Origin of the sequence: Kosakonia sacchari SP1 (assembly GCF_000300455.3) — a bacterium.
GTDB classification, from domain to species: domain Bacteria; phylum Pseudomonadota; class Gammaproteobacteria; order Enterobacterales; family Enterobacteriaceae; genus Kosakonia; species Kosakonia sacchari.
This window is the reverse complement of record NZ_CP007215.2, coordinates 2,588,165-2,703,507: the sequence shown is the minus strand read 5'-3', so window position 1 is coordinate 2,703,507 and position 115,343 is coordinate 2,588,165. Positions and strand designations below refer to the sequence as shown.

The window sequence follows — 115,343 nt, the reverse complement described above, 5'->3', positions numbered from 1 at the left end:
TCCCGGCAATACGTCCAAGGCTTTTGCTGATCACACCGCCAACGGTGGGAAAGCTGACAGCGGCTGCGGATGTCATGGCCCAGTAAGGTTCATCGAGATCGAGATAATAAGCCACCGTAAGCGCCAGACACATCGCGATACCGTTACGCAGCGCATAACGCCACTGCCCGGTAGTGGCTTTCACCCAGGGCAGATTTTGCCAGAGCCAGACCGGCGATTTCATTACTGACCGCCAATCGCCACAGTGCAGGTGGTGCCGGAAACCAGCGTCAGCCCGGCGGGCAGGTTATCAAACTTAATACGTACCGGCACACGTTGCGCCAGCCGTACCCACGGCACGTTTGGTTTGATATCGGCAACCAGGCCGCTGTCAGTCTCGACACTTTGATCATAAATCGCGCGACCGATGCTGGAAACGTGACCCTGTAACGTTACATCGCCACTATAAAGCACGATTTTCGCTGGTGCCCCTTCTTGTATATGGTGCAATTTGGTCTCTTCGAAGTAACCCATCACATAAAACGAATGGCTATCGACCAGCGCGAAAACAGGTTGCCCGGCGGTGGCGTAATTCCCGGTGCGGGCGGAAAGGTTAGTGACCCAGCCGTCCACCGGTGCCTTCACTTTAGTTTGCGCCAACTGCCATTGTGCCTGTGCCAGCTGCGCCTGCGCCGCCACAACGCTTGCCTGAGCGGCTTTAACACTAATATTGGCAGTATCGAGATCTTCAGCAGAGATGTAGTTTTATGAGAGGTGGCGACGGCGATTGGCTTCATTATTCGCTTTCGCCAGATCGGTCTGCGTGCGCGCCAACTGGGCCTCGGCGCTCAGTACGGCAATGTGGTAAGGCGTATCGTCGATACGAAATAGCAAGTCGCCTGCTTTAACCAACTGGTTATCTTTCACTTTCAGTTCGGTGATGCTGTCTGAGACCTGCGCGTAATACTGACCTGCTCAGCGCGGATTTTTCCGTCACGCGTCCAGGGGGACTGCATATAAACGTTCCACATCCACCAGGCCGCGACAATCGCCACGGCCAGCACCAGGAGCGTGGAGAAATATTTCAGGGATTTCAGGCGTATAATTACCACACAACTAGCAAGCCGAGGGCGAGGCTCAGCGCAATAACAAATAAGGAGAGATCCATCAGGATGGGGGGCCAGATATCACCCGCATAAATCCACCCGCGCAACAGCCGGTGAGCAATAAGCCAGAACAGGAAGCCCAGCATAGCCACTTTAAATACGGGAGGGAAATAGACCGATGCGCCAAAAATCAGGTCTTGCAGGGGTAAGTTCGGGAAACTTGGGTTCAACTTCACACTTTGTGTCCTGTGCAACCTAACGGATCGCCAGATTGATGATTATCATTAGATAAGTACCAACCACTGCGTGTTGCTAAGGCAGGTGGAATCTCAGCGTAAGCCCCGGCGAGAACCGCAATACATTTGTTTTACCAATATAAATACTGCAAACTATTCTAAAATGAGTATAATAACTTAGCAAGCTAATTATAAGGAGATGAAATTGGAATCGCCATTAGGTTCTGATCTGGCACGCTTAGTGCGCGTCTGGCGCGCTTTGATTGACCATCGCCTGAAACCTCTGGAATTAACGCAGACTCACTGGGTAACGCTGCATAATATTCATCAGCTGCCGCCCGATCAGTCGCAAATTCAACTGGCAAAAGCGATTGGCATTGAGCAGCCTTCGCTGGTGCGTACGCTGGATCAACTGGAAGAGAAAGGCCTTATTTCTCGCCAGACCTGCGCCAACGATCGCCGGGCAAAGCGCATCAAATTGACAGAAAAAGCGGACCCAATCATTGAAGAGATGGAGACGGTTATTCGTAAAACCCGGGGGGAAATTCTTTCCGGTATCTCTGCGGAAGAACTCGATCTGTTGATTAAAATGATTGCCCGGCTGGAACAAAACATAAGTGAGCTTCAGTCGCGAGACTGACCAGCAAAGCCTTGCATCCGCAAGGCTTTTTTATATCAACATTCAGTATTGGCGATATGAAAGGGCGGCCACTGGCGTGACCACCCGATGCGGGAATTAACGCGGGGAAACGGTAATCTGACGACCATTGCTTGCCATCACGACGCGCTGGCCTGCGGAGAAACGGGTGTTACCCTGTTTCTGTACGACCATAATGGTGTTGCCATCATCTTTACGAATTTCCAGCTCAACACCCTGCGTTTTATTCAGTGAACCCTGGACGGATTGCCCTGCAACGCCACCGGCTACCGCGCCTGCTGCGGTGGCCAGAGAACGACCTGTGCCGCCACCAACGGTGTTACCAAGGAAACCACCCAGCACTGCACCGCCAAGCGCGCCGATGACATTGTTTTCATCGCCACCCTGAATCTGTACCGGACGGACGTTAACAATGGTGCCGTAAGTGACATTCTGCACCTGTTTAGCTTCGGATGCAGAGTAGACATCACCGGAAAGCGTGTCGTTATTCACGCAGCCAGCCAAAGTAAAACCAATCAGCGAAACTGCCAGTGCACGTAACATCATTTATGAATCTCCTGTTCACCATGAAACGCCCTTGCGGGCATCCGACATGGTTAAATTATATGGCATTTTAGCAATACCAGGTCATATCTTCTGCCAAATCCCGGCAAAAATAATAATCAACGCGAGTTTAACCAGATTTAAACGAAGCGATTATAAGCGCAGCCAGGCGCAATTTCACTTAACGAAAATTCAGCCGATTGTTAAAAAGTGTTTGCAGCCGATGGCGTTAACCCCCGCTTTATGGTGGAGTGGTGCCCTTCGGTCATGCATTAAAGGAAGGCGTATGAAATCGGGTCGCTACATTGGGGTGATGTCTGGAACAAGTCTGGATGGAGTTGATGTGGTGCTGGCGGCAATCGATGAAACCATGGTCGCGCAGCAAGCGAGCCTGACGTTTCCGATTCCGCTGCCGTTAAAAGAGGCGATTCTTGGCATTTGTCAGGGGCAGCAACTCACACTCTCGCAACTGGGGCGGCTTGATACCCAACTGGGCCAATTGTTCGCCGACGCGGTGCTGGCGCTAATGGACCGAGAGCAACTCCACCCGGAAGATATCGTTGCGATTGGCTGTCACGGGCAGACCGTCTGGCATGAGCCGACAGGTATTGCGCCGCATACGCTGCAAATTGGTGACAATAACCAAATCGCGGCGCGTACGGGTGTGACAGTGGTCGGTGACTTTCGCCGCCGTGATATCGCGCTTGGCGGGCAGGGCGCGCCGCTGGTGCCTGCCTTTCACCATGCACTACTGGCGCACCCGGTAGAACGGCGCATGGTGCTCAACATTGGTGGCATCGCCAATCTATCGCTGTTGATCCCCGGTCAGCCGGTCCGAGGTTATGACACAGGCCCAGGCAACATGCTCATGGACGCATGGATTTGGCGGCAAAAAGGCAAACCGTACGACAAAGATGCGCAGTGGGCGAGTGAAGGCAAAGTGGTGCTGCCGCTACTGCAAAACATGCTAAGCGATGCCTACTTTGCCACGCCCGCGCCGAAAAGCACCGGTCGTGAATATTTTAATTACAGCTGGCTGGAACGCCACCTCGCGCACTTCCCGGGTTTAAGCGCCAGCGATGTGCAGGCGACATTGGCTGAGTTGACGGCGGTGACAATTTCCGAGCAGGTGCTGCTTAGTGGCGGTTGTGAACGCCTGCTGGTCTGCGGCGGTGGGAGTCGAAATCCGTTGCTCATGGCTCGTCTGGCGGGGCTGCTGCCCGGTACAGAAGTCACTACCACCGATGAAGCCGGTATCAGCGGCGATGACATGGAAGCGCTGGCGTTTGCCTGGCTTGCGTGGCGAACCCTGGCCGGACTGCCTGGCAATCTGCCATCCGTCACTGGCGCGTCCGCTGCCTCGGTGCTCGGCGCGATTTACCCCGCTAACCCGCGGCAGAATCAGAGTTAACCGCATTTCACTTTAGTTGCACCGGGCTAGACTGACCAGGCTTAGGGAGGGCGTTTCGCCTCCGTGACCAGGACCGTCCCGGGAATACACTATGAAAAAAATACTCATCGCCTGTCTGCCTGCACTGCTTGCCGGATGCAGCTATTACAATCAGTTTGTAGAACGCATGCATACCGATACGCTGGTTTACCAGTGCGACGAAAAACCGCTCACCGTGAAAATTAATAACACCCGTCAGCAGGCGAGTTTTGTCTGGGATGATAAATTGCTGACCTTACAGCAAGGGCTTTCAGCCTCTGGCGCACGCTATACGGATGGCGTCTACGTTTTCTGGTCGAAGGGTGAGAGTGCTACCGTCTACAAGCGCGATCGCATCGTACTGAATAATTGCCAGCTTATTCCACAGCGTTGAGATTTTCACAGGGGGCGCATAATAGCCCCACCTGATGATTACTTTCGCTAACGCCATGTCTGATAACGATCAATTGCAGCAAATCGCGCATCTGCGCCGTGAATACACCAAAGGTGGCCTGCGACGCGGCGACCTTCCCGCCGAACCGTTGACATTATTTGAACGCTGGCTGGGGCAGGCCTGTGAAGCCCAGTTGGCCGATCCTACCGCGATGGTTGTCGCGACAGTGGATGAAAACGGCCAACCGTACCAGCGCATCGTGTTGCTTAAACATTACGATGAAAAAGGGCTGGTGTTCTATACCAACCTTGGCAGCCGCAAGGCGCATCACATCGAAAACAACCCTGCTGTCAGTCTGCTGTTCCCATGGCATATGCTGGAACGTCAAGTGATGGTCACTGGCAAAGCGGAACGGCTTTCAACGCTGGAGGTGGTGAAGTATTTCCACAGCCGTCCGCGTGATAGCCAAATCGGTGCCTGGGTATCGAAGCAGTCAAGCCGCATCTCAGCCCGCGGTATACTGGAAAGCAAGTTCCTTGAACTGAAGCAAAAGTTCCAGCAGGGCGAAATCCCGTTACCCAGTTTCTGGGGCGGCTACCGCGTCAGTATTGACCAGATGGAGTTCTGGCAAGGCGGTGCCAATCGCCTGCATGACCGTTTTTTATACCAGCGTGAGAATGATGCGTGGAAAATTGACCGCCTCGCGCCGTAATCCCTGAAAAATGTTGCTATAAGCGCTGGCACTCCGTGTTCCGGCGCTTTATTCTATCTGCCCCCCATGAAGTATCCTTTCGCATCTGGCGAAAAGTCGTGTACCGGCAAAGGTGCAGTCCGTTTTATACATGGAGATTTTGATGGCAAGCAGTAACTTGATTAAACAATTGCAAGAGCGGGGCCTCGTGGCTCAGGTGACGGATGAGGAAGCGTTAGCAGAGCGACTGGCGCAGGGCCCGATCGCGCTCTATTGCGGCTTCGATCCCACCGCTGACAGCTTGCATTTGGGGCATCTGGTTCCATTGTTATGCCTGAAACGCTTCCAGCAGGCTGGCCACAAGCCAGTAGCGCTGGTGGGTGGTGCGACCGGTCTGATTGGCGACCCGAGCTTTAAAGCTACCGAGCGTAAACTGAACACCGAAGATACCGTGCAGGAGTGGGTAGATAAAATCCGCAAACAGGTCGCACCGTTCCTCGATTTCGACTGTGGCGACAACTCCGCTATCGCTGCGAACAACTACGACTGGTTTGGCAGCATGAACGTGCTGACTTTTCTGCGCGATATCGGCAAACACTTCTCCGTTAACCAGATGATTAACAAAGAAGCGGTCAAGCAGCGCCTGAACCGCGATGATGTCGGCATCTCGTTCACCGAGTTTTCCTACAACCTGCTGCAAGGTTACGACTTTGCCTGCCTGAACGAACTGCATGATGTCGTGCTGCAAATTGGTGGTTCCGACCAGTGGGGCAACATCACATCGGGTATTGATCTGACGCGCCGTTTGCACCAGAACCAGGTCTTTGGTTTGACCGTTCCGCTGATCACCAAAGCGGATGGCACCAAATTTGGTAAAACCGAAGGTGGCGCGGTGTGGCTGGATCCGAAGAAAACCAGCCCGTATAAGTTCTACCAGTTCTGGATCAACACCGCCGATGCGGACGTTTATCGCTTCCTGAAGTTCTTCACCTTCATGGATATCGCGGAAATTAACGCGCTGGAAGAGGAAGATAAAAACAGCGGTAAAGCGCCGCGTGCGCAATATGTGCTGGCTGAGCAGGTGACGCGTCTGGTACACGGCGAAGAGGGTTTAACCGCCGCTAAACGCATCACTGAAAGCCTGTTCAATGGTACGCTGAGTGATCTGAGCGAAGCCGATTTTGAACAGCTGGCGCAGGATGGTGTACCGATGGTTGAGATGGAAAAAGGTGCCGATCTGATGCAGGCGCTGGTTGATTCTGAGCTGCAGCCTTCCCGCGGCCAGGCGCGTAAAACCATCGCGTCCAACGCCGTTACCATCAACGGCGAAAAACAATCCGATCCGGAGTATTTCTTCACTGACGGCGATCGCCTGTTTGGTCGCTACACGTTGCTGCGCCGCGGTAAGAAAAACTACTGCTTGATCTGCTGGAAATAAAAACAGACCTGCCGAAGGGAGTGAGAAATCACTCCCTTCTTTTTATTGCTCCATTCTTGCAAGGCTACCAACAATGAAGAATATCCTCGCCATTCAATCGCATGTGGTCTTTGGTCATGCGGGGAACAGTGCCGCCGAGTTTCCGATGCGCCGCCTGGGCGCTAACGTCTGGCCGCTGAACACGGTGCAGTTCTCTAACCATACCCAGTATGGCAAATGGACCGGCAGCGTGATGCCGCCAGCCCATCTGACCGAAATTGTGCAGGGTATCGCGGCGATTGACCAACTGAAACGCTGTGACGCGGTGCTGAGCGGCTATCTGGGTTCGGCAGAGCAGGGAGAGCATATTCTGAGTATCGTCCGTCAGGTGAAAGCAACCAACCCACGGGCGAAATATTTCTGCGATCCGGTTATGGGACATCCGGAGAAAGGCTGCATCGTTGCGCCAGGGGTTGCCGAGTTTCATATCCGCCACGCTTTGCCTGCCAGCGATATCATTGCGCCAAATCTGATTGAGCTGGAGATCCTTTGCGAGCATGCGGTTAACACGGTTGAAGACGCAGTGGCTGCGGCACGCGAGCTAATTGCGCAGGGGCCGCAAATCGTGCTGGTGAAACACCTGGCGCGCGCGGGACTGAGCACCGATCGCTTTGAAATGTTGCTGGTGACGCCCAGTGAAGCCTGGCACATTAGCCGTCCGCTGGTGGATTTTGGCGCACGCCAGCCTGTCGGTGTGGGCGATGTAACCAGCGGGTTGTTACTGGTGAAATTGCTACAGGGTGCGAACGTGCGTGAAGCGCTGGAGCACGTAACGGCGGCGGTGTATGAAATTATGCTGGCGACTAAAAATTTGCAGGAGTATGAACTGCAGGTGGTCGCGGCACAGGACAGAATTGCGCAACCAGAGCATCTTTTTAGCGCCACATTGCTGTAAAAAAGGCGGGGATCCCCGCCTTTATTCATGCCCGCTAAATAGAGCCTTCGCGGGCAATCACATTTTACTGAATACCTTCTGCTGCCATTGCAGTCGCCACCGCAGGGCGAGCGGCAACACGCGCCATATACGCGTCAATATTCGACAGACCTTCCATATTCAATTTCACCGCGCGCGCCCAGCGCAGAACCGTGAACAGATAACCGTCGGCAATGGTAAAGTTCGCACCGCTAATCCACGCGTTATTGCTCAGGGATTCATTTACGTAGTGCAATTTTTTCTCAAGCAAAGCGCGTACAGTGGGTTTGTACTCTTCCGGTGTATCCGGGCGAAACAGCGGGGTGAAGCCTTTATGCAGCTCGGTTGCGATAAAGTTCAGCCACTCCAGCGTCTTGTAACGCGGCAGGGTGCCAACAGGTGCCAGCAACTGGCTCTCAGGCGCGCTGTCAGCAACGTATTGCATAATCGCCACACCTTCGGTAATCAGAGTGTTGTCATTCAGCAGCAGCGCCGGGATTTGTCCTTTCGGGTTGATGGCAAAAAAGTCATCGCCGTTTTCCAGGCGTTTTTTCATCAAATCAACACTTACCAGATCCACATTTTTTCCGGTCTCACGCAGAGCAATATGTGAGGCGAGAGAGCAGGCGCCCGGCTTGTAAAACAGTTTCATTATCTTTTCCTTATGGCTGATTTCCGGCATAGGTTATTACGCGGCGGAATAAAAAAAAAGCCGCTAACTGGCGTTAGCGGCTGAATAATTCGAGTTCCCCGCGGCGATTATGCCGTTGCGGTTTCCGACGTTTCGCGAGTGGTATCTTCGCTCTGCGTCATGCGGTTCAGCTTCGGTGCGGTGACGATCATCAGCAAAGCGATAACGGCAGTCGCGATACCAATTTGCAGGAACACGGAGCCGTAGATGTTCAGTGACATCAGCGGATCGGTCACGTTTTCCGGGATAGCCATCTGATTAGCCACATAGCCGGCGATAATGTTCGCGCCAGCCGTGGTCAGGAACCAGCTTCCCATAATGAAGCCCATCAGACGCTGCGGCACCAGTTGCGCAACCATCGCCAGACCGAGACCGGAGATCATCAGTTCACCGATACTTTGCAGGCCATAACTTGCGATCAGCCAGCTTACGGAAACGATACCCGCGTCAGAGGCGAATTTCGTGCCCAGTGGCAGCACCAGGAACGCGCCGGAGCACAGCACCATACCGATGGCGAATTTATGCGGCATCGGCAGCGTATCGCCCATTTTGTTATAGATAGCGGCCAGAATCGGGCTACCAATGATGATCCAGAACGGGTTCAGCGCCTGATACTGTTCAGGTTCGAAAGCGATACCAAACAGCGTGTGCTCAACGTTACGGATAGCAAAGAAGTTCAGCGATGTCGGCATCTGACTATAGAGCACGAAGAAGACAATCGCTTGTACCATCAGAATGAAGGCGACGATCATTTTACGACGGGCGGCACCTTTCAGCGCGAACGTCTCTTTGGCGAAGATGCAGATAATACCCAGCGCCACAACACCCAGCACCATACGCGCAATGCCCTGGTTGTGCAGCAGCCAGGTAGCGACAGCGATCAGCGCCACGATGCCAACAATGGTTGCCAGCAGATAGCCAACGCGCAGCGGTTCGAAATCCGGTTTAGAACCGTGATTTTTCACCCAACGTTTGCAGAAGGAGAAGTTAACGATGGTGATCAGCAGACCCACCACGCTCAGACCAAACGCGGTGCTCCAGCCGAATTTCGCGGCCAGCCACGGTGTTGCCAGCATGGAGAAGAATGAACCGACGTTAACGGACATATAGTACATGGTAAATGCACCGTCCAGACGCGGGTCGTCTTTCGCATAGCAAGTGGAGAGCAGGGAAGACGGGTTGGCTTTAAACAGACCATTACCCACGGCGATGGCCGCCATGCCCATATATACAATGCTCGCATCATGACCGGACCACGCCACCAGCGCATAACCGACGGCCAGCACGATCGCGCCCAGCATAATCACGCGTTTGGTGCCCAGCACTTTGTCACCCAGCCAGCCACCGATGGCAACCAGGCCATAAACCAGTGCGCTGAAGGAGGAGAACAGTGTAATAGAGTCCGCTTCTGACATACCCAGTTGTTTCACCAGGTAAACAGCCATAATCCCTTGCAGGCCGTAGTAACCAAAACGTTCCCATAACTCGATAGAGAAGATCAGATAAAACGCTTTCGGTTGTTTAAAAGCGTTCAGACTGACGCTTTCCGTTGGTTTGTTTGCAGTTGACACATATACCTCTTTTTTTACATCCCATATTAACGGGGGTGTTCAGCGCGCAATGACCAGAGTTCATCACGCTTATAGTTATATTGGGAGGGGAAAACGGCGGTTAATGTTCACTATCCGGCGCGTTCAGGCAAGCCTTTTGACATATTCTGTTACATAGATCCAGGGCATTACAATGCTCGGTGTTTCTATTTGTTATTCAGAGTTAAATTTCATCATGTAAACAAAAGTGGATTTTTCCACTACAGTCCGGGGGTTAGATTGCGCATTAAGGCATATGTTCTGCTATTTTGGCTTAATAGTAGTGTATTGGGCTGGTTTGTGTAATCAATCTGGTCATATCTCTTGCTAAACGTGATTAAAGTTTGCACTGCAACCATTCCGTGAACATTGTTAATCTCTTTTTTAACATTGTGTTAGCAATAGTCACCGAAATAGCCTTTAGTTGGATTTTTTTCTTCTAAAAAAAGGAAAAACCTTATTAAATACGCATAAGCGGACGATTATTTGCTCAATATCACGATTTGCGCGCAATCATTCGACATTTTGAGTAATTTACAGAGACGTGAGCGTTATCACATAAAGTTATGACATAAAATCAGCGAGTTCTCTTACCCGCGATTCGTTGGGTAACCAATCCGGGATCAATAACGAGACCTTTTCTGCCATTTGCCGCGCATTGTTCATGACAGGGGACAGATACGCTGTCAGACTTGCCGCAGTCTTTATTACACAGGAGTCGAAATATGAACTTTCATCCATGGCTCAATGCGTTACATATCGCGGCGGCCATCATCTGGATAGGCGGAATGCTGGTTATGGCTGTCGTTGCCGGCTGGTGCGCAACACAAGCGGATAACACCTCGCGTGTCGCGCTGGCGGGCGATGTACGCCGCTGGAGCCGTAAAATCACCACGCCTGCCATGTTACTGCTGTGGGTCGCGGGTGCGGTAATGGTGATTGCGCACGGTCAAATGCCGCATCTGTGGCTGATAATCAAGGTGGTGGTGGTGCTGCTACTTTCCGGCCTGCATGGTTTTCTCTCTGCCACACTGCGCCGCATAGCGACAGGTGAAGCGGTGAAAGGCATGGGGGCTATTCGCAATGCCACCGGCATAACCATTGTCGCCGTTGCGGTGATTATTCTGCTGGCAGTGATGCGCCCGTTCTGACGGGCGTTAATTATCGACTTTACTGTCGTACTCGCACAGATCTTCGATAATGCAGGAACCGCAGCGCGGCTTACGGGCGATGCAGGTGTATCGCCCGTGCAGGATCAACCAGTGGTGGCAATCGACTTTAAATTCAGCAGGCACAACTTTCAGCAGCTTCTCTTCCACTTCCTCAACGTTTTTACCCGGCGCGAAACGCGTGCGGTTAGAAACGCGAAAAATATGCGTGTCCACAGCGATGGTCGGCCAGCCAAACGCGGTGTTGAGTACCACATTGGCGGTCTTACGCCCGACGCCCGGCAGGGCTTCCAGCGCGGCTCTGTCTTCCGGCACTTCGCCATTGTGCTTTTCCAGCAAAATACGGCAGGTCTTAATGACATTTTCTGCTTTGCTGTTAAACAAGCCGATGGTTTTGATGTACTGTTTCACCCCTTCAACGCCAAGCTCCAGCATTGCTTTGGGCGTGTTTGCCACCGGGTAGAGTAGCGCGGTGGCTTTATTGACGCTGACATCGGTGGCCTGCGCAGAGAGCAGTACGGCGATCAACAGCTCAAATGGTGAGGTGAAATTCAGCTCGGTGGTCGGGTGCGGGTTGTTTTCCCGTAAACGGGTTAAAATTTCCAGTCGTTTTGCTTTATTCATTATGCCTTCCCGGGCGCGGCCTGAGTGCTGTCGTTTGCCGCAGTCGCCGCCGCTTCACGGCGTTTTTTCATCTTCTGATCGATAAGGTATTTCACCGCCAGCATCATGCCGAGGCCAATAAATGCGCCCGGCGGCAACATCGCCAGCAGGAATGGGGAATCGGTGTGGAATACTTCTATGCGTAGCGCTTTCGCCCAGCCGCCTAACAGCCCATCTGCGCCGTCAAACAGCGTACCGTTACCGAGGATCTCACGCAGGGAACCCAGTACGAACATGGCGCAGGTTGCGCCCATGCCAATAGAGAAGCCATCGAGTGCTGAAAGTGCCGGACCTTTTTTCGCTGCAAACGCTTCAGCACGACCGACCACGATACAGTTGGTAACGATCAGCGGAATAAAAATGCCCAGTGACTGGTAAAGACCGAACGCATAGGCGTTGATCAGCATTTGTACCGCGCTGACCACCGAGGCAATAATCATCACGTAAATCGGGATGCGGATCTCATCTGGTGTCCAGCGACGCAGGGTGGAAATAAACAGATTGGTCAGGGTTAACACCAGCGTTGTTGCCAGCCCCAGACCCAGTGCGTTGGTGGCGGTGGACGTCACCGCCAGCAGCGGACACATACCCAGCAGTTGTACCAGCGCAGAGTTGTTTTTCCACAGCCCCTGAACAATAACCTCTTTGACTTCGCTCATCGCTTACTCTCCACAACCCGGTAAACGGGAAAGCTGTTCCGGTAGTGTCATCGCGTACAGGCCGGTTCGTTTTACCGCGTTAACGACCGCGCGCGGCGTGATGGTCGCCCCGGTAAACTGATCAAAATCACCGCCATCTTTTTTCACCGCGAAATAGCCATCGGTCGCGCCGTCAATCCGCTTTCCGGCGAAGTGGGTGATCCAGTCGGAAATACGCAGCTCAATCTTATCGCCGAGACCCGGCGTTTCATGGTGCTCCGTCACGCGCACGCCCAGCACTGTGCCGCTAAAATCTGCGCCAACAAGCAGCTGGATGGCGCCTGAGTAACCGTCCGGTGCGGTCGCTTCAAGAACTGCGGCAACCGGCTTGTCATCTTTTTTGGCGATCCACACATGGTGTTGCCCTTTGCCAAGCGCCGGATCGCTGACCAGAAAACAGCTCTGTTGCAGCGAGTTATTATAGCTGTCGCCAGGGATCACCTGATCAAACAGCGCTTTTTGTTGCAGCGCAGCCTGGTCGGCAATGGTTGTTTTGGTCATTTGGTCTATTGCGGCGGTCAGGCCGGTAGAACCTGCGGCGAACAGCGCCAGCGTCACGCCATGTTTACGCATTGTCTTTAGCATGGCGGCTCCTTAACGATGCCCGTACACGCGCGGACGCGTGTAGTAATCAATCAACGGCACGGTAATATTTGCCAGTAATACGGCAAAGGCCACGCCATCCGGGTAGCCGCCATAACTGCGGATAAGCCACACCAGCACGCCCGCCAGCGCGCCAAAAATCAGACGGCCTTTGTTGGTGGTCGAGGCGGTAACCGGATCGGTCAGAATGAAAAACGCGCCCAGCATGGTTGCGCCAGAGAACAGATGCAATTGCGGCGCAGCCAGCGATTGCGGAGCGAAAATCCAGCCGAGTGCGGCACAAATCGCCAGCGTCAGCAGGAAGCTTACCGGGATATGCCAGCGAATGGTTTTTTGCCACAGCAGGAACAGACCACCGGCCAGATAACCGAGGTTGACCCACTGCCAGCCCGCACCGGCCAGCATGCCGCTATAGATGGGGGATTGCAGGATCTGCTCAACGCTGTGTCCGGCATGCAATGAAGTTTTAAAGGTGTCGAGCGGCGTCGCCTGGCTGACGCCATCAATACCAATGCGCAGCGTTTCCATATTTGCGCCAGCGGCAGTGTGACCGGTGAAAATCACCTGTAACGCATCCATAAAGCCTGGGACGGTACGTGCGATTTCATACGGCGGCAGCCAGCTGGTCATCTGCACCGGGAAGGAGATTAACAGCACCACATAGCCAATCATCGCCGGGTTAAACGGGTTGTGGCCTAAACCGCCGTAAAGCTGCTTGGCGATAACTACTGCGAACACAGTGCCAAGCACCACCATCCACCACGGGGCGAAAGAGGGAATACTGATAGCCAGCAGCAGACCGGTTACCAGGGCAGAGTTATCCGCCAGGATCGCGCTAACGTTCTGCTTGCGTAATTTCAGTATCAGCGCTTCGGCAGCCAGTGCGCTGATAATCGCGAGAATAATCTGTATCAGCGTCCCCCAACCGAAAAACCACAGTTGCGCAGCAATGCCCGGCACGGTCGCGAGCGTCACCAGCAGCATAATACGTGAGGTCTGGCGCTGGTTATGGGTGTAAGGGGAACTTGCGATTCTGAAAACCATTTAATCCTCGTTAACGGCTTGCTGTGCGGCCTTCTTCGCCTGAACACGGGCGATGGCTGCGGCGACTGCGGCTTTGCGCGGGTCGTCATTGGCTGCCTGCGCAAAAGACGAGACATCATCAGTTTGCGTGGCGGCTTGTACTTGTTCTAATTTGCGCGCTTTGGCACGGGCAATTGCCGCTTCAACGGCGGCTTTGCGCGGATCGACCGATGCAGATTCAGCTTGTTGTTGGGCTTCCACCTGCGGCTGCTCAGTGTTGGCTGCGGATCCTTCGGGCTGGCTTTGGGCGAGCTTACGCGCTTTAGCGCGGGCAATTGCCGCTCCAACCGCAGCTTTGCGCGGATCAACCGGTGCTGATTCAGCTTGTTGTTCGGCTTTCACCTGCGGTTGTTCAGCGTTGGCTGCGGATCCTTCGGGCTGGCTTTGGGCGAGCTTACGCGCTTTGGCGCGGGCAATTGCTGCTTCAACCGCAGCTTTGCGCGGATCGACCGGTGCAGGTTCAGCTTGTTGTTCGGCTTTCACCTGCGGCTGCTCAGCGTTTGCTGCGGGTTCAGCGGGCTGGCTCTGCGCGAGTTTGCGCGCTTTAGCGCGGGCAATTGCCGCTTCAACCGCAGCTTTGCGCGGATCGACCGGTGCAGATTCAGCTTGTTGTCCGGCTTCCACCTGCGGCTGCTCAGCGTTGGCTGCTGATCCTTCGGGCTGGCTTTGGGTGAGCTTACGCGCTTTGGCGCGGGCAATCGCCGCTTCAACGGCGGATTTGCGCGGATCAGCTGTTTCGTCCGTGGCGGCACTGTTTTCCGTCTGCAGCGCTTTTTCTGCCTGGCGGGCGCGTGCCTGCGCTTTGCGTGCTTCGCGCGCCGCAATCGCTTCGCTGTTATCGGGCTGGGCACCAGCCTGAATCACGATTGGCTGTGCGGCGGTCGTCTGTTTTTCGCGTACGCGCGCCAGCGCGGCATCAATCGCCTGCTGATCTTTTTTAGCGGCAGGTTGAACCGCAGCCTGTTTATGACGCTGCTGGCGGGCAATTTTTTCACGCTCAAGGCGAGCCTGGCGCGCTTCAAAGCGTGCTTTGGCTTCGGCGTTGCGTTTTTCTTCCTCGGCGATAGCGTAAATCTCTGCCTTCTCCTGTCGGAAATATTGCACCAGCGGAATATTACTTGGGCACACCCAGGCGCAGGCACCGCATTCGATGCAATCGGAAAGGTTATGCGCCGTTGCTTTGTCGTGCTGCTGGCCTTTGCTGAACCAGTAGAGTTGCTGAGGTAGCAAATCGGCCGGGCAGGCGTCAGCGCAGGCGCTGCAGCGAATGCAGCCTTTCTCTTCCTGCGGCTCGCCCATCTCGCTGGCGGAAGGCGCTAACAGGCAGTTGGTGATTTTGACTACTGGCACATCCAGCCACGGCAGCGTGAAGCCCATCAGTGGGCCGCCCATAATGACCAGTTGCTCAGCAGAAGGGCAGAAACCGGCGAAATCCAGCAGATGGCGCACCGGTGTTCCCAGACGCGCCCAGACATTGCCCGGTCGGGTAACCGCTTCACCGGTCACCGTGACAACGCGCTCCGTTAAAGGCTCGCCGTCGATAACCGCGCGTTTAACCGCATACGCGGTACCCACGTTTTGCATCAGAATACCGATATCCGACGAACGCCCGCCGTGCGGCACCTGCTTGCCGGTGAGGATCTGAGTAAGCTGTTTGGCACCGCCGGAAGGATATTTCGTCGGGATGACTTTCAACTGAATATCATGGCTGCCCGCCAGCACCGCACGCATCATCGAGATCGCCTGCGGTTTGTTATCTTCAATCCCGATAAGTACCTGACGTGGTTGAAGAATGTGCGCCAGAATGCGCACACCTTCCATAATTTGCGCCGCGCAGTCCTGCATTAAACGGTCATCGGCGGTGATATAGGGCTCGCATTCCGCAGCGTTAATAATCAGTGTGTCGATTTTATCGCCACCGCCTTGCAATTTTGCTGCGGTAGGGAAGCCCGCACCGCCAAGCCCCGCAACGCCGAACTGATGGATACGTTCAATTAACGCATCATAACTATGGGAACGGTAATCTGGCCAGCCGTCACGCTCGATCCAGCGATCTTCGCCATCCGCTTCAATAATCACGCTCATCTCAGGCAATGCAGAGGGGTGCGCGGTGGAGTGGGGCGCAATCGCGACCACGGTGCCGGACGTCGGCGCATGAACAGGTAACATACGGCCACGCCCGCGCGTCAGCGGCTGGCCGCGCAGCACCTTGTCACCCACGCGCACGCACAGTTCGCCTTCAGCGCCAAGGTGCTGCTTGAGAGGGATCACAAAGCGGTTCGCCAGCGGCAACTGGCGCAGCGGCGTACCGTTTGATTGGGTTTTCATTTCAGGCGGATGAATGCCGCCGTGAAAATCCCACAGTTTCTCTTTTCGGAAAGCGGAAAATAACTTAAGCATGGTGTTCCACAGGAATATTACGCACCGGAATGGACTGCAAATCCCATTTCCAGCTATGGGTGGTCGTTTCCACAGGACGCAGTTCGATGCACTGCGTCGGGCACGGATCCACACAAAGGTTACAGCCGGTGCACAGATCGCTCATCACCGTATGCATGGCGCGCGTTGCGCCGAGAATGGCGTCTACCGGGCAAGCCTGAATGCATTTTGTGCAACCAATACAATTGTTCTCATCGATTACCGCCAGCATACGCACAGGCTCAAGCGCTGCGGCATCGCCATCAATCGGTTGCGGATCGACATTCAGCAGCGCGGCGATTTTCAGCATCACCGCTTCGCCACCGGGGGCGCAGCGGTTAATTTTTTCACCCTGCAATCCGACCGCCTCAGCGTAGGGGCGACAGCCAGGGTAGCCGCACTGCCCACACTGGCTTTGCGGCAATAATTCATCCACGCGCTCAACGACCGGGTCATCCTCCACCGCAAAACGGCGGGAGGCATAACCCAGAATCACGCCAAACAGCAGCCCCAGCACGCTCAGTGCGGCAACGGCTATGGAAATCGCACTCATATTACAGTTTCACCAGACCACTAAAGCCCATAAAGGCCAGAGACATTAAGCCCGCAGTGATTAACGCAATCGCATTGCCGCGAAAAGGCGCGGGCACATCGGCAACGGCAAGGCGTTCGCGAATCGCGGCGAACAACACCATCACCAGGGAGAACCCTACGGCGGCGGCGAAGCCATACAACGCCGACTGCATGAAATTGTGCCCAAGGTTGATATTGAGCAGTGCCACGCCGAGCACCGCGCAGTTAGTGGTGATAAGCGGCAAGAAGATACCCAGCAGGCGATAGAGCGCCGGGCTGGTTTTGCGCACCACCATTTCGGTGAACTGCACCACCACGGCGATAATCAGGATAAACGCCAGCGTGCGCAGGTAGACTAAATCCAGCGGGATCAGCACCCATGTATCGATGAGCCAGGCGCAGATGGACGCCAGCGTCATCACGAAGGTGGTCGCCAGTCCCATGCCCATTGCGCTTTCCAGTTTTTTGGAAACGCCCATAAACGGACACAAGCCAAGAAACTTCACCAGCACGAAGTTGTTGACCAGTACCGTTCCGATAAATAGCAGCAGATAGTCTGTCATTATGTGGCCTGAAATAAAAAAAGCCGCCTATTATCGGTCAAACAGCACCGGGCGACAACAGGATAACTGTAAGGTTATTACGGATTAACAAAGGTCCTTTTCACGCGGCTTGAGCGCTTGAAATAGGGCACCATCAACGCAGCGGCAAGCAGCGGAAAGAGTAACTGACGCAGCGCCAGTTCATCGGTGACAGGAGCGAACGCAAAGGCTTTAACCGAGAGCAATACGCAAACCAAAAGCCAGATAATATAGTGCTTCGGCACGCTGCGGCGGCGTTTAAAAAAGGCGATAACCAGCCAGAAGGTATAATACCAGATGGCGATAGCGAAGGCGAAAGAGACGAACCACAGGATGGTTTGTTTCAGCGGTTGTGCGCCCAGCGCCGTTACCGACTGAGGTGTCATTAAGGCGGTAGCGTACAGCAATAATGCCAGCGAGGTGCTTAATAACGCGACCAGCAACCAGGCCAGAGGGCCGAGTAACCAGCCTCCGATTCTTTCTGCAGGAGTCGTTGTCATGCGTATTCCTCTGTTAAGGCATTAATGCTCTGAATGATTTCGCCGGGCGAGGAGTATAAAGCATTACACGACGAATGCCAGCGGCGTTACTGCACGTAGCGCCATACCGAGCGCGGAACGCACCCAATGTCAAACAGACGACCGCCAGAAACCAGTTCCGCCCGGCGATGATCGGCTGCGCGGTACATGTTGATAATTTCACCGCTGTCGGTCAGCGTGTAGTTGAGGTGATCAAACAATTTTTCCAGACTTTCAAGCGAACTGATTTTGCGGAATTTTAATAAATAGTCCTGAACGGTCATGTCGAGGGGTGTCCATATAATATGAAAGAGGCAGAAAATATACGCAGGCTAATTTTGTACGAATAATAAACATTATTACCCGAGCGTAAATAGCACAGGAATGGTCTGCCACAAAATTAAGAGTTTTCTTTTCAGGTGAAACCAGGCACCAGAACAGCACCCGGCTGTGAAGATTAACGCCCTTCGCCATGACTGGCAATAAACATATGACGCTGAGTTGCACTTTGCGCGTTTTACAGCGGCGATTATTTCTTTTGCGCCGCGACGTTCTGTTCAGGGGGCTGATAATTATCGATATGGCTGGCAAAAACCAAAAGAATGGTCGATACGCCGAGTACCACCCAGCCCATTAATTCAATAATCCGATTGAAAATACCGGCCATACTTTTACTACTCCCTGATGTTTACTTTTGTCTGCGGCTGTCGATAAAAATCGGTGCCTGGTTGCAGATTTAAGCAGATTTTTTAGGCAGAAACCAGGGCTGAGCACGCTAAATTCATTCGTTTCGCTAATGGGTTACTGAAGCGGTTGTCGCCACCTGGCAGATGGTGTGAAATAGACGTTCCAATAAGGAGAGACCACTCTATGAGCGATAATGTCCGTGTCGGATTAATAGGTTATGGCTACGCCAGCAAAACATTTCATGCGCCGTTGATTGCCGGAACGGCGGGAATGGAGCTGGCCGCGATTTCCAGCAGTGACGAATCGAAAGTAAAAGCGGATTGGCCAGCCGTGCCGGTTGTCTCTGAGCCGAAGCATCTGTTTAACGATCCGTCGATTGACCTGATTGTTATCCCCACGCCGAACGATACCCATTTTCCGCTGGCCAAAGCGGCGCAGGAAGCAGGCAAACATGTGGTGGTGGACAAACCCTTTACGGTGACACTGTCACAATCTCGTGAGCTGGACGCGCTGGCGCGTAGCCTCGGACGTGTGTTGTCGGTGTTCCATAACCGCCGTTGGGACAGTGATTTTCTGACGCTCAAAGCCTTGCTGGCTGACGGCGCGCTGGGCGAAGTGGCTTATTTCGAATCGCATTTTGACCGTTTCCGTCCGCAGGTGCGTAACCGCTGGCGCGAGCAAGGCGGGCCCGGCAGCGGCATCTGGTATGATTTGGCACCGCATCTGCTCGATCAGGCGGTTAACCTCTTCGGATTACCGGTATCACTGACGGTAGATCTGGCGCAGTTACGCCCTGGTGCGCAATCCACAGACTATTTTCACGCGGTGCTTGCCTACCCGCAGCGGCGCGTTGTGCTGCATGGCACCATGCTGGCCGCCGCAGAATCGGCCCGTTATATCGTACATGGCTCGCGCGGCAGTTATGTGAAATATGGGCTGGACCCGCAGGAAGAGTGCCTGAAAAGCGGCGCGCGGCTGCCGCAAGCCGACTGGGGTTATGACATGCGCGACGGCGTATTAACCCGCGTTGACGGTGAAGATCGTACGGAAGAGAACTGGCTGACGCTACCAGGCAACTATCCGGCCTATTACGCGGCCATTCGCGATGCGCTGAACGGCGTGGGGGAAAACCCGGTTCCGGCCAGCCAGGCGATCCAGATAATGGAGTTGATTGAGCTGGGCATTGAATCTGCAAAACATCGTTCTACGCTGAGTCTGACCTGAAAAATTACCGCTCACGCAGTGTCGTGAGCGGTTTTCTTCTTCCTTCTTATGCCTTCGCAACACTGTCGCGCAGCGCTTGTTTTTCCTCTGCGCTGAGGAACGCCATTTCCAGGCCGTTAATCTGTGCCTGACGGATCTGCTCGCGGCTCAGCCCGGCAGCCGGGGCGGCAACCTGATATTCATGACCAATCTCGACACCTTGTACCGCCGGATCGTCGGTATTGATGCTCGCCAGGATGCCATGTTCAAGGAAGGTCTTCAGCGGATGGCGGGCAAGTGACGGTACGGTGCTGGTCTGAATATTCGAGGTCAGACAGGATTCAATACCAATCCGCTGTTCAGCAAGGAAATCCATCAGCGCGGCATCTTCAATCGCTTTCACGCCGTGTCCGATTCGTACGGCGCCGAGTTCACGAATCGCCTGCCAGATGCTTTCCGGACCGGCGGCTTCGCCCGCATGAACCGTAATCTGCCAGCCCGCATCACGTGCGCGGTTAAAATGTGAAAGGAAAAGGCTGCCGGGGAAACCCAGTTCATCACCGGCCAGATCCAGCGCGGTAATGCCGTCACGGTGCGCCAGCAGCGCATCGAGTTCCTGTAAACATGCGGCCTCGCCGAAGGTACGGCTCATAATGCCGATTAAGCGCGCCTGTACGTTGAAATCACGGCTCCCGTCGCGTACACCGGCAATCACCGCTTCCACAACGCCCGCTACCGGCAGGTTATGGGTCATCGCCATGTAACCAGGCGAAAAGCGCAGTTCAACGTAGTGCAACCCGTTCAGCGCCGCGTCTTGCATGTTTTCGTAAGCGACGCGGCGACAGGCATCCAGCGACGCCAGCACTTTGACACCCCAGTCGAGTTTTGCGAGGAAGCTGACCAAATCCGGTTCATTAGAGGTGACCTGAACATGCGGACGCAGGGCTTCAAGGGTTTGTGCAGGCAGGGGCAGATTGTACTGGCGGCCAAGATCCAGAATCGTTTGTGCACGGATGTTTCCGTCGAGATGGCGATGAATATCAGTTAACGGCAGGTTGGGATCAATCATGGTCGCACTCTTATTTTAAGAAAGTGCTCGCCATTATAGAGACAAAAGGCGGTAAAAAGCTATCTTGCGCAACCCGGATGGCGAGTTGCGCAAATATTGGCTTAATGAAGCGACGCTAAGGCCGCGATTAATCTCTTCACGCCTTGCTCGAGTTTTACCCGTGGGCAACCGACATTCAGGCGCACAAACCCCCGGCCTTCCGCGCCGTAAGTATCGCCGCGCATAATGGCCACGTTTTGCTCCTCGATCAGCGCTTTTTGCAGCGCGGAATCATCAATCCCTAACGGGCGCAAATCTATCCAGGCCAGATAGGTGGATTCCGGCACTTGCCAGTTCAGCGCCGGAAAGGCGTTATTCAGGCGCTCTGCCAGATAAACCAGATTGGCGCGCAGGTAAGCACGAAGCGCATCCAGCCAGGGCGCGCCGTCGCGGTAAGCGGCGATATGGGCAACGATCGATAGCACTGCCGGCGAGGAGAGACCGTTGCTGTTTTTCAGCGCCTCCAGCCAGCCATTGCGCGACGGTGCATCATCAATAAGCCCCCATGCGCCGGTCAGTGCGGGAATGTTGAAGCTTTTCGATGCCGAACTAAACAGCGCCCACGGCCCGCGTGCAACCGCGCTCCAGGGAATGTGCGGTCGGCTGCTCCAGACCATATCCATATGAATTTCATCGCTTATCACTCTCACGTTATGGCGTTCACACAGTGCTGCCATGGTTTCCAGTTCATGGCGAGTCCACACTTTGCCGGTCGGGTTTTGCGGGCTGCACAGCAGCAGGATTTTACTCTCCGGTCTTGCCAGCACGGCGTCGAGCTGCGCCATATCGCAAAACCAACCTGCATTGTTGTGTTGTAGCGGCACGGCCAGCAACTGCCGCTGATTCCCCTGAATGGCTTTATAAAACGCGTCGTACGCCGGGGTATGAACCACGATGCCATCGCCCGGCTGCGACCACTGGCGGATCATTTCGGCAATCATCCAGATAACCGACGGGCCATAAACAATGCTTTCAGCGTCAATCTGCGTAGTAAAGCGGCTGGTCATCCAGTGCGAGATGGCACCCAGAAATTCCTCGTTTTTCCAGCGGCTGTAACCCAGCACACCATGGGTAAGCCGCTGTTGTAGCGCGTCAATTACGCACGGTGCGGTGGCAAAATCCATGTCGGAAATCGTGAAAGGGAGTAAGTCCGCGCGGCCAAAGCGATCGGCAACATAATCCCACTGCGTACACCAAGTGCCGTGGCGGTCAATGGGGGTGGAGAAATCGAACGTATCCCTGGTCATTTTTATTCCGCCTCCACCGGGGTGCCAAATTGTTGCGCCTTGATGAGCTGCGCCATTTCATCTTTTACCGACTGAACCTGTGGCCCAATTACCACTTGCAGGTCATGTTCATTCACTTTGATAACGCCAATCGCACGGTTGGCCTTGAGGGCGTCAACATTGACGTTATCCATCGCATTCACCGACAGGCGTAAGCGGGTAATGCAGTTATCCAGCGTTGCGACGTTATCCGCTCCGCCGAGTGCGTCGAGCAGGGCAGGAACGTCATAACCGGATTTGCCCGTCACACCTTGCGTTGCGGCGTCTGCGCTTTCCGCCACTGTGTTGTCGCGCCCCGGTGTTTTCAGGTCGAAATGGGTGATAGCGAAACGGAATAAGGCGTAGTAAACGGCGAACCAGATGGCGGCAACCAGCGGTACCAGATACCACTTTGTTGCCAAACCGTGCAGCACGCCGAAGACAATGAAATCAATCACATTGCCGTCCGTGTTGCCGATCGTCACGCCGAGCACGGCCATCACGGTAAAGCCCAGGCCGGTGAGCACGGCATGAATTAAATAGAGCACCGGGGCGACAAACAGGAACAGGAATTCGATCGGTTCGGTCGTACCGCCCACCACGCAGGCAATCACGCCGGAAATCATCAAGCCTTTTATTTTATGGCGATTTTCAGGCCGTGCGCAGTGGTACATCGCCAGCGCCGCGCCGGGTAAGCCGCCGAGGAAAGCGGGCATCTTGCCTTGTGAGAGAAAACGCGTCGCGCTTTCAGCGAAACCGTGTGTTTGCGGGCAGTTAAGCTGCGCCTGGAAAATGGTCAATGCGCCGCTGACGCTGTGTCCGCAAACCTCCATCGTTCCGCCAGCTTCAGTAAAACGGATCAACGCCACCAGAATATGTTGCAGACCAAAGGGCAGCAGCAGGCGTTCGCCAGTGCCGAAAATCATCGGCCCGAAATCTCCGGCGCGATCGATAATGTGCCCCAGGCCGCTAATCGCCATGGCAAACCACGGCCAGACCAGCGGGATCGCAAGCCCCACTACGCCCATCACGACACTGGTGACAATCGGCACCGAGCGCGTACCGCCGAAAAAGGCCAGCGCGTCCGGCAGGCGCAGGGTGTGAAAGCGTTCATGTAAACGCCAGATAATAATCCCGGCAATCACCGCGCCGAGGATCCCGGTATCAATGGACTGGATGCCGAGCACATTCTGCACGTTATGCGCTTTGAGCAGTGACGCATCGTTAGTGGGCAATATGCCCTGCGCGGTGAGCCAGAAATTCACCGCCAGGTTCATCACCGCATAGCCGACAAAACCAGAAAAAGCCGCCACGCCCTTATCTTCACGCGCCAGTCCCAGTGGAATCGCGATACAGAACATCACCGGCAGGAAACTGAACGCGAACGAGCCAATTTTGTTCATCCAGATAAAAATGGCCTGCAGCAGCGGATGGCTTAACACCGGCAGCAGTGTTATCACATCGCGGCTGCTCAGCGAGCTGCCAATGCCGAGCATAATGCCGCAAAACGACAGCAGCGCGACGGGCAGCATAAAGGTTTTACCGAGCTGCTGGAAAAATGCCCACAGGTTCGCTTTTTGCGCGGTTTTCCCCGCCATAACCTCTCCTTACGTAAAAAGAATGCTCTGGCGGATGCGCAGAGCGCAGACGGTTTTATCAGTTTTTGTCGCGCAAAAAACGCGAGCCGGTAACGGGGTTGTCGTTTTCGGATTCCGGCAAGATGACCGACCAGAAAATAAAAAGCCCTCGAAAGGGGCTGAAAATTACTGCTGCGGTACTGCCGGAACAGGTGGTGTCGCGTCGTCCGGTTGGGCAGGCTGTAGCCCTGGCATACCAAACATCCCGACAAATTGCTCGAGCGGCATTTTTTCGCCATTCAGCGTCACCTGGCCGTTCGCATATTGCAGGCTGGTGAGGATGCTGTTGTTTTCCACGGTAGTGATGCGGAACATCTGGCCCATCGCCGCCAGGCCTTTCACCTGCTGGCTTGCCAGTTTCGCCGCGTCCTCTTGTTGATAGCCTTCAAGTTTTGCCACCTGAGTCATCATTTCGGTGGCCATATCCAGCGGGATCGTCAGCTTGCTGTCGAGGGATTTCACCGTGCGGTCAACTTGCTCGGCCAGCGTTTGCGGCGTGCCGGTTGCGGTTGACGGATCTTTCAGGAACAGGGACAGATTAAAGGTCGCTTCGCCTTTGGCGTTTTTCCAGCTTAACGGCGCAACGGTCAACACGGGTTCACCTTTCAGCAACAGCGGAACAATGCTGAGGAACGCTTCGGTGGCTTTCTGCTGGTAGAGTTCCGGGTTCTGCGCGATATCCGGCTGTGCCATTAAGGCACGGATTTGCGCGTCGTACTGCTCGCTGGCCTGGTGCCAGGCTTTGCCGTCAATCTGGCCCACTTTCAGCGTCAGTTTTCCGCTGCCGAGATCCTGGCCCTGCACCTTCAGGCTGTTCAGGGCGTAATCCAACTGGCTGTTGAGGCTCTTTTTGTCATCCGCAACCTCAGATTTTGCGGTTAAGTTCATGCCTTCGAGCAGCGCCATCTCTTTATTTTCAATAGAAATCGCGAGCTTATCGAGGCTCATCTTCTGGTTGCCGGTACGCTCATCAAAGCTGGACATCTCGCTGGAACCGTCAGTTTTCAGGTTATTGAACGAGAGCTGCACTTTCTGCCCATACTCATTCACCGTATCCACCAGGCCGCTTTCGGCTTCGCCGCTCAGCGCCAGAGCGTTACCTTGGCTGTCCGCGCTGAAGCGGAAATGACCGCCGCTAAAGGCAACTTTGTCGCCGTCTTTTTCTGAATTCAGCGGGCTCAGCGTGACATCCGTGCGGGTATCGCCGCTATAGCCAATGCGGGTGTCAGCAGAGAAGGGCGCCTGTCCTTTGGCAATATCAAACAGCCCTTTTGTCACTTCGTTATTGACCAGTTGCGTATGCACGGAAGCCATCGCAGGCGTCAGGCTAAAGGTTTTAAGCTGCGCCAGCGGGAAGGGGCCATGATCGACCGTCTCATGCAGAACAATGGCTTGCCCCGGCTTCAGCCACGTATTGGTGCTGCCGGCGAGCGGTTTAATATTCAAGGTTAACTGGCTGGAAAAGAGGCCGCGCTGGTAATCCTGCGCAGAGAGCTCAATATTGGCCTCCGGCGCATTGCGCTTAATTTGCGCATTCGCCTGGCTGACCATCTCCGCCAGACGACCTTCAAGTTGTTTGCCGGTGTACCAGGCTCCGCCCGTCCAGACGATACCGAGCGCGACGATAATCCCTGCGGCAACCCACGTTTTTTTCATAATATTTATCCCTAAAAAAGAAACCAGGCGGTTAACGCCGCCTGGATGTCGAGTGATGTGCCTTCAAGCTTAGCAATCCTTGCTAAAAAGTTCAGTAACTTACTCTCACTTATTAAACACTCGCGCCACGCGACCGGTGCCGCTTACGCCAACAGGCGATTCGTCGGCGGCAATAAACGCCGATTCACCCGCTTTCAGCACTAATTGCTGGCTCGCTTTGCTGAGCACCGCTTCGCCTTCCACACAGAAGACAATGGCCGCGCTCTGTTGCGCCAGTTGGGTTTCCTTGCTGCTGAGATCGTGCAGGGAGAACGCAAAATCGTCTACCGGGATCGGGAAATCCAGCGCTGCACCGTGCTGCGTCGGTTGCGTCAGCAGCTCGCTGGCGGGTTTCGGCGTGAATTTTACGTTCGCTACCAGTTCCGGGATGTCGATGTATTTCGGTGTCAGCCCGGCGCGCAGGACGTTGTCGGAGTTCGCCATCACTTCCAGCGCCACGCCTTGCAGGTAGGCATGCGGGGTTTCGGCAAACAGGAACATCGCTTCGCCTGGGTTCAGTTTCACCACGTTCAGCAACAGCGGAGAGAAGAGGCCGCTGTCATCCGGGTAGAACTCGCTAATCAGGCGAATGGTCTGCCACGGTTCGCCGGAGTGATTGCCAAGCGCCGATTTCAACACCGCCAGCGCGCGGGATTTCTCCTCGCCTTGCATATTGAGCAGCGCGGCAAAAAGCTCGCTCAGGCGCTCTGCGCCAGGCGCTTGCAGGAAATGGGCGATAGCCGGATGTGCGCCCGCCACCGGTTGCAGCAGGGAAACAATGTCGGAAAACTCGCGAAAGGCGTTCATCGCAAGGAACGGCGTCAGGGCAAACACCAGCTCCGGCTTGTGGTTCGGATCTTTGTAGTTGCGCTCTGCGGCGTCCAGCGGAATACCTGCGGCGTTCTCTTTGGCAAAGCCTGTCTCGGAGTTTTTCTTGTTGGGATGCACCTGAATCGACAGCGGCTGGTCAGCGCATAACACTTTAAACAGAAACGGTAATTCGCCAAAACGATTCGCCACTGCGCTGCCCAGCAGGCGGGTTTTATCCTGATCAATCACCTCACGCAACGCACGGGTCTGGCCGCTGGCATCCTGCACCTTTGAGCTGCTCTTCGGGTGCGCGCCCATCCACAATTCTGCCATCGGCAGATTGTCAGGATTGGCAATGCCGTAGAGATCCGTTAATGCCGTTTTACTTCCCCAGGCGTAGTTCTGCACGGAGTTGATGAGTTTTTGCATTATCAAGCCCTTTCTCATTAATGAAATTATGGCGTTATTAAAGCAACAAAGCCGACGGAAGTAACCTGCGAGGGTAAAAAGTCGTACTAGTCTCAGTTTTTGTTAAAAAATTGTGTAGGATATGGCGACTCGCTTTAACACAGGCAGATGGATTGACTGCCTGAACAATAACCAGATCAGCCGTAAGTGAGAGAACAATGTCGAACAAACCCTTCTATTATCAGGATCCTTTCCCGCTCGGAAAGGATGACACCGAATACTACCTGCTCAGCCGCGACTATGTTTCTGTGGCTGAGTTCGAAGGCCAGCAGATCCTGAAAGTGGATCCGCAAGCGCTGACGCTGCTGGCGCAACACGCTTTCCACGACGCCTCATTTTTACTGCGCCCGGCGCACCAGCAGCAGGTCGCCGATATCCTTGCCGATCCCGAAGCCAGTGAAAACGACAAATATGTCGCCCTGCAATTCCTGCGCAACTCCGACATTGCCGCGAAAGGTATTCTGCCGACCTGCCAGGATACCGGCACGGCGATCATCATGGGCAAGAAAGGCCAGCGCGTCTGGACCGGTGGCGGGGATGAAGCGGCGCTGGCACGCGGTGTTTACAACACCTACACCGAAGAGAACCTGCGCTATTCGCAAAACGCCCCGCTGGATATGTACAAAGAGGTGAATACCGGTACCAACCTGCCAGCGCAGATCGACCTCTACAGTGTTGACGGCGATGAATACAAATTCCTCTGTATCGCCAAAGGCGGCGGCTCGGCGAATAAGACCTACCTGTTTCAGGAAACCAAGGCGCTGATCACCCCGGCGAAGCTGAAAAACTATCTGGTTGAGAAGATGCGCACCCTCGGTACGGCGGCTTGTCCGCCTTACCATGTCGCGTTTGTGATTGGCGGTACATCGGCGGAAGCGACGCTGAAAACGGTCAAACTTGCCTCCACCAAATATTATGACGCGCTGCCAACTGAAGGTAATGAGCACGGACAGGCGTTCCGCGACGTGCAACTGGAGCAAGAGCTGCTGGTGGAAGCGCAGAATCTCGGTCTTGGCGCGCAGTTTGGCGGGAAATATTTCGCTCACGACATTCGCGTGATCCGTCTGCCGCGTCATGGCGCATCGTGCCCGGTCGGCATGGGCGTTTCCTGTTCTGCCGATCGCAACATTAAAGGTAAAATCAACCGCGATGGTATCTGGCTGGAACGTTTAGAGCAGAACCCGGGCAAATACATTCCGGAAGCGCTGCGCGAGGCCGGTGAAGGCGAAGCGGTGAAAGTGGATCTTAACCGCCCGATGAAAGCGATCCTCGAACAGCTTTCGCAGTACCCGGTCTCTACGCGCTTGTCGCTTACCGGCACGATTATCGTTGCGCGCGATATCGCCCACGCGAAGCTCAAAGAGCTGATGGACAGCGGCGAGCATCTGCCGCAGTACATTAAAGATCACCCGATTTACTACGCTGGTCCGGCAAAAACACCGGAAGGTTATGCCTCCGGTTCGCTGGGGCCGACCACCGCCGGGCGTATGGATTCTTATGTTGATCAACTGCAATCGCAGGGCGGCAGCATGATCATGCTGGCGAAAGGCAACCGCAGCCAGCAGGTGACGGATGCCTGCCATAAACACGGTGGTTTTTATCTCGGCAGCATTGGCGGCCCGGCGGCGATCTTGGCGCAGAACAGTATCAAAAGCCTTGAGTGTGTCGCTTATCCGGAACTCGGAATGGAAGCTATCTGGAAAATTGAAGTGGAAGATTTCCCGGCGTTTATCCTTGTGGATGACAAAGGCAACGACTTCTTCCAGCAAATTCAATCCGGCCAGTGTGCCCGCTGCGTTAAATAGTATTGACCGCCCTTCGGGGCGGTTTTTTTAAGCACAAAGCAGTAAACAACATTATAAAAAGCATCAATACTTTTACTTGTTTGCAGGTGAGCAATGTCGCAACCCAATATCACTTTGTAACCAAGGAGAGAGTCATGGCAACGTATCGCAGTGAGAAAGATTCGATGGGCGCAATCGACGTCCCAGCAGACAAACTGTGGGGGGCGCAAACCCAGCGGTCGCTTGAGCACTTCCGTATCTCAACGGAAAAAATGCCGGTCTCACTGATCCACGCACTGGCGCTGACCAAACGCGCAGCGGCGAAAGTTAATCAGGATTTGGGGCTGCTGCCCGAAGAGAAAGCGCGCGCGATCATCGCGGCGGCGGATGAAGTGCTGGCTGGTCAACATCCTGATGAGTTTCCGCTCGCTATCTGGCAGACCGGCTCCGGTACGCAGAGCAATATGAACATGAACGAGGTGCTGGCCAACCGCGGTAGCGAAATCCTCGGCGGTGTGCGCGGCATGGAGCGCAAGATCCATCCCAATGACGACGTGAATAAAAGCCAGAGTTCAAATGATGTTTTCCCGACGGCGATGCATGTCGCGGCGGTGATTGGCGTGCGTGAGCAACTGATCCCGCAGTTACAGGTACTAAAAAAGACGCTTAATGAGAAAGCCATCGCGTTTGCCGGTATTGTCAAAATCGGCCGTACCCATTTGCAGGACGCGACGCCGCTGACGCTGGGCCAGGAGATCTCCGGCTGGGTGGCGATGCTTGAACATAACCTTAAACATATCGAACAGAGCTTGCCGCACCTGAGCGAACTGGCGCTGGGCGGCACCGCCGTGGGCACCGGGCTGAATACGCACCCGGAATACGCCGTGCGCGTGGCCCAAGAGCTGGCCAGCTTTACCGGGCAACCGTTTATTACCGCGCCCAATAAATTTGAAGCGCTGGCGACCTGCGATGCACTGGTGCATGCGCATGGCGCGCTGAAAGGGCTGGCCTCTTCATTAATGAAAATCGCTAACGATGTGCGCTGGCTCGCCTCTGGCCCGCGTTGTGGTATTGGTGAAATTGCGATCCCGGAAAACGAACCGGGCAGTTCGATCATGCCGGGTAAAGTTAACCCCACGCAGTGCGAAGCAATGACGATGTTATGCAGCCAGGTGCTGGGCAATGATGTCGCGGTGAATATTGGCGGCGCGTCTGGCAACTTTGAGTTGAACGTTTTCCGCCCGATGGTAATCCATAACTTCCTGCAATCGGTACGTCTGCTGGCGGACGGGATGGAGAGCTTTAACGAGCATTGCGCCGTGGGGATTGAACCTAACCGCGAGCGTATTGATCAACTGCTCAATGAGTCTTTGATGCTGGTGACCGCCCTGAATACCCATATCGGCTACGACAAGGCAGCGGAAATTGCCAAAAAAGCGCACAAAGAGGGGCTGACGCTGAAAGCCTCTGCGCTGGCGCTCGGCTACCTGACGGAAGCCGAGTTTGACAACTGGGTGCGTCCGGAATCAATGGTTGGCAGTTTGAAACAGGCTTAACCCGCCAGATACAGGTGCAGCCGCGGGATGATCAGCGTCAGCGGCTGCGCCTGTGGTTTATAGCGGTGTTGAATAGTTTCCGCGTTGTAATCCATCAACTCGCCAATATCCGGGACGGTTCCGCCATTCTCTTCTGAAATCAGCGTGATAAGCGGTGTCGGGCAGGCATATTGCACCTGTTTTTGTAAACCGGCATACCAGACGCGGGCAATGGGCTGCACTTTCACCGGGCGTTTGATTTTAAGCCGTGCCTGTTTTGGCAGGGCGGCGATATCGTTGTACTCCTGCTCAATGCGCCCCAGCCACTCTTCACGCGTCCACGCAGAGACGGCGCGCGGGGATTTCAGGCTCTTTTCCAGTTGCGCCAGCACCTCATCGCGAGTGAGGTTTTTAATAATATGCTTATTCGCCCAGCCAAAACGGATGGTTGCCGGTGCGCGAATAGCCGTTAGTGTCCGGTAAGCATTTAAGGTGATAAGCCCCGGCAGGTGGCGATGCACCCATTCAAACCGGGCTGCGGGAGCCAGCTCCGATTCCTGGGTGACAATCCGCTCAAAGGCTAATTTCAGCGCGTTCACCGTACTGATGCGGTCGGTCAGCGCGCTAAGCGTCGCCTCATTTGCCTGATAGCAGATAACGCCCGGAAGCCGCACGGCGGCTTTACTACTGCGGTTTTCCGACTGCTGCTGAATAAAGAGATGGGTGTAATGCTTATGGGCAAGCTCTGCCGCCCGCTGACCAAGATGTTGCTCGACATGAATCGCGGCAAGCGGGTTGTGTTCCGCGCCTTTGGGCACATCCGGCAGGCTAAATACGCGCGCGGTCATTAACCGGCAACCCGCTAACTCGGTTTTTAGCGCTGCCAGTTCATGTTCAAGTTGCCGGAAGGTGGTATTCAGGCGTTCGATCAAATCTAAGGCCGCCATATTGCACTCCATTAGTTACAACATACTTGTGTTTATAGCACAGTCGCCGGGATTCGGCCACTGTGCGATTAATGGTCAGGAGGGCAAAACAATGTGGTGGTAAATTGGCCAGTGGAAAGAAAATTTCGCGCCGCCCAGTTCGCTCTGCGCGCAACTGACTTCGCCGCCGAAAGCCTGCGCGATGGAATGCACAATCGCCAGCCCTAACCCGCATCCGCCGGTTGCGCGGTCGCGGCTGGGATCGAGGCGAACAAAGGGCTCAAACACGCGTTCGCGCTCTTCGGGCGCAATACCGGGTCCATCATCTTCAACGATCATGCGAGCCTGTGCGCCTTCGTGTTGTAAGGTGACTTTTATCGTTTGCTGGCTGTAGCGCAGGGCGTTATTCACCAGATTATCCAGAACGCGCTCCATCAGACGCATATCCAGCGCGCCATAATCTTCACCCGGTGTTGTTGCCAGCAAAAAGGTATGCTGCGGGTTCATGCTGCGCGCATCGTCAAGGTAACTGCTGAACCACGCGGGTAGATCCGGCGAGGTGAGTTTCAGCTCGGTCTGCGGGCGATCGAGACGGGCGTAAGTCAGCAACTCTTCAATCAGCGCTTCCAGTTGCCCGATATCGCGATTTAACGCCGCATGCTCGGTTTCGCTGAGATTTTCACTCATCTCCAGCCGGTAACGCAGCCTGACCAGCGGCGTGCGCAGTTCGTGGGCGATGCCGTCTATAAGATGCTTTTTACTGGCGATCAGCGCGTTGATATTGTCCGCCATCTGGTTAAAGGCGATGCCGAGCCGTTCAAAACTCGAGGCACTGTCAAAATGAATGCGCTCTTCTAAATGCCCCTCGCCGAAGCGTTGTGCTGCCGATTCAAGCCGCAACATCTCCTGCCAGTGCGGGCGCATCCAGATAAATACCGGGAAGGCGAGAGAGATAGCAATTAGCGCCATTAATCCCATATCCAGCAACCGCGTTTCATGCAGGAAAAAGAGATACGGCACCGGGCCGACCGCCAAAACATAATGGCTGCGGGGAATACGCTGGATGAAAGTGTATTCCGAATCAAGCGCCACAATATCACCTTCACGCAGCCGCTGTGCCGGGCGCGGTTCCAGCGTGTATTTGCTCATCGGCTCAATGCGCAGATTAAACGACAGATTGAGATCCAGCTCCTTCAGAGTTCTGGCCCATTGATTGGGCGGGATCTCGCGCAACTCGCTACGCATCAGGTACAGCGAGCTTTTCATCAGGTCGTCAAGGGACTGGCGGCCAGCGCGCTCGGCGGTGAATTTATACACCAGACCCACCAGCATCGTCATGACCAGAAAGCAGACGAACAGCAAAAGGTAAAACTGGACGAACAGCTTTTTCATAGCGACACCTGGTTGTGCGTTTTAGTTGTCCCACGCATGCGGGGCGAACAGATAGCCTTTGTTGCGAACGGTTTTAATCCGGTAAGGTTCCGTTGCGCTGTCGAGCAGTTTTTTACGCAGACGGGAAATCGCCACATCAACGCTGCGATCCATGCCATCGTAGCTTACACCACGCAAGTTCTTCAGCAGCGCATCGCGGTCCATAATCTGTCCGGCGTGCGTCGCTAATTCCCACAGCAATTCGAAATCGGCGGTGGAGAGGGCGACTTGTTGCCCGGCCAGCAGTACCTGGCGGTTAACCGGATCGATAGATAAGGTGCCAAAGCTGATCGTTTTATGCTGTTTCAGCGAGGGAGTGGCGGGTTCGGCCACGGTATTCACACTGACGCGCTGGCGCAAATGCAAACGCAGTCGCGCCAGCAATACGGCGGGCGGCGTGGTTTTCAGAATGTAGTCGTTGGCGCCCATCTCCAGTGAAAGAATGTGGTTCATATCACTGTCCAGCGAGGTGAGCAGCACAATCGGGCCGTTCCACTGGTTACGCAAGTCGCGGCACAAGGTCATGCCATCTTTGCCGGGCAGCATAATATCCAGCAGCACCAGTTCGGGTTTTTCGCGGGCGATCACCTCTTCGGCGCGATCGCCACGGGGTTCGACAATGACGTCCATATCGTGTTTGCCCAGATAAGCGGCAATCAGTGAGCCCACTTCCGGGTCATCTTCCACAAAAACGATCTTATTCATAAGCCATCGCGATTGTTCAAAAACGTCAACATACACCGCCTTGCTATAAGCTGCCATTAATCTTTTCTAAACGAAGAGGCTTCCGTTATGCTGTAGGTCGTTGTTGTTGCAGTGATAAAGGGAAAATCATGGGGTTGGTGATTAAAGCAGCTATCGGGGCGCTGGTGGTGGTGTTGATTGGTCTGTTAGCCAAAACGAAAAATTACTATATTGCCGGGTTAATCCCGTTATTTCCCACTTTCGCGCTGATTGCGCACTATATTGTCGCCACCGAGCGTGGCATTGAGGCGCTGCGCACCACGATCGTGTTCGGCATGTGGGCGATTATTCCCTATTTTATCTATTTACTGTCGCTCTGGTATTTCACCGGTTTGATGCGGGTCTGGCCGGCGCTGGGCTGTGCGGTTATTTGCTGGAGCCTCAGCGCCTGGCTGATAATTTATTGCTGGAGCCGCCTGCACTAGCGCATCAGCATCCAGGTGGCGGGAACGGCGGCGATTAACAAGGCGCCAATCAGCGCTTTTTCATGCTGTTTGAGCATTTCCGTCATCTCATGTGTGCGACGTGCATACATAAACACCAGCAGCCCCGGTGCGTAGAGCACCACCGACAGCAATAAATGCATCGGACCGGATGCATACAGCAGCCACAAGCCATATACGCAAGCGCCAATCGCCACCGCCTGGTGCAAAGGACGCTGCGCGATTTTCCACAGGAACGCGCCGACGAGGAAGTAGGGCACCAGAATCATCTCTGACGCGATGGTCAGCAGCGTGTTGTAATCCGAACCGGTGAGCCAGATAAGCACCAGGCAAACCTGCACGCTGATATTGGTCAGCCATAAAGAGGCAGCAGGCGCGTTGTTTTTATTCTGCCGTGCGAAGATCTTCGGGAACGCTTTATGCGTCGCGGCCAGTAACGGCACTTCCGCCGCCATAATCGTCCAGCTCAGGTACGCGCCGCAGACGGAGACAATCAAACCCGCCGCAATAATGACTTCGCCCCAGCTCCCCAGCAGTTTCACCATCAGACCGGCCATGGACGGATTACGCATTTCCGCCAGTTCCGGGCGGGCGACAACGCCGAGCGAAAGCAGGGTAACCAGCAGGTAGACGGTCAGCGCTGCCAGCACGGCGAGCAGAGTGGCGCGGCCAACATCGTGCTTATTGCGCGCCCGGGCAGAAACCACAACTGCGCCTTCGACCCCAATAAATACCCACAGGGTGATCAGCATGGTGTTTTTCACCTGTTCCCATACCGGAACGCCCAGCGCGATGCCGCTGAAATCAAGGCGGAATTTGTCGAGGTTAAAGGCGAGCGCCGCCAGCACAATAAACAGCCCGAGCGGCACCAGTTTCGCCAGCGTCGCTGCCAGATTGATACTCGCCGCGGTTTGTACGCCGCGCAGAACCAGCGCATGCACAATCCACAATAGTGCGGATGCGCCAACAATCGACTGCCAGGTGTTGCCATCGCCGAACAGGCGCAACGACGGTGTATCGGTAAAGAAACTCAGGGCGGAAAAGACGATAACCAGATAGGAGACGTTAGCGATAACCGCACACAGCCAGTAGCCCCAGGCCGAACAAAAGCCAATCAGTTCACCAAAACCTTCGCGGGCGTAAGTGAATATGCCGCCATCAAGGTCCGGGCGAATACGGGTCAGGATCAGCATGGCAAAAGCGAGCAATAAAATTCCCGCCCCGGTGATCATCCAGCCAATGATCAGCGCCGCCGGGCTGGCAACTTCCGCCATATTTTGCGGCAGGCTGAAAACGCCAGCGCCCAGCATCGAGCTTAAAACCAGCGCAGTTAATGCGCTAAGGCCAAGTTTCTTTTCCATGGTTATCCTGTCAAAAAAGCAACTAATCCAGAATAATTATTTTGCCGTGGCGCATAAATATGGTGGATATCACTAAGGCGCGGGATTTTACGGAGAGTCGACGGGCCATGCAATGAGGTGGGACGACAATTTTACGAAAAAGAGTAAAAAAATAAAAAAGGCGGCCGTAGCCGCCTGATTCATAAATGCAGATTATTTATACAGATCGGCGCTGATGGTCATATTGTTGCCGCTTTCTGACCACTGGCGTGTGATGTGATAGTACTTGGCGCCTTTCGCCGCAGCACGTTTGGCGACCTGGTAAGAGATCTCCGTCATGTTGCCATAGTTGCCGGTGAACTTGATGCTGTCGAACGGCACCATCTGGGCTGCAGTGATTTTATTCACCTCTTCAATCTTCTTGCCGTCAGGCAGCGTGACACTGTAACGACCGCCGGAAGAGGATTGCGTTTCGAAGAAACGACCGACACCAACGCCAGCTGTCGCATCGCTGGCAACGCCTGGGATCTCAACTTTTTTGGCTTCTTCACCGCCTTTTGCCAGCGCGGCGCGGCCCGCATCCGAGTCACGCGGGATAGCATCCGCGCTCTGGATAACGCGTTTTTTCGCGTCGGCTTTATAGATGAAGGCCGTGACGATCTGGTTGCCACCCTGGTTAGCATCAACCTGGCGAACAATAAAGAAAGAGGCTGCGCCTTTCTCTTTAGCGGCTTTAGTAATTGCGTCGTTCACTTCCGGCTGAGTGCGGAAAAAACCCTGAACGGTCACCGTATCGTACGGCTGAAGCGCAATCGCCTGATCTTTAGGTAACTCGGTCACGCCGTTAATAACACGGAAAGCAGGGCGTTCCGCTTTTGCGGCGTCAGCCTTGTATAAATCGACCGTGGCGCGCTGGTTGCCGCTGTTGCCCGCATCGGAGGTATCAACAACGTAAAATGATGCGGCACCTTCTTTATCCGCGCGTTTGGATGCTGCGTTAACGACGTCGCCAATGGCATTAAAACGGCCGGTGATCACGATGCGATCGTAAGGTTTTACCGCTGCCGCTTGCTCCGGTGTTAACTCTGTCGCTGCGTTGGCGGTAAATGCCGTTGCCGAGAGAAGTGCTGACGCCAGGAGGGTGTACTTAAGCTTCATAAAAATAATCCTTCGCCTTGCGCAAACCATAAACTGGTGTTGTTGTTGGGAAAACGTCGGTGATTATTGCATTTAAACAGCGCAACTGTCTGCGTCATTTTTCACTGACTGTGCGGCTGAGGGGGAAATAACGATAACCTTTAGTGATATGTTGAAAAAACAGACGCTTGACCAGCAAAACCGATAAAGGTTATGACTTTTTTAAGTTAATACATTGTTAAAAAGCGAATCTGCACCGGAGATTAATCGTGTTTTGCCGCTTCGCTTGAGCGGAATATCGGCCTGTATGCGGGAATTTAAGGCAAATAAGCTTGCCTGCGGCCTCCGACAGTTAATTTTCACGGATAAATGCATAATTTCTCTTTTCCGGCTGTGGATCACAGGCGTTATTTTCAGTAGGTTATAGAAAGTTTGTTACTGTTTTATTTTCCGCAGCGTTGAGTCAATAACCGCGCCGGAACCACTGACAAACCATCATCTAAAACCGATGGAAGGGAAAACTATGCGTATTGGTGTACCTAAAGAACGGTTGGCCAATGAAACCCGTGTTGCCGCGACGCCGAAAACGGTCGAGCAACTGCTTAAACTGGGTTTTACCGTCGCGATTGAAAGCGGCGCGGGCAAGCTGGCAAGTTTCGATGACGATGCGTTCGCCCAGGCCGGGGCGACGATTGTCGATGGGAGCAACGTCTGGCACTCGGACGTTATCCTCAAAGTTAACGCGCCGGATGACGAAGAGATCGCGCTGCTTAATCCAGGCACGACGCTGGTGAGTTTTATCTGGCCTGCGCAAAATCCGGCGTTAATGGAGAAACTGGCCGCGCGCAACATTACCGTAATGGCAATGGATTCCGTGCCGCGTATCTCCCGCGCCCAGTCGCTGGATGCGCTGAGCTCAATGGCCAACATTGCAGGTTATCGTGCGATTGTTGAAGCGGCGCATGAATTCGGCCGTTTCTTTACCGGGCAGATCACGGCGGCGGGCAAAGTGCCTCCGGCGAAAGTGATGGTGATTGGCGCAGGCGTTGCCGGTCTGGCGGCGATTGGCGCGGCCAATAGTCTTGGGGCCATTGTGCGTGCGTTCGACACGCGGCCTGAAGTCAAAGAGCAGGTGCAGAGTATGGGCGCCGAGTTCCTGGAGCTGGATTTCCAAGAAGAAGCGGGCAGCGGCGACGGCTACGCGAAAGTGATGTCCGAAGCCTTTATCAAAGCAGAAATGGAACTCTTCGCAGCCCAGGCGAAAGATGTCGATATCATCGTCACTACGGCGCTTATTCCGGGGAAACCCGCACCGAAGTTGATCACCCGTGAAATGGTTGACTCCATGAAGCCGGGCAGCGTCATTGTTGACCTTGCTGCGCAAAACGGCGGCAACTGTGAATACACGGTACCGAACGAGGTCAGCACTACCGCCAATGGCGTGAAAGTGATCGGTTATACCGATTTACCAGGCCGTTTGCCTACGCAGTCTTCCCAGCTTTACGGCACTAACCTTGTGAACCTGCTGAAACTGCTGTGCGTTGAAAAAGACGGCAACGTGGTTGTCGATTTTGATGACGTTGTCGTTCGTGGGGTTACCGTGGTTCGCGATGGTGAAGTTACCTGGCCTGCACCACCGATTCAGGTTTCTACACAGCCACAAACTGCGCCAAAAGCGGCTGCGGCACCTAAAGAAGAGGCCAAACCGGCTTCGCCGTGGCGGAAATATGCCTTTATGGCACTGGCGATCATTCTGTTTGGCTGGCTTGCGGATGTTGCCCCGAAAGAGTTCCTCGGACACTTTACCGTTTTTGCCCTGGCTTGCGTGGTGGGTTATTACGTGGTGTGGAACGTCTCGCATGCGCTGCACACGCCTTTGATGTCGGTGACGAACGCCATTTCCGGCATAATCGTTGTCGGCGCGCTGTTGCAGATTGGTCACGGCGGCTGGGTCAGCTTCCTGAGTTTTATTGCGGTACTGATTGCCAGCATTAATATTTTTGGTGGTTTCACCGTCACTCAGCGCATGCTGAAAATGTTCCGGAAGAACTAAGGGGTAACAGATGTCTGGAGGATTAGTTACAGCTGCATACATTGTTGCCGCGATCCTGTTTATTTTTAGCCTGGCGGGGCTTTCTAAACACGAAACGTCCCAGCAGGGGAATAACTTTGGTATCGCCGGGATGGCGATTGCGCTGATTGCAACCATCTTTGGCCCGGACACCGGCAATGTCGCCTGGATTTTAGTGGCGATGATTATCGGCGGCGCGATTGGTATTCGCCTGGCGAAGAAAGTGGAAATGACCGAAATGCCAGAGCTGGTGGCGGTGCTGCATAGCTTCGTCGGCCTGGCTGCGGTACTGGTAGGCTTTAACAGCTATCTTGACCACGAAGTAGGGTTGGATCCGGTGCTGGTGAATATTCACCTGACGGAAGTGTTCCTCGGCATCTTTATTGGTGCGGTGACCTTCACCGGTTCTATTGTCGCTTTCGGTAAACTGCGCGGGAAGATCTCTTCTAAGCCGTTGATGCTGCCGCATCGCCACAAACTGAACCTGGCGGCGTTAGTGGTTTCCTTCGTGCTGCTGCTGGTGTTTGTGCGCACTGAAAGCGTCGGTCTGCAAGTGCTGGCGCTGTTGGTGATGACGATGATTGCGCTGGTGTTTGGCTGGCATCTGGTGGCCTCTATCGGCGGTGCGGATATGCCGGTCGTGGTGTCCATGCTGAACTCCTATTCCGGTTGGGCGGCCGCGGCGGCGGGCTTTATGCTCAGCAATGACCTGCTGATCGTGACCGGTGCGCTGGTCGGTTCTTCCGGTGCGATCCTCTCTTACATTATGTGTAAGGCGATGAACCGCTCCTTTATCAGCGTGATTGCCGGTGGTTTTGGTACTGACGGCTCCTCAACCGGTAGCGATGAAGAAGCGGGCGAGCACCGTGAAATCAATGCCGAAGAGACCGCAGAGCTGCTGAAAAACTCGCATTCGGTCATCATCACCCCAGGCTACGGCATGGCGGTAGCGCAGGCGCAGTATCCGGTGGCGGAAATCACTGAGAAACTGCGCGCGCGCGGCGTGAAGGTGCGTTTCGGTATTCACCCGGTTGCCGGACGTTTGCCGGGCCATATGAACGTGCTGCTGGCGGAAGCGAAAGTGCCGTACGACATCGTGCTGGAAATGGACGAAATCAACGATGATTTCGCCGACACCGACACCGTGCTGGTTATCGGTGCGAACGACACGGTTAACCCGGCGGCGCAGGATGATCCGAAGAGCCCGATCGCAGGTATGCCGGTGCTGGAAGTGTGGAAAGCGCAGAACGTGATTGTGTTCAAGCGTTCCATGAACACGGGCTACGCAGGCGTGCAAAATCCCTTGTTCTTCAAAGAGAACACACAGATGCTGTTTGGCGATGCCAAAGCCAGCGTCGACGCTATCCTCAAAGCGCTGTAAATCGTACCGATTGAAAAACCGCTCTTCGGAGCGGTTTTTTTTGGTCTGCGTAGACGAAAGCAGAGTGTCTATACTTTTATCTTCATGTTTTTTATGAGGAGGAAGGATGACGTTTTTGTCACGTTTTGACTTTATATCCATGTTGATGCTGCCATCATTCTGGATTGGTCTTGCCACGGTGGTTATCGTTACGCTGGTTGTCTACTGGCTGTTCACCTACTTACTGAATATGGTGCTGAAAGGCGCGCGCAACTGGAGTGAAAAGCAGGAGGGCGTCGGCAGGCTGCAGCATGTTGTAGTGGATATGCTCAGACGCACCAGCAAATTCCTGCTCTTTGTGGCGGCGTTACTCTTCAGCCTGCGGTTTGTCGATCTCCCCGATCACCTGTTTAACACGCTCGGGCACGCCTGGTTTTTAGTGCTGGCGATCCAAATCGCCCTCTGGCTTGATCAGGGCGTGGTGTCGTGGATGCGTCACTTGATGTTCTCGCCCAACACCAGTAAAAACCCGGTCACTATGGTTATCGCTGGTCTGTTGCTGCGCATGATGCTGTGGACGATGATGTTGTTATCGATTCTGGCGAATGTCGGGGTCAACATTACCGCGCTGGTCGCCAGTCTTGGCGTGGGCGGTATCGCCATTGCGCTGGCGGTACAAACCATTCTCAGCGATGTTTTCGCCTCGCTTTCTATCGGTTTTGATAAACCTTTCGAGATTGGTGACTTTGTCGTTTTCGGCGACGTTGCCGGCACCATTGAGCATATTGGTCTGAAAACAACGCGTATTCGTAGCCTGAGCGGGGAGCAGATTGTCTGCGGTAACGCCATCCTGCTTCAGCAAACGCTTCATAACTACAAACGTATGCAGACCCGGCGCATCGTCTTCACTTTTGGTCTCGCGCTCACTACGCCGCCGGAGAAGTTACGCAAAGTGGGTGAGATGGTGCGCAGCATCATCACTGATGTTGGTAACACGCGTTTTGACCGTGCTCATTTCCTCGGGTTTGGTACCGATCGGCTGAATTTTGAAGTGGTGCATATCGTCAATTCGGCGGACTACAACACCTACATGGATATCCAGCAAGAAATCAATATCCGCATCATGGAGCATCTGGCCGCAGAGGATATTGAACTGGCACAGCCGTGCGTTGTGGTGAAAGGGGGAGTGGCTGTCGAAACGCCGCCCGCAGATCCACAGGGGGAACAAACGGCTGTATAAAAAAACCCGCCTTGCGGCGGGTTGCTTGATTAGTCGTCTTCTTCGTCGTCCAGTTCGACAGGTGTCTGGTATTCATCCGGTTTAATGACCAGCAGATCGCAACGCAAATGATCAATAACCTGCTCGGCGGTGTTGCCAAGGAAGGCGGCGGAAATCCCGGTGCGCCCGATGGTGCCAAGCACGACAATCCCTGCCTGCAGGTGTTCAGCCAGATCCGGGATCACCTCTTCAGGTAACCCTTTTTCCACATGCGTGAGTTTTTCATCGATGCCAAATTTCTGCCGTAACGCTTTCATCGCCAGCAAGTGCTGGCCGCGAATGGCGTCGTTGTATACGCTGGGATCGAATTCCGGTAGCTCAATCGCGATGTTGATAGGTGTCACCGGGTATGCGCCAACGAGATGCACTTCGGTGTGGTTAACCTGTTCAGCCAGATGCAGCGTCTCTTTGACCAGCTTTTCATTCAGCGAGTTGTGATAAATCTCTTCGCTGGCGAGATTGACTGCGACCACTGCACGCCCGGCTTCTGGCCAGGGCTGGTCTTTCACCATCCACACCGGGCACGGGCATTTACGCAGCAGATGCCAGTCGGTCGGTGTAAAAATAACGGATTCCAGTTTGTCATGCTGGTGGGTCATCTTCAGCAGTAAATCGTGTCCACCTGCCAGAACTTCCTGAATGATGGCTTCGAAGGGACGATTGTGCCAGACCACTTTGATTTCGATTGGCACACCCGCGTCGATATAGTATTTCGCCTGCTCGCGGATCCACGCGGTGCGCTGGCTGATGACGCCCTGGCGCATTGCGGTACGCTCGTCAGGGGACAGAAGGGTGGTCATTTCGTAAGAGAAGTCATAGATAGGCAAAAACGCTTTAATGCGACCGCCAATCCGTTGATGCAAATACACAGCACGTCGTAACGCTGGCTGATCGTCCTGATTGGGATCGATGGCGACCAACATATTCTGATACTTAGCCATACAGGGTCTCCTTACATCTGTCACCACAGTCTGTCAGTAAAAGATAACCCATAAGTGCTGAATGAAACAGGGGAAAGCCTTCGCCAGATCAATAAATCAGATAAATTTAATGACCCGGCAAAGGTGAGATCAAGCGGGGGAAAACTCAGGCAACGTTACGCGCATGGCCAGCCAGTTGCGCCAGCATGTCACTATTTTCAATGGTGATATATTTCCCTTTCACCGCCAGCATGCCGCTCTTCTGGAAGCGGCCTAACAGGCGGCTGATGGTTTCTACCGTCAGGCCCAGATAGTTGCCGATATCGCCACGTGTCATCGTCAGGCGGAATTCACGCGGGGAGAAACCACGCTGTGCAAAACGGCGTGAGAGATTATAAATAAATGCCGCCAGGCGCTCTTCTGCATTTTTCTTCGAAAGCAGCAGGATCATATCCTGATCGCCTTTGATCTCACCGCTCATCAGACGCATCATCTGCTGACGCAGGTTGGGCATTTTACCCGAGAGGTCATCCAGCGTTTCGAACGGGATTTCACAGACCATTGATGTTTCAAGCGCCTGTGCGAAGCTCGGGTGATGGCCGGTACCAATGGCATCAAAGCCCACCAAATCACCCGCCAGATGGAAACCGGTGATTTGCTCGTCGCCCTGTTCGGTAATGGTGTAGCTTTTGATCGTACCGGAGCGGATAGCGTAAAGCGATTTTAGTTCATCCCCGGCTTTGAACAAGGTCTGACCTTTCTGGATGGGCTTTTTACGCTCAATGATGTTATCGAGCTGATCCAGCTCATGCTCATTCAGAGTAAAGGGGATGCAAAGCTGGCTAATGCTGCAATCCTGGCAATGGATTGCACAACCGCCAGACTGAATGCGTCGTATAATTCGCTTTTCCGGGATCATAGGTCTGCTCAACGCCGTAATTGATATTGGTCAATTTTAACAGCTTTTTACTGGGCGCGTAAGCCCGGTAAAACGTCAATTCACGATTAATAAAACGGGAGGCAGAAATGAAAAGAGATGATATTGCACCATCTCTTTGAAATTCCATCATTTCGCTAAGGCTTTTACCACAAAAGAGGGTGAAAAGAACGCTAAATATGCGTTTTTTCTCACAATAGAAGGTACCCTTCATGGCGTAGTAACCACTCTTTTCGCTGCACGCCGCCCGCGTATCCCGTCATCGTACCGTTACTGCCGATAACGCGATGGCAGGGCACGACAATACTCACCGGATTTGAACCATTCGCTGCGCCGACCGCGCGTGCGGCACCTGCACGACCCAGTTTTACCGCCAGTTGACCATAATGCATTACCTGGCCACAGGGGATCGTGCGTAGCGCTTGCCATACTTCGCGCTGAAAAGATGTGCCACCAGTCGCCGTCGGCAGTGTTTCAATTACGGCTAAATCGCCGTCAAAATAGTCCTGCAGTTTTTGGCTTAAGCCGCCCGGATTAGGCGCCGCCACTCGCTGGTAACCCTCCCGGCGATAGTGGATATTCAGTAACTCAACCATTCGATCGCTGTGTTCTTCCCATTCAACCGCGCGAAGCTGGAATTGCTCATCGCACAGAACCCAAAGTGGGCCAAGCGGTGTGGAAATAGTATCTTCAAGTAAAGTCAGCATCTGGCATCCTTTTCAGTGGGCAACGGCGCCAATTTACCAAACGTTCAGCGATGCTGCTATACCCCGAAAGGGACTATATTCTGGATAAAGAAATAAGCGGGTGAAATAATAGTCAGCGAAGTATGCATTATTTAATAGATGATATATTGCGCTTATTTCGCGAATAAAAAAATAGAGCCTGCCGACATCCGTCAGGCTCTACAGTACACACAGCAGCGCATCCGATCGTTATTTTATGCATTTTCATCCTTGCGCGGTAAATATAGTTATAGCGTTCCTTCATCATATTTCCAGTCAGAATTGGTGATTGATTTCACGATAATTTAACTGAAATTCAGAATATTAATTTTTCTTAAGGTGAGGCGCTAATAGCATTACGAAGAATGATGTTATTGGAATATCGTCTAGCAGAACCAATCGCGATTATCTAAAAACCAATTTAGTACCGGCCATTGTGAGCGCAGGCCCTGCCAGCTATAGTACGGAGGCAGAAGTAGCTGGAGGACTGCCCTATGAACCCTGACGACAAATCGCTTTTCCTTGACGCCATGGAAGATGTCCAACCCCTGAAGCGCAGTGCCGATGTGCACTGGCAACCGAGCCATAATTCACGCACGCTACAACGCGTCGACACGCTGCAACTCGACAATTTTCTGACCACCGGGTTTCTTGATATCGTGCCGCTTGACTCACCGCTGGAGTTCAAACGAGAAGGCCTGCAACAAGGGGTGCTTGATAAATTGCGCCAGGGGAAATATGGCCAACAGGCAAGCCTGAACTTACTGCGTCAGCCGGTCGAACAGTGCCGGCAAATGGTGTTCCGTTTTATGTATCATGCGCGCCAGGATGGGCTACGCAATGTGCTTATCATTCATGGTAAAGCGCGTGAAGACGGTTCGCATGCGAATATCATTCGGAGTTATCTGGCGCGCTGGCTGCCTGAATTCGATGAGGTTCAGGCGTTTTGCACTGCGTTGCCGCACCATGGCGGAAGTGGTGCTTGCTATGTCGCGATCCGCAAATCAGAGCAGGCAAAACAGGATAACTGGGAACGCCATGCAAAACGCAGCCGTTAAAGAATGTAGCGGTGTCGGGAAATTAGCTTGCGAATGGTTAATAAAAGGCGGGAACCAGACAGGTTCCCGTTATTTTTTAATCGGCATATTCGGCCGCAATAAGGATTTCACGTTGCCGGGAACCCAGCGCGCAGGAAAGATGTTCTGCCTCCGTACTATTTAGCTCAATTGAAATATCATCCCGCCCATCGTTGAAATTGATGTGCAGGCATACGCTGCCATTAGGTTTTGTCACGGTGATTTGATTTGGAAACAGTGCAATATTCTTTTTACTCATCATTTATACCTCTTCAGTATTCGACTAACTCCCTTTGACCTTCCATCGCGGCCAGTACGCCATCTGCCAGTGCGAACATTTCATCCTCACCAGGATAAATGACGATTTCAGGTGTAATAAAACTGACGCGCTGACGAATAAGTTCGACAATTCTTCTGTTATAGGCTATTCCGCCGGTAATAATGATGGCATCGACCCATCCCTCTAGTACGGCGGCGCACGAGGCGATCTCTTTGGCTATCTGGTAGGCCATGGCTTCCAGAATATCCCGCGCCTTTTTATTCCCATCCATAATCTGTTGTTCAACATCGCGGATATCCTTGGTGCCGAGATAACCATAAACGCCACCTTCACCAATCAACTTCTTCTTCAATTGCGCATACGTGTACTGCCCTGAAAAGCACAGTTTTAATAATTCATAGCTGGGAAGGCGGCCTGCGCGTTCCGGCGAGAATGGCCCATCGCCACCCAGGGCTGAATTCACATCCACAATGCGACCATCGCGGTGAGCGCCCACGCTGATACCGCCACCTAAATGGGCCACGATCAATTTAAGCGCAGAATAGGGGCGGTTTGTTTCCGTGGCATAACGATGCGCGACTGCCTTTTGATTTAGCGCGTGAAAAGCACCAACGCGTGAAATTTCCGGCATTCCGGATATCTTTGCAATCGGGTCATATTCATCGACGACGACAGGATCAACGGTATACGCCATCTCTTCTTTATTTACCGCCCGCGCGAGTTCCCAGGCCAATATGGCTCCCAGATTAGATGCATGTTCACCGTTGAGACCGACACTGGCATCGTGAATATAGTCATCATTAATACGATAAACGCCGCTTTGCAAATGACGCACCAGACCACCGCGACCAATAAATATATCAATGTCGTTTAAGCGAAAACCATGTTCCTGCAATATGTCGAGAATTATCTGTTTGCGAAAGGTTTTTTGATCCAAAACTGTGGAAAAAGCCGCCATCTCTTTTTCATCATGGTTAAATGTACGGTAAATAAGCTGCGTGCGGTTGTTATATATCGCAATTTTCGTAGACGTTGAGCCTGGGTTTATCACCAAAATATACATAGTCAGTCCTTGCATTGAGAAATCGCACAAGCAATAGCAAAATATTTTGTTTTAGCGGTGTCCGATCGCGAGGTAAATACCACTGGTTTTGCCGTTCCCGTCAGTGTGCTTGCGCTCAATGCTCCGCCAAGTTGCATCACCGTTTTATAAAAGACATTGGCGCTGTTGATATCCGGAAGGACGGCCAGGTCAATATCGCCGCCAACCTGGGAATGCAACCCTTTATGTCGGCAGGATGCTTTATTAAACGCCAGATCGATGGACAGCGGACCTTCAACAATACAGTTATCGTAAGTGATGCCACTCAGCGCCGCGGCATCCACGGTAGCGGCAATTGCGGGCGTAATATGCTCCACGGCGGCAATCAGCGCGACCTTGGGCACTGCAATACCAACCTGATGCAGGACATTAACCGACTGGGCAATCATGGTGGCTTTATCTCGCTGGTCAGGTGTAATAGTGATGCCAGCGTCGGTGATCGCAAACAGCTTGTGATAATGCGGGCTTTCGATAAAGGCTAATTGCGTGACAAGCCGCGATGCCGCGATGCCAGTCTCTTTATTTAAAATCGCTCGCAGATAAATGGCGCTATCGACAAGCCCTTTCATTAAAATATGCGCTTGTCCGGATTTGACGACTCGCACCGCCTCTTTGCAGGCTTCAGCTTTATCTGGAATATCCATTATTTCCATATGGCTGATATCAAATTTAAGGTTTTCGGCGAGCAAGGTTATTTTATCCCGGCAACCAATCAGAATGGCCTCTGCCAGCCCATCATTTTTGATCCATTTTATGGCTTCGAGTGCATGAGAATCTTCTGCTGCGGCCACGGCAATTATTTTAGGCTTTTTCCTGCGCGCAAGCTCAACAAACGAACTTAATTTTTCAAGCATGATAAAAATCCTGAGTCCCCAATATTGCCTCACCAGATGTATCGCCGGTGAGGCCCGGAAATGGCATATCCTTAATACATATGCTGGCCGCCATTGATGGCGATATTGGAGCCGGTAATAAACCCGGCCTTATCACTGGCGAGATACAGGGCCAGTTCGGCGATTTCATCGGCTTCGCCGAGGCGACCAACGGGAATTTGCGCCACAATAGCCTCCAGCACATCGGTGGGGATGGCCTGCATCATTTCAGTGTTGATGTAGCCTGGGGATATGGTATTAACGGTAATATTTTTACGCGCTACCTCCTGCGCCAGCGCTTTCGTGAAACCATGCACACCCGCTTTGGCGGCCGAATAATTAGTCTGACCAAACTGTCCTTTCTGACCATTTATCGACGATATATTAATGATGCGCCCGCGCTGGTTTGCCAGCATGTTATCCAGAACGGGTTTGGTCATATTGAACATGCTGTTCAGGTTGACCTGAATAACCGCATCCCATTGCGATTTATCCATTTTTTTAAAGGTTGCATCGCGGGTAATACCCGCGTTATTCACCAGAACATCAATATGACCATATTGCTTCAGCAGCGTGCTGACCGCGTCCTGACACTGCGAGTAATCGCTGACGTCGCAACGAATCACATCGGCTTTGGCAAACCCTGCTGCGCGCTGCATTTCAACCCACTCTTTCAGACGATCCGCATCTGTATCAACCGCGATAACCTGGTAATGCTCCAGCAGAAAGCGAAGGCTGATTTTTCCACCAATACCGCGGATCCCACCGGTTACAAGCGCAACTTTACTCATCATCATTTCCTCACGTTAAAAACATTCTTCATAGCGGCGTTATTCCATTTCGACGGTGACGGCGATGCCCATTCCACCGCCAATGCACAGCGTTGCCAGACCTTTTTTGCTTTTTCTACGCTGCATTTCATGGAGCAAAGAGACGAAAATTCGCGTACCGGATGCGCCGATAGGGTGGCCGAGCGCAATCGCGCCGCCATTGACATTCACTCTGGAGAGATCCCAGCCCATTTCCCGGTTGACGGCGATGGCCTGAGCGGCAAAGGCTTCATTGGCTTCGATAAGAGCCAGCTCATCAACCTGCCAGTTCGACCTGGCCAGCGCATGGCGAGACGCCGTGATTGGGCCGGTTCCCATGATTTCTGGCAAGACGCCTGAAGTACCGAACGCCACGATCCTGGCCAGCGGTGCGATCCCCAGCTCACGCGCTTTTTTCGCTGTAGCCAGGATCACCATTGCCGCACCATCGTTAACGCCTGAGGCATTGCCGGCGGTGACGGTGCCGTTGGCTTTAAAGGCTGGCCGGAGTTTGGCTAAGCCTTCACGCGATGTTTGCGGACGGGGAAATTCATCGGTATCAAACAGGACGGGCTCTTTACGAGGTCGGGTGATGCCAACCGGAACAATTTCACTGGCAAAACGGTGCGTTTCTAACGCGATCGCCGCTTTCTGTTGTGACGCAAGGGCGAAAGCATCCTGTTCTTCACGTGTGATCGCATATTTTTCGGCCACATTCTCGGCAGTGATGCCCATGTGATAATCATGAAAAGCATCCCACAGGCCATCCTTCACCATGCTGTCCAGCATTGGCCAGTTACCCATTTTCATGCCGCTGCGTGAATGGGGTAAAACATGCGGTGCCTGGCTCATACTTTCTTGCCCTCCGGCAATAATTAATTCGGCATCACCACATTTCAGCGCCTGCCATGCCAGTTGCAGCGCTTTTAACCCCGAACCACATACTTTATTAATCGTCAGCGCCGGAACATCGGTTGGAATACCTGCCTGAATTAATGTCTGGCGCGCCGGGTTTTGCCCGCTGCCTGCGGCAAGGACCTGGCCGATAATAACTTCATCGATCTCTTTTACCGCAATCCTCGTTTTTTCCAGAAGCGCTTTAATCACCGCAGCGCCTAATTGAGGTGCGCTAATTTCTGCCAAAGAACCATTAAGTACGCCGATAGCAGTTCTTGCACAATCAAGAACGACAATATCCGTGTCCTTCATTTGTATTACCTTTTGATTTAAATGATTCAACTATTAATGCGCAGAGAACTTTCTGCGGTATTGATATGCATCAATACTTAAAAGTTGTTAAAGATGGCTTTAGAATTACATCGCTTCTTATTTTTTCGTAATTAACCTTATTTTCTGAATTTGTCTGTTTGTTTTTTTATTCGTCATTGCTCCGTCGATAATGATCTTTTTCTTGGCTTTTAATAAGGATTGCGTGTAGATCTTTCTTTGTGGTGTTGGATTTATCTTGTTGATAAAGAGGATTTTTATCTGTTAGTTGCCATGAGGTTGGCTCCGCGTTGCGATTTTGTCTTAAGTAAAAAAAACTAATTTAAGAATTGATTTGCCAATGCGCTGTATCTGAAAAGAGAAATATAAAGTTACTCTTATAGCTAATGAGAACTCGATGGGGGTTGACGGAATTGGGAAAAGCAGGTGTATATGGATGCAATTAGTTGTTTCTCTAATTGCTTCCGTTAAACGCTTTCAAAATATATTTAAAAGGACGTGTGCTTTATGGTTAATACAATCCACAATTTGCATATTGGTCAGTGTGCAGAGTTTAAAAAAACATTGACGGATAATGACGTCGCAGATTTTGCATTGGCATCTGGCGATACCAATCCTGTTCATCTGGATGAGAGTGCAGGGCGGGAAAGTATATTCGGGCAACGCGTGGTGCATGGTATTTTGGTGAGTGGGCTTATCTCTGCGGTCATTGCCAATAAATTACCCGGTAACGGTTCTATTTATCTCGGACAAGACCTCAAGTTTATTAAGCCAACATTTATTGGCGATACGATTACGGCGACGGCGGAAGTTATCGCGATTAATTGTGAAAAAAACCGGGTGCGGCTCAAAACCACGTGCACCAATCAGCATGGGGATAAGGTTATTGTCGGTGAAGCCGTCGTTTTGCCGCCGCTGGAAAAAGCGCTGGCTGAGGAGGTGAACTGATGGAGCTTATTATTCAAGGCAATGTGGCTAAAAACTGCCATCCTGAAGGTTTACGCCAGGGCATTGATAAACAAATTAACTATGTTGAATCGCATGGGGAAATCTATGGTCCGCGCAAGGTGTTGGTGATTGGTGCCTCTTCCGGATATGGGCTGGCCTCACGCATAGCGGTAGCCTTTGGTGGCGGTGCCGATACGATTGGCGTTTCATTTGAAAAAAGTCCGGGTGAAAAAGGTATGGGCAGCGCCGGATGGTATAACAATATTTTTTTTCGTCGCCGGGCGCATGAGAAAGGGCTTATCGCGAAAAATTTTATCGCGGATGCTTTTTCCGATACGACGCGCAACGAGGTGATTGCGTACATTAAGCAGGAGTTTGGCGGCAGCATTGATCTGCTTGTCTATTCGGTTGCCTCTGGCGTGCGTATTTGCCCGGATGGTACGCGTTACACCTCAACGCTTGGCGTGCGCGGGCAAGCTTTTTCCGGCCCGGGTTTTGACCTGGAAACCCGCAAGATGGTGAACCAGACGCTGGAACTGGTGACCGAACAACAACTTGCCGATACGGTAAAAGTCATGGGCGGGGAAGACTGGCAACGCTGGATTGATATGTTGTCGGCGGCTGGTGTGCTGGCCGAGGGATTCAAAACGGTGGCGTACTCTTATACTGGCCCGAAATCAACGTGGCCGCTCTATAAAGAGGGCGCGTTAGGCGCGGCGAAAGCCCATCTGCACGCAACAGCCGATCATCTTGACGCACAGCTCCAGCGCGTTAATGGTCATGCCTATGCGGTGGTGTGTAAAGCGCTGGTGACCAAAGCCAGCGCCTTTATCCCTATGTTTCCGTTATATATTACGTTGCTGTACAAGGTAATGAAGCAGAAGCGGTTGCATGAAACCTGCATTGAGCAGATGCACAGGCTGATGTTGAACCACCTTTACCCGCCAATGGGCAACGTCATCACGGATGACGAGCGGCGGATCCGCCTTGATGATTTCGAGCTGCGCCCGGATGTTCAGCAAGCTGTGGAGTTGCTAAGAAAACGGGTCACCACCGAGAACTTTAAAACCGTTGGTGACTTCGCCGGGTATCTCACCGAGTTTTATGCATTGAATGGCTTTTCAATGCCGGACGTGGATTACTCCTCTGAGCTGGATCTGCGCCAGCTGGTAAAAGAGTACAGCCACGCATAAGCATGCCTGATATGACAAATGCGCCCGACTGTCGGCGCATTTGTTGATGCAAATCGAGGTCGTTACAGTTTCTGTACGGTCTTTATTTCACGACAGGCAGATCGGAATAGCGTGTGGTATAGGCGGGGGAAAGCATTTCGCGTTTCATCGCCCAGTTTTTTTCAATTCCCTGTCCTGCAAACCAGACGCTTCCTCTTCCCGAGGTATTTAAACGATCAATGGTTTCCATCAGCAGCGCACTGTTCGCATAGGGGCGGTTTTCATCGAATAGATTGAGTTGGGCAACGCCGCTGCTGAAAAAATCTGCAAGCATCACACCAGCCTTCATATAGCGATGCCCCTCCCGCCATATCTGATCCAGCGAGCTTGTCGCAGCACGAATAATGTCGCGCGTATCATTGGTTGGCGTCATCAATGTCACGGATGCCTTGTTTCCGTAGTAAATGCGATTATCCGCATGCGGGCTGGTACGAATAAAAACGCTGATGAATTGGCAGAATTGATGTTCAGCGCGTAACTTCTCCGCCGCGCGTTCAGCATAGGCGCATATTGCCTGATGCATATCTGAATACTGCGTGATTCGCTTGCCAAAAGAGCGGCTACAAATAATTTGCTGCTTAGTCGGAATAAATTCATCAAACGCCAGGCATGATTCACCGCGCAGTTCCCGCACGGTACGTTCCAGCACAACATTAAAGTGTTTACGGATAACCCAGGTTGAGCTGTCGGCAAGTTGCAACGCGTTTTCAATGCCCATTAACGCCAGCTTTTTACTGATGCGACGTCCCACGCCCCAGACCTCCTGTATCGGCACACGAAACAGGAGCTTGCGCTGCCTTTCTCGGGAGGAAATATCCACAACGCCGCCGTAGCTGACCCACCTTTTGGCAGCATAATTGGCCACCTTGGCGAGGGTTTTCGTTGGTGCAATGCCAACGCCGGTTGTCAGACCGGTATTTTTCAGGAGCTGATCACGAATTTGGTGGCCGAATGCCTCAAGTGAAATACAGTTTGAAACGCCAGACAGATCGATAAAAGCTTCATCAATCGAATAAAGCTCAACGGCGGGGGTGATTTCAGACAGCGTCGACATAACCCGATTGCTGAGGTCGGCATACAGCGCATAATTTGAGCTAAATACCGTAACGTTCTGACGATGAAGCTCATCTTTGATCTTGAAGTAAGGCGCAGCCATGTCTATACCGAGATTCTTCGCCTCACACGATCGCGAAATAATGCACCCATCGTTGTTGGACACGACAACGACAGGTTTCCCCTGAAGATCCGGACGAAACAGCGTCTCACAGGAGGCGTAGAAGTTATTCACATCAACAAGCGCGAACATGTCGGTTTGATTTCAATGTAAATGTCACGACGCCGAAGATCTGTAACTCTTCCTCAGCATGGAAAACAATCGGCGCATAATGAACATTATGCGGGATGAGTTGAAGAACAGGGCGGGTCCGCAACTCCTTCACCGTGAATTCCCCGGCAACCGCCGCAACAACAATGTCACCATGTCCGGCGGTTAATGAGCGATCGACCACCAGCAAATCACCATCGCTAATCCCTGCACCGATCATCGAGTCTCCGCTGACCCTGACAAAGTAAGTCGCGCTGGGGTGTTTAACCACCAGTTTGTTTAAATCAAGCCGCTCTTCGACATAATCTTGCGCCGGGCTTGGGAACCCACAGGGAACGCGCTCAGCAAAGAGCGGAAGGGGAATGAGGTGATCACTCTCGGTCGATGGGATGAACTGCATGATGATGAACTCGGTTAACTGTATTTATATACAGTATTGCTAAATTCAGTCACTGATCAAGAGGCGCAGCGGGTCACATTTAGGAAATGTTTGAAGTAGCAAAGAATTTAGCTAAAAAGTCTCGCCAAAAGCTGGTACCTGAAAGCGGGGGAAAATAGACTGTTCTCCGTAGGGAAAATCTCATTTATGCCTGATGCAAGCGCATTGAAGCGTTCTCTTGCCGCGAGCCACTGCGTGTCGGTTTGTGAGCGGAGCCGAATCATCGGGTCCTGCGCGTAATTAGCGCCGCAAACATTTTAACGTGAACGCCTGGCGATGCGGGATACAGGCGCAATCCAAACAGATAATAAATACACACAGGAATGAATCATGATCAAAAAAATAACCTACGCATCGGCCATGCTGCTTGCGGCCTGCGCGAGCTTTAGCGCGAACGCAGTACCTAAAACCGCGGCAAATAAATGCCCGGCAGCGATGGATGTGGAGAGTGTTGAAATTCGCGATGGTCAGCAGCTTATGATCCTGACGAAAACGGCATTAGAAAACTATGAAATGGCGGTAGCCAAGGACGCTAAGTGCGTATCAATTTATCGTGATACATATCGGGCTAAATATCTCCCTGAGCTCAAGAAACTGGATGCCAGTACCTCGGAACCTGTCGTCAAATTAAAAACCGCGCCATTGCTGGCTGCTTTTGAAAACGTTATGCAGCCTGGCGTAGATATAAAGGAAACGGATAGCAGGGTTAATGCCTACTATGTTGTCGCAAATGCCTACCTTGAGACAGCGATGCCGGGTAAATGGAAAGTATCAGAAGATAGCGACGAAATGCGGGGCGAAAAAACGTATCTATATACGCTGGAGTCTGAGGATGTCGCAAAACTATCGCCCCCCTATAAACAAGCAAAGGCGACGATTCTGGTGATGCAGAAGGAAAAAGCGGGCGTGATTAGCGACCCGAAAATTATGTATTACGTTTCAGAGGGTCAATTAACGCTGCCTGTAGAAGGCGGTGAAATCGCGGCGAAATATGACGACGATGGAATCAGTCGCTATGACGGTACGATATGCAGTGATGACAATCGTGCTTTCTGCCCTGATCTGACCATTTACCAGATGTTTGCTTATCTGGATGTACGCAGTAGCCACAAGGCTATCATTGAGTTGCCGTTCTATATTGATGGCCCTTATCAATATCATTTTAAAACCACTGGCTTAATAACCCGGCGCACAACACCGGATTATTTGCTGCCAAAAAATGCAGGGAAATAGCACAGCATCATAAGTTCAGTCATGTGGGGGTTACTATTTTTCGCGTATTGAGGAGATGCTTAGATGTTAAATATTGCCAGAAGCACCGGTAATACCACTACCGGTGTACATATGTTACAACGCTTTAAAAATGGCTACCGCATTCGTTGCAATCGCGAGACGTTAAGGCGATTCACTTCCATCGATGTTAAGCCAGAATATCAGCATCTGTTCGGCGCAGATGGCGAGGGTATATACCATTCGGCCACCTTTCCGACTATTGCTGAAGGCGCGCAAGCCCTGTGCAGCTTCATCCAGACGGTTTGCGGCCTGGAGTGTCACTGGAAACCGTAACGGTTTTAGGGATTAGCTGTTTGCCTTGTAGCCAGCCCTGAAAGTACCCACTCCAGTGCAAGTCTCCTATGATTTTCTGTGTAGCCTGACGGGCTGCACACTATTCCCAGGAGATTCCTATGAGCACATCTTTATTCAGCAAAACCCCGATGGTCACGGTTCTCGACAACCGTGGCCTGATCGTCCGCGAAGTCTCGTATCATCGTCATCCCGACTCGCCGGACACCACCAGTGAGCGCACCACCCACCACCAGTACAACGCTCGTGGTTTTTTACTGCAGAGCGCAGATCCGCGCCTATACGACACTGGCCTTGCAAACTTCAGCTATCTGACTGGCCTGACCGGAAACGTTCTGCGTACACAGGGTGTTGACAACGGAACGTCCGTGGCGCTGAACGATGCTGCGGGTCGATCGTTTATGACAATCAGCAATATTGACACCGCTGACGATGGTACAGAAAACAGAAATCAGGCCGTGACCCGAACCTGGCAGTACGAGGACGCTTCGTTGCCGGGCCGCCCGATAAGTATCACCGAGCAGGTCAACGGTGAAGCTGGCCGCATTGCAGAGCGCTTTGTCTATGCCGGTAACAGCGATGCGGAGAAGGCGCAGAACCTTGCCGGACTGGTTGTTAGCTATTACGACACCGCAGGTCTTATACAGCGCGACAGCGTTGCTCTGACGGGCGTGCTTCTCTGTGTCACCCGCCATCTGCTGAAAGATGCGGACGACCCGAACACGGAGGTCAACTGGCAAGGTCAGGATGCTTCCGCATGGAACGACGTGCTGGAGGCGAAAACCTATATCACTCTGACAACCTCCGATGCCACCGGGGCAATTTTGTCGACCACCGACGCAGCGGGTCATCAGCAACGTATGGCGTACGATGTGGCTGGAATGATGTCCGGCAGTTGGCTGACAGTGAAAGGTGGCACAGAACAAATTATCGTGAAGTCCCTGACGTACTCTGCGGCGGGTCAGAAGTTGCGTGAGGAGCACGGTAATGGCGTGGTGACGACATACCTTTATGAACCGGAGACGCAGCGCCTGGTCGGGATAAAAACGGCGCGCCCGGAGGGTCATGTTTCCGGTGCGAAAGTGTTGCAGGATCTACGTTATGAATATGATCCAGTGGGCAATGTGCTTAGCATCAGCAACGATGCGGAAGAGACCCGTTTCTGGCGCAATCAGAAAGTCGTACCTGAAAATACCTACAGCTACGATAGCCTGTATCAGCTGATTAGCGCCACCGGGCGTGAGATGGCAAATGCCGATCAGCAGGGCAGTAATTTACCGTCCTTCATTGTTCCCCTTCCGACAGACAGCTCTGCATATACTTGTTTTATCCGCACCTATCGTTATGACAATGGCGGCAACCTGATCCAGATACGCCACAGCGCACCCGCGACGAACCACAGTTACACGACCGATATTACCGTCAGCGATCGCAGTAACCGGGGAGTATTAAGCACACTGACCACTAATCCGTCTGATGTGGATGCCCTGTTCACGGCGGGTGGACAACAGAAACAGCTGCTGGCGGGGCAGCCCCTGGTCTGGACGTCGCGTAACGAGTTACAGAGGGTGAGCCCGGTGACGCGTGACGACAGCGCAGACGATCAGGAAAGCTACCGCTATGACGGCGGTAGCCAGCGGCTCCTGAAAGTCGGCATACAGAAGACCAGCGGTAGTACGCAGACGCAGCGAGTGCTTTACCTGCCGGGGCTGGAGCTGCGAAGTACCACAAACGGCGCTGCAGAAGAAAGCTTGCAGGTGATTATCGTCGGCGAGGCCGGACGGGCGCAGGTGCGTGTGCTGCACTGGGAGAGCGGCAAGCCCGCAGACATCGCGAACGACCAGACACGCTACAGTTACGATAACCTGGTCGGCAGCAGCCAGCTTGAGCTGAGCGGAGAGGGTGAAATCATCAGCATGGAAGAGTATTACCCGTACGGGGGAACCGCTCTCCTGACGGCGCGCAGCCAGGCCGAAGTAAATTACAAAACCATGAGGTACTCCGGCAAAGAGCGTGACGCTACGGGGCTGTATTACTACGGGTTCCGCTACTACCAGCCGTGGACGGGGCGATGGCTGTCCAGCGATCGGGCAGGAACGCTTGATGGGCTGAATCTCTACAGAATGGTCAGAAATAATCCTGTGACCTTGAGCGATAAAGACGGATTAATGCCGCGGAAGGCGCTGGATGACGAAGAGCAAGGATCCAGTCCGTCAGCGTCCATTTCTGGTAATACGGAGATAAAAAACAGTAAAAGAAACGACAGACGACGCAGAGTATTTAGCCCTGAAGAAATGAGCCAGGCGCTGGAAGCCCTGCGCGTGAATCCGTCTGAGAAGAGTGAACCCACACCGATCACCGCTTCTCCGGTGGAAGAGAGCGCAGCGGAAATTTCGGCAATTTCGACGGATGAAGCGCTGGCTCAGGCAGATGACGTAACGGAAAGTAGCCTGACAGCAATGGCCAGCAATACCCGGCGTAAAAGAGGGCGCCGAGTCTTTACCGAAGAGCAAAAAAAGGAAGCAATAGAAAAAATCAAACAAAGCGATTTTAAAGAACCCGCTGAAAATGTTCAGGGGGAGCATATGGAAAGTGCGGTGGCACTTCATTCCGTGTCAGAAAACAGCATCAAAGCCGTTGATGAGGCCGCCGCTATCGCGCCGAAGAAACCAGAGATGATTTTACTGGAAGGGATAGAAATGCCATTGGCCAGCGCCGAGGCAATGGCGACGAATTTTTTAAAAAACACGGTAAAAAGAAAAGCGAAACATGATAAAGGATGGAATCTTAAACTTTCTCTTGAAAATATAGGCAGAGCCGCACTGGTGGGGCATGAAAACAATGTGAGAGATTTTATTGACTTCTCACAGGATATTGCCAAAAAAATTAATACCAATGCGATTTCAGAGAGTGAATTTATTGATGAATTAAAATTTTATATGCAGCGATATAAAGCGCCAACCAGCTCGCAGTTGTTACATTAAATAGGGGAGCAGGCCAGGGGCATCGCGCCTGAATTGGGCTCTGCACGGTGAACCTGTTTTATGCCACCTGATGCAGGCGTAAGTCAGGTCACCTCTTTTTTCCTTCCACGGTTAGGTTTTCGGTGTTTCCCCCTCAGCCAGTCGCTTTTTGGCTGAGGGGGAATCGGACACAAGGTTATCGAAACGGATCAAGCACCCGCCGGAACCCTGAAAACACTCACCAGATCTTTCATCACTCTGGCTTGTTCGTTGAGCATTTCAGACGCGGCAACCGACTCTTCGACCAGCGCCGCGTTTTGCTGGGTCGTGGTATCAATCTGACCGATCGCAATATTGATTTGCTGTACGCCATCACTCTGTTCGAGGCTCGCTTGTTCGATCTCTTTCAGAATGCTGGAGACGTTATCCACGTTCTCGACCATTTCGTCCATTTTACCGTTCACCTGACGCACCATTTCCAGGCCGCGCACGCTCTGCTGCGTCGAGTTTTCAATCAGCGCACGAATATCTTTCGACGAGTTCGCCGTTTTCTGCGCCAGATTGCGAACTTCCTGCGCCACCACGGCAAACCCTTTGCCGTGTTCACCTGCGCGCGCAGCTTCAACTGCGGCGTTAAGTGCCAGGATATTGGTCTGGAAGGCGATAGAATCAATCAAATTAATGATGTCAGACATTTTGTCCGCCGAGCTGCTGATGTTGTGGATTTCCTGAGTCAGCGAGGTCATCAATTTGCCGTTATCTTTCGCCGCATCACTGGCTCTTGCAGAAAGCTGTGACGCATTTGCCGTATTATCACCCGTATTCTTAACCGTTGATGAGATTTGCTCCATGGAGGCGGCAGTTTGCTCAATGGAACTCGCTTGTTCTTCCGTACGGGCAGACAAATCGCGCGTGCCGGCCATGATCTGCGATGCGCCAGTGGCGATATTTTCCGCGCCGCTGCGGATCTCCAGAACAATTTTTTTCAGCTCCTCCTGCATATGGCCGATTGCGCCGGTCAGTAGCCCCGTTTCGTCTTTAGAGGTGACTTTGATCTCGGTGCCCAAATCACCTTTCGCAATTCGAATAGCCGCATCAACGGCATGTTGAATAGGACCAACAATGGCACGTGAAATAATGATTGCCATGATAATGCCGAATATAAAACAGACGAGGGTAATGAGGATCATCACCATTCGGCTCAGGTTGTAATCATGCAAAAAATCACTATATGACGTTTGCATTTCATCCCGCTGCAGGCTGATAAAGCTATTGATCTTCTCTACATACTGGCTTTCGTAAGCACGCGTATGGGTTGAATATTCGGTGATGGCTGCATCAGGGTCGGTTTGTATATTACCCATAACTTTGCTACGCGACTGAATATAGAGGCTGCGCGCGGCGGTAATTTTCTCTAACAGCGCCTGAGAAGCCTCATCATCGGCTTGCTGATTCAGTTGCTTATAGAGTTCGCTTATTTTTTCAGACTTTGCGGCAAGATCTGTAATCAACTGCGCTTTTTTGGCGGCATCTTTTTCAATGATCGCATTAAGAAATAGCGTTGTTGAGCCATTAACATCGCGGATTAAATTATTACCCAGCGCGGTGGTGGGATAATCTTCGGTGACGATCTTGGATATTTTATTTTTCGCTTCATCAAGCCGGTAAATCGCATTTCCGGCAATAAAAAGTAATAACAATAATAATATCCCGAAAGATAGCATTATCTTATTTCTGATACTTATACCCTTTGGCTTACTGATCGTTGTTGTATTTTCCATGGTCTTCCCTTAGTGAAATTTATCTGCATGCCTGGCCGCTATAGCGGTCGGCATCTAGGTTTTATCGGCCATGAGAAGGTATTGATTAGAGATCGATCGTTAAAATCTTAATAAAAATGAAAAGCAATAGTTTATATCTATCAATAGTTGCCTGATCGATCGTTGATATATTGTATAATTTTGATGCAGCAATTTTTTTGAATGAAAGTGATATTGTTAACGTAAATTAAAGAAATCTCATTGGCGACAGAAACCGCGTAAATAAGATGTATACTGGCAATAAAACGTAACTCACCGATCTATAGAGCAATATTTATTGCCAGAAAATAAATAATCACCTAAGTAAGTACTTCAGAAATATTGCATAAGAAATACATCAAACCAGACAGATATCGCCACTTTTTTGTATGCCGCACGGCGTTCTGTGTCCAGCGCGGCATTCACTACGGCTACTGCTACAGCATTTTTACGATTAACTGCTGATATAGGTCAAATAAGCCGCCAGGTAAACGACACCGCAGGCAAACCATATTTTTGCCAGAAACTGATAATCGTTTTTGTCCATCTTTTCCCGCACCTTTCAAAAAGTATACGTAATGGCAATGACCGCTGAGCCTTCGTTACGACGCAGCACAATTGGGCTGTCCGCCGCGTGATCGTTCAGCCAGGTGTAATTGGCGCTCAGCAATGTTCCCCAGTGGGCATCAAATTGATGGCTCCACGTCAGGCTATTATCGATCCCATAAAATCCCTGTTCTGCGTGGTAGCGCGCATAGCCGGAACGCAGACTTTGCTTTTGGCTGACACCGTAAAACGTATTCATATATCGGCTATCGCCAAACAGCGCGGCAGACTGGAAAGCCAGCGTATCGCGGGTGGTCTGCACCGGCAGCAAGGTGAGGGACGCCTGATACTGTACGCCCTGGCTATCGGTAAGTGGCAGGGTAGCTTTGCTTTCCAGCACCAGCCAGTCCGTGGCTTGCCAGCCAACCGCCAGCGCGGTATTCAGCGTGGCATCAATATTGCCCATGCCTTTTAAGTTTTCTGCACCGTCCCGCCAGCCAGAATCACGATCGGCGCGGCCTAACGCATAACCCAGCGTATGTTCGAGATAAAAACCATTGTCGGTTTGCAGGTCATAACCCAGCCCTTTTTGCGAATCAAAAAAGAGCGCATTATCGCGGGCCTGAATCAGTGGAACCACCTGGACACGTTGCTTGTCTGAACCGCTGTAGCGCGGCGCATACTCGCCGCCAATGCCCACCGTCACTCCGTTTTGCACGGCGGGAGTGTCATCGGCCCTGGCCGTGGAGGCAAACAGAGCCAGCAGTGGACAGGCGCTATACAACACGGTTTTTCTCATTATCATCATCACATCTCGCTGGTGGGATAGTATGCTGCGGCGAAGGTTCGCCATGTCCTGACGGGGAATATAGACAGGTCATATCAATAAACGGTCAGGGAATTATTAAGAAATGGTCAAGGTAAGCAAATGATATCCCGTAGAGTGCTTGTGATTGAAGATGATGCCGACGCGGCTGGCGTACTGGAAGCCTATCTGCGACGTGAAAACTATGCCGTTTCGCTGGCCGGGGATGGGCTGACAGGGCTGGACATGGCGCAGCGCTGGAAACCTGATCTGATCTTACTGGATATTATGTTGCCGGGCATGAATGGCACCGAAGTGCTGGCGGCGCTGCGACGCATTAGCGATGTCCCGGTGATCATGGTCACTGCTATGGGGGATACCTCTGAGCGCATAGGGGCGTTGCGATACGGGGCCGATGATTATGTGGTGAAACCGTATCATCCAGGCGAAGTGGTAGCGCGCGTGCAGGCGGTGCTGCGGCGCAGTAAACGAACGGCCGTGCAAGAAGAGGTGCTCCGCTGGCAAACGCTGGAAGTGGATACCGTCGCCATCACCGCAACGGTCACGCAGGCTGAAAACAGTGTCCGCAGCCTGGATCTGACGCCAACGGAGTTTTCGATTCTGATAACGCTAATGCGCCACCCGACCTTGCCGTTTTCCCGCCAGCACTTGCTGGAACACTGTTTGCCGGAGAGCGAAGCGCTGGAGCGCGTGGTCGATACGCATGTCTACAATTTGCGCAAAAAGCTGGAAAACGCGGGCGTTACCAGCGTTTTAGCGAATGTGCGCGGTATTGGCTACCGGTTCCGCCAGCCATGAAAAATCCTGCTCATCAATCGCTGTGGCGCTGGATTTGCGCGCGCATCATCGCGCTGGCTATCGGCGCTGTTATTGTCATTGCTCTGTGTATGTGGCTGCGTTATGCCGTGCAAAACTACTGGGTTTTGCATGATATGCCGTCTGCGGTGAAGGCGGAGTTTCTCGTTCTGCTGGATAATCCGCAGGCGAACCCGGATCGCTTTCATGAAATCGTCGATAAATGGTGGGGGATAAGCTATTCGAAGCCGTCCATTGCCTCTGCCGACTGGATCATGGTTGGCGTACTGGTACTGGTGATGATCCCCTTTATTGTGATTATGGGGCTACGTTACGCCCGGCCACTCTCTTTACAGTTCAGCCATCTGCGTGAAGCGGCCGATGAAGTCACACAAGGCGAATTTGGCAGCCAGGCGGATCTGGTAAAAGATGCGCCCGCCGAAGTGGTACGTTTTGCCAGCGATTTTAACGACATGACCCGCCAGCTGGCGCGCTACGACCGGGAGCTGCGCGCGTCGCACGTTGCGATGGCGCACGAGCTGCGCTCACCGCTAACAGCGGCCATTGGTCGCCTGCAAGGGATGCTCGATGGCGTCTTCGAACCCAGCCAGCAACAACTGGGGATGGTGATGAAACAGCTGCAGCACCTGAGCCGCCTTACGGATGAGCTGCATCTGCTCTCGCTGGCCGATGCTGGTCAACTGACGCTTCATCTTCAGCCGCTGTCGCTGGAAGATCTGTTAGGTGAGCGGGTCGCCTGGCTGAAACCGCAGGCTGATGCCGCAGGAATGACCATGGCGGTGACCTCCCGTTCATCTTCGCTGTTTACTGGCGATGCGTTCCGGCTGGGACAGGTCTTTACCGTGCTGATGGAAAATGCGCTGCGTTATGGCCGGCGGGGCGGTCAGCTTGCCATCCACCTCAGTAAGCAGGGTAACGCGTGGCGGATCGATTTTGAGGATGACGGACCGGGCGTGGAAAGCGATTTTCTGCTAATCATGTTCGATCGCTTTACCCGCGCGGAAACCTCCCGCGCCAGGCATTCCGGCGGCAGCGGGCTCGGGCTTTCTATTGCGCGGGCGATATGTGTTGCCCACGGTGGCAGTATCAGCGCGGCGCTGCCGGAAAAAGGTGGGTTGCGGATCAGCATCACGCTCCCGGCAGATGGCAGCGGTGAAAAAAAATTGCACTCTTGATGAATTCTTGACGAAACGTGGAGTGATTCTCGACGCACGCCACGTTAAATGGCGCCATTACCGATCCGGAGTGGCGTTATGTCAGAACAATTTACCGATTATTTTCGTCAGGGCCTGCACCACCTTTTTAATGCGGCACGCGCGTTATCCTTCCTTGCTCTGCTTCCGCTGCTGGTTATGGCGGCGGTCATTCCGCTGTTAACGGGGTGCGGAGAGAAAAAAACAGACCACGCTGCGCCGCCCAGGCCTGTGCGTTATCTGGTTGTCGCGGCGTCCTCCCCAAACCAGGGAACAGTACGAACTGGCGAGATCCGCGCTCATGATGAAACGGTGCTGGCTTTTCGGCTGGATGGCCGTATGGTCAGCCGGCTGGTGGATATCGGCGCGCGCGTACATGCCGGGCAAGTGCTCGCCACGCTGGAGAGTGAGACCGGCAAAAACCAACTGGCCAGCGCCCGCGCCGATATGGAAAGCGCCCGCGCCGCCGAGCAGTTTGCCGCGCTGAATCTGAACCGGATGCAGAAACTGATGCCCTCCGGCGCGATTGCCCGTACGCAGCTTGATAGCGCCCGTGCCGACTGGCAGTCCGCCGCATCCCGCCTTAAAAGCAGCGCTGCCGCGCTGCGCAATGCGCAGGATAATCTGGCCTGGACACAACTGACCGCGCCTGCCGATGGGGTTATCACCCGCGTTAGCGCCTCAGCGGGGCAAGTGGTCAGCGCCGGGGAAAGCATTTTCACGCTGGCGACCAGCGACGCGCGCGATGTGGTTTTTGCTATCGCCGATCCGCAATTACTGCCCGCACAGGCAGCAAAAACCCCCCTGTTTTCGGTCGCGTTGCTGGCCGATCCCACGCAGAAAACCAGCGGCGTATTGCGTGATATCAGCCCGCAGGCCGATCCGCAAACGCGCACATGGCAGGTCAGGCTCACGCTGCAGTCCCCACCAGCGGCGATGGCGCTGGGAGCCAGCGCCATCGTAGATATTCCAGTGTCGACATCGCCCGGTTATGTGGTGCCAGCCTCGGCGTTGAGCCGCGTCGGCGGCCAGCCGGCGGTCTTTATTATCGACAAACAATCGCAGGCACAGCTTCGTACGGTCACGCTTGCGAGCTACACCGCCTCTTCTGCGGTGATTGCGACAGGCATCAGTGCGGGCGACCGGGTTATCACCGCAGGCGTAAGCAAACTGCGCGCCGGTGAAAAAGTGACCCCAGGAGAGCTGCAGCCATGAGCTCTGTTGAAACCAAACCGCGTTTTAATCTTTCTGCCTGGGCGCTTGAACACCAGCAACTTGTGAGCTTTTTCATGATGCTGATTATCGCCACCGGCATCTTCTGTTATGAAAACCTGCCGCGCAATGAAGATCCGGCATTTACCATCAAAACGGCGGTGGTCTCCGCGCAGTGGCCTGGCGCGACGGTTACCGACACTACCCGGCTGGTCACGGATGTACTGGAAAAAAAATTACAGGAGACGCCGTGGCTGGATTACATCGAAAGCGAAAGCCGGGCCGGTAGCGCCGTTATCTATGTAAATCTGCGCGATGACACCCCGCCGACGCAAGTACCGGACATCTGGTATCAGGTGCGCAAAAAGATGCAGGACATTGCGCCTTCGCTGCCGCAGGGCGTGCAGGGACCGGCAGTGAATGATGAATTTGACGATACCTTCGGCACGATTTATGGCTTCACGGCGGAGGGCTACACGGCGCGTGAACTGCGCGATCGGGTGGAAGATATTCGCCGCAACCTGATGTCAGTGCACGATATCGGCAGAATCACTCTGCTGGGAGAGCAGGAGGAGCAGATCGTGATTGCGTTTTCTCCCCGGCAACTGGCTGGAATGGGGCTCGATATCCAGCAGGTGAGCGATGCGCTCAACGCGCAAAATGCCGTCGAGCCAGCCGGTATTATTCGTACCGGGCAGGACAACGTTGCGCTGCGGGTTAGCGGCGCGCTGACCACCGAAGAGAGCCTGCGGGCGGTTACCCTGCATATTAACGATCGCTATATTCCCCTGACCGATATCGCCACCGTGAGCCGCCAGCTTGCCGAACCGCCAGCGCCGGTGTTTCGTGTCAACGGTCAGCCCGCGATAGGGCTGGCCATTTCCATGGCCTCCACCGGCAATATGCTGCGTTTCGGCCAGGCGCTCAACGCCAGGATGGCGGAGATTAAAACTCAGTTGCCCCACGGCATAGATATGACCAAAGTCGCCGATCAGTCCGCCGTAGTGAGCGATGCGGTTAGCGGCTTTGTGCGGGTGCTGGTCGAAGCGGTGCTGATTGTGCTGGCGGTTTCCTTTGTCTCGCTGGGGATGCGGGCAGGGCTGGTGGTTGCCGCCGCCATACCGCTGGTGCTGGCGATGACCTTCGCTGGAATGATGCTGGCCGGAATTGGTTTGCAACGGATTTCACTGGGTGCGCTGATCATTGCGCTGGGTCTGCTGGTGGATGACGCCATGATCACCGTCGAAACCATGGTGGCCAGGCTGGAAGCCGGTGAATCGCGCAAAAGCGCGGCCACCTATGCTTTCAAAACCACCGCGTTTCCTATGCTTACCGGGACGCTGGTGATGATCGCCGGTTTTATTCCCGTCGGGTTTGCCGCCTCCAGCGCCGGAGAGTACTGCTTTTCGCTGTTTGCCGTGGTGCTGATAGCGCTACTTTGCTCGTGGGTGGTGGCGATTCTGTCCTCGCCGTTGACCGGCGCCTGGCTGCTGCCCGCCAGAATAGACAGCCATCGCAAAGGCAGCGGACGCCTGGCGCGTGTCTACCAGACATTACTGGCGCGCGCGTTGCGCCACCGTTTATTGACCATTGGCATCGCGGTGGCGGCGCTGGCGCTTGCGTGCGTGGGCGCGACCAGAATGCGGGGGGAGTTTTTCCCGGCTTCCGATCGCCCCGAGTTGCTGGTCAGCCTGTCGTTGCCCGCTAATACCGCGCAGCAGGAAACGGAAAGGCAAGCCGAGCGGCTGGAGAACGTACTGAACGGTAACAAAGATATAGATCACTACACGACTTATGTCGGTTCCGGCGCAATACGTTTTTATCTGCCAATGGATGTCCTGCGGGATGACGAAAACACGGCGCAACTGGTGGTGGTGGCAAAAGATCTGGCGGCGCGCGATCGCCTGCGCCAGCAACTGAATAGCGTGCTGGAAAGCCAGTTCGCCGGGTTTACCACGCGCGTTTCGCCGCTGGAATTAGGGCCACCGGTGGGGTGGCCGGTGAAATACCGTGTGAGTGGGCCTGATTATGCGCAGGTACAAAAGTTTTCACGCCAACTGGCGGCAGCAATTGGTACCTCATCGCTTGCCCGCGAAGTGAATTTGACCGCCGGTGAACCGGAAAGAACCATCACCTTGCAGGTGAACCAGACTGCGGCACGAGCGGCGGGCGTTTCGTCGCAGAGTATTGCGCAAATGCTTAATACAGTCTGGTCCGGGCGTACGGTGACCACGGTGCGGGATAATGATCGGCTGGTGGATGTGGTCCTCCGTGGCAACGATCGTGAGCGGCTGGATATCGATACGTTATCGACCCTGATGTTGCCTGGCGCTAACGGTACGAAAATTCCGCTGAACGAAGTGGCAACCGTGGGCTGGGGCGTGGGCGATCCGGTTATCTGGCGTCGCCAGCGGCTGCCATTTATTACGGTGCAAACCGATCTGGCATCCGGCGTGAGTGCCGAAAACCTGTCGGCTGGACTGCGCCCGGCGGTGGATAAACTGCGTGCGCAACTGCCTGCAGGGTACCGGATCGAAGAGGGCGGCACGGTCGCGGAATCGGCAAAAGGGAACGGCTCGGTTTACGCGGTGCTACCGGTGACGCTTATCGTGATGCTGGTGTTGTTAATGCTCCAGTTGCAGCGTTTTTCCCGCATGTTGTTGGCGCTGTTGATGGCACCTTTTGGTTTGCCGGGCATTGTGCTGGCGATGCTGCCGACCGGAACGCCGATGGGGTTTGTCGCCTTGCTTGGCGTGATTGCGCTGGCGGGGATGATCATTCGCAACGCGGTGATCCTGATAAGCGAAGTGGACAGCAATCTGGCGCAGGGGATGGCCGCGAACGAGGCGATCGTGGCCGCCGCCGAACACCGCGCCCGACCCATTATGCTGACGGCATTTGCCGCCATTCTGGGGATGATCCCCATTTCACATCAGGTGTTCTGGGGGCCGATGGCGTATGCCATTATCGGCGGGCTGGTTGTCGCCACGCTGGTGACGCTTACCGTTTTACCTGCGGCGTTCAGCCTGCTGCTGGATAAAGAAAGACGTCAGTAATTGGGGGAGCCAGGAGGGGGCATCACGCGCCAGGGCGAGATGTCTTTAAAGTAAATGCCAAAAACGCCGATAAGGAGAGTGGGGCGCATGCAGGATTTTTCAGCGCCGGAAGCAATAAAGTAACCAGGATGTTGCCAATAATTTTCTGCAAAAGGGATTGATGACAGGCCGACTGCCAGCGCGGGGTGGTCTGCATAAAGGTATTCAAAATGATAAAGATGCTGAAAAAAGGCGTTTCCATATATATAGCAGCGTTATTATTATCTTTTGCTTTTTTCTATATTGTTGCGCAAGTCGCTTACTATGCTTTTATCCAGGAAAAGGTAGAAGATTATGCCGAATCGATACTTGCCCGCAGCGATAATATTATTCTTCAGGTACGTGAAATCAACGCGCTGCGCGAAGAGTTTTCCGTCTACACACCGTGTAGCGATCCCTATCTGCATGCATTAAGAAAACGCTTATGGCCTTATCCGCTGATCAAAGATATTGGCTATGTTGAAGACGGCAGAATAATCTGTTCAGCACTGTGGGGGAAATATGCTGCGCCGTTGTCTCTCAATGTGTTCAAGAATAAAGTGAGTAGAGGCAGTTATACATGGGTGTTTGATGCGCTGATTGAGAATAATATTACTGCTGATGTCGTTTATAATAATAATTTTTCTGTCACCGTGTCACCCTTTGCTTTTACCCGCTTTCGCGAAGATTCCACCCGGTGGGGGTTTAATGCGGTTGTCGGAGACTACAATCACAAGCAACATTTTTTCCGCGTAGGCAATAATACATCGCTGCTCGAAAATATAGAGCATGGCAAAGTGCATGAGTTCTTTTTTATCACTGAGAAATCCTGTGATGCGCAGCATGATATCTGCGTTGTGGCTGGTGTCAGACACTCTTTCGTATTTAATAACAACGGTTATATTCTTCTTTTCCTGTTTTGCGTGGCTTCGCTGGTTGGGCTGTTTGTTGGCGCGTTAATCAGTAAAAATCAGCATGAGAATCAGTCGCTATTAACCAGATTGGAAAATGCTATTATTAATAAAGAGTTGCATTTTGTTTACCAACCACTTTACCGGGTAAAAGATAAAAGTATCATCGGGGTGGAAGTGTTGTTGCGCTGGAATGATAAACAGATGGGCAATATCGGCCCGGATATTTTCATTCCGCTGGCAGAAGAAAATGGCTTAATTAATAAGATAAGTCTCTACGTGGTTGAACATGCGATCAAAGAGTGTGGCGCCGCGTTGCGAGAAAAAGATATCACGCTAAGTATTAACGTCAGTTGTTCAGATATCTGTTCAAAAACGTTTTATCAGCGGCTTATCGATACCCTGCAACAAGAAGGCGTGGCAGGGAAACATATCATGCTGGAAATCACCGAAAGGCAGAGTGGTCGCATAGAAGATATTATGCAGTCAATATGTTTATATAAAGAACATGGCGTGTTATTTGCGCTGGATGATTTCGGTACCGGTTATTCGAATTTAAAATGGTTGTCCATGCTGGATGTTGATGAAATAAAAATTGATAAATCAATAACGGATTCTATCGGTACACAGTCCATTAACCGACATATACTTCCTGGCCTTATTGCGATGTTTAAAGATATGCCACGCACTATTGTTTTCGAAGGCGTTGAAAATGAAGCTCAGCATCTTTTTTTACAAGGCAATTTACCGGAATCCTGCGCGCAGGGCTGGTATTTTTCCAAAGCATTAGCTTTTTCTGAGATAGAAAATCTTTTGGCACAGGTAAAACAGATAGATGAGGGCGATGATAGCAACGACGCCATGCTGACACCGGAACAGCGAAACGGCTCCGTCGCCTGAGGCGGCTCTGTTTTTACAATCAATGGGTAACGCTCTACACTGGTGGGCAGTTTCCCCATTGGATGTCCCGGATGACGACACTTAAAAGTAATAATTTCTTCTTTATCATTCTGTTATTACTGGTCAGTCTGGCGTTTTTCAGCCTGATCCAACCTTACTACTCCGCCATTATTTGGGCGGTGATTCTGGCGCTGATTTTTTACCCGCTGCGCATGCGTTTATCGACGCTGCTCGGCGGGCGCAACGGCGTGGCATCGCTTATCACCGTATTGTTGATCTGCGTGATTGTCTTCATTCCATTGATGATGGTGCTCTCCTCGATCGCCGTGGAGGTTAACAGCCTGTACCAACGGTTGCAGAATAACGGCACCGATTTGCCGCAGCTGTTAAGCAACGGGATCGCGCATCTGCCGGAGTGGGCAAAAAATTCGCTGCGTGAAAATGATTTCGATTCGGTCGCCGCGATCCGCGAAAAACTCTCCGGCGTGGCGCTGAGCGTTGGGCGCTATCTGGCGGGCAGCGCGGTACTGATCGGCAAAGGCACGCTGGGAATTACTGTCGGCTTCTGTCTGATGGTCTATTTGCTGTTCTTTTTACTGAAAGATGGCGCAGAGCTGGTGCGCAAAATCTACGACGTGGTGCCGCTGTCAGCGACCATCAAACGCCGCCTGTTCCTGAAATTCGCCGGTGTGGCGCGCGCCACGGTAAAAGGTACGCTGGTCGTGGCGATTGTGCAGGGAGCGCTGGGCGGTATCGGTTTCTGGTTTGCCGGGTTCAACGGCAGCCTGCTGTGGGCAACGTTAATGGCGTTTTTGTCGCTGATCCCGGCGGTGGGGACGGCGATTGTCTGGGTCCCGGCGGTGATCTTTCTCTACTCCACCGGCGAGCTGGTCACGGCGACCATCCTGACGCTCTACTTCGTGATTGTGGTGGGACTGGCTGATAATCTGTTGCGCCCGCTGCTGGTGGGCAAAGATACCCGTATGCCGGACTATTTGATCCTGCTTACTACGCTCGGCGGGTTGCAGTTCTTTGGCATTAATGGTTTTGTGCTGGGACCGATGATTGCCGCGCTATTTATTACTTCATGGAATTTGTTGGCGCAGTCGCGAGCGAATACGCAAAAAAAAGCGTAATAATATTTAATAACGCCGCCTGCTAAATTACGGCGGCGTTATTTGTTTGTCGTAAAGAAGTGCAAAGCCTTTGAGTAAAATCTTAGCCTGTGATAAAAAAGGGCGGTGTTTAACTACTGAGGACAATTTATTTCCGCTACGATGAGAAGCAATTTGCGGATAATTGTAATTATATGGACATTCTGTTCAGCGTCTTAAAACCTGATTTTTCCCTCCCGTCTTCTTCCTGCTGCCTGTTGGCAGATGACCAGTACTGGCGCTCTGCGCTGTAGTTTTCTCTCTGCCTGAGCTGGCACGTTGTGTCCGGCTGACATCGTTGTTTTTCCGGTTTCCCGTTGTTCGGTAAGCCGCAGGAAAGTATGTTCTCAAGCAGGAGAAAAAAATGATTTACTGGATTTTATTAGCCCTGGCAATTATTGCTGAAATAACCGGCACGTTGTCGATGAAATGGGCAAGTATTAGCGATAGTCATACCGGTTTTATTTTAATGCTGGTGATGATTGCGCTGTCGTATATTTTTCTGTCATTCGCGGTTAAAAAAATAGCCCTCGGCGTGGCGTACGCATTATGGGAAGGCGTTGGCATATTCATTATTACGCTTTGTAGCGTCTTTCTTTTTGATGAACCGTTATCGCCGCTGAAAGCTGCCGGTCTGGCCACGCTGGTGCTGGGCATTGTGCTGATCAAATCCGGGACGCGCAAAGCCACGCGTCAGGAGCGTAACCATGCTGCAGTTTGAGTGGATTCACGGCCTGTGGCTGGCAGTGGCGATTGTGCTGGAAATCGCGGCGAACATCTTTTTAAAACTCTCAGACGGTTTTCGCCGCAAGTTATATGGTTTCGCTTCACTTTTCGCCGTATTAGCGGCATTTAGCGCCTTATCGCAGGCGGTAAAAGGAATCGATCTTGCGGTGGCGTATGCGCTTTGGGGCGGGTTTGGCATCGTCGCCACCCTCGCCGCCGGCTGGGTGCTCTTTGGGCAGCGCCTGAATTATAAAGGCTGGATTGGCCTGGCGCTGCTGATTGTCGGTATGACGCTGATAAAACTCGCCTAATGTTAAGTTGCCCACGTTTGTGGGCAATGAAATTCGCGGGCTGTATTACGCTTAGGATACTATCTCTCACACCTCTGTTTCCCTGGACACCAGTAAGGGACGGCCAATGTTTAATCCGTTAAGCTGGCGCAATCTCCCCACGGCAAGGACGCTGTTTGTCATGCTCTTTATGGCCGGCATCGGACTGATTGTTTCCGTTGTCGCGCTGCTCTATCTTTCGCTGCACCTTATTAGCTCCAAGGCCAATGAAATTGATGAACATCGCACCGCGCTGTCTGTGCAGGGCGCGATTCAGACGGCGGTAAACCGCACCCGGTCACTGGTCATTGATAACGCCGTCTGGGATGAAGCAGTTCAGGAAGCCTATCGCCCACAACTGGATAGCGCGTGGCTATATAGCACCTGGGGCGCGGGCTTTAAAATCAATAACCTGTACGACGGCACTTTTGTGCTGGATGAGAAGTTCGCCGTGCTGTGGGGGGCGTTTCGCAGCCAGCCTTTTACCGAGCCTAATCTCGCCTTTTTTGGTGACGGGCTGGCCGCGCTGATTCGCAACCACAGCGAGCCGCTGCGCGAGGGGAAAGAGGTTTTCGCGGGCATCACCCGCACGCGTGAAGGGGTGGCATTTGTCAGTATTGGGCTTATTCGCCCGGCGAGCGGGCGGCTTAACGTTTATGACGCGACACGCCGCTACCTGGTGATCACCCGCCATCTCAACGCGAAGATCCTCAGCGATCTGGGAAATACCTTTCAGATTGACGATTTGCGCTTGCAGGCACGAAATGCCGCCGTAGCCAGCATACCGCTACGCGGATCGGCAGGTGAAACGCTGGGATATCTGAGCTGGACGCCGCATTTACCCGGTGCGGAGGCCGCGCAGGCGGCTGCGGCCAATATCCGCCAGATAGCCGCGCTGGCGGCGGGTTTGATTCTGCTGTTTATCGCACTCAGCAGCGCCGGGCTTTACAAACTGGCGCGTGGGGAAAAGCTGGCGCGCAAAATCGCGCTGACGGACTGGCTAAGCCGTTTACCTAACCGTCGCGCGCTGATTGAACACCTCGATAATCTGAGCGCAATGGGCGATCCCGAAATGATCAGCGTGGTGTTTATCGATCTCGACGGCTTTAAAGACGTAAATGATATTTACGGCCACGATGTCGGCGACCGGCTGATTGTGACGATAGCCGACACATTACGGCAAAAAGTGCCGACCGGCGGCATGCTGGCGCGAATGGGCGGTGACGAATTCGCCATGACGCTTAGCGGTCCGTGGTCACTGGAAAAGGCTGATGATTTTGCGCATAACGTGTTGCGCTACCTTGAGACACCGGTGCGCATTGGCAAACGCACTATTCATATTGGTGCCAGCATCGGTGTTGCCAGCGGCACGCTGCTGGAGTGTTCCAGTTCAGAGTTGTTTCGCCGCGCAGATATCGCCATGTACCACTCGAAAATTACCGGCAAGGCGCGGATGACGCATTATGATGCAGAGCTGAACAGCGCGCGTGAACGGCAATTAATCATTGAGAATGATATCCGTGACGGGCTGGAGCGTGATGAGTTTGATGTCTGGTATCAACCGATTGTCGATGCGCAAAGTCAGATGATGATTGGCGTTGAAGCGCTGGCGCGCTGGCCGCGCCGTCCGGATGGCGAACTCAGGCCGGACGATTTTATCCCGGTCGCCGAAACCAGCGGGCTTATCTACGCGCTCGGGCAGTTTGTGCTGCGCCGCGCCTGTAGCGATTTGCAGCAGCTTAACCACCTGAAGTTGTCGGTCAATATCTCGCCCGCACAGTTTCGCGACCCGGAGTTTGAAGACAAAGTGGCGCGGGTGCTGGAAACCTGCCTGTTTCCGGCGCACCGCTTACAGCTGGAGGTGACAGAAACCTACGTGCTGGAAAACCCTGAGCGCGCACGTTCGGCCATCGCCAATCTCAAAGCGCTGGGCACGGCGGTTGCGCTGGATGATTTCGGCACGGGCTATTCGAGTATTGGTTACCTGCGGCGCTTTAATTTTGACACCATAAAAATTGATAAATCGCTGGCCGGGCTGGTTGATGATGACGAACAAGCCTCGGCGCTGGTGAGCGGCACGATCCGTATTGCCAGTGCGCTGGGCATGCAGGTGGTGGCGGAAGGCGTGGAAAATGAGAAGCAGATGAAACTGCTGCGGCTGGCCGGCTGCGACCAGCTGCAGGGTTACTATTTCAGCGAACCGATGCCGCTTAAGGAGATTTTGCAGTTACGTCTGCTGCGAAAGGGCTGAATTACTCGTCTGCCTCTTTTGCCAGCGCTTCCAGTTTGTCACGAAAACCGGTAACCGAAATGGCGCGGTTGTCGGCGCGCCAGCGATCTTTCGCCGCCGGCGCCGAGCTTTGCACGGCAATCAACTGCCAGCCCGCATCGGTTTTTAACATTAATGGCGAACCGCTGTCGCCCGGTAGCGTGTCGCACTGGTGCGACAACACGCTATTTTGCGCCCAGCCGGTGACGACACAGTCCTGGTGGCTGAACAGGCTATCAAGATGATCTTCCGGGTAGCCCGCCTGCGTCACTTTACGGTCGGTCGCTTTTAATGCCGCGGTGAGTTCATCTTTATCTCCGACAAAGATCGGCAGTGGCGTAATGCCGGAAGGGGGGTAACGTAACACGATCAGCCCAAAATCCCAGGGCGCGGCAGAAGAGGGAACAATCCAGCCATCGCCGTCGGCTTTCAGGCGGTGGCCGAGCGACGCATCGACACGGCCTTCGATACCGTGAATTTCATACCGCCAGCTGCCTCGTTGCGAAACAAAACGCAGCGCCACGGCTTTATCCGCTTTGCCGCGCGGCGGCGTTAACAGGCAGTGCCCGGCGGTTAATGCCAGGTGCGGAGAGATAAGCGTCGCTGTGCACAAATTGCCGCTGGCGGTTTCAAGCTGGCCAATCGCATCCCACGGCGCTTTGGTAGGGGTAGTAACAGGAACCCTGTCATCATGACCAAAAAAGAGCGTTTTCACATCACGGGCGCTTATCGCGTCATCGCCGCCATCGTCAGCATGTCCAACAGCGGAAAACAAAAACAGCGGTCCCAGCAACAGCACAACGGTTTTTCGCATATCACACTCTGGTGGGGTAATTATGATTATTAACGTAAGCCCAGGTAAACAAATATAGACGGGACGAGCAGAAAGTGGGAGTAAAATCAGCGTGCTACATCAATAAAGATAAAAACGGACGGCAATCAGTGCGCAGATGATTAACATCGCCAGAATCACTTCAAAACGATAACGTCGCAGCATCATAGGCCCTCCAGAGAAAAACGGCGCTTCACCCGAAGGGTTCAGCGCCGACTTGTCACAGCGTTCTGATACGAACGCTGGTATCAGACACGTTTACTTATGCAGCCGGTTGTGCAGCTGGTTTGGTCGCAGTGTGTTTAACGTGTTTTTTGTGGTGTTTTTTCGCAGCCTGAGCTTTCTGTTCTACAGCGGGTTTAGCCGCTTTTTTGTGGTGTTTTTTCACTTTCGCAGCCTGAGCTTTCTGCTCTACAGCCGGTTTAGCCGCTTTTTTGTGTTTCTTATGCATTTTTTTAGCCGGTGCAGCTTTAGTGGTAGCAGCCGGTGCAGCGGTCGTTGCTGCCGGAGCAGCAGCCGGAGCCTGGGTAGAAGTAGCGGTGTCAGCAGCGAAAGCAGCAGAAGACAGACCCAGAGCAGCGGCAACAACCAGAGCTAATACTTTTTTCATTCCGATATCCTCGAATTGGTTTCTTCATTCAACCCCACTGCGGGGCCGTTGAAAGAACTATATCCCTGTAATTGAACGCCTTCCGTGAGTGATTGGTTTCGGCATGTAACGTAATGTACAGAGCGAGGAACCGCGCCGAAACTGCCGTTCCGGCGCGGGTTTATCAGAGGTAACGGCGGAGAAGATGCTGGTGGAAATAGTCGGCGTTTAGCGCTTCGCCGGTGGCATTCTGAATCAGCTGCGCGGTGCTGAAGCGGCTGCCGTGCTGCCAGATGTTTTGTCGCAGCCAGTCAAAGAGCGCCGTAAGATCGCCTGCGGCAATCGCTTCGTCCAGCCCTGGCAGCGCGGTACGCGCGGCGTGGAACAACTGAGCAGCGTACATGGCGCCGAGCGTATACGACGGGAAATAACCAAAGCCGCCATCGGTCCAGTGAATATCCTGCATACAGCCGTTGCGGTAGTTGCCTTCAGTGGAAAGCCCCAGCCAGGCCTGCATTTTTTCATTCCACAAACCTGGAATGTCATCAACCTCAATCTCGCCGTCAATCAGCGCGCGTTCAATCTCATAGCGCAGGATCACATGCGCCGGATAACTCACTTCGTCTGCATCGACACGGATATAACCCGGTTTTACGCGCTGGTTCCAGGCGACAAAATTGTGTTCTTCAAACGCCGGTTGCCTACCGAAACGTTCAATAATGGCCGGTTGCAGACGGCGCAGGAAAGCTTCGCTGCGACCTAACTGCATTTCAAAGAACAGGCTTTGTGATTCATGAATCGCCGTGGAACGCGCCAGCGCAATAGGCTGACCCGGCCAGCTGCGCGGCAGATTTTGCTCGTAGCGCGCATGGCCGGTTTCATGTACCACGCCAAACAGCGCGCTCAGCAACTCATTTTCATCGTAACGCGTGGTAATACGCACATCTTCCGGTACGCCGCCGCAGAAAGGATGGGCACTGACATCGAGCCGCCCGCCGTTAAAGTCGAAACCGAGTTCCTTCATCGCCTGCAAACCCAGTTCGCGCTGGTCGGCAATCGGGAACGGCCCCTGCGGCGCAATTAACGCTTGCTGCTCTTGTTTTGACACTGCTTTTTTCAGCAGATCCGGCAGCCAGGATTTTACCTCGCCAAACAGTTCATCAAGGCGGGCGCTGGTCATATCCGGCTCGAATTTATCCAGCAGCGCATCATACGGGGAACACCCTTTCGCGGCGGCCCGCAGTCTGGCTTCTTCGCGTGCCAGTTTAACCACCTCTTTCAGGTTGGCGGAAAAACCAGCCCAGTCATTGGCGGGGCGCTGCGTGCGCCAGGCGTGCTCACATTTGCTACCCGCCAGCGACTGCGCTTCAACCAGCGATTCCGGCAGCAATGCCGCTTCCTGATAGTGCCGCTCGATTTCGCGCAGGTTGGCCTGCTCAATATCGTCCAGATCTTCTTGTCGTGCGTTGGCGATCCACTCGCCAACTTGTTTGTCGGTCAGGATCTGGTGGCGCAGGACGCTTAATTCTGCCAGCGCTTCGCCGCGTGCGGTACTACCGCCTGGCGGCATCATGGCAAACATATCCCAACTGGCAATCGAAGCGAGGTGTGAAAAGCGCGACAGGCGCAGGAAAGTGCGGGTGAGCTGGTGATAGTTGTGCTTGTCCATAATGCCTCTGATTTTTAGCGTGTGATCGTGTAACCACCTAAAAGTAGTAGTTATTCAATACATTTCCTGAACTGTACCATAATAGGAATAATCTGTTTATTTAACCAATGCCAACGCGTAACGCAGTAATATTATGAATCCATTCGTCTGGGTAATATTTGCTCTGCTGGCGCTTGATGCGGTGCGGGAATTAATGGGCACGGCGTCGATTTTGAGTCTGTTTTGACACACACGAGCAAAAAGTAAAAAAAGCCCTGCATGCGCAGGGCTGTTGATTATCGCAGCATTAATGCAGGCGAGAGTGGAGCCTGCTTCCCACCAGGATGGCAATCACCAGCATGGCCGCGATAAAACCGCCGACGCCGTTCCAGCCATAGCTGTGCCAGAACACCCCGCCTAATGTCCCCGCCACGCTGGAACCGAGATAGTAGCTAAATAAGTAGAGCGACGAGGCCTGGCCTTTGGCGCGTCGCGCGCGTGGGCCAATCCAGCTGCTGGCGACGGAATGGGCGGCAAAGAAGCCTGCGGTAAACAGCAGCATACCGATGAAAATTACCCCCAGCGTTGAGAACAACGTAAGCAACAGCCCCAGCAGCATGATGGCGGTAGCACCGACCATCACCGGCCCGCGCCCGTATTTATTGGTCATCATCCCGGCTTTCGGCGAACTCCAGGTGCCCGTCAAATAGGCGACGGAAAGCAGACCCACCACCGCCTGGCTCAGCGTCCACGGTGATTGCATCAGACGGTAACCGATGTAATTAAACAGGGTGACAAACGAGCCCATCAGCAAAAAACCTTCCAGGAACAACAGCGGCAATCCCTGGTCGCGCCAGTGCAGACGGAAATTGATAAACAGGGTTTTTGGCCGCAGCGAGGTCGGGCGGAAATGGCGTGATTCGGGCAAGATCCGCCAGAACATCAGCGCGGAAGCCAGCGCAAAACAGCCAATCACCGCCAGCGCGATACGCCAGTTAAAAAAGTCGGTAAACACGCCGCTCAGCAGGCGTCCGCTCATCCCGCCAATAGAGTTTCCGCTGATATACAGCCCCATCGAGAAGGCAACAAAACTGGGGTGGATCTCTTCACTTAAATAGGTCATGCCAACGGCCGCAACGCCGCTCAGCGATAAGCCAATCAATGCGCGCATCACCAGGATGCCGTGCCAGCTGGTCATCATTGTTGACAATAATGTGCAGCACGACGCCAGTAGCAGCGCGGTAACCATCACTTTTTTTCGTCCGATGGCGTCAGAAAGCGGGCCGGTAAACAGCAGACCAATCGCCAGCATGGCGGTGGATATCGAGAGGGAAATACTGCTGCTGGCCGGAGAGACGCCAAACTCCTGCGACAGCACCGGTAAAATGGGTTGCACACAGTAGAGCAAGGCGAATGTCGCTAACCCGGCGGAAAAGAGCGCCAGCGTGACGCGCATAAATTGGGGAGTACCACGTTTAATAAATTGTCCCGGCAAAGAGACTGGTTTTTCGTCGACGACGCTTGCCGGCCCGGTGTCAACGGTTGTTGTACGACTCACTGGAGATCCTTAACGTTTTATACCCGTGATTTTGGTGACGGGCTTACCACGTCGCTAAGGGTATGAAAGCGGTAATATTCTGTCTAATATATTAATAATCTCAAATAATATGTTTTAAGTATGAATATTGAACTGCGTCATTTACGTTACTTTATTGCCGTTGCCGAGGAGCTGCATTTTGGTCATGCGGCGGCGCGGCTGAATATCTCGCAGCCGCCGTTAAGCCAGCAAATCCAGATCCTTGAACAACAAGTTGGTGCGCGCTTGCTTGCCCGTACCAACCGCAGCGTGTCGCTCACACCTGCCGGGCGGCAGTTTTTGGCGGATAGTCGGCAAATCTTAAGCCAGGTCGATGAAGCCGCCGCACGCGCCATGCGCTTGCATCAGGGGGAAACCGGGGAACTGCGCATTGGTTTTACCTCCTCCGCGCCGTTCATAAAAGCGGTCTCCGACACGCTCTCTTCATTTCGCCAGCGTTACCCGGATGTACATATCCAGACACGCGAAATCAATACCCGTGAACAGATCTCGCCGCTCAATGAAGGGTTGCTGGATTTGGGGTTGATGCGTAACACGCCGTTGCCGGAGACGCTGGCCTGGGAGGTGATTCTGCGCGAGCCGTTGCTGGCGATGATCCACAAAGATCATCCATTAGCGGCGCGTTCGGCGGTGTCGCTGGTGGAACTGGCACAGGAGCCGTTTGTCTTTTTCGATCCGCATGTCGGTACTGGTCTGTATGATGAGATCCTCGGCCTGATGCGCCGTTATCAACTGACGCCAACTATTACGCAAGAAGTGGGCGAAGCGATGACCATTATCGGCCTGGTAGCGGCCGGATTAGGGGTGTCGATATTACCGGCATCATTTCGGCGTGTGCAGCTAACGGAAATGCGTTGGGTGCCGATTATTGAAGCGGATGCGGTATCGGAAATGTGGTTAGTCTGGTCAAAACATCATGAGCAGGGCAGCGCGGCTGCACGCTTTAAGCAGCAGTTGATTGCCGCCGCTGACGGATAAATTTTGCGCATAAGTCATTGCAAAATGTGCTGTAAATCACACGCCGGGGTAAATATTTGACGGCGACCAGTGAAGTGTTTCACCATAGCCGAACGTTTATTTCGAAGCGTGAAAATAAGGGAGTCAGAGGTGGTTGCTGATAGTCAGCCTGGGCATATTGATCAAATAAAGCAGACCAACGCGGGGGCGGTGTACCGCCTGATTGATCAGCTTGGCCCGGTGTCGCGCATCGATCTCTCACGCCTGGCGCAACTCGCCCCGGCCAGTATTACGAAAATTGTGCGCGAAATGCTCGAAGCCCACCTGGTGCAGGAGACGGAAATCCAGGAACCTGGCAGCCGCGGGCGTCCGGCGGTCGGGCTGGTGGTCGAGACCGAAGCCTGGCACTACCTTTCTTTGCGCATCAGCCGGGAAGAGATCTTTCTTTCTTTACGCGATCTCAGCAGCAAGCTGGTCGTGGAAGATCGCCTTGAGTTACCGCTGGTGGCTGAACTGCCGCTGCTGGACCGTATTATTCTGCATATTGACCGCTTTTTTACCCGCCATCAGAACAAACTGGAACGTTTGACCGCCATTGCGATTACGCTGCCCGGCATCATTGATACCGAAAACGGTATCGTTCATCGCATGCCCTTTTATGACGATGTTAAAGATATGCCGCTGGGTGAAGCGCTGGAAAATCACACTGGCGTGCCGGTGTATGTCCAGCATGACATCAGTGCGTGGACGATGGCCGAAGCCTTGTTTGGCGCGTCACGCGGGGCGCGGGATGTGATTCAGGTGGTTATCGATCACAACGTTGGGGCCGGGGTGATTACTGACGGGCGCTTATTGCATGCGGGAAGCAGCAGCCTGGTGGAGATTGGTCATACACAGGTCGATCCCTATGGCAAACGCTGTTATTGCGGCAACCATGGTTGCCTTGAAACCATTGCCAGCGTCGAGAGCGTGCTGGAGCTGGCGCAGTTGCGCATGAGCCAGTCAATGAGTTCGATGCTGCACCAAAAACCGCTGACTGTGGAATGGCTCTGCCAGGCTGCGCAGCAGGGCGATTTATTGGCTAAAGATATCATTAGCGGCGTGGGTGCGAATATTGGTCGCATTCTTGCCATCATGGTGAATTTGTTCAACCCGCAAAAAATACTGATTGGCTCGCCGCTCAGCAAAGCGGCAGACGTGCTTTTTCCCGCCATTGCCGCGTGCATTCGCCAGCAGGCATTGCCCGCGTATAGCCAGCACATCAGCGTAGAGAGCACACAATTTACCAACCAGGGCACCATGGCCGGTGCGGCGCTGGTAAAAGACGCGATGTATAACGGATCCTTACTTATCCGTTTGTTGCAGGGGTAACATTTTTACACTGTTGCCATAAAAATTGCGCTACCTCAATCTTGCCCCCTGGCAGTTACCTTAGACTTTCCCCACTGAATTATTTTCCTGGTTTATATTTTCGTAGAACAACGGTGGGATGAGTGATGCTTAAGCGTTTCTTTGTAACGGGTACAGACACTTCTGTCGGGAAGACAGTGGCGTCCCGCGCGCTACTCCAGGCGCTGGCAGCCAGTGGTAAAACGGTGGCAGGTTACAAGCCTGTTGCCAAAGGGAGCAAAGAGACGCCGGACGGGCTGCGCAATAAAGACGCGCTGGTGCTGCAAAGCGTTTCGTCACTGGAGCTACCTTACCAGGCGGTCAACCCCATCGCATTAAGCGAAGAAGAGAGCAGCGTCGCGCACAGTTGCCCCATCAATTACACCCTGTTGTCGAATGGTCTGGCTGATCTGTGCAATCGCGTCGATCACGTGGTTGTGGAAGGCACCGGTGGCTGGCGTAGCTTAATGAATGACTTACGCCCGCTTTCGGAGTGGGTGGTGCAGGAACAGATGGCGGTGGTGATGGTGGTGGGTATTCAGGAAGGGTGTCTCAACCACGCCTTGCTGACCGCGCAGGCCATCGCCAGCGACGGCTTGCCGCTGATTGGCTGGGTGGCGAACCGCATCAACCCCGGCCTTGCGCACTACGCCGAAATTATCAACGTACTGAGCAAAAAACTGCCCGCGCCGCTGGTCGGGGAGTTACCGTATCTGCCGCGCCCGGAACAGCGCGATTTGGCGCAGTACATCAATCTGCAAATGGCGACCGGCATGTTAGTTGCCGACCGTATTCTGGCCTGACGCGGGCCGTTCGCTTACAACCCGCTATTCCTGTTTCTCCGCTTATACTCTTTATTGCATTTGATGCAAAAGTAGGCAATTTAAGCGGAGGATCTTATGAGTACATCCCTTTACAGTAAAACCCCGTCCGTCACGGTGCTTGATAACCGTGCTCTGCTAGTACGCGCTATCGCGTATCACCGCCATCCGGACACCCTGGACATCACCGATGAATGCATCACCCGCCATCAGTTTGATGCGCGCGGTCTGCCGTCACAAAGTGCTGACCCGCGTCTCTATGCCGCCGGGCTGGCGAATTTCAGTTATCTCAGCGACCTGAACGGCACGGCGCTACGCACGCAGAGTGCGGATGCGGGTACATCCGTTGCCCTGAATGACGCCTCCGGGCGGGTTTTTTTACAGGTCAGCAATATTGGCGAGGGTAATGAACGCAGCGCCGCCGTGACCCGCACTTTTCAGTATGAAGATGCCAGCCTGCCGGGGCGGTTGCTCGGCATTACTGAGCAGGCTGCCGGGGAAAACGCACGCGCCACCGAACGGTTTGTCTGGGGTGGTCATTCCGCAGATGAACAGAGCCACAATCTTGCCGGTCAGCCAGTGAGCCATTACGACCCGGCAGGTCTGCTTTCGACGGGCAGCGTTTCGCTGAGCGGCGTGCCGCTTTCCGTCACCCGCCAGTTGCTGCCGGACGATGCCGAAGCAGACTGGCAGGGCGTGGACGCCTCGGCGTGGAACGACCTGCTGGCGGGCGAAACCTACACGACCAACGGCACGGTCGACGCGGCCGGGAATGTGCTGACCACCACCGACGCGAAAGGTAATCTGCAGCGCGTGGCGTATGACGTGGCGGGTCTGCTGAAGGGAAGCTGGCTGACGGTGAATGGCGGTTCAGAGCAGATTATCGTGAAATCCCTGACGTATTCCGCCGCCGGGCAGAAACTGCGCGAGGAGCACGGCAACGGCGTGGTAACCACGTACAGTTATGAAGCGGAAACGCAGCGTCTTATTGGTATTAAAACGGAACGTCTGTCTGCTGCAAAAGTGCTGCAGGATTTGCGCTATGAATATGACCCGGTGGGCAACGTGCTGGTTATCACTAACGATGCTGAGGAGACGCGTTTCTGGCGCAATCAGCAAGTGGTGCCCGAAAACCGCTACGCCTACGACAGCCTGTACCAGCTGGTCAGCGCCAGCGGGCGCGAAATGGCCAGCGCGGTGCAGCAGAACAGCAGCCTGCCAGCTTATTCCTCCTTTGATGACGCCACCTACACAAACTACTCCCGCACTTACACCTACGACAACGCCGGAAACCTGACGAAAATCCGGCACAGCGCACCCGCGTCCGGCAATAACTACACGACATCAATTACAGTCAGCAGCCGCAGCAACCGCGCGGTGCTCAGCACGTTTACGGAAAACCCGGCCGATGTCGATGCGCTGTTCACCGCCGGCGGGCAGCAGAAACAGCTTTTACCGGGGCAGAATCTGTTGTGGACGGCGCGCCAGGAGTTGCAAAAAGTCACGCCCGTCACCCGCGACGGCGCAGCCGACGACAGCGAAAGTTACCGTTACGACGCCAGCAGCCAGCGCATCGTCAAAATCACCTCGCAGCTGACCGGCGGCAGCACGCAGACAAAACGGGTGATTTATCTGCCGGTGCTGGAGCTGCGCAGCAGCGCAGCCGAAGAATTAGAGGTGATAACAGTAGGAGAGGCCGGACGTGCGCAGGTGCGGGTGCTGCACTGGGAAAGCGGGCAACCTGCCGGTATCAGTAATGACCAGATTCGCTACAGCTACGACAACCTCACCGGCAGCAGCAGTCTGGAAGTGGACAGCAGCGGCGAACTTATCAGTCAGGAAGAGTATTACCCGTATGGCGGCACGGCACTGTTTGCCGCCCGCAGCCAGCTGGAGGCGGATTACAAAACGATTCGTTATTCCGGTAAAGAGCAGGACGCCACGGGGCTCTATTACTACGGTTACCGTTATTACCAGCCGTGGGCGGGACGGTGGCTGAGCGCAGATCCTGCCGGCACGGTAGACGGGCTTAATTTGTTCAGGATGGTCAGGAATAATCCCGTAAGATTTAATGATCAGAACGGATTTCTTGCGGACGATGCCGTCAAACTGGCTTATTACACTATGCTTACTGAAGGTCGAATGTTTAGTGGTTATATAGAGGAAGAACCAGAAGATATTGATGCCGCACAAGATATTATTGCCCGGCAGTCCGGACGTAATCTGGCAAGACTAAGAAAACGCTTTAATGAACCTGCCGAAGGTTCACTTGAATCAGTATTTTTGAAAAAGTTTGACGAGGCTCCTTTTAATATTACACATCATTCTGATAAAGATTTTTCAAGTCCTGAAGGTAGTGTCCATTTTTTATCTCGTCATCAACTTGAGCAACGAGGGATAGCATTTAATACGGAAAATACTGAGGCTTTAGATATAAGTATGTTAGCGACCACCCATTTCGCATTTTTTTCTTTGGGGCTAAAAAGTGAGAGACAAAAAGGCAAGAGTCGATTTGGGAATGTTGGTTATCATATTGATTTTGAAGCCATGAAAGATCATAAGGATTTTTCTCTTTTACAAACTCACGATATCCTTAATGCACTGGACAGATCGCCGATTTCAGACAGGAAAAAGGCACTCTTTGCTACAGAAGATGACTTAATTGAGTTTAACTTCGGTCTGCAACGAAACTTTGATGCTGATGAAGGAGAGGCTACTGTTGGCTCGATCTATTACGGTAAAGATATGAGCGAAGGACTCAAACTATCGGTGGTAAATGATTTTAAAAGATTAGGTGAAGGGACGAGGGAAAAACTTAAGGATGAAGCCACTGCGGATATTAACAGTGTTGTACAAACATTTTATCGGCCTCAGTTACTGGTTCCTGGAGGGATAAAAATAAATAAACAACACTATACAATAATACATCATTAATTCATATGTAATACTTTAAGACTTGTGAGGAATATATATGAGATATCTGGCAAAAAGTGATTTCTATGTTGCGTCAGTGCCCGGATTTTTGATTTAGATCCTGCTGATGTTTATCATGTGCATGTCATGTAAAAAAGGGGGGGGGCATATTTTTTGCCCACCTCGTGATCGAGGGTACATCCGCTTACCGGGAAAATGACCAGCCGGCGTGACATCACGCCGGCTGATATTCTGTTGCTTCTGTCGTAAGTGCTTTAAGGTCAGCAACAAAACGTTTCAGATATTCCTTTCAGATTGCTGCCTTAGATCTAGTATATAAGATTTCAGCTGTGCCAGTTTATCGTACCGTTTGCTTTGTATTCTTCTCTTAACGGTTATTTTCTGCTAATCATCAGGACTACTGTGTTAATGTGAAAAGAAGGGTTTTCCGCAAAATAAAAAGGATTTTTCTGAAAATAACGGAAAGATAAACTTAGTGAGGTGAAAAAATGGTTAGGCTTGATATTTTTTAAATAATCTAAGTGTGACAGGTGGCGTGATTTTTATACGTAATGAGAAAAATTCTGGTGTGTTGTTGTCTGTAAGGGAACATCTTTTCTTGATGTTTTGAATATTGTTATGTTGCTGATGTTTTTATTCTTATAACTACCGGTAGTTCCTGGTTTTTTGGGGAATATAATAAGGCTGATTTTATAGGGCTTGGCATTTAAATATTAAAATTAATTTTATTATTTCTTGTCATAGATTTGTTCATTTTTCATAGCAGTATTAAAAATAATTCCCGGATAAAAATAACACCAGCAGCCTATACTTTTTGTGTAACCGACAAGTTGTATTAAGCACAAACTTCAATGAGGAAAGGCTAATGAGCACATCACTTTACAGTAAAACCCCGTCCGTCACGGTGCTTGATAACCGTGCTCTGCTAGTACGCGCTATCGTTTATCACCGCCATCCGGACACCCCGGCCATCACCGAAGAACGCATCACCCGCCATCAGTTTGATACGTGCGGTCTGCCCTCTCAGAGCGCTGACCCGCGCCTGCACGCCGCCGGGCTGGTGAATTTTAGCTTTATCAGTGACCTCGGTGGTACGCCGCTGCGCACGCAGAGTGTCGATGCCGGAACGACCGTAGTGCTGAACGACGCCGCCGGGCGGATTTTTTTGCAGGTCAGCAATATTGGCGAGGGTAACGAACGCAGCGCCGCCGTGACCCGCACTTTTCAGTATGAAGATGCCAGCCTGCCGGGGCGGTTGCTCGGCATTACTGAGCAGGCTGCCGGGGAAAACGCACGCGCAACCGAACGGTTTGTCTGGGGTGGTCATTCCGCAGATGAACAGAGCCACAATCTTGCCGGTCAGCCAGTGAGCCATTACGACCCGGCAGGTCTGCTTTCAACGGGCAGTGTTTCGCTGAACGGCGTACCGCTTTCCGTCACCCGCCAGTTGCTGCCGGACGATGCAGAAGCAGACTGGCAGGGGGCGGATGCCTCGGCGTGGAACGACCTGCTGGCGGGCGAAACCTACACGACCAACGGCACGGTCGACGCGGCCGGAAATGTACTCACCACCACCGACGCGAAAGGTAATCTCCAGCGCGTGGCGTATGACGTGGCGGGGCTGCTGAAGGGAAGCTGGCTGACGGTGAAGGGGGGGACAGAGCAGATTATCGTGAAATCCCTGTCATACTCCGCCGCCGGGCAGAAGCTGCGCGAGGAACACGGCAACGGCGTGGTAACCACGTACAGTTATGAAGCGGAAACGCAGCGTCTTATTGGTATTAAAACGGAACGTCTGTCTGCTGCAAAAGTGCTGCAGGATTTGCGCTACGAATACGACCCGGTGGGCAACGTGCTGGTTATCACTAACGATGCCGAGGAGACGCGTTTCTGGCGCAATCAGGAAGTGGTTCCCGAAAACCGCTACACCTACGACAGTTTGTACCAGCTTATCAGCGCGACCGGGCGTGAAATGGCGAACGCGGTACAGCAGGGCAGCAACCTTCCACCCTATTCCTCTTTTGACGACGCCACCTACACGAATTATTCCCGCACATACGCCTACGACAACGCCGGAAACCTGACGAAAATTCAGCACAGCGCACCCGCGTCCGGCAATAACTACACGACATCAATTACAGTCAGCAGCCGCAGCAACCGCGCGGTGCTCAGCACGTTTACGGAAAACCCGGCCGATGTCGATGCGCTGTTCACCGCCGGCGGGCAGCAGAAACAGCTTTTACCGGGGCAGAATCTGTTGTGGACGGCGCGCCAGGAGTTGCAAAAAGTCACGCCCGTCACCCGCGACGGCGCAGCCGACGACAGCGAAAGTTACCGCTATGACGCCAGCAGCCAGCGCATCGTCAAAATCACCTCACAGCTGACCGGCAACACCACGCAGACAAAACGGGTGATTTACCTGCCGGGTCTGGAACTGCGCAGCAGCGCAACCGAAGAATTGCAGATAATAACGGTTGGCGAAGCCGGCCGCGCGCAGGTGCGGGTTTTACACTGGGAGAGTGGTCAGCCTGACGGCATCAGCAATGACCCGATTCGTTACAGCTACGACAACCTGACCGGCAGCAGCAGTCTGGAAGTGGACAGCAGCGGTGAGTTAATCAGCCAGGAGGAGTATTACCCCTATGGCGGCACGGCGCTGTTTGCCGCCCGCAGCCAGCTGGAGGCGGATTACAAAACGATTCGTTATTCCGGCAAGGAGCAGGATGCCACGGGGCTCTGTTACTACGGCTACCGCTATTACCAGCCGTGGGCGGGACGGTGGCTGAGTGCCGACCCTGCGGGTACGGTGGACGGGCTGAACCTCTTCAGAATGGTGCGCAACAACCCCATCACGCTTCACGATAACAATGGGCTTGCACCCGTCGCAAAATCCCTTACCGCGCATGTACAACGCGCCGGTTTACAGGCCGAGCCAGTAGAAAGTTATCAGGATGTTTTTCATGCCATATTCCATGTTCATGGTGAGGCGGCATATAACGAGGTATGGGCAACGCTTAGCGAAAGTATCCCATTAAGCAGCTCAGAACCTATCACCAGGGAGCATATGGAAGCGATCGCAGATTTTATCGAAAAAAAAGAAATAATTTCTGGAATGGTGTATGCCAGCACGACACCAGAGGATATCCCAATAGATATCAGTGAAGTACAAGCCCATCTGCATAAAATCCCCCTGAATATATTGAAAAAAGTACATTCATTAGGTCAATTTATCACCGCGACGAATGACAACATTACCAATCACCCTAGCCGTCATCACTTCAAAGGCATTACACCAAGAGGATGGCCTGATGATTTAACATGGGATTCGGTTCCCGGGGTAGGTGCAGAAGGTAAAGGGGCTGCGGAAGGAATGCATCCTGACGAAACAATAATTGCTTTAAGCCAAAATCAGCACGGAGGTTGGTCGCTGGCAGAGGGACATACCTCAACGAGTTTAGTTCTACACGAATATGCGCATGCGATTGATCGCAGTCTGGGCGAAAAGGCGCTGATGGGACCAAGGGGAACCGGTGATGTTGGGGACTTTTTGAGTCGACGTAATAGTTTCATTTCGGTTTGGGAACAAGATTTAAGCCATACAGATCCCGCATCCGATGATTATTATTACTGGCAAGGCGGCAGTGAAGGGGGCGCAGAAGAAGCCTTTGCTGAGGGATTTAGCGAAATATACTCAGGGAAAAATGTCCACAATTGGCCAAATGTGAAATCCTATATTTCACATAAAATGCAACATCTCTAATGGGTCATTTATAAACGTTGAAGCATGAAGAATATTTTTGACCTGATAAATGGCGCGTGGTGGATAATCATTCACCATTTCTTTAAAGCGGAACGTCCAAAGACGTTCCGCTTTGTATTTTCAGCGAAACAGCGGTTTTTGCGCCACCGGAATAAGCAACTGTGATTGCCACTGCGCCAGCGTAAGCCGTGCAAGTTGCCCCAGTGCGGTGAAAAACGGGTGCTGCGCGTTATCACAAAACTGGGTAATAAATCGCCCGCTCCACGGCAGCAGATGCCAGGCCAGTAATTGATCGCAGGCGGCGTGATTGCCTTGTTCCGCCAGCCATGCCGCCATCAGCAGCAAGGTACCGAAGTGATCTTCCGGCTCGTTTTGTCCGGTATCGAACGCAATGTTGTTGTCGCGCATCCACTGGCGCAGCGCCAGCGTCGAGTCGCCAAACAGTACGCTCTCTTTGTCCAGCCATACCGAACCCCACGGCGGCGCGGGAAGCGCCCATGGGCCGATCAATAATCGTTGCCAGGCCTCGTTTAGCGGCTCGTCACAAGGCTGCGCGAATGCGTCAGCCAGCGGAATAAGTGTCTCTTCCGGTAACGGCCATTGTTCCAGCCACTCGCGGCTGCGTAGTGCGGCGATGAGCGGCGCGGAGGGTTCGCTCTCCGGCGGATAATAAAACAGCGCGCCCAGCACGCGGGCGGTAAAAATAAAGGACTCGCGGGTTGCGTCCGTCATGCTTTCTCCAAAAAGCGCGGGTTTCCCCGCGCACTGTTATTAACCCGCGACGGCAACGCCAACGGTCATATGCAGGCCGTAAAACAGGCCACGGCCAATGATTTCACCGGCGACTACCAGCACAACGCCCGCCAGCAAGCTGCTGGCTTTCGGCTGTCTGCGCATTACAAGCGGGCAGATCCAGCAACCGAGACCGAGAGCGACCAGCAATAAACGCACCACCTGCAACAGGCCGTAATCTGGCACCAGCGCAACGGCTTGCTGCACTGAGCTGTGGGTTTCGCCAAGCTGTATGCTCTGCAACATCACTACGGCAACGCTTGCGATAAGTGCCGCGACGCTGATGGCGGCAAAACGCGAAGCCGGAAAGCGCATGCCCGCCAGACGCAGCAGCAACGCCGCCAGCAGCGGCCCCCCCGTCAACATGGTGAGGAAAAATGCGGCGGTGGTGTAGCCGTTATGCCAGGTCGGCACGGTATCAATCTGGTAAACCCGCGTCATCGCCCAGACAAACAGCACCCCCAGCACCATGCTGATAATCAGCCAGCCGCGCCCTACTGAGATGGGCAGTTTGCCAAGCCAGGCCAGTAGCCACCAGAAACCGCCGACGGCGAAAAACAGCGATCCGGCGGCGATTTCATTACTCAGTGACGATGCGGCAATACGATTTAGTGAGTTAAACGCACGCAGCGGTGAACCGAGGTGCATCATTGAGGCGATAAAACCGATGCCCATCAATACCCAGAGAAAAAACTGGCTGCGGACAATTCGCACCTGGCCGATAGTGTCATCTTTGGCGTTCATCCAGACGAAGCCAGTGACAATCAATCCGCCCGCCACGCACTGGCCGAGCACCGTAAACAGAACCAGCGGCCATTCATGCCATCCGTTTCCCATCTCACACCTCCTGCGGGTTTGCCAGATAGCCGGTGGTATCCCCTGTCGGGCGGCTGTTGGCGTTTGGTTTGATGACAATATTGGGCTTCGTGAAGTGCGATGCCGGAAGCGGGGCGATAGCAGCGAGTTCTCCATGCTGCTTACGCAGTTCCTCAATCGGGCCGAAATCGAGCGCGCGCAGCGGGCAGGATTCCACGCAGATTGGCTTTTTACCCCCGGCGACGCGGTCATAACAGCCGTCGCATTTGGTCATATGGCCTTTCGCGGCGTTGTATTGCGGCGCGCCGTACGGGCAGGCCATATGGCAGTAGCGGCAGCCGATGCAGACATCTTCGTCCACCACCACAAAACCGTCTTCCCGTTTATGCATCGCACCGCTCGGGCAGACTTTGGTGCATGCCGGATCTTCACAATGGTTGCAGGAAATCGACAGATAATAGGCAAATACGTTCTGCTGCCAGACACCGTTATCTTCTTGCCAGTTGCCGCCAGCGTATTCATACACGCGGCGGAAGCTGACGTCCGGGGTTAAGTTTTTATAATCTTTACAGGCCAGTTCGCAGGTTTTACAACCGGTGCACCGGGCAGAATCGATAAAAAATCCATACTGGGTTGTCATCGGCTACTCCTTAAACCTTTTGAATGTCGACCAGATTAGTGTGCTGCGGGTTGCCTTTCGCCAGCGGCGAAGGGCGGTGCGTGGTCAGTGTGTTCATGCAACCACCGTGGTCAACGCGATCGCCGTCCATATTAGCCTGATGCCAGGCACCCTGGCCCATGGCACTGACGCCCGGCATGATGCGCGGCGTCACTTTCGCGGTGATACGTACCTCTCCGCGCTCGTTAAACACGCGTACCATATCGCCCTGTTTGATCCCGCGCCGTTCAGCGTCGATCGGGTTGATCCACACCTCCTGGCGACACGCTTCCTGCAGCACATCAATGTTGCCGTAGCTGGAGTGAGTACGGGCTTTGTAATGAAAACCGAATAATTGCAGCGGGAATTTCTCGCGCGCCGGATCGTCCCAGCCTTCAAACGTTGAGGCGTAAACCGGCAGCGGGCTAATCACTTCGTCTTTATCTAATTCCCAACTGTTGGCAATTTCCGCCAGCTTGCTGGAGTAGATTTCAATTTTGCCGGAGGGGGTTTTCAGCGGGTTGGCGATCGGGTCATCGCGGAATTTTTTATAGGCAACAAAATGGCCGTTCGGATCTTTGCGCTTATAAATGCCCATCGCTTTCAGGGCTTCATAAGAGGGCAGTTGCGGATCTTTGGCGACCATTTTGGCGTACAGGTATTTCAGCCACTCTTCCTGCGTGCGCCCTTCGGTAAATTTCTGGTAGATATCCGGCCCCAGGCGGCGAGCGATTTCGCTGGTTATCCAGTAAATCGGTTTACGTTCGAACTTCGGCGCGGTAACAGGCTGGAGGAAAATCAGGTAGCCCATGTTCCCGGCATAATCATTGGGGATGATGTCTTCCTGTTCGACGGTCATCAAATCCGGCAGCAGAATGTCGGCATACATCGCCGATGAGGTCATAAAGTTCTCAATGACCACAATCATTTCGCACTTGCTGTCGTCCTGCAGTATATCGTGAGTACGGTTGATGTCGCCGTGCTGGTTGGTAATGGTGTTACCGGCATAGTTCCAGATAAATTTAATCGGCACATCAAGCTTATCTTTGCCGCGCACACCGTCGCGTTTGGCGGTCATTTCCGGGCCGCGTTCGATGGCATCGGTCCAGGTAAAGCACGAAATCGACGTTTTCACCGGATTTTCCGGCATCGGCATCCGTTCAATGGTGATGGTGTAGGTGGATTCGCGCGCACCGCTGTTGCCGCCGTTGATGCCGACGTTACCCGTGAGGATCGGCAACATGGCAATGGCGCGTGAGGTCAACTCGCCGTTGGCCTGGCGCTGCGGTCCCCAGCCCTGGCAGATATAGGCGGGTTTGGCGCTGCCAATTTCCCGCGCCAGTTTGATGATTTTATCGGCGGGAATACCGGTGATGCGCGATGCCCACTGCGGTGTTTTGGCGATACCGTCTTCGCCCTGACCGAGAATATAGGCTTTGTAATGGCTGTTGGCGGGTGCATCGGCAGGCAGCGTTTTTTCGTCGTAGCCGACGCAATATTTATCCAGAAACGGTTGATCGACGAGGTTTTCGTTAATCAGCACCCACGCCATACCGGCAACCAGCGCGGCATCGGTGCCCGGACGAATCGGCACCCACTCATCTTCGCGTCCGGCGGCCGTATCGGTATAACGCGGATCGATAATGATCATCCGCGCATTTGAGCGTTCACGTGCCTGCTCAAGGAAATAGGTAATGCCGCCGCCGCTCATGCGGGTTTCCGCCGGGTTGTTACCGAACATCACCACCAGTTTAGTGTTTTCGATATCCGAGGTGCTGTTGCCTTCATTAGAGCCGTAGGTGTAAGGCATCGCGCAGGATATTTGCGCGGTGCTGTAGGTGCCGTACTGGTTAAGAAAACCGCCATACATCGCCATCAGGCGGGCAATGATTGATGCAGAAGGGGAAGAACGGGTGATGTTGCCGCCAACAATACCGGAGGAGTAATTAATGTAGACCGCTTCGTTACCGTATTTTTGCACCACTCCTTTCAGGCTATTGGCGATAGTATCCAGCGCTTCGTCCCAGCTAATACGTTCAAACTTACCTTCTCCGCGTTTACCGACGCGTTTCATGGGGTAGTTCAGGCGATCCGGATGGTTGATGCGCCGACGAATAGAACGCCCGCGCAGGCAGGCGCGTACCTGGTGATTGCCGTAGATATCCTCACCGGTGTTATCGGTTTCGACCCAGTAGACTTCATCGTCACGGACATGCAAACGCAGCGCGCAGCGGCTACCGCAGTTGACCGAGCAGGCCCCCCACACCACTTTGTCTGGCGCGGGTTGCATCGCCTGTTGTACGGCAGCAGCGGCAGAACGCAGGCCAAAGGGCAGGGAAAAACTGCCGGCTGCCAGCGCAAGCGACCCTAAAGCAGTGGATTTCACCAACGTTCGTCGGCTGATCCCACCCTGGTGTTCAGTGTCGGACATAGCTCACTCCATTATTATTTATAATAAAAAGAAATTGCCTGGTGTATTAAAAGCAGGCTAATGAAGTGATCATGTTAATCATTAGGGAGTAGAAGAATCTTAAGCGTGATCAAGTAGAGGGAAATCCCCTGAAATTAAGGGGATTTTAGTTACTGTGCGCCGGTGTTTTCTTCGCTTTGCTGAGCAGCACCGCTGTTGCGGGTGTAAAGAATTTTATAGGTGTCATTGGCGCAATGACCGACGACCTGCGAACCTGCCTGGTCAGCCTGATCATTAGGCACGATGGTTAGCGTAAATCCCGTTTCCGGCACGCCATTATTAATAATTCGCTGCTGAATATCGGTTTTTACCCGCTCGCATGAATCCGGCGCAGCGAACGCCGGTACAGAACCCACCAGCAGTAATGCGCAAAGCCAACGTGAATAATGCATCCTCGTCTCCTTTTGTTTTACCCGCTCTAAGCTTAGCACCTGCGATGCCCGCAAAAGGTAAATATCTGAATCATCTGAATAAGCCGTTATTGCTGTTTTAATAACGCCACTTCCGGCGGGAAATAGACTGGTACGGCGGTACTCAGGAATTCGCCAAGACGGTCGATATTCTTTTTGCGCGGCGAATCTTTTGGCCACACCAGCCAGTAGCTGTCGCCAGTGCTCAGTGCTTGCGGGAAGGGGAGTGTTAGCTGATTTTGCGCCAGCGCGGGCAGGCTGAGCAGCAGATCGCCAACCGCAACGCCATGACCACCGATTGCCGCCTGGTAGGCTTGTTCCAGCGTGTCAAACACCGCGCCGCCGCCAAGGGCAAGCGCGGGAAATAAACCGCTCCCGGCCTGCCAGCGCCGCCAGTCGCGGCGATCGCGCGACGGGTGAATTAAGGTGCAACTGCTTAGATCGCGTTGCGCCAGCGGTTTAAGCGCCGGGGCACAAAGCGGGATCAACCACTCATCAAATAAGCGCAGGCTTTGCGTGTACTCACCAAAATGGCCGTTGCCGAGCAGGATGGCGCAATCGAAGGGTTCTGTGCGGAAATCGACGGTGTCGATATCCATCCACACACTGCTGATCTCCACCTGCGGCGTGCTGTGTTGCTGGCGAAAGGCGTTTAACACATCTAATAACCAGCGCATCGTCAGCGTCGACGGGGCTTTGAGCCGCAGTTGATGCTGGTGGCTGCGCAGTGTCTGACAGGCATTTTCCAGTTGCAAAAAACCGTCCTGTAAACGAACAGCCAGCTGGCTTCCTGCGTCGGTCAGGGTAATTTTCGGGCCATGGCGCAGAAACAAACGACACCCAAACCACTCTTCAAGGGTGCGAATATGGCGGCTTATCGCACCGGGCGTGACATTGAGAAAAATGGCTGCCTTGCTAAATGATTCCATTTGTGCGGCAACAGTAAATGCCCGTAGTGCATAGAGTGGTGGCAGATTTTGGTTCATTCGTTCGTTATCCATTGTGAGTTTTTTGCACAGTGAGCGGCAGTTTAACTCGTTTTTCAGGCCCGCGCTTTCTGGTGATACTCCGTCAACAAATAAAAGGAGGGAGATGATGGTATCAATGAATGTGGTGCTGCTGGGAACATACATCGGTGTGGTACTGACGTTGCTGGCAACGCCCGGGCCGGTGGTGGCGCTGGTGTGCGCGGCAGCAGCGCGGGGCAGCCATGCGCGCGCGTTTTTAACTTTGGCAGGCACTAATCTGGCCTCGCTGGTGTTAATTGCGCTGGCGGGGTTAACGCTGGCCGGCGTGGTTACGCTCTCGGCCTGGCTACTAAATATGGTAGGGCTGGTAGGTTCGCTCTTTATTGCGATCAGCGCGGTGCAAGCATTGCGCGCCTTACGGCGAGAAAAAGGTACAGAGATGTCGCAAAACGGCGAACAAGGTGGGTTTGTTACAGGCTTTATGACGGCCATCGCTAACCCAAAAGATATTCTGTTTTTTATCGCTTTTTTTCCGCAGTTTACCGGTATTACCGGCGATTTCACCGCCAGCATCACGGTGCTTACTGTCATTTGGGTGGCGCTGGATTTTAGTGTCTTAACGCTCTATATCCTGGCCGTTAAACGCTGGTTACCAACGCGGCAAAGTGGACGTTTTGCTACCTTCTCCTCGTTGATTTTATTGCTAATAGGCGTGAGTGGCGCTGGTTATTCGCTGCTGTTACTCGCCAGTCAGCAGGCCTAACCACAAAGAAGTCATTGCCCTAAGTTATAAAGCTTTTGCTAATATAAGCGCATTACAAAAGAAGAATGTGGTGAACCCATTGAAAAAACAGCTGTTACTTATCTCTCTGGCGGTGGCGCTTGTCGGATGTGATAAGCCGAAGGGACCCGTTTCATTCACGCCGGAAATGGCTAGCTTCTCGAATGAATTCGATTTTGATCCGTTGCGTGGCTCGGTTAAAGATTTCAGCCAGACGTTACTTAATGATAAAGGTGAAGTCACGAAACGCGTTACCGGAACGATGTCGAAAGAGGGATGTTTCGATACGCTTGAACTGCATGATCTGGAAAACAACAGTGGCGTGTCGCTGGTACTGGATGCCAACTACTATGTTGAGGCAGAATCGAAGGAAAAACGTCTGCGTTTGCAGGGTAAATGCCAACTGGCGGAGTTCCCGGCAGCGGGCGTAACCTGGGACACCGACGATAACGGATTCGTGGTTCGCGCGACAGGCAAGGAAATAGAGGTCAAATACCGCTATGACGATGAAGGGTATCCGCTGGGGAAAACCACGACATCGAAAGACGCGACGTTGTCTGTTGTGTCTACGCCTTCGAAAGATAAGCGCAAAAAGCTCGATTACACCTCTGTCAGCACGCTGAACGATAAGCCGCTTGGCAATGTCAAGCAGGCCTGCGAATACGACAGCCATGATAACCCGGTGAGTTGCAGCCTGGAGATTGTGGACGAAAGTGTTACGCCGCAGGTGACGCATAAATACAGCATCAAAAATACCATCGAGTATTATTGATGTCGCTGACCACCGCGCTTTATTGCGCGGTGGGTTTCAGTAGCGTCGGGCCGCTTGTTTTGTGGTTTTCAAGATATTGCTGCTGGAAAATACACATGCGAATGGTGTTGCGGTACTCACCGTTAATAAAGAACTCATGGATTAATTCACCTTCGACCATAAATCCCAGCTTGCGGTAAATGTGAATCGCTTTTTCGTTCTCTTTATCAACAATCAGATAGAGCTTGTACAGATTCAGTACCGTAAATCCGTAATCCATCGCCAGCTTCGCGGCTTTTGATGCCAGTCCTTTGCCCTGATATTCCGGGGAAATTATTATCTGAAATTCTGCACGGCGGTGAACGTGGTTGATTTCGACCAGCTCTACTAATCCGGCTTTTTCACCATCGCACTCCACCACAAAGCGGCGTTCGCTTTGATCGTGAATATGCTTGTCATACAGGTCAGAAAGTTCAACAAAGGCTTCGTAGGGTTCTTCAAACCAGTAACGCATGACGCTGGCGTTGTTATCCAGTTGATGAACGAAACGCAAATCCTCGCGCTCGAGCGGGCGCAGGCGGACGGTGTAAGCGTCACTCATGAAAAGTCCTTTTACTTAAGCGGAAATCGGGCGCACAAGCGCCCGAGAGCGGTTAGCGAATTTGCTGTCCGGTGCGGCGATCCAGACAACGCAGGGTGTTGGGTTCCCAGTAGGCGTTAAGATTGCTGCTTTTCTGGCATTTGTCCTGCGCATCAAACGCGACATCGGTTTTATCCCACTCTTTTTCCACGCGTTTGTTCACTTTACTACGCAAGCTGCGGGTGTCATTCCATTGCTCTTTTTCCATCGCTGCGGATTGGCGGCTTTGCGCGTTATCGCCGGATTCAATCACCAGACGGTTGGTTTCGGCCAGTGCGGAGGTGGTGTACACGATGGCACCCAGCGTCAGCATTGCGGTGAGGCACAGGCGTTTGCTAAGTGTTTTAGTCATTGCGATTTCCTTAATTTGAGGGAGAAACAAGATGCCCATATCACTCTATTCTATGCGATCTCAGCCACACGGGATAGCCAGCCGGGACTCACTCTCAGAGCATTATCAGGTATGATAGTTCAACCAAGTTTGAATCAACGTGTCACTGATGCTGAAAACAACACTCCTGTTCTTTGCCACCGCGCTGTGTGAAATCGTCGGTTGTTTTTTGCCCTGGCTGTGGCTAAAACGTGGCGCTACGCCACTGTTAATTATTCCCGCAGCATTCGCGTTGGCCATGTTCGTCTGGTTGTTAACGCTGCATCCGGCGGCCAGTGGGCGCGTTTACGCGGCATACGGCGGTGTGTATGTGTGTACCGCGTTGATTTGGCTACGTGTGGTCGATGGCGTAAAACTCAGCGTTTACGACTGGCTTGGGGCGCTCATCGCGATGTGCGGGATGTTGATCATTGTTGCTGGCTGGGGCCGGGCGTGATGTACGCCATTTTCGATAGTGTGTGGCAGACTCGCTGTTCGCATACCGTCTTCGTTTCAATCCACGCTTTAGCTCTTTGTGAGACGGTTTGAATAGCCCCAGAGGCGAAACCCAGCTCGCGAAGCTGCTTATGACGTATAGTTACAGATTTTGACCTGGCGTGAATTTCTTCACTATGGCCGGTTCAGCAAGTCTGTTTAAGATGATGTCCGCTGTATACTAACAGATTGATTTTCTGTCGAACCCTTCCTGCGCATTGCCCGCGAGCGCTATTACTTTTAAAACGCTTTTTTCCACACTTCCACATCGCCGCGCATCCTGCACAATCACATTAACTCATCTCATTTTCACGCTGAATACATTCATCGCTTTAAAGCAAAGTTGAATATGTGTTTTTTTTGACACATTTAGTTACCATTCTAGTTAGTGTAGTCCGCAAATCCTGTCGCAAATCATAGTCTGCTTTACAGCAGTCCGTAATCTATTGAACCACTGTTTCACTTAATAAGATGAGTCTCACCATGGAAAACAGGCTATTAAAGGCGAAAGCCACGTTACCTACTTATGACCGTAACAAATTGGTTGCGCGCATTGTGCACCTTGGTTTTGGTGCGTTTCACCGCGCGCATCAGTCAGTTTATGCCGATATTCTTGCCGCAGAGCATGGCAGTGACTGGGGCTATTGCGAGGTCAATTTGATTGGCGGTGAGCAGCAAATTGCCGATCTCAAGCAGCAGGATAACCTCTATACCGTGGCGGAAATGTCTGCCGATGCGTGGACTGCGCGCGTGGTGGGCGTAGCAAAACGCGCCCTGCACGCACAGGTGGATGGCCTGGAAACCGTGCTCGCCGCCATGTGCGAACCGCAGGTTACCATTGTTTCACTGACTATCACCGAGAAAGGCTATTGCCACTCACCGGCGACGGGCAAACTGATGCTCGATCACCCATTAATTGTTGGCGACCTGCAAAACCCGCAGCAGCCAAAATCGGCCGCGGGCGTGGTCGTGGAAGCCCTGGCGCGCCGTAAAGCGGCAGGTTTACCGGCTTTCAGCGTGATGTCCTGCGACAACATGCCGGAAAACGGCCATGTCACCCGCAATGTGGTCTGCGCTTACGCGCGCGCGGTGAGCGCAGAATTAGGTGACTGGATTGAAGCGAATGTGACGTTCCCGTCAACCATGGTAGACAGAATTGTTCCGGCTGTGACCACCGAAACGCTGGATAAAATCGAACAACTGACCGGTGTCCGCGATCCTGCGGGCGTGGCCTGTGAGCCGTTCCGCCAGTGGGTGATTGAAGATAATTTCGTCGCGGGTCGTCCGGCGTGGGAAAAAGCTGGCGCCGAGCTGGTGGCGGATGTGGTGCCGTTTGAAGAGATGAAACTGCGCATGCTGAACGGCAGCCACTCCTTCCTGGCGTACTTGGGTTATCTGGCCGGTTATCAGCACATCAATGAGTGCATGGAAGACGAGAACTACCGTCGCGCCGCACACGCGTTGATGTTGAAAGAGCAGGCACCAACACTGAAAGTGCAGGGCGTGGATCTGGCGCATTACGCCGATCTGCTGATCGCGCGTTACAGCAATACCGCATTGCGTCACCGCACCTGGCAGATCGCCATGGACGGTAGCCAGAAACTGCCGCAGCGTATGCTGGATTCTGTGCGCTGGCATTTAGTGCATCAGCGTGATTTCTCTCTGCTGGCGCTGGGGATTGCTGGCTGGATGCGTTATGTCGGCGGCGTCGACGAGCAGGGGAAAGCGATCGAAGTGTGCGATCCGTTGCTGACAGTGATCCAGAACGCGGTTAACAACAGCGCGCAAGGTGAAGCCCGCGTGCATGCATTGCTTGGAATTGAGGCGATTTTTGGCAATGAATTGCCGAAAGATGCGACCTTTGTGGCTCAGGTGAAAAAAGCCTATTTGACATTGCTGGATAAAGGCGCGAAAGCCACAGTGGCGCAGTACGCTGCAGCACTTTAACTGCGAGCATTTAATCCAGTATATAAACAGTGAATGCCGCCATGGCGGCATTCTTTTTTACCACACGCATTTTTAATGCTTAGTGTAAGCCAAGACGAATCAATTCAACCGGTTCGAATTTACCTTCGCAGCCTTCCACTTCCACCGTTTTGCTACGGCGCAGTTGCGCGGGGTTTAACCCCTCGGCGTGAATCGCGACGATTTTGCCAGTGCGGCCAGTGCCATTAATCATCACGCGCGTACCGGTGGTGATAGCGTTACGGTTACGATCATACGTCATCATGGTGGTTTCTCCTTATTGAAATCCGCAAAACGAAACGGGGCAGAAGATGTCCCCGAAATGGACGCCTTATAAATACGCCCCTGAGCTCATGAGTTTTTGTTTTTGATCAAAGTCACACTTTTTTGCGCGAAAAAAATGTGACCTGGCGGAGATAAGAAGGGGAAAAATTACTCTTCGCTGAACCAGTCGCGGTTTTCCTGGCGAATGGTTTTTACTGACTCGCTGATTTCCTGCAAATGCAGCGTCATGGCGCGATCAACGGCGTCGGCATCGCGTTTTTCCAGTGCGGAGAAAATATCGATGTGCTGGCGCAGCAGCATCTCTGGCGGCGAAACATGATCAAGACTCATATAACGCACACGGTCGATGGTCGCTTTAATATTTTCGATAGTGTCCCACGCTAACTGGCAGTCGGCGATGAGCGCCAGCTTCTGGTGGAAATTATCATCCAGCTCAAAAAAGTCATTCAGTTGCTTACGCTCAATCGCGGTGCGCTGCTGATTAAGGTTTTGCTCCAGCTGGTAACAGGCGCTGTCGTCAATCATCGTTGCGGCGCGGCGGGCGACGGCGCACTCAATGGCCTGACGAACAAAACAGCCGTTACGCACCTGCATCATGGAGATTTTATTGACGTAGCTACCGCGCTGCGGGCGGATTTGGATCAAGCCGTTTTCTGCAAGTTTAATAAAGGCTTCGCGTACCGGCTGGCGTGAGACATCAAAGCGCACCGACACCTCTTTTTCCGACAACGGCGTGCCCGGTGGGATCAGGCAATGAACGATGTCCCGCCGTAAGATGCGGTAAATTTGTTGATTGACGGGCTGTGTAGGGTTGAGTTGCGTTTCAGCGGCCATTCGCTCTTACTTTTTAAAGGGTTAACCTGTCTACCATACCATTAATTTAACGCACATCCCATACCCGGCCCGCAGGCCGGGCGGGGAAATTACCCTTCGCGATGCACGCTAAGACCGGCATATGTCTGGCTGACCGGCATCATTTCGAGGGTGTTGATATTGACATGCTTCGGCAACGTGGCGACCCACCACACCGCTTCGGTAACGTCTTCCGGCGTCAGCGCAGTAGTGTTCTCGTAAGTTTTCCCGGCTTTCGCGTCGTCGCCTTTAAAGCGCACATTTGAAAACTCCGTGCCGCCCACCAGACCCGGCTCGATATTGGTCACGCGCACGGCGGTGCCGCTGAGATCGGTACGTAAGTTGAGGCTGAATTGTCGCACAAAGGCTTTGCTCGCGCCGTAGACGTTGCCGCCTGCATAAGGCCAGCTACCGGCGGTGGAACCGATATTGATGATGTGGCCGCGATTACGCTCAACCATGCCCGGCAGCACCGCGCGCGTCATATACACCAGACCTTTATTATTGGTGTCGATCATGGTTTCCCAGTCATCGACATTCGCTTTATGTGCCGGCTCCAGACCCAACGCCAGACCTGCGTTGTTAACCAATACATCAATTTCGCGCCATGCGGTAGGCAGGGCAGAGATAAACTCTTCAATCGCCGCGCGGTTGCGCACGTCCAGTTGTGCGGTATAGAGGTTATCGCCCAGTTCGTCCTTCAGTTCCTGCAAACGTTCCTGACGGCGGCCTGTGGCAATCACTTTATGGCCGTTCTGAATAAAACGGCGGGTAATACCTTCGCCAAAACCCGCGGTTGCCCCGGTAACCAGAATAATCATCTCACTGTTCCTCAACGCTTTTTGTGGTGTAGCGACATAGCATGCACCGCTTTATAGCGGTAACACAACTTATCCCGCATACAGTGTGGCAAAAAACGCCAGCTCATGCGCAAAAGCAGAGAAATGATTGCGATGCGCGCGGCGGATGCCTACTCTGAGATGAATCACGCATTCAGGAGCGAAATATGTCGGTCACGAATCCTTTCTTTTCTGCCAGCACACTGCCTTACCAGGCGCCGCCGTTTGATGTCATTAATCAGGAGCATTACCGCCCGGCGTTTGATGAAGGAGTACGGCAAAAACGCGCTGAAATCGCCGCTATTACGCAGGATCCTGCGCCAGCGGATTTCGACAACACCTTGTTGGCTCTGGAGCGTAGCGGCGCGCTGCTCACCTATGTCACCAGTGTCTTTTTTGCCATGACATCGGCCCATACCAATGACTTTTTACAACAGCTGGATGAGGCGTTTTCAACTGAACTGGCAGAGCTGGCGAACGATATTTACCTCGACGATACCCTGTTTGCCCGCGTGGAAGCGGTATGGAAGCGGCGCGACACGCTGTCTCTGGATGCCGAATCCTTGCGTCTGGTGGAAAACACCTATCAGCGTTTTATGCTGGCGGGCGCGACGCTGAGTGCGCAGGACAAAGCGACGCTGAAAGCGCTGAACACCGAATCAGCCACTTTGACGAGCCAGTTTAACCAGCGTCTGCTGGCGGCGGATAAAGCCGGTGGGCTGGTGGTGGATTATGCCCATCAGCTTGATGGTTTGAGTGCAGAAGAGATTGCCATTGCTGCCGAGGCAGCAAAAGCCAAAGGGCTGGAAAACCGCTGGTTGTTATCGCTGTTGAATACCACCCAGCAACCGGCGCTGGCGGCGCTGCGCGATCGCCAGACGCGTGAAAATCTGTTTAACGCGAGCTGGTTGCGCACGCAAAAAGGGGATGCCAACGACACTCGCGCTATTGTGTTACGCCTTGTGCAGTTACGCGCGACGCAAGCGAAACTTCTCGGATTTGCCGATTTTGCCAGCTGGAAGATTGCCGATCAGATGGCGGCAACGCCGCAGGCGGCGCTGGATTTCATGCGTAATATCGCGCCCGCCGCGCGTGCCCGTGCCGAGCGAGAGCTGGCCGATATCCAGCAGGTTATCGATACGCAGCAGGGCGGTTTTACCGCGCAGGTCTGGGACTGGGCTTTTTATGCCGAGCAGGTGCGTCTGGCGAAATATTCGCTGGATGAATCACAAATCAAACCGTATTTTGCGCTCAATACCGTGCTTACCGAGGGCGTTTTTTGGACCGCGAGTGAGCTGTTTGGTCTTCGTTTTACTGAACGGTTTGATATTCCTGTCTATCACCCGGATGTTCGCGTATGGGAAATTTTTGACGCGGATGGTGCTGGATTAGCGCTGTTCTACGGTGATTATTTCGCCCGCGACTCAAAAAGCGGTGGTGCATGGATGGGCAATTTTGTCGAACAGTCAACGCTCAATGGCACACAACCGGTGATTTACAACGTCTGTAATTACCAGAAACCCGCAGCCGGACAGACGGCGTTGCTTTCGTGGGATGACGTCATTACGCTGTTCCATGAATTTGGTCACACCCTGCACGGGCTGTTCGCCAGCCAGCGATACGCCAGCCTCTCCGGCACCAATACGCCGCGTGATTTTGTCGAGTTCCCGTCGCAAATCAATGAACACTGGGCCAGCCAGCCGCAGGTGTTTACCCGCTATGCGCGCCATTACCAAAGCGGTGAACCGATGCCGGAGGTACTGCGCGAGAAGATGTTGCGCGCCACACAGTTTAATAAAGGTTACGACATGACCGAACTGTTGAGCGCAGCGCTGCTGGATATGAACTGGCATGCGCTGGCGGACGGCGAGAACGTAAGCGATGTGGAGAGTTTTGAGGCGCAAGCGCTGCGCAAAGAGCATCTCGATTTGGCAGCGGTTCCGCCGCGGTATCGCAGCAGCTATTTTGCCCATATTTTCGGCGGCGGTTATGCGGCTGGTTATTACGCTTATCTGTGGACGCAAATGCTGGCGGACGATGGTTACCAGTGGTTTGTGGAGCAGGGCGGATTAACGCGTGAAAACGGGCAGAAGTTCCGTGAGGCAATTTTATCCCGTGGCAACAGCGAAGATTTGGCTGCGCTTTATCGCCAGTGGCGCGGTCACGATCCTGCGATCGAACCGATGCTGAAAAACCGGGGATTGAGTGAATAGCGCGAGAAAATTGCTTTAAAAACTTACATAACCCGCCAGAGCATTGACCTGAATATGCCCGGCAAATACCGTGGACGTGGTGATGAATCCCCCTGCGCGGAGGGGCTACCAGTCATGCCTTTTTGGGGTGAAAGCGGGTTCTGCGGGCTGGAGCAGACTCACCGGGAGGCACCCGGCATCACCGAAATCTGTATCGCCAGAGGCTTTTTTTCTTAAAGGCCTCTGGCGTTTTTCTTAAATCACCGCGCCTCAAATCCCTGTTTTTACCCACTTCATTTATTAAATTGCGGGCTGGTTCACACTTCCTGGCATAGCGTTATCCCTCTCATTAAGCCAAATTAAAGAACCTGATTTTACGGCTTAACATTCTGTGGCATTACGCAGGCATTGAGAAAGTGGCTGTGCTAATGTCGAGTGCTATTTAAGCAACTGAGGTAACCGACATGACCAAAAATGTAGTGGTAATACGCGCCGGTGGTAAGGTTGAAAACGTGACCGTGGAAGATAATGCAAAATCGGTCACGTTTAAAAATGAGCAAAGCTCTTTTCTTGAAATCCCAATTGAACCCTGGGAGCTTGACGGAGAAACCTTCCTCGTTGCCCGATTTTCTGACCTGGTCAGCCAGCAGGAAACTGAACAAGCCATCCGGAAATTTTACTGATCAACAACCGCCCGTGGGCGGTTTTTTCATGTGGTACGCGGAGGTATAAATGGCAAATGAACGTGAAGTCTCAGAAACGGCCGCTCCCACGGTGAGCACCCAGGATAGCGCTTTATCGCATCTGGTCTCCTGTGCCAATCTCGGCGCGGGTATGGTGGTGACGCTGGTTGTCGGCGGTCAGGTAGTGGCGGGTGAACTCGTATCCGGGCAGGAATATGCGTTATATACCGCGAAATCTATTCGAGCCATTCAGGGAGATGATGCGTCGCTAAAAAATTCCATCGCGCTTTTCTTTGATGATCTGGCTAATGATTATCGCGTTGAAGAGGGACACGATATTCCGCTTAATTATTTGCATATTAAAGATCCGTCGTGGATGACGGGAACTGGCGGTTGGATGAGCGTAAAAGGGACAATATTGCGCGTTCATATTGCGAAAGTGAGCGGCTTTTCTTTAGGAAAAGCGAAAAACGCCTGAATAAAGGAAATTAAAAGGGCCTCAAATGAGGCCCTTCCTATAACACTTGTTTTGGCCACCGCCTTCTTCGTAGTGCGGGTATACAGGATCTGGCTGTAAGTCTTGCGCCACAAACCGAGCAAATGGCCCCGTGAGGCATACGTTGACCCGGGCAGAATGTGGTAAATAAAAACTTTTGGCTGCTGCAAACCGGGCATTTAAATTTGATATTGGGGATAACCCCTCCGGCCTGTGAAATGGAGATCCGACGTTATCACAAACTTTAAACGCCGAAAGATATATCTTCTTTAATTTCAATAGCAAAAGACACCGCTCGAAAGAAAAACGTTTCGATGAAATCCGTTTCACTCATGATGCGAGCGGGGATCGTTCTACGCTTGTTTAGGTTTTATTGAGGAAAGCAATGCTAGATTGGTTGGCAGTCGTTAACCTGTCGTTTGAGTTAGCGCGTAGAACAATAGCAATCTATCCATGCAAGCATTGACCGCCTTTTAAGGGCGGTTTTTTTTTGCCTGTTTTTTTCCGGATGAGCAAAAAGAAATGGCCCCTTACGTTTTTTCGCAAGGGGCCATATCGGCGGGGGATTATCAGCGATCATCAGTCATCCCATTTGTGGCTGAAATAAGCAGCAAGGAACCCGGAAAAAACAATAATGCCCAGTACTGCGATAAAAACATGCATATTTGCCATGGTGTCAACTCTCCATTTTATTAACCAACTTGCCTCTCTTACCTTAATTGGTGGCCGCGATGGAGAAAGAATAGCCAGGTAACCTTCAATAAATGATGAATAGCGTGAATTATTTCGCCGCAGCGCTAAATTTTTTGCGGTATGCCGCAGGAGATATTCCACGCTGCTGTTGAAAATGGTGGCGCAGTGAAGCCGCAGTAGCGAATCCACTGTGCCCGGCAATCAGCTCAATGCTCATTCGTGAATGAATCAGTAAATCCTCGGCCCGACGTAAACGCTCCTGCAAAATCCAGCGAGCCGGTGTGGTTCCGGTCGATTCTTCGAAACGGCGCAAAAACGTACGCGGGCTCATGCCAGTTTGTTTCGCCAGTGACGTGACTGTGTGGCTGCCGGCTAAGTGTTGATGAAGGAAATCGAACAACTGTCCCAGTTGGCGACTTTCACGCGTGCGGGCTACCGGGCGTTGAAGTTGCTGAGTTTGAGAGCCATCCCGGTGCGGCTGCACCACCAGCCGCCGGGCGACATTATTAGCGACCTCAATACCAAAGTCCTCGCGCACGACGTGCAGGCACAAATCGATCCCCGCCGCGCTGCCCGCCGAGGTCATCACATTTCCTTCATCGTAATAGAGTGCGTCATCCAGCACGATAATCGCCGGATAGGCCTCCCGCAGCGTATCCGTATAGCGCCAGTGGGTGGTGGCTTTACGGCCATTGAGTAAACCGGCCGCGGCCAGTACAAATACGCCGGAACAGATAGATATCACTCGGCAGCCACGCTGCCAGGCTTGATACAGCGCACTGCATAATGCGGTCGGTACGGGCGTTTGCGCGCCGCGCCAGCCGGGAACCACAATGGTGTCCGCGTTTTCGAGTAGCTCTAGCCCGCCTTCCGCCATCACGCGAATACCGCCCGTCGCCCGTAGTTCCCCCTCATCCACGGCGGCAACGGTAAATGAGTACCAGTTATCGCCAAGTTCGGGGCGCGGCAAACCGAAAATTTCAGTAGCGACGCCAAATTCAAAGGTGCACAGCCCATCATAGGCCAGCGCGACCACGCGGTGGCGGGCCGGAGCATGTCGTGAAGTTGTCATTATCCTGGTGTTATCTGGCATAGAAGGGGGCAGCGAGGTTGTCCTGTGTTGGTTAAATTAGTGTTAACACAAACAAGGAGAAAAGACGATGAGTTATGTATCTGAAGTCCCCGCTGCATCACCCGAAGAGGCCGCCAGCCATTTCTTCCGCCGCCTGAGCGTCGAAACGGACTGCGCCGATGTCCATCACGCGATCATCCATCACGAACAGGATTTTGTCTTGTTGCATGTGGTGGGTGGCGCGCAGACTTTTGCCCGCCGTCACCTGCCGGGAGCGTTACATTTGCCACATAGCATGATGACCGCAGAACGCATGGCCCGCTGGCCTGCAGATACGTTGTTTGTCGTCTATTGCGCCGGACCGCACTGCAATGGTGCCGATCGCGCCGCGCTGAAACTGGCGCGCCTGGGGCTGGCGGTGAAAATCATGATTGGCGGCATCACCGGCTGGGAAGATGAAGGGTATTCCTTTGCCACCGGCGAGAGCGAAGCGGCCTTCTAATCCTTTTCTTCATCTTTCACGGTGCGATGGTGAATTTTTTTCATGTGCCGTGAAATTTTCTCGGTTGCTGCTTTTCCTGCGCTATGCCATTTTGTTTGGACGTTTAGCCATCCAGAAGGCTGAAATTCAAATAATGAATTATCACGTTGGGAAATCATTCCCCGGCGCAGAGGAGAGTAATATGCAGCGACATCAGACCCCATTCCGTGCAGACGTAGTCGGCAGTTTCCTGCGCCCGGACGCCATCAAGCAGGCGCGTCAGCAGTTTGCGCAGGGTGAAATCAGCGCTCAGCAGTTGCGCAGTGTAGAAGATGATGCGATTCGCCAGGTGGTCGAGCAGCAATGTGCCTGCGGTTTGCATGTCGTTACCGACGGCGAGTTTCGCCGCGCATGGTGGCATTTTGACTTCTTCGACGGACTCGAAGGTGTGGAGCGCTACGATTCCGATAAAGGTATTCAGTTTAACGGTGTGCAAACCAAAGCCCACGGCGTGCGCGTCACCGGTAAATTAGGCTTTGGCGACCACCCGATGCTGGAAGATTTTCGCTTCCTGAAAAGCATCAGCGACACCGCGCAACCGAAGATGACCATTCCCAGCCCAAGCGTGCTGCACTTTCGCGGTGGGCGCAAAGACATTGACGCGACGGTTTATCCGCAGCTTGACGCCTACTTTGACGATCTGGCGACCACCTGGCGCGATGCGATCCAGGCGTTCTATGCTGCAGGCTGCCGCTATCTGCAACTGGATGATACTGTTTGGGCCTATCTCTGCTCTGACGATCAGCGTCGACAGATCCGCGAACGTGGCGACGATCCCGATGAACTGGCGCGCATTTATGCCCGTGTGATTAACAAAGCGCTGGAAGGTAAACCGGACGATTTAACCATTGGTCTTCATGTGTGCCGCGGTAATTTCCGCTCCACCTGGATCTCCGAAGGCGGTTACGAGCCGGTGGCGCAAGTGCTGTTTGGTAGCGTGAATGTTGACGCGTTCTTCCTTGAATATGACAACGACCGTTCCGGCGATTTCGCCCCGCTGCGTTTTGTCCGTCCGGGCAAACAGCAGGTGGTTCTCGGGCTCATCACCACCAAAAACGGCGAGCTGGAAAACCCGGAAGGGGTAAAAGCGCGTATTCAGGAAGCGGCGAAATTTGTCGATATCAACCAGCTTTGCCTCAGCCCGCAGTGCGGTTTTGCTTCCACTGAAGAGGGCAACACGCTCACGCCTGCCCAGCAGTGGGACAAAGTGCGGCTGGTAACGAAAATCGCCGAACAGGTATGGTAAATAAAAAACGGCGCTCAGGGCGCCGTTTTTTATTATTGCGCCTGCAACCCGCCCAGGGGGCGTGCATGCATGCCTTTGAGCATCATCAACCAGGCCACAATGATGGTCACCACCAGGATGACAAACAGTGAGGCGGCAGGCAGCGTGGTCAGGATAACCCCGGTAAGTAGTGGGTTCATTGCCGCGCCCAGCCAGCCCAGCGCCTGTGCCGAGAAGTAGGTCGCTTTCATTCCCGCTGGGGCGATGTTATCGATCAACATATATTCACCGGGTGCGTAGATCACTTCTCCCAGCGTAAACACCGCGGCGGAAAGCCCCCAGAACCACAAGTTATCGCCGGATAACATAAAACCAATAAGGCCGATAACGAAACTGACGGTGCCAATTGCCATCGCCGGACGCAGGTTGGAGGAAGTGAGTTTACGGCCCACCGCATACTGCAAGGTGACCACAATGGCGGCGTTGACCGGCAGCACCACGGCCACTACGCGCTCGGCGAACTCGCTGCTGGCCACCGTCATCACATATTGTGACAGGCAGGAAGCAAAAGAACCGGCGACAAACGAGGCGAGAAAATTCGATAAAGTAAACCAGCCGAGCGCTTTATCTTTCAGCAACACGGAAGGATCCCACGCTACAGGGCTGTCGAGGCTTTCACCAACCGCAACGCGGCGAACAAACAGTTGAATAAACACCAGCGGAAAGGCCGCACAAATTGCCGCCAGCCAGAACGGCAAGTTAATGCTCTGCATGACCAGCAGCGTGCCAAGCGGCGGGCCGACGGTCCAGCCGACATTAAGCACCGTGTAGTTGAGCGAGAAAATCTTCGCTTTCGCTGCAGGCGCGAGTGTGTCGGCAAAGTAGGCCTTCAGCACGGTGGAAAACACCGAATAAGCGCAGTTAATCAGGGCAAAAAACAGCACCACTAACCCCGCATGGTGTGACAGCGGGATCGCGGCAAAACCGGCAATAAAGGCGACAATCGCCAGTAGCATATAGCGTTTTTTATCGAACTTATCCGCCAGCATGCCGAAGCCGAGGCTGAACACCACGCCGATAGTCAGCGCAATCGACATCGCGTAACCGACCTGATCGACCGACATCCCGTACTGGCGATTCAGGTAGATAGTCATAAACGGCAGCGTGGCGCCGCGGCCAATGGTTAATAAAAGTGAAGATGCCAGTAACGCGGCGGTGGAGCGTGTTTGCTTGATGGTCATGTTCCTGCCCGACATGCTGTTGTTATATTTTTTTGTGATGTATACAGCTTTAGCATGCATAAAGTGTGATGTACAACCGCAGTTTTGTCGGGAAATGCCCAAACTGACCTACCTGAATTAATGATCTGTCGCTGTACAATTTTTTGCGTTAACGTAAATTTTTTACAAAAGTTTAAAAAACAAAAAGGGCGAAGAATGACGCGTAAAGATGTCCTGCTGGCGATGCTGGTAGTTGTAGCGTGGGGGCTGAATTTTGTGGTGATCAAAGTTGGCCTGCACAACATGCCGCCGTTAATGCTGGCCGGGTTACGCTTTGTGCTGGTGGCCTTTCCGGCCATTCTATTCGTTGCACGCCCCAGGGTGCCGCTGCGTTTATTGCTCGGTTACGGCCTGACGATCAGCTTCGGGCAGTTCGCTTTTCTGTTTTGCGCCATCAAGTTTGGCATGCCCGCAGGGCTGGCGTCGCTGGTGTTACAGGCGCAGGCGTTTTTCACCATTATTCTTGGCGCAGGCGTGTTTGGCGAACGTTTACAGATAAAACAACTGGTTGGCATCACGCTTGCGGTGCTGGGCGTGCTGGTGCTGATCGAGTCCAGCCTGAACGGCCAGCATGTTCCGCTGCTGGGGTTCCTGTTGACGCTGGCGGGCGCGTTTAGCTGGGCCTGCGGCAATATCTTCAACAAAAAAATCATGCAGCACAGCTCGCGTCCGGCGATCATGTCGCTGGTGGTATGGAGCGCGCTGATCCCCATCGTGCCGTTTATGATCGCCTCGCTGATTTTCGACGGCCCGGCGTTGATGCTGCAAAGCGTGGTCAGTATTGATTTCACCACGCTGTTGTCGCTGGTCTATCTGGCGTTTGTCGCCACGATCCTCGGATATGGCATCTGGGGAACGCTGCTGGGTCGCTACGAAACCTGGCGTGTTGCGCCGCTGTCGCTACTGGTGCCGGTGGTCGGCATGGCGAGTGCCGCGTTTCTGCTGGGTGAGACGTTATCGGCGCTACAACTGGTGGGTGCTGTGCTGGTGATGGCGGGGCTGTGTATCAATGTGTTTGGTTTTCGTCTGCGCCGGGCGGCGCAGGCATAAGCAAAAAAAGCCCCGCATTATGCGGGGCAAGACGTTTAGCTGCGCTGATGGTAATACGGCACACCTAATGCGTCGGATTTGTCGCTACCCACGCCCATATGGTTAAAATCAAAAGGCGATGTTTGCTGGGCGGTGGGTAAAATCATCGCGTCACGGTTGTTCTGCTGTGCGGGATGATTAACTTGCTCCGCATAACTCTGGCCGGATAACAGCACCATCAGGGTGACAGCGGCACAGGCGATACGTTTCATACTTTCCTCGATACGTCTTTTTACTGCAGGCGATTAAATTAACAAGCGTGATTCAGCGGGAACAGATACCGGGACTCTGCCGGGATATCCGTGACGCGGAATTTATGCGGCGGCACGTCGAAATAGTTCTTAAACGTGCGCGTCAAGGTTTGTTGCGATTCAAACCCGTAACGCTCTGCCAGATACAGGATCGGCTCATTACTTCCCTTGAGCTTTTGCGCAATTTCCGTCAGCTTGCGGCTGCGAATGTACTGGCCCAGCGAATGACCAGTCTCTTTTTTAAACATCCGTTGCAGGTGCCACTTGGAGTAACCCGAACGCTCTGACACTTTTTCCAGCGACAGCGGCGATTCCAGGTTGTCCTCGATCCAGTCCAAAATGCTATGAATAGTGATAGCGTCAGTATTGCGTCTGGACATCGTCATACCTCTTTGTTTTTTTACGGCAAAATTTTCTTGAGCAAATACTCAAGGGTTGCCACTTCTTCTGTCGTTAAGTTTTTTGTTAATTCCTGGTGCAGGTTATGCCCTACTAATTGATGACATTGCTCACACAGCGCCGCGCCTTCGTCGGTTAACCGCACCAGCACGCCGCGCTTGTCATTCGGATTCGGATTACGTTCGATCCAGCCTTTACACACCAGTCTGTCCAGCATGCGGGTCAGGGCGCCGAGATCGACGGAAAGCACCTTTTTCAGTTCTACCGGGGTGATACACACTTCGCAGCGGATGGAGCAGAGCACCTTAAACTGAGTGGCGGTGATATCCAGCGGCGACAGGTAGTCGTTGAGTAAACGATCTTTTTTCTGGTTAACCATGTGGATCAAGCGGCCAAGAGGAATGATGTCGTTAAATAGATCATTCGTGCTTTTCACAATGGTTGCCCCGGCAAGTAGATTAGTCACGGCAGATATTATTGCTCAGGCAAATATAAGTCAACCGAATGAATCCACGATGCCACTATTTGCTAAAACGTTTCACGTCAGGAAAAAAATCCAACCGTAACGTACTGAAAGTAATCATTTAATCAAGACATGTCTTGTGTCCGGGCATGCCATTACCGCCGCGTTATGGCTATACTGGCGGGGTTTTGACCTTGCAAGGAGTGACCGTCAGATGCTGGAACTGTTTAAAGCCATTGGCCTTGGGCTGGTGGTATTGCTACCGCTGGCAAACCCGTTAACTACCGTAGCGCTGTTTTTAGGGCTGGCGGGTAATATGAATAGCGCCCAGCGTAACCAGCAGGCGCGGATGGCCTCGATCTACGTCTTCATTATTATGATGGTGGCGTATTACGCTGGTCAGGTGGTGATGAACACCTTCGGTATCTCCATTCCGGGGTTGCGCATTGCCGGTGGGTTGATCGTCGCCTTTATCGGTTTTCGTATGCTGTTTCCGGCGCAAAAACCGCATCAGGCACCAGAAGTGAAAAGCAAGTCAGAAGAGCTGGAAGAGGAGCCCGGTGCCAATATCGCCTTTGTGCCGCTGGCCATGCCGAGTACCGCCGGGCCGGGTACCATCGCCATGATCATTAGTTCCGCCTCGACCATTCGCCACGGCGCTGAGTTTCCCGAGTGGGTCATCACCGTTGCGCCAACGCTAATTTTTGCCATTGTGGCGCTGATATTATGGGTAAGCCTGCGCAGTTCCGGGGCGATCATGCGGCTGGTGGGCAAGGGCGGTATAGAAGCCATCTCGCGGCTGATGGGCTTTCTGCTGGTCTGTATGGGCGTGCAATTTATCATTAATGGCGTGCTGGAAATCATCACTACTTTTCATGCCGGAGCCTGATGCGCACATTTCTCTCCTGGCTGGTCGTGGCTTTGGTTGCGCTAGCGGGCTGTCAGCAGCGCCCCGGCGCGCAACCGCCGCTGGCGCAAAAAAGCTTTCCGGCATATCAACAGCAAACGCGTGATTTTGTTGCCGCGCACCGGGCGTTTCAGACGCTGGATAAAGCGAGCGAGCTACGGCTCAATACGCCACAGGAGTGGCGTCCGGCGAAGCCCGCGCACAAAGGTATTTTGCTCATCCACGGCCTGGGCGACGGGCCAGGATCGTTTGTGGATATTGCCCCCGAACTGGCGAAACAGGGCTTTCTGGTGCGCACCGTGCTGTTACCAGGTCACGGTACACGACCTGCGGATCTGCTGGATGTCGATGTTGCTCAGTGGCGGCAAGTGGTGCGCGAGCAGGCCGATATTCTGGGCAAAGAGGTCGATGCCCTTTGGCTCGGCGGTTTTTCCACCGGCGGAAATCTGGCGCTGGAATATGCAATGGCGCATGACAACGTGCGCGGGCTGCTGCTGTTTTCCCCGGCGTTTAAATCCAGCACAGGTTACGATTTTCTCGCGCCAACAGTGGCGCTGTTTCGCGACTGGTTGCGCCCGCCGAGCGCTATTTTCCCGCAGCAAATCGCCACCCGCTATTTGCGCGTACCGACCAACGGTTTCGCCCAGTTCTGGCGCACCAGTGCCAGCGCGCAGCGGTTGCTTGCGCGTAAACCGTGGACCAAACCGGCGCTGCTGGTGTTAACCGGGCACGATTCGGTGCTCAACACGCGCTGGATCCTCGATCAATTCGATCGCAGTTTCACCAACCCGGCCAGCCGTCTGATTTGGTATGGCACACCGCCGCCGGAAGCGGCAAAAATGTCCCGCTTAGGGGTGAAGACGGATTATCTGCCGCAGGATCGCATCAGCCAGTTTTCCCATATGTCAGTGCTCTTTTCGCCTCGTAATCCGCTGTACGGACGCAAAGGCAGCGTGCTGCTTTGTGCGAATGGTCAGTCAGAAGAGGCGGCAAAGCGCTGTCTGGCGGGGGAAGAGGTGTGGTATTCAGACTGGGGGCTGGTCGAGGCGAACAAAATTCATGCCCGCCTGACCTGGAACCCGTGGTTTGAGTGGCAAACCACGGTGATGGATGAGGTTGTCGCTGCCGCGCAGTAACCGGCGCGGTTTACACGTGGCTGGCGTGGGTTTGCTCTTCCAGTTTCACCGGCCAGCGGCGGAAAATCATCACCGCCCATACCAGCGCAGCAATCGCCGGGATCGCCCCGGCGTAACCGATGACGTTCATCGACCAGTGCAGGCTTATCTGGTTGCCAACCAGCGCACCCGCGCCGATACCAATATTAAAAATGCCCGAAAACAGTGACATCGCCACATCGGTAGCATCCGGTGCCAGCGCCAGCACTTTTACCTGCATACCCAGGCCGATAATCATAATCGCGATGCCCCATACCACGCTCAGCACCGCCAGATGCATTTCGCTACCGGATGCGGGCAGCATCATCACCAGTGAAATCGCCAGCAGACCAATCGCGCTGCACAGCAGGCCAGAGGCGTGCTGGTTCCCCAGCTTGCCGAACAGCACGCTACCAATAATCCCGGCACCGCCAAGCACTAACAGCAGCAGGGTGGCGAAATTGGCGCTAAAGCCCGCCACATTTTGCACGAACGGCTCAATGTAGCTGTAAGCCGTGTAATGCGCGGTAACCACCACGACGGTGAGCAAATAAATGCACATCAGCGCCGGGCGACGGAACAGCACCGGCAGGCTTTTCAGCGAACCCGAATGTTCGCTCGGCAGCGCGGGCAGCAGTTTGACCAGGCACACCAGCGTCACCAGGGCGCCCATACCGATGGCGAAAAAGGTGGTACGCCAGCCGAAATATTGCCCGACGATACGGCCAATCGGCAACCCGAGCACCATCGCCAGTGCAGTACCGGTGGCGAGCAGGCTCAACGCCTGCGCACCTTTCCCGGCAGGCGCCAAGCGAATGGCCAGCGAGGCGGTAATCGACCAGAAAATCGCATGGGCGAAAGCAATGCCAATGCGGCTTATGACCAGCACCTCGAAGCTCCAGGCGAGGAACGACAACACATGGCTGGCGATAAACAGCACAAAGAGCGCAATCAACAATTTGCGGCGCTCAATCTGGCTGGTCAGCAGCATAAAAGGCAGAGACATTAACGCCACAACCCAGGCATAGATGGTCAACATGATCCCCACCTGCGCGGTTTCCATGTCGAAGCTCTGCGCGATATCCGACAGCAAACCCACAGGCACGAATTCGGTGGTGTTGAAAATAAATGCGGCGACAGCAAGCGTCACTACCCGCAGCCACGCGACTTTTCGTGAAACGGTATTGGTAGTCATAAGGGTATTTGGGGTTGGTTGGCGAAAAGAAGAGGCCACGATCTTACTGCCTTTGCTGGCGAAAATACAAACATTTTGTGATGTAGATCTCACTTTTTATTCGTGTGGAAAATACCTGTTGCAACGTTTCCGAATAGCGCTCAAAAACAGAAGACGAAAAAGAGGAAATGCTATGCAAACCATCGATTTTTATATGGTCGACGCCTTCAGCGACCGCACTTTTGGCGGTAATGCCGCCGCCGTCTGCCCCCTGACCGAATGGTTAGCCGATGATGTGCTGCTGCGCATGGCGCAGCAGCATAACCAGTCCGAAACCGCCTTCTTCGTGCGTAACGACAGCGGTTTTGAGCTGCGCTGGTTCACCACCCAGGATGAGATCAACCTTTGCGGCCATGCGACGCTCGCCGCTGCGCACGTTATTTTTGAATATCTCGATTACCCGGATACCGAAATCCGCTTCACCACCCGCTTTGTAGGTGAACTTAAAGTGAGCCGCAACGGCGACTGGCTGACGCTGGATTTCCCGGCCTGGTCGACGGAAACGGTAAGCCAGGTTCCGGCGCTGCTGCTGAAAACGCTCGGCATTGAACGCGCAAAAGAAGTGCGTGTGGCGCGGGATTACCTGGTGGTGCTGGAAAACCAGGCGCAGATAGAAGCCTTAACGCCGGATATCGCGGCAATGAAACCGCTTGGCAAGATGGTCTGCGTAACCGCGCCCGGTGAGAACGTCGATTTTGTCAGCCGCTTCTTCTGCCCGGGTGAATCGGTGGCGGAAGATCCGGTGACCGGTTCGGCGCACAGCATGTTGATTCCGTACTGGGGCGAAAAACTGGGTAAAAACAGCCTGCAGGCGCGGCAGGTTTCCGCGCGCGGCGGGGATTTACGCTGTGAATGGCGCGGCGATCGCGTTCTGATTGGCGGTCAGGCAACGCTCTATCTGTTGGGCAAAGTGTTCC

At 53.3% G+C, this 115,343-nt stretch carries 108 protein-coding genes and 1 pseudogene (2 of these 109 running past the window's edge); 48 read left to right on the top strand and 61 right to left on the bottom strand.

Features of this window, described 5'->3' with window-relative positions; translation table 11 throughout:
• The 3 genes and pseudogenes from C813_RS35725 to C813_RS35715 form a co-directional block, all read right to left on the bottom strand.
• A protein-coding gene (locus C813_RS35725; RefSeq protein WP_017456605.1) for an FUSC family protein crosses the window boundary here: on the bottom strand, positions 1-223 show its 5' portion. Its footprint begins 1,790 nt before the window's first position; only the first 223 of its 2,013 coding nucleotides appear in the window; the start codon lies at positions 221-223; its stop codon lies beyond the left edge, outside the window.
• Positions 223-1,082 (bottom strand): annotated as a pseudogene (locus C813_RS35720) (efflux RND transporter periplasmic adaptor subunit). Before C813_RS35720 ends, C813_RS35725 begins: the two are co-directional and overlap by 1 nt.
• 2 nt (positions 1,083-1,084) lie before the next feature.
• Positions 1,085-1,321 carry a DUF1656 domain-containing protein gene (locus C813_RS35715; RefSeq protein WP_017456606.1) on the bottom strand — a complete coding sequence of 79 codons (237 nt, stop codon included), beginning with the start codon at positions 1,319-1,321 and terminating at the stop codon, positions 1,085-1,087.
• A 199-nt stretch (positions 1,322-1,520) separates the two neighbouring features.
• Here C813_RS35715 and slyA point away from each other — a divergent pair, with 199 nt between their 5' ends.
• Positions 1,521-1,961 carry a transcriptional regulator SlyA gene (gene slyA / locus C813_RS35710; protein WP_017456607.1) on the top strand — a complete coding sequence of 147 codons (441 nt, stop codon included), beginning with the start codon at positions 1,521-1,523 and terminating at the stop codon, positions 1,959-1,961.
• A gap of 96 nt (positions 1,962-2,057) precedes the next feature.
• Here the strand turns inward: slyA and slyB are convergent, their stop codons facing one another.
• Complete coding sequence (slyB, locus tag C813_RS35705; RefSeq protein WP_016496283.1) at positions 2,058-2,525, bottom strand: outer membrane lipoprotein SlyB; 468 nt, start codon at positions 2,523-2,525, stop codon at positions 2,058-2,060.
• Between the two features lie 283 nt (positions 2,526-2,808).
• Here slyB and anmK point away from each other — a divergent pair, with 283 nt between their 5' ends.
• The 5 genes from anmK (at position 2,809) to pdxY (ending at position 7,408) form a co-directional block, all read left to right on the top strand.
• Entirely contained in the window at positions 2,809-3,933 is a 1,125-nt protein-coding gene (anmK, locus tag C813_RS35700) for an anhydro-N-acetylmuramic acid kinase (RefSeq protein WP_017456608.1), read from the top strand.
• A gap of 91 nt (positions 3,934-4,024) precedes the next feature.
• The gene (gene mliC, locus C813_RS35695; protein ID WP_017456609.1) at positions 4,025-4,345 is read left to right on the top strand and encodes a C-type lysozyme inhibitor; all 321 of its coding nucleotides are present in this window, start codon (positions 4,025-4,027) and stop codon (positions 4,343-4,345) included.
• 55 nt (positions 4,346-4,400) lie between these two features.
• A complete protein-coding gene (gene pdxH / locus C813_RS35690) occupies positions 4,401-5,057 on the top strand; it encodes a pyridoxamine 5'-phosphate oxidase (RefSeq protein ID WP_025263637.1) in 657 nt (218 codons plus the stop codon).
• 142 nt (positions 5,058-5,199) lie between these two features.
• Entirely contained in the window at positions 5,200-6,474 is a 1,275-nt protein-coding gene (tyrS, locus tag C813_RS35685) for a tyrosine--tRNA ligase (RefSeq protein WP_017456611.1), read from the top strand.
• A 73-nt stretch (positions 6,475-6,547) separates the two neighbouring features.
• Entirely contained in the window at positions 6,548-7,408 is an 861-nt protein-coding gene (pdxY, locus tag C813_RS35680; RefSeq protein ID WP_017456612.1) for a pyridoxal kinase PdxY, read from the top strand.
• Between the two features lie 64 nt (positions 7,409-7,472).
• Here pdxY and gstA read toward each other — a convergent pair whose 3' ends face one another.
• Positions 7,473-8,078: a glutathione transferase GstA gene (gene gstA, locus C813_RS35675; RefSeq protein WP_017456613.1), complete on the bottom strand. Its 606-nt coding sequence runs from the start codon at positions 8,076-8,078 to the stop codon at positions 7,473-7,475.
• A gap of 107 nt (positions 8,079-8,185) precedes the next feature.
• On the bottom strand, positions 8,186-9,688 hold the full coding sequence (gene dtpA / locus C813_RS35670) for a dipeptide/tripeptide permease DtpA (protein WP_017456614.1): 1,503 nt from the start codon (positions 9,686-9,688) through the stop codon (positions 8,186-8,188).
• A gap of 743 nt (positions 9,689-10,431) precedes the next feature.
• On the opposite strand from dtpA, the gene C813_RS35665 reads away from it, so the two are divergent.
• On the top strand, positions 10,432-10,857 hold the full coding sequence (locus tag C813_RS35665) for a CopD family protein (RefSeq protein ID WP_017456615.1): 426 nt from the start codon (positions 10,432-10,434) through the stop codon (positions 10,855-10,857).
• Positions 10,858-10,863: 6 nt separating this feature from the next.
• On the opposite strand, the gene nth is transcribed toward C813_RS35665, so the two are convergent.
• The 10 genes from nth to blr all read right to left on the bottom strand — a co-directional run bounded on the left by nth (position 10,864) and on the right by blr (position 18,679).
• On the bottom strand, positions 10,864-11,499 hold the full coding sequence (nth, locus tag C813_RS35660) for an endonuclease III (protein WP_017456616.1): 636 nt from the start codon (positions 11,497-11,499) through the stop codon (positions 10,864-10,866).
• On the bottom strand, positions 11,499-12,197 hold the full coding sequence (locus C813_RS35655; RefSeq protein WP_017456617.1) for an electron transport complex subunit E: 699 nt from the start codon (positions 12,195-12,197) through the stop codon (positions 11,499-11,501). The genes nth and C813_RS35655 overlap by 1 nt, the downstream gene beginning before the upstream one ends.
• A 3-nt stretch (positions 12,198-12,200) precedes the next feature.
• Entirely contained in the window at positions 12,201-12,821 is a 621-nt protein-coding gene (rsxG, locus tag C813_RS35650; protein WP_017456618.1) for an electron transport complex subunit RsxG, read from the bottom strand.
• Between the two features lie 9 nt (positions 12,822-12,830).
• Positions 12,831-13,883, bottom strand: a complete 1,053-nt coding sequence (gene rsxD, locus C813_RS35645; protein WP_017456619.1) for an electron transport complex subunit RsxD — start codon at positions 13,881-13,883, stop codon at positions 12,831-12,833.
• Positions 13,884-16,322 carry an electron transport complex subunit RsxC gene (gene rsxC, locus C813_RS35640; protein ID WP_017456620.1) on the bottom strand — a complete coding sequence of 813 codons (2,439 nt, stop codon included), beginning with the start codon at positions 16,320-16,322 and terminating at the stop codon, positions 13,884-13,886.
• Positions 16,315-16,893 carry an electron transport complex subunit RsxB gene (gene rsxB, locus C813_RS35635; protein ID WP_016496267.1) on the bottom strand — a complete coding sequence of 193 codons (579 nt, stop codon included), beginning with the start codon at positions 16,891-16,893 and terminating at the stop codon, positions 16,315-16,317. Before rsxB ends, rsxC begins: the two co-directional genes overlap by 8 nt.
• Position 16,894: 1 nt before the next feature.
• Positions 16,895-17,476 (bottom strand): electron transport complex subunit RsxA, encoded by a 582-nt coding sequence (gene rsxA / locus C813_RS35630; RefSeq protein WP_017456621.1) that lies wholly within the window; start codon positions 17,474-17,476, stop codon positions 16,895-16,897.
• Between the two features lie 77 nt (positions 17,477-17,553).
• Positions 17,554-17,994 carry a DUF2569 domain-containing protein gene (locus C813_RS35625; protein ID WP_017456622.1) on the bottom strand — a complete coding sequence of 147 codons (441 nt, stop codon included), beginning with the start codon at positions 17,992-17,994 and terminating at the stop codon, positions 17,554-17,556.
• A gap of 86 nt (positions 17,995-18,080) precedes the next feature.
• Positions 18,081-18,296, bottom strand: a complete 216-nt coding sequence (gene ydgT / locus C813_RS35620; RefSeq protein WP_016496264.1) for a transcription modulator YdgT — start codon at positions 18,294-18,296, stop codon at positions 18,081-18,083.
• Positions 18,297-18,541: 245 nt separating this feature from the next.
• Positions 18,542-18,679 carry a division septum protein Blr gene (blr, locus tag C813_RS35615; RefSeq protein WP_017456623.1) on the bottom strand — a complete coding sequence of 46 codons (138 nt, stop codon included), beginning with the start codon at positions 18,677-18,679 and terminating at the stop codon, positions 18,542-18,544.
• A gap of 203 nt (positions 18,680-18,882) precedes the next feature.
• Here blr and C813_RS35610 point away from each other — a divergent pair, with 203 nt between their 5' ends.
• Entirely contained in the window at positions 18,883-19,923 is a 1,041-nt protein-coding gene (locus C813_RS35610) for an oxidoreductase (protein WP_017456624.1), read from the top strand.
• Positions 19,924-19,969: 46 nt separating this feature from the next.
• Here C813_RS35610 and add read toward each other — a convergent pair whose 3' ends face one another.
• The 5 genes from add to manA form a co-directional block, all read right to left on the bottom strand.
• Positions 19,970-20,971, bottom strand: a complete 1,002-nt coding sequence (gene add / locus C813_RS35605) for an adenosine deaminase (protein WP_017456625.1) — start codon at positions 20,969-20,971, stop codon at positions 19,970-19,972.
• Positions 20,972-21,072: 101 nt separating this feature from the next.
• Positions 21,073-22,257, bottom strand: coding sequence for a MalY/PatB family protein (locus tag C813_RS35600; RefSeq protein WP_017456626.1), 1,185 nt, complete (start codon positions 22,255-22,257; stop codon positions 21,073-21,075).
• 2 nt (positions 22,258-22,259) lie between these two features.
• Positions 22,260-23,873 carry a maltose/glucose-specific PTS transporter subunit IIBC gene (gene malX, locus C813_RS35595; protein ID WP_017456627.1) on the bottom strand — a complete coding sequence of 538 codons (1,614 nt, stop codon included), beginning with the start codon at positions 23,871-23,873 and terminating at the stop codon, positions 22,260-22,262.
• Between the two features lie 165 nt (positions 23,874-24,038).
• Entirely contained in the window at positions 24,039-25,568 is a 1,530-nt protein-coding gene (locus C813_RS35590; protein WP_017456628.1) for a YdgA family protein, read from the bottom strand.
• A 105-nt stretch (positions 25,569-25,673) separates the two neighbouring features.
• Entirely contained in the window at positions 25,674-26,846 is a 1,173-nt protein-coding gene (manA, locus tag C813_RS35585; RefSeq protein WP_017456629.1) for a mannose-6-phosphate isomerase, read from the bottom strand.
• Positions 26,847-27,043: 197 nt separating this feature from the next.
• On the opposite strand from manA, the gene fumA reads away from it, so the two are divergent.
• On the top strand, positions 27,044-28,690 hold the full coding sequence (gene fumA / locus C813_RS35580) for a class I fumarate hydratase FumA (protein ID WP_017456630.1): 1,647 nt from the start codon (positions 27,044-27,046) through the stop codon (positions 28,688-28,690).
• Between the two features lie 134 nt (positions 28,691-28,824).
• Positions 28,825-30,225: a class II fumarate hydratase gene (fumC, locus tag C813_RS35575; RefSeq protein WP_017456631.1), complete on the top strand. Its 1,401-nt coding sequence runs from the start codon at positions 28,825-28,827 to the stop codon at positions 30,223-30,225.
• On the opposite strand, the gene tus is transcribed toward fumC, so the two are convergent.
• The 3 genes from tus to rstA form a co-directional block, all read right to left on the bottom strand.
• A complete protein-coding gene (gene tus, locus C813_RS35570; RefSeq protein WP_017456632.1) occupies positions 30,222-31,151 on the bottom strand; it encodes a DNA replication terminus site-binding protein in 930 nt (309 codons plus the stop codon). The genes fumC and tus overlap by 4 nt on opposite strands.
• Before the next feature lie 75 nt (positions 31,152-31,226).
• The gene (gene rstB, locus C813_RS35565; RefSeq protein WP_017456633.1) at positions 31,227-32,522 is read right to left on the bottom strand and encodes a two-component system sensor histidine kinase RstB; all 1,296 of its coding nucleotides are present in this window, start codon (positions 32,520-32,522) and stop codon (positions 31,227-31,229) included.
• A 21-nt stretch (positions 32,523-32,543) separates the two neighbouring features.
• The gene (gene rstA / locus C813_RS35560) at positions 32,544-33,266 is read right to left on the bottom strand and encodes a two-component system response regulator RstA (protein WP_025263636.1); all 723 of its coding nucleotides are present in this window, start codon (positions 33,264-33,266) and stop codon (positions 32,544-32,546) included.
• 128 nt (positions 33,267-33,394) lie between these two features.
• On the opposite strand from rstA, the gene C813_RS35555 reads away from it, so the two are divergent.
• Positions 33,395-33,730 (top strand): GlpM family protein, encoded by a 336-nt coding sequence (locus tag C813_RS35555; RefSeq protein ID WP_017456635.1) that lies wholly within the window; start codon positions 33,395-33,397, stop codon positions 33,728-33,730.
• Here the strand turns inward: C813_RS35555 and C813_RS35550 are convergent.
• Together C813_RS35550 and ydgH are read right to left on the bottom strand one after the other, a co-directional pair.
• Positions 33,727-35,109 carry an amino acid permease gene (locus C813_RS35550; RefSeq protein ID WP_017456636.1) on the bottom strand — a complete coding sequence of 461 codons (1,383 nt, stop codon included), beginning with the start codon at positions 35,107-35,109 and terminating at the stop codon, positions 33,727-33,729. The genes C813_RS35555 and C813_RS35550 overlap by 4 nt on opposite strands.
• A gap of 192 nt (positions 35,110-35,301) precedes the next feature.
• The gene (ydgH, locus tag C813_RS35545; protein ID WP_017456637.1) at positions 35,302-36,246 is read right to left on the bottom strand and encodes a DUF1471 family protein YdgH; all 945 of its coding nucleotides are present in this window, start codon (positions 36,244-36,246) and stop codon (positions 35,302-35,304) included.
• Positions 36,247-36,748: 502 nt separating this feature from the next.
• Here ydgH and pntA point away from each other — a divergent pair.
• From pntA to C813_RS35530, 3 genes are all read left to right on the top strand, one after another.
• Positions 36,749-38,278 carry a Re/Si-specific NAD(P)(+) transhydrogenase subunit alpha gene (pntA, locus tag C813_RS35540; RefSeq protein WP_017456638.1) on the top strand — a complete coding sequence of 510 codons (1,530 nt, stop codon included), beginning with the start codon at positions 36,749-36,751 and terminating at the stop codon, positions 38,276-38,278.
• A 10-nt stretch (positions 38,279-38,288) separates the two neighbouring features.
• Positions 38,289-39,677: a Re/Si-specific NAD(P)(+) transhydrogenase subunit beta gene (gene pntB, locus C813_RS35535; RefSeq protein ID WP_017456639.1), complete on the top strand. Its 1,389-nt coding sequence runs from the start codon at positions 38,289-38,291 to the stop codon at positions 39,675-39,677.
• A 106-nt stretch (positions 39,678-39,783) separates the two neighbouring features.
• Positions 39,784-40,896, top strand: a complete 1,113-nt coding sequence (locus tag C813_RS35530) for a mechanosensitive ion channel family protein (RefSeq protein WP_017456640.1) — start codon at positions 39,784-39,786, stop codon at positions 40,894-40,896.
• 29 nt (positions 40,897-40,925) lie between these two features.
• Here the strand turns inward: C813_RS35530 and uspE are convergent, their stop codons facing one another.
• From uspE to ogt, 3 genes are all read right to left on the bottom strand, one after another.
• Positions 40,926-41,876 (bottom strand): universal stress protein UspE, encoded by a 951-nt coding sequence (gene uspE, locus C813_RS35525; protein ID WP_017456641.1) that lies wholly within the window; start codon positions 41,874-41,876, stop codon positions 40,926-40,928.
• A 145-nt stretch (positions 41,877-42,021) separates the two neighbouring features.
• Positions 42,022-42,774, bottom strand: coding sequence for a fumarate/nitrate reduction transcriptional regulator Fnr (gene fnr, locus C813_RS35520; RefSeq protein ID WP_016496244.1), 753 nt, complete (start codon positions 42,772-42,774; stop codon positions 42,022-42,024).
• 209 nt (positions 42,775-42,983) lie between these two features.
• Positions 42,984-43,499 carry a methylated-DNA--[protein]-cysteine S-methyltransferase gene (ogt, locus tag C813_RS35515; RefSeq protein WP_017456642.1) on the bottom strand — a complete coding sequence of 172 codons (516 nt, stop codon included), beginning with the start codon at positions 43,497-43,499 and terminating at the stop codon, positions 42,984-42,986.
• A gap of 512 nt (positions 43,500-44,011) precedes the next feature.
• Here ogt and smrA point away from each other — a divergent pair.
• Positions 44,012-44,575, top strand: a complete 564-nt coding sequence (gene smrA, locus C813_RS35510) for a DNA endonuclease SmrA (protein WP_017456643.1) — start codon at positions 44,012-44,014, stop codon at positions 44,573-44,575.
• Between the two features lie 76 nt (positions 44,576-44,651).
• Here smrA and C813_RS35505 read toward each other — a convergent pair whose 3' ends face one another.
• The 5 genes from C813_RS35505 to C813_RS35485 form a co-directional block, all read right to left on the bottom strand.
• Complete coding sequence (locus C813_RS35505) at positions 44,652-44,855, bottom strand: hypothetical protein (protein WP_238593028.1); 204 nt, start codon at positions 44,853-44,855, stop codon at positions 44,652-44,654.
• A 10-nt stretch (positions 44,856-44,865) separates the two neighbouring features.
• Positions 44,866-45,936 carry a butyrate kinase gene (gene buk / locus C813_RS35500; RefSeq protein WP_017456645.1) on the bottom strand — a complete coding sequence of 357 codons (1,071 nt, stop codon included), beginning with the start codon at positions 45,934-45,936 and terminating at the stop codon, positions 44,866-44,868.
• A gap of 2 nt (positions 45,937-45,938) precedes the next feature.
• Positions 45,939-46,829 (bottom strand): phosphate acyltransferase, encoded by an 891-nt coding sequence (locus C813_RS35495; RefSeq protein ID WP_017456646.1) that lies wholly within the window; start codon positions 46,827-46,829, stop codon positions 45,939-45,941.
• A 71-nt stretch (positions 46,830-46,900) separates the two neighbouring features.
• Positions 46,901-47,644, bottom strand: a complete 744-nt coding sequence (gene phbB, locus C813_RS35490; RefSeq protein WP_238593027.1) for an acetoacetyl-CoA reductase — start codon at positions 47,642-47,644, stop codon at positions 46,901-46,903.
• Between the two features lie 33 nt (positions 47,645-47,677).
• A complete protein-coding gene (locus C813_RS35485) occupies positions 47,678-48,865 on the bottom strand; it encodes an acetyl-CoA C-acetyltransferase (RefSeq protein ID WP_017456648.1) in 1,188 nt (395 codons plus the stop codon).
• 525 nt (positions 48,866-49,390) lie between these two features.
• On the opposite strand from C813_RS35485, the gene C813_RS35480 reads away from it, so the two are divergent.
• Both C813_RS35480 and fabV read left to right on the top strand, forming a co-directional pair.
• On the top strand, positions 49,391-49,831 hold the full coding sequence (locus C813_RS35480; protein ID WP_017456649.1) for a MaoC family dehydratase: 441 nt from the start codon (positions 49,391-49,393) through the stop codon (positions 49,829-49,831).
• Entirely contained in the window at positions 49,831-51,024 is a 1,194-nt protein-coding gene (gene fabV, locus C813_RS35475; protein ID WP_017456650.1) for an enoyl-ACP reductase FabV, read from the top strand. Before C813_RS35480 ends, fabV begins: the two co-directional genes overlap by 1 nt.
• An 82-nt stretch (positions 51,025-51,106) precedes the next feature.
• Here the strand turns inward: fabV and umuC are convergent, their stop codons facing one another.
• Together umuC and umuD are read right to left on the bottom strand one after the other, a co-directional pair.
• Positions 51,107-52,369, bottom strand: coding sequence for a translesion error-prone DNA polymerase V subunit UmuC (umuC, locus tag C813_RS35470; protein ID WP_017456651.1), 1,263 nt, complete (start codon positions 52,367-52,369; stop codon positions 51,107-51,109).
• Positions 52,353-52,787 (bottom strand): translesion error-prone DNA polymerase V autoproteolytic subunit, encoded by a 435-nt coding sequence (gene umuD / locus C813_RS35465; RefSeq protein ID WP_017456652.1) that lies wholly within the window; start codon positions 52,785-52,787, stop codon positions 52,353-52,355. Before umuD ends, umuC begins: the two co-directional genes overlap by 17 nt.
• A gap of 369 nt (positions 52,788-53,156) precedes the next feature.
• Between umuD and C813_RS35460 the strand changes: the two genes are divergently transcribed.
• The 3 genes from C813_RS35460 (at position 53,157) to C813_RS35450 (ending at position 57,394) form a co-directional block, all read left to right on the top strand.
• A complete protein-coding gene (locus C813_RS35460) occupies positions 53,157-54,059 on the top strand; it encodes a hypothetical protein (protein WP_017456653.1) in 903 nt (300 codons plus the stop codon).
• 63 nt (positions 54,060-54,122) lie between these two features.
• Positions 54,123-54,392, top strand: a complete 270-nt coding sequence (locus C813_RS35455) for a hypothetical protein (RefSeq protein WP_017456654.1) — start codon at positions 54,123-54,125, stop codon at positions 54,390-54,392.
• 119 nt (positions 54,393-54,511) lie between these two features.
• A complete protein-coding gene (locus tag C813_RS35450) occupies positions 54,512-57,394 on the top strand; it encodes an RHS repeat domain-containing protein (RefSeq protein WP_017456655.1) in 2,883 nt (960 codons plus the stop codon).
• Between the two features lie 188 nt (positions 57,395-57,582).
• On the opposite strand, the gene C813_RS35445 is transcribed toward C813_RS35450, so the two are convergent.
• Together C813_RS35445 and C813_RS35440 are read right to left on the bottom strand one after the other, a co-directional pair.
• Positions 57,583-59,154, bottom strand: coding sequence for a methyl-accepting chemotaxis protein (locus tag C813_RS35445; RefSeq protein ID WP_040016483.1), 1,572 nt, complete (start codon positions 59,152-59,154; stop codon positions 57,583-57,585).
• Positions 59,155-59,734: 580 nt separating this feature from the next.
• Positions 59,735-60,523 carry a MipA/OmpV family protein gene (locus tag C813_RS35440; protein ID WP_025263633.1) on the bottom strand — a complete coding sequence of 263 codons (789 nt, stop codon included), beginning with the start codon at positions 60,521-60,523 and terminating at the stop codon, positions 59,735-59,737.
• 123 nt (positions 60,524-60,646) lie between these two features.
• Between C813_RS35440 and C813_RS35435 the strand changes: the two genes are divergently transcribed.
• The 9 genes from C813_RS35435 (at position 60,647) to C813_RS35390 (ending at position 73,110) form a co-directional block, all read left to right on the top strand.
• Positions 60,647-61,342, top strand: a complete 696-nt coding sequence (locus C813_RS35435) for a response regulator (RefSeq protein WP_025263632.1) — start codon at positions 60,647-60,649, stop codon at positions 61,340-61,342.
• Positions 61,339-62,535 carry a sensor histidine kinase gene (locus C813_RS35430; protein ID WP_017456659.1) on the top strand — a complete coding sequence of 399 codons (1,197 nt, stop codon included), beginning with the start codon at positions 61,339-61,341 and terminating at the stop codon, positions 62,533-62,535. Before C813_RS35435 ends, C813_RS35430 begins: the two co-directional genes overlap by 4 nt.
• 78 nt (positions 62,536-62,613) lie before the next feature.
• Positions 62,614-63,768 (top strand): efflux RND transporter periplasmic adaptor subunit, encoded by a 1,155-nt coding sequence (locus tag C813_RS35425; RefSeq protein ID WP_017456660.1) that lies wholly within the window; start codon positions 62,614-62,616, stop codon positions 63,766-63,768.
• On the top strand, positions 63,765-66,821 hold the full coding sequence (locus C813_RS35420; RefSeq protein WP_017456661.1) for an efflux RND transporter permease subunit: 3,057 nt from the start codon (positions 63,765-63,767) through the stop codon (positions 66,819-66,821). Before C813_RS35425 ends, C813_RS35420 begins: the two co-directional genes overlap by 4 nt.
• Positions 66,822-67,030: 209 nt before the next feature.
• Entirely contained in the window at positions 67,031-68,650 is a 1,620-nt protein-coding gene (locus tag C813_RS35410) for an EAL domain-containing protein (protein WP_017456662.1), read from the top strand.
• A gap of 71 nt (positions 68,651-68,721) precedes the next feature.
• Complete coding sequence (locus C813_RS35405; RefSeq protein WP_017456663.1) at positions 68,722-69,786, top strand: AI-2E family transporter; 1,065 nt, start codon at positions 68,722-68,724, stop codon at positions 69,784-69,786.
• Between the two features lie 382 nt (positions 69,787-70,168).
• Positions 70,169-70,525: a multidrug/spermidine efflux SMR transporter subunit MdtJ gene (gene mdtJ / locus C813_RS35400; RefSeq protein ID WP_017456664.1), complete on the top strand. Its 357-nt coding sequence runs from the start codon at positions 70,169-70,171 to the stop codon at positions 70,523-70,525.
• Entirely contained in the window at positions 70,512-70,841 is a 330-nt protein-coding gene (mdtI, locus tag C813_RS35395; RefSeq protein WP_017456665.1) for a multidrug/spermidine efflux SMR transporter subunit MdtI, read from the top strand. Before mdtJ ends, mdtI begins: the two co-directional genes overlap by 14 nt.
• A 106-nt stretch (positions 70,842-70,947) precedes the next feature.
• Entirely contained in the window at positions 70,948-73,110 is a 2,163-nt protein-coding gene (locus C813_RS35390; RefSeq protein WP_017456666.1) for a putative bifunctional diguanylate cyclase/phosphodiesterase, read from the top strand.
• A 1-nt stretch (position 73,111) separates the two neighbouring features.
• Here C813_RS35390 and C813_RS35385 read toward each other — a convergent pair whose 3' ends face one another.
• The 4 genes from C813_RS35385 to C813_RS35375 all read right to left on the bottom strand — a co-directional run bounded on the left by C813_RS35385 (position 73,112) and on the right by C813_RS35375 (position 76,218).
• Positions 73,112-73,942 (bottom strand): trypsin-like serine peptidase, encoded by an 831-nt coding sequence (locus tag C813_RS35385; protein WP_017456667.1) that lies wholly within the window; start codon positions 73,940-73,942, stop codon positions 73,112-73,114.
• Positions 73,943-74,041: 99 nt separating this feature from the next.
• Positions 74,042-74,089, bottom strand: coding sequence for a small membrane protein YdgU (gene ydgU / locus C813_RS47740; RefSeq protein WP_456073067.1), 48 nt, complete (start codon positions 74,087-74,089; stop codon positions 74,042-74,044).
• A 133-nt stretch (positions 74,090-74,222) separates the two neighbouring features.
• Entirely contained in the window at positions 74,223-74,570 is a 348-nt protein-coding gene (gene asr, locus C813_RS35380; protein WP_017456668.1) for an acid resistance repetitive basic protein Asr, read from the bottom strand.
• A 163-nt stretch (positions 74,571-74,733) separates the two neighbouring features.
• Positions 74,734-76,218 carry a carboxypeptidase M32 gene (locus tag C813_RS35375; RefSeq protein ID WP_017456669.1) on the bottom strand — a complete coding sequence of 495 codons (1,485 nt, stop codon included), beginning with the start codon at positions 76,216-76,218 and terminating at the stop codon, positions 74,734-74,736.
• A gap of 133 nt (positions 76,219-76,351) precedes the next feature.
• On the opposite strand from C813_RS35375, the gene C813_RS47535 reads away from it, so the two are divergent.
• On the top strand, positions 76,352-76,444 hold the full coding sequence (locus C813_RS47535) for a KPN_01571 family protein (protein WP_211772900.1): 93 nt from the start codon (positions 76,352-76,354) through the stop codon (positions 76,442-76,444).
• A gap of 60 nt (positions 76,445-76,504) precedes the next feature.
• Here C813_RS47535 and C813_RS35370 read toward each other — a convergent pair whose 3' ends face one another.
• Positions 76,505-77,755, bottom strand: a complete 1,251-nt coding sequence (locus tag C813_RS35370; protein WP_017456670.1) for an MFS transporter — start codon at positions 77,753-77,755, stop codon at positions 76,505-76,507.
• 120 nt (positions 77,756-77,875) lie between these two features.
• Between C813_RS35370 and C813_RS35365 the strand changes: the two genes are divergently transcribed.
• The 5 genes from C813_RS35365 (at position 77,876) to C813_RS35345 (ending at position 87,655) form a co-directional block, all read left to right on the top strand.
• Positions 77,876-78,772, top strand: coding sequence for a LysR family transcriptional regulator (locus tag C813_RS35365; protein ID WP_017456671.1), 897 nt, complete (start codon positions 77,876-77,878; stop codon positions 78,770-78,772).
• Between the two features lie 129 nt (positions 78,773-78,901).
• A complete protein-coding gene (gene mlc, locus C813_RS35360) occupies positions 78,902-80,122 on the top strand; it encodes a sugar metabolism global transcriptional regulator Mlc (RefSeq protein WP_017456672.1) in 1,221 nt (406 codons plus the stop codon).
• 125 nt (positions 80,123-80,247) lie between these two features.
• The gene (bioD, locus tag C813_RS35355) at positions 80,248-80,943 is read left to right on the top strand and encodes a dethiobiotin synthase (protein ID WP_017456673.1); all 696 of its coding nucleotides are present in this window, start codon (positions 80,248-80,250) and stop codon (positions 80,941-80,943) included.
• A 96-nt stretch (positions 80,944-81,039) separates the two neighbouring features.
• The gene (locus tag C813_RS35350; protein ID WP_017456674.1) at positions 81,040-83,895 is read left to right on the top strand and encodes an RHS repeat protein; all 2,856 of its coding nucleotides are present in this window, start codon (positions 81,040-81,042) and stop codon (positions 83,893-83,895) included.
• 865 nt (positions 83,896-84,760) lie between these two features.
• Positions 84,761-87,655 (top strand): RHS repeat-associated core domain-containing protein, encoded by a 2,895-nt coding sequence (locus C813_RS35345; protein ID WP_238593026.1) that lies wholly within the window; start codon positions 84,761-84,763, stop codon positions 87,653-87,655.
• 120 nt (positions 87,656-87,775) lie between these two features.
• Here C813_RS35345 and dmsD read toward each other — a convergent pair whose 3' ends face one another.
• The 6 genes from dmsD to C813_RS35315 form a co-directional block, all read right to left on the bottom strand.
• A complete protein-coding gene (gene dmsD, locus C813_RS35340; protein ID WP_017456675.1) occupies positions 87,776-88,387 on the bottom strand; it encodes a Tat proofreading chaperone DmsD in 612 nt (203 codons plus the stop codon).
• Positions 88,388-88,426: 39 nt separating this feature from the next.
• Positions 88,427-89,284, bottom strand: coding sequence for a dimethyl sulfoxide reductase anchor subunit family protein (locus C813_RS35335; RefSeq protein ID WP_017456676.1), 858 nt, complete (start codon positions 89,282-89,284; stop codon positions 88,427-88,429).
• Position 89,285: 1 nt separating this feature from the next.
• Positions 89,286-89,903: a DMSO/selenate family reductase complex B subunit gene (locus tag C813_RS35330; RefSeq protein ID WP_017456677.1), complete on the bottom strand. Its 618-nt coding sequence runs from the start codon at positions 89,901-89,903 to the stop codon at positions 89,286-89,288.
• A 10-nt stretch (positions 89,904-89,913) separates the two neighbouring features.
• Positions 89,914-92,352: a selenate/tellurate reductase subunit YnfE gene (gene ynfE / locus C813_RS35325; protein WP_017456678.1), complete on the bottom strand. Its 2,439-nt coding sequence runs from the start codon at positions 92,350-92,352 to the stop codon at positions 89,914-89,916.
• A gap of 149 nt (positions 92,353-92,501) precedes the next feature.
• Positions 92,502-92,783, bottom strand: coding sequence for a DUF1161 domain-containing protein (locus C813_RS35320; protein ID WP_017456679.1), 282 nt, complete (start codon positions 92,781-92,783; stop codon positions 92,502-92,504).
• Positions 92,784-92,869: 86 nt separating this feature from the next.
• On the bottom strand, positions 92,870-93,787 hold the full coding sequence (locus tag C813_RS35315; RefSeq protein ID WP_017456680.1) for a LysR substrate-binding domain-containing protein: 918 nt from the start codon (positions 93,785-93,787) through the stop codon (positions 92,870-92,872).
• Positions 93,788-93,893: 106 nt separating this feature from the next.
• Here C813_RS35315 and C813_RS35310 point away from each other — a divergent pair, with 106 nt between their 5' ends.
• Together C813_RS35310 and C813_RS35305 are read left to right on the top strand one after the other, a co-directional pair.
• The gene (locus C813_RS35310; RefSeq protein ID WP_017456681.1) at positions 93,894-94,532 is read left to right on the top strand and encodes a LysE family translocator; all 639 of its coding nucleotides are present in this window, start codon (positions 93,894-93,896) and stop codon (positions 94,530-94,532) included.
• Positions 94,533-94,611: 79 nt separating this feature from the next.
• Positions 94,612-95,322 carry a YnfC family lipoprotein gene (locus tag C813_RS35305; protein WP_025263629.1) on the top strand — a complete coding sequence of 237 codons (711 nt, stop codon included), beginning with the start codon at positions 94,612-94,614 and terminating at the stop codon, positions 95,320-95,322.
• Between the two features lie 19 nt (positions 95,323-95,341).
• Here C813_RS35305 and speG read toward each other — a convergent pair whose 3' ends face one another.
• Together speG and C813_RS35295 are read right to left on the bottom strand one after the other, a co-directional pair.
• The gene (speG, locus tag C813_RS35300) at positions 95,342-95,902 is read right to left on the bottom strand and encodes a spermidine N1-acetyltransferase (RefSeq protein WP_017456683.1); all 561 of its coding nucleotides are present in this window, start codon (positions 95,900-95,902) and stop codon (positions 95,342-95,344) included.
• 52 nt (positions 95,903-95,954) lie between these two features.
• The gene (locus C813_RS35295) at positions 95,955-96,293 is read right to left on the bottom strand and encodes a DUF1283 family protein (RefSeq protein WP_017456684.1); all 339 of its coding nucleotides are present in this window, start codon (positions 96,291-96,293) and stop codon (positions 95,955-95,957) included.
• A gap of 148 nt (positions 96,294-96,441) precedes the next feature.
• On the opposite strand from C813_RS35295, the gene C813_RS35290 reads away from it, so the two are divergent.
• Positions 96,442-96,768, top strand: a complete 327-nt coding sequence (locus C813_RS35290) for a YnfA family protein (protein WP_025263628.1) — start codon at positions 96,442-96,444, stop codon at positions 96,766-96,768.
• A 521-nt stretch (positions 96,769-97,289) separates the two neighbouring features.
• Positions 97,290-98,753 (top strand): mannitol dehydrogenase family protein, encoded by a 1,464-nt coding sequence (locus C813_RS35285; RefSeq protein WP_017456686.1) that lies wholly within the window; start codon positions 97,290-97,292, stop codon positions 98,751-98,753.
• 79 nt (positions 98,754-98,832) lie between these two features.
• Here the strand turns inward: C813_RS35285 and ydfZ are convergent, their stop codons facing one another.
• The 3 genes from ydfZ to ydfG form a co-directional block, all read right to left on the bottom strand.
• A complete protein-coding gene (gene ydfZ, locus C813_RS35280; RefSeq protein ID WP_017456687.1) occupies positions 98,833-99,036 on the bottom strand; it encodes a putative selenium delivery protein YdfZ in 204 nt (67 codons plus the stop codon).
• Positions 99,037-99,203: 167 nt separating this feature from the next.
• Entirely contained in the window at positions 99,204-99,890 is a 687-nt protein-coding gene (locus C813_RS35275; RefSeq protein WP_017456688.1) for a GntR family transcriptional regulator, read from the bottom strand.
• Between the two features lie 89 nt (positions 99,891-99,979).
• Positions 99,980-100,729, bottom strand: coding sequence for a bifunctional NADP-dependent 3-hydroxy acid dehydrogenase/3-hydroxypropionate dehydrogenase YdfG (ydfG, locus tag C813_RS35270; protein WP_017456689.1), 750 nt, complete (start codon positions 100,727-100,729; stop codon positions 99,980-99,982).
• A gap of 185 nt (positions 100,730-100,914) precedes the next feature.
• Here ydfG and dcp point away from each other — a divergent pair, with 185 nt between their 5' ends.
• The 3 genes from dcp (at position 100,915) to C813_RS35255 (ending at position 104,100) form a co-directional block, all read left to right on the top strand.
• Complete coding sequence (gene dcp, locus C813_RS35265; protein ID WP_017456690.1) at positions 100,915-102,960, top strand: peptidyl-dipeptidase Dcp; 2,046 nt, start codon at positions 100,915-100,917, stop codon at positions 102,958-102,960.
• A gap of 443 nt (positions 102,961-103,403) precedes the next feature.
• A complete protein-coding gene (locus tag C813_RS35260; RefSeq protein ID WP_007374905.1) occupies positions 103,404-103,622 on the top strand; it encodes a hypothetical protein in 219 nt (72 codons plus the stop codon).
• 49 nt (positions 103,623-103,671) lie between these two features.
• Complete coding sequence (locus C813_RS35255; protein ID WP_017456691.1) at positions 103,672-104,100, top strand: hypothetical protein; 429 nt, start codon at positions 103,672-103,674, stop codon at positions 104,098-104,100.
• A gap of 597 nt (positions 104,101-104,697) precedes the next feature.
• Here C813_RS35255 and mgtS read toward each other — a convergent pair.
• Positions 104,698-104,790: a protein MgtS gene (gene mgtS, locus C813_RS46975; RefSeq protein WP_016496180.1), complete on the bottom strand. Its 93-nt coding sequence runs from the start codon at positions 104,788-104,790 to the stop codon at positions 104,698-104,700.
• Positions 104,791-104,899: 109 nt separating this feature from the next.
• Positions 104,900-105,904, bottom strand: a complete 1,005-nt coding sequence (gene ftrA, locus C813_RS35250) for a transcriptional regulator FtrA (RefSeq protein ID WP_017456692.1) — start codon at positions 105,902-105,904, stop codon at positions 104,900-104,902.
• Positions 105,905-105,971: 67 nt separating this feature from the next.
• On the opposite strand from ftrA, the gene C813_RS35245 reads away from it, so the two are divergent.
• Together C813_RS35245 and C813_RS35240 are read left to right on the top strand one after the other, a co-directional pair.
• Positions 105,972-106,385 (top strand): rhodanese-like domain-containing protein, encoded by a 414-nt coding sequence (locus C813_RS35245; protein WP_017456693.1) that lies wholly within the window; start codon positions 105,972-105,974, stop codon positions 106,383-106,385.
• A gap of 181 nt (positions 106,386-106,566) precedes the next feature.
• Positions 106,567-107,670, top strand: coding sequence for a cobalamin-independent methionine synthase II family protein (locus C813_RS35240; RefSeq protein ID WP_017456695.1), 1,104 nt, complete (start codon positions 106,567-106,569; stop codon positions 107,668-107,670).
• Positions 107,671-107,702: 32 nt separating this feature from the next.
• Here the strand turns inward: C813_RS35240 and ydeE are convergent, their stop codons facing one another.
• A complete protein-coding gene (ydeE, locus tag C813_RS35235; RefSeq protein ID WP_017456696.1) occupies positions 107,703-108,890 on the bottom strand; it encodes an efflux MFS transporter YdeE in 1,188 nt (395 codons plus the stop codon).
• A 195-nt stretch (positions 108,891-109,085) separates the two neighbouring features.
• Here ydeE and eamA point away from each other — a divergent pair, with 195 nt between their 5' ends.
• Positions 109,086-109,979 carry an O-acetylserine/cysteine exporter gene (eamA, locus tag C813_RS35230; RefSeq protein ID WP_017456697.1) on the top strand — a complete coding sequence of 298 codons (894 nt, stop codon included), beginning with the start codon at positions 109,086-109,088 and terminating at the stop codon, positions 109,977-109,979.
• A gap of 35 nt (positions 109,980-110,014) precedes the next feature.
• On the opposite strand, the gene marB is transcribed toward eamA, so the two are convergent.
• From marB to marR, 3 genes are read right to left on the bottom strand one after another with little or no spacing between them, the layout of a single operon-like run.
• Positions 110,015-110,230, bottom strand: coding sequence for a multiple antibiotic resistance protein MarB (gene marB, locus C813_RS35225; protein WP_016496174.1), 216 nt, complete (start codon positions 110,228-110,230; stop codon positions 110,015-110,017).
• A gap of 38 nt (positions 110,231-110,268) precedes the next feature.
• On the bottom strand, positions 110,269-110,649 hold the full coding sequence (marA, locus tag C813_RS35220) for an MDR efflux pump AcrAB transcriptional activator MarA (protein ID WP_016496173.1): 381 nt from the start codon (positions 110,647-110,649) through the stop codon (positions 110,269-110,271).
• Between the two features lie 20 nt (positions 110,650-110,669).
• Entirely contained in the window at positions 110,670-111,104 is a 435-nt protein-coding gene (gene marR, locus C813_RS35215) for a multiple antibiotic resistance transcriptional regulator MarR (RefSeq protein WP_017456698.1), read from the bottom strand.
• Positions 111,105-111,345: 241 nt separating this feature from the next.
• Here marR and C813_RS35210 point away from each other — a divergent pair, with 241 nt between their 5' ends.
• Together C813_RS35210 and C813_RS35205 are read left to right on the top strand one after the other, a co-directional pair.
• Positions 111,346-112,020: a MarC family NAAT transporter gene (locus tag C813_RS35210; RefSeq protein WP_017456699.1), complete on the top strand. Its 675-nt coding sequence runs from the start codon at positions 111,346-111,348 to the stop codon at positions 112,018-112,020.
• On the top strand, positions 112,020-113,174 hold the full coding sequence (locus tag C813_RS35205) for an alpha/beta fold hydrolase (RefSeq protein WP_017456700.1): 1,155 nt from the start codon (positions 112,020-112,022) through the stop codon (positions 113,172-113,174). Before C813_RS35210 ends, C813_RS35205 begins: the two co-directional genes overlap by 1 nt.
• Before the next feature lie 10 nt (positions 113,175-113,184).
• Here the strand turns inward: C813_RS35205 and C813_RS35200 are convergent, their stop codons facing one another.
• Positions 113,185-114,387, bottom strand: a complete 1,203-nt coding sequence (locus C813_RS35200; protein ID WP_025263625.1) for a sugar transporter — start codon at positions 114,385-114,387, stop codon at positions 113,185-113,187.
• A gap of 172 nt (positions 114,388-114,559) precedes the next feature.
• Between C813_RS35200 and C813_RS35195 the strand changes: the two genes are divergently transcribed.
• Positions 114,560-115,343, top strand: partial view of a PhzF family phenazine biosynthesis protein gene (locus C813_RS35195; protein ID WP_017456702.1) — the 5' portion only. It continues 8 nt past the right edge of the window; only the first 784 of its 792 coding nucleotides appear in the window; it begins with the start codon at positions 114,560-114,562; the stop codon falls past the right edge of the window.

Bases quoted from the DNA above. Each gene is read 5' to 3' on its own strand.
- slyA (WP_017456607.1), top strand. From the start codon at position 1,521: ATGAAATTGGAATCGCCATTAGGTTCTGATCTGGCACGCTTAGTGCGC.
- slyB (WP_016496283.1), bottom strand. From the start codon at position 2,525: ATGATGTTACGTGCACTGGCAGTTTCGCTGATTGGTTTTACTTTGGCT.
- anmK (WP_017456608.1), top strand. From the start codon at position 2,809: ATGAAATCGGGTCGCTACATTGGGGTGATGTCTGGAACAAGTCTGGAT.
- mliC (WP_017456609.1), top strand. From the start codon at position 4,025: ATGAAAAAAATACTCATCGCCTGTCTGCCTGCACTGCTTGCCGGATGC.
- pdxH (WP_025263637.1), top strand. From the start codon at position 4,401: ATGTCTGATAACGATCAATTGCAGCAAATCGCGCATCTGCGCCGTGAA.
- tyrS (WP_017456611.1), top strand. From the start codon at position 5,200: ATGGCAAGCAGTAACTTGATTAAACAATTGCAAGAGCGGGGCCTCGTG.
- pdxY (WP_017456612.1), top strand. From the start codon at position 6,548: ATGAAGAATATCCTCGCCATTCAATCGCATGTGGTCTTTGGTCATGCG.
- gstA (WP_017456613.1), bottom strand. From the start codon at position 8,078: ATGAAACTGTTTTACAAGCCGGGCGCCTGCTCTCTCGCCTCACATATT.
- C813_RS35665 (WP_017456615.1), top strand. From the start codon at position 10,432: ATGAACTTTCATCCATGGCTCAATGCGTTACATATCGCGGCGGCCATC.
- nth (WP_017456616.1), bottom strand. From the start codon at position 11,499: ATGAATAAAGCAAAACGACTGGAAATTTTAACCCGTTTACGGGAAAAC.
- C813_RS35655 (WP_017456617.1), bottom strand. From the start codon at position 12,197: ATGAGCGAAGTCAAAGAGGTTATTGTTCAGGGGCTGTGGAAAAACAAC.
- rsxG (WP_017456618.1), bottom strand. From the start codon at position 12,821: ATGCTAAAGACAATGCGTAAACATGGCGTGACGCTGGCGCTGTTCGCC.
- rsxD (WP_017456619.1), bottom strand. From the start codon at position 13,883: ATGGTTTTCAGAATCGCAAGTTCCCCTTACACCCATAACCAGCGCCAG.
- rsxC (WP_017456620.1), bottom strand. From the start codon at position 16,322: ATGCTTAAGTTATTTTCCGCTTTCCGAAAAGAGAAACTGTGGGATTTT.
- rsxB (WP_016496267.1), bottom strand. From the start codon at position 16,893: ATGAGTGCGATTTCCATAGCCGTTGCCGCACTGAGCGTGCTGGGGCTG.
- rsxA (WP_017456621.1), bottom strand. From the start codon at position 17,476: ATGACAGACTATCTGCTGCTATTTATCGGAACGGTACTGGTCAACAAC.
- C813_RS35625 (WP_017456622.1), bottom strand. From the start codon at position 17,994: ATGACAACGACTCCTGCAGAAAGAATCGGAGGCTGGTTACTCGGCCCT.
- ydgT (WP_016496264.1), bottom strand. From the start codon at position 18,296: ATGACCGTTCAGGACTATTTATTAAAATTCCGCAAAATCAGTTCGCTT.
- blr (WP_017456623.1), bottom strand. From the start codon at position 18,679: ATGGCCGGTATTTTCAATCGGATTATTGAATTAATGGGCTGGGTGGTA.
- C813_RS35610 (WP_017456624.1), top strand. From the start codon at position 18,883: ATGAGCGATAATGTCCGTGTCGGATTAATAGGTTATGGCTACGCCAGC.
- add (WP_017456625.1), bottom strand. From the start codon at position 20,971: ATGATTGATCCCAACCTGCCGTTAACTGATATTCATCGCCATCTCGAC.
- C813_RS35600 (WP_017456626.1), bottom strand. From the start codon at position 22,257: ATGACCAGGGATACGTTCGATTTCTCCACCCCCATTGACCGCCACGGC.
- malX (WP_017456627.1), bottom strand. From the start codon at position 23,873: ATGGCGGGGAAAACCGCGCAAAAAGCGAACCTGTGGGCATTTTTCCAG.
- C813_RS35590 (WP_017456628.1), bottom strand. From the start codon at position 25,568: ATGAAAAAAACGTGGGTTGCCGCAGGGATTATCGTCGCGCTCGGTATC.
- manA (WP_017456629.1), bottom strand. From the start codon at position 26,846: ATGCAAAAACTCATCAACTCCGTGCAGAACTACGCCTGGGGAAGTAAA.
- fumA (WP_017456630.1), top strand. From the start codon at position 27,044: ATGTCGAACAAACCCTTCTATTATCAGGATCCTTTCCCGCTCGGAAAG.
- fumC (WP_017456631.1), top strand. From the start codon at position 28,825: ATGGCAACGTATCGCAGTGAGAAAGATTCGATGGGCGCAATCGACGTC.
- tus (WP_017456632.1), bottom strand. From the start codon at position 31,151: ATGGCGGCCTTAGATTTGATCGAACGCCTGAATACCACCTTCCGGCAA.
- rstB (WP_017456633.1), bottom strand. From the start codon at position 32,522: ATGAAAAAGCTGTTCGTCCAGTTTTACCTTTTGCTGTTCGTCTGCTTT.
- rstA (WP_025263636.1), bottom strand. From the start codon at position 33,266: ATGAATAAGATCGTTTTTGTGGAAGATGACCCGGAAGTGGGCTCACTG.
- C813_RS35555 (WP_017456635.1), top strand. From the start codon at position 33,395: ATGGGGTTGGTGATTAAAGCAGCTATCGGGGCGCTGGTGGTGGTGTTG.
- C813_RS35550 (WP_017456636.1), bottom strand. From the start codon at position 35,109: ATGGAAAAGAAACTTGGCCTTAGCGCATTAACTGCGCTGGTTTTAAGC.
- ydgH (WP_017456637.1), bottom strand. From the start codon at position 36,246: ATGAAGCTTAAGTACACCCTCCTGGCGTCAGCACTTCTCTCGGCAACG.
- pntA (WP_017456638.1), top strand. From the start codon at position 36,749: ATGCGTATTGGTGTACCTAAAGAACGGTTGGCCAATGAAACCCGTGTT.
- pntB (WP_017456639.1), top strand. From the start codon at position 38,289: ATGTCTGGAGGATTAGTTACAGCTGCATACATTGTTGCCGCGATCCTG.
- C813_RS35530 (WP_017456640.1), top strand. From the start codon at position 39,784: ATGACGTTTTTGTCACGTTTTGACTTTATATCCATGTTGATGCTGCCA.
- uspE (WP_017456641.1), bottom strand. From the start codon at position 41,876: ATGGCTAAGTATCAGAATATGTTGGTCGCCATCGATCCCAATCAGGAC.
- fnr (WP_016496244.1), bottom strand. From the start codon at position 42,774: ATGATCCCGGAAAAGCGAATTATACGACGCATTCAGTCTGGCGGTTGT.
- ogt (WP_017456642.1), bottom strand. From the start codon at position 43,499: ATGCTGACTTTACTTGAAGATACTATTTCCACACCGCTTGGCCCACTT.
- smrA (WP_017456643.1), top strand. From the start codon at position 44,012: ATGAACCCTGACGACAAATCGCTTTTCCTTGACGCCATGGAAGATGTC.
- C813_RS35505 (WP_238593028.1), bottom strand. From the start codon at position 44,855: ATGATGAGTAAAAAGAATATTGCACTGTTTCCAAATCAAATCACCGTG.
- buk (WP_017456645.1), bottom strand. From the start codon at position 45,936: ATGTATATTTTGGTGATAAACCCAGGCTCAACGTCTACGAAAATTGCG.
- C813_RS35495 (WP_017456646.1), bottom strand. From the start codon at position 46,829: ATGCTTGAAAAATTAAGTTCGTTTGTTGAGCTTGCGCGCAGGAAAAAG.
- phbB (WP_238593027.1), bottom strand. From the start codon at position 47,644: ATGATGATGAGTAAAGTTGCGCTTGTAACCGGTGGGATCCGCGGTATT.
- C813_RS35485 (WP_017456648.1), bottom strand. From the start codon at position 48,865: ATGAAGGACACGGATATTGTCGTTCTTGATTGTGCAAGAACTGCTATC.
- C813_RS35480 (WP_017456649.1), top strand. From the start codon at position 49,391: ATGGTTAATACAATCCACAATTTGCATATTGGTCAGTGTGCAGAGTTT.
- fabV (WP_017456650.1), top strand. From the start codon at position 49,831: ATGGAGCTTATTATTCAAGGCAATGTGGCTAAAAACTGCCATCCTGAA.
- umuC (WP_017456651.1), bottom strand. From the start codon at position 52,369: ATGTTCGCGCTTGTTGATGTGAATAACTTCTACGCCTCCTGTGAGACG.
- umuD (WP_017456652.1), bottom strand. From the start codon at position 52,787: ATGCAGTTCATCCCATCGACCGAGAGTGATCACCTCATTCCCCTTCCG.
- C813_RS35460 (WP_017456653.1), top strand. From the start codon at position 53,157: ATGATCAAAAAAATAACCTACGCATCGGCCATGCTGCTTGCGGCCTGC.
- C813_RS35455 (WP_017456654.1), top strand. From the start codon at position 54,123: ATGTTAAATATTGCCAGAAGCACCGGTAATACCACTACCGGTGTACAT.
- C813_RS35450 (WP_017456655.1), top strand. From the start codon at position 54,512: ATGAGCACATCTTTATTCAGCAAAACCCCGATGGTCACGGTTCTCGAC.
- C813_RS35445 (WP_040016483.1), bottom strand. From the start codon at position 59,154: ATGGAAAATACAACAACGATCAGTAAGCCAAAGGGTATAAGTATCAGA.
- C813_RS35440 (WP_025263633.1), bottom strand. From the start codon at position 60,523: ATGATAATGAGAAAAACCGTGTTGTATAGCGCCTGTCCACTGCTGGCT.
- C813_RS35435 (WP_025263632.1), top strand. From the start codon at position 60,647: ATGATATCCCGTAGAGTGCTTGTGATTGAAGATGATGCCGACGCGGCT.
- C813_RS35430 (WP_017456659.1), top strand. From the start codon at position 61,339: ATGAAAAATCCTGCTCATCAATCGCTGTGGCGCTGGATTTGCGCGCGC.
- C813_RS35425 (WP_017456660.1), top strand. From the start codon at position 62,614: ATGTCAGAACAATTTACCGATTATTTTCGTCAGGGCCTGCACCACCTT.
- C813_RS35420 (WP_017456661.1), top strand. From the start codon at position 63,765: ATGAGCTCTGTTGAAACCAAACCGCGTTTTAATCTTTCTGCCTGGGCG.
- C813_RS35410 (WP_017456662.1), top strand. From the start codon at position 67,031: ATGATAAAGATGCTGAAAAAAGGCGTTTCCATATATATAGCAGCGTTA.
- C813_RS35405 (WP_017456663.1), top strand. From the start codon at position 68,722: ATGACGACACTTAAAAGTAATAATTTCTTCTTTATCATTCTGTTATTA.
- mdtJ (WP_017456664.1), top strand. From the start codon at position 70,169: ATGATTTACTGGATTTTATTAGCCCTGGCAATTATTGCTGAAATAACC.
- mdtI (WP_017456665.1), top strand. From the start codon at position 70,512: ATGCTGCAGTTTGAGTGGATTCACGGCCTGTGGCTGGCAGTGGCGATT.
- C813_RS35390 (WP_017456666.1), top strand. From the start codon at position 70,948: ATGTTTAATCCGTTAAGCTGGCGCAATCTCCCCACGGCAAGGACGCTG.
- C813_RS35385 (WP_017456667.1), bottom strand. From the start codon at position 73,942: ATGCGAAAAACCGTTGTGCTGTTGCTGGGACCGCTGTTTTTGTTTTCC.
- asr (WP_017456668.1), bottom strand. From the start codon at position 74,570: ATGAAAAAAGTATTAGCTCTGGTTGTTGCCGCTGCTCTGGGTCTGTCT.
- C813_RS35375 (WP_017456669.1), bottom strand. From the start codon at position 76,218: ATGGACAAGCACAACTATCACCAGCTCACCCGCACTTTCCTGCGCCTG.
- C813_RS47535 (WP_211772900.1), top strand. From the start codon at position 76,352: ATGAATCCATTCGTCTGGGTAATATTTGCTCTGCTGGCGCTTGATGCG.
- C813_RS35365 (WP_017456671.1), top strand. From the start codon at position 77,876: ATGAATATTGAACTGCGTCATTTACGTTACTTTATTGCCGTTGCCGAG.
- bioD (WP_017456673.1), top strand. From the start codon at position 80,248: ATGCTTAAGCGTTTCTTTGTAACGGGTACAGACACTTCTGTCGGGAAG.
- C813_RS35350 (WP_017456674.1), top strand. From the start codon at position 81,040: ATGAGTACATCCCTTTACAGTAAAACCCCGTCCGTCACGGTGCTTGAT.
- C813_RS35345 (WP_238593026.1), top strand. From the start codon at position 84,761: ATGAGCACATCACTTTACAGTAAAACCCCGTCCGTCACGGTGCTTGAT.
- dmsD (WP_017456675.1), bottom strand. From the start codon at position 88,387: ATGACGGACGCAACCCGCGAGTCCTTTATTTTTACCGCCCGCGTGCTG.
- C813_RS35335 (WP_017456676.1), bottom strand. From the start codon at position 89,284: ATGGGAAACGGATGGCATGAATGGCCGCTGGTTCTGTTTACGGTGCTC.
- C813_RS35330 (WP_017456677.1), bottom strand. From the start codon at position 89,903: ATGACAACCCAGTATGGATTTTTTATCGATTCTGCCCGGTGCACCGGT.
- ynfE (WP_017456678.1), bottom strand. From the start codon at position 92,352: ATGTCCGACACTGAACACCAGGGTGGGATCAGCCGACGAACGTTGGTG.
- C813_RS35320 (WP_017456679.1), bottom strand. From the start codon at position 92,783: ATGCATTATTCACGTTGGCTTTGCGCATTACTGCTGGTGGGTTCTGTA.
- C813_RS35315 (WP_017456680.1), bottom strand. From the start codon at position 93,787: ATGAACCAAAATCTGCCACCACTCTATGCACTACGGGCATTTACTGTT.
- C813_RS35310 (WP_017456681.1), top strand. From the start codon at position 93,894: ATGATGGTATCAATGAATGTGGTGCTGCTGGGAACATACATCGGTGTG.
- speG (WP_017456683.1), bottom strand. From the start codon at position 95,902: ATGAGTGACGCTTACACCGTCCGCCTGCGCCCGCTCGAGCGCGAGGAT.
- C813_RS35295 (WP_017456684.1), bottom strand. From the start codon at position 96,293: ATGACTAAAACACTTAGCAAACGCCTGTGCCTCACCGCAATGCTGACG.
- C813_RS35290 (WP_025263628.1), top strand. From the start codon at position 96,442: ATGCTGAAAACAACACTCCTGTTCTTTGCCACCGCGCTGTGTGAAATC.
- C813_RS35285 (WP_017456686.1), top strand. From the start codon at position 97,290: ATGGAAAACAGGCTATTAAAGGCGAAAGCCACGTTACCTACTTATGAC.
- ydfZ (WP_017456687.1), bottom strand. From the start codon at position 99,036: ATGATGACGTATGATCGTAACCGTAACGCTATCACCACCGGTACGCGC.
- C813_RS35275 (WP_017456688.1), bottom strand. From the start codon at position 99,890: ATGGCCGCTGAAACGCAACTCAACCCTACACAGCCCGTCAATCAACAA.
- ydfG (WP_017456689.1), bottom strand. From the start codon at position 100,729: ATGATTATTCTGGTTACCGGGGCAACCGCGGGTTTTGGCGAAGGTATT.
- dcp (WP_017456690.1), top strand. From the start codon at position 100,915: ATGTCGGTCACGAATCCTTTCTTTTCTGCCAGCACACTGCCTTACCAG.
- C813_RS35260 (WP_007374905.1), top strand. From the start codon at position 103,404: ATGACCAAAAATGTAGTGGTAATACGCGCCGGTGGTAAGGTTGAAAAC.
- C813_RS35255 (WP_017456691.1), top strand. From the start codon at position 103,672: ATGGCAAATGAACGTGAAGTCTCAGAAACGGCCGCTCCCACGGTGAGC.
- mgtS (WP_016496180.1), bottom strand. From the start codon at position 104,790: ATGGCAAATATGCATGTTTTTATCGCAGTACTGGGCATTATTGTTTTT.
- ftrA (WP_017456692.1), bottom strand. From the start codon at position 105,904: ATGCCAGATAACACCAGGATAATGACAACTTCACGACATGCTCCGGCC.
- C813_RS35245 (WP_017456693.1), top strand. From the start codon at position 105,972: ATGAGTTATGTATCTGAAGTCCCCGCTGCATCACCCGAAGAGGCCGCC.
- C813_RS35240 (WP_017456695.1), top strand. From the start codon at position 106,567: ATGCAGCGACATCAGACCCCATTCCGTGCAGACGTAGTCGGCAGTTTC.
- ydeE (WP_017456696.1), bottom strand. From the start codon at position 108,890: ATGACCATCAAGCAAACACGCTCCACCGCCGCGTTACTGGCATCTTCA.
- eamA (WP_017456697.1), top strand. From the start codon at position 109,086: ATGACGCGTAAAGATGTCCTGCTGGCGATGCTGGTAGTTGTAGCGTGG.
- marB (WP_016496174.1), bottom strand. From the start codon at position 110,230: ATGAAACGTATCGCCTGTGCCGCTGTCACCCTGATGGTGCTGTTATCC.
- marA (WP_016496173.1), bottom strand. From the start codon at position 110,649: ATGTCCAGACGCAATACTGACGCTATCACTATTCATAGCATTTTGGAC.
- C813_RS35210 (WP_017456699.1), top strand. From the start codon at position 111,346: ATGCTGGAACTGTTTAAAGCCATTGGCCTTGGGCTGGTGGTATTGCTA.
- C813_RS35205 (WP_017456700.1), top strand. From the start codon at position 112,020: ATGCGCACATTTCTCTCCTGGCTGGTCGTGGCTTTGGTTGCGCTAGCG.
- C813_RS35200 (WP_025263625.1), bottom strand. From the start codon at position 114,387: ATGACTACCAATACCGTTTCACGAAAAGTCGCGTGGCTGCGGGTAGTG.